At 68.3% G+C, this 112,972-nt stretch carries 110 protein-coding genes (1 of these 110 cut by a window edge); 38 read left to right on the top strand and 72 right to left on the bottom strand.

Going from position 1 to position 112,972, the window contains the following annotated elements:
- Both ACFXHA_RS27230 and ACFXHA_RS27225 read right to left on the bottom strand, forming a co-directional pair.
- Positions 1–492, bottom strand: partial view of a class I SAM-dependent methyltransferase gene (locus ACFXHA_RS27230; RefSeq protein WP_379361523.1) — the 5' portion only. Its footprint begins 159 nt before the window's first position; the window shows 492 of its 651 coding nt (coding positions 1–492); its start codon is at positions 490–492; its stop codon lies beyond the left edge, outside the window.
- Position 493: 1 nt separating this feature from the next.
- Positions 494–910 (bottom strand): hypothetical protein, encoded by a 417-nt coding sequence (locus ACFXHA_RS27225; protein ID WP_379361521.1) that lies wholly within the window; start codon positions 908–910, stop codon positions 494–496.
- 73 nt (positions 911–983) lie between these two features.
- Here ACFXHA_RS27225 and ACFXHA_RS27220 point away from each other — a divergent pair, with 73 nt between their 5' ends.
- Positions 984–1,586, top strand: a complete 603-nt coding sequence (locus tag ACFXHA_RS27220) for an ArsR/SmtB family transcription factor (RefSeq protein WP_379361519.1) — start codon at positions 984–986, stop codon at positions 1,584–1,586.
- On the opposite strand, the gene ACFXHA_RS27215 is transcribed toward ACFXHA_RS27220, so the two are convergent.
- Entirely contained in the window at positions 1,573–2,817 is a 1,245-nt protein-coding gene (locus ACFXHA_RS27215; RefSeq protein WP_379361517.1) for an FAD-dependent monooxygenase, read from the bottom strand. The genes ACFXHA_RS27220 and ACFXHA_RS27215 overlap by 14 nt on opposite strands.
- A 132-nt stretch (positions 2,818–2,949) precedes the next feature.
- Positions 2,950–3,657, bottom strand: coding sequence for a TIGR00266 family protein (locus ACFXHA_RS27210; protein ID WP_379361515.1), 708 nt, complete (start codon positions 3,655–3,657; stop codon positions 2,950–2,952).
- 137 nt (positions 3,658–3,794) lie between these two features.
- On the opposite strand from ACFXHA_RS27210, the gene ACFXHA_RS27205 reads away from it, so the two are divergent.
- The 3 genes from ACFXHA_RS27205 (at position 3,795) to ACFXHA_RS27195 (ending at position 5,923) form a co-directional block, all read left to right on the top strand.
- Positions 3,795–4,361, top strand: a complete 567-nt coding sequence (locus ACFXHA_RS27205) for a hypothetical protein (RefSeq protein WP_379361513.1) — start codon at positions 3,795–3,797, stop codon at positions 4,359–4,361.
- 36 nt (positions 4,362–4,397) lie between these two features.
- Positions 4,398–5,045, top strand: a complete 648-nt coding sequence (locus tag ACFXHA_RS27200; protein WP_379361511.1) for an HAD family hydrolase — start codon at positions 4,398–4,400, stop codon at positions 5,043–5,045.
- Positions 5,046–5,161: 116 nt separating this feature from the next.
- Positions 5,162–5,923 carry an SDR family NAD(P)-dependent oxidoreductase gene (locus ACFXHA_RS27195; protein ID WP_379361509.1) on the top strand — a complete coding sequence of 254 codons (762 nt, stop codon included), beginning with the start codon at positions 5,162–5,164 and terminating at the stop codon, positions 5,921–5,923.
- Positions 5,924–6,791: 868 nt separating this feature from the next.
- Here the strand turns inward: ACFXHA_RS27195 and ACFXHA_RS27190 are convergent.
- The 7 genes from ACFXHA_RS27190 to ACFXHA_RS27160 form a co-directional block, all read right to left on the bottom strand.
- Complete coding sequence (locus tag ACFXHA_RS27190; RefSeq protein WP_379361507.1) at positions 6,792–9,080, bottom strand: hypothetical protein; 2,289 nt, start codon at positions 9,078–9,080, stop codon at positions 6,792–6,794.
- Positions 9,081–9,807: 727 nt separating this feature from the next.
- The gene (locus ACFXHA_RS27185; RefSeq protein ID WP_379361505.1) at positions 9,808–11,388 is read right to left on the bottom strand and encodes an FAD-dependent oxidoreductase; all 1,581 of its coding nucleotides are present in this window, start codon (positions 11,386–11,388) and stop codon (positions 9,808–9,810) included.
- Positions 11,389–11,404: 16 nt separating this feature from the next.
- The gene (locus ACFXHA_RS27180; protein ID WP_379361504.1) at positions 11,405–12,409 is read right to left on the bottom strand and encodes a diiron oxygenase; all 1,005 of its coding nucleotides are present in this window, start codon (positions 12,407–12,409) and stop codon (positions 11,405–11,407) included.
- Positions 12,410–12,569: 160 nt separating this feature from the next.
- Positions 12,570–13,586: an Hsp70 family protein gene (locus ACFXHA_RS27175; protein WP_379361502.1), complete on the bottom strand. Its 1,017-nt coding sequence runs from the start codon at positions 13,584–13,586 to the stop codon at positions 12,570–12,572.
- 336 nt (positions 13,587–13,922) lie between these two features.
- Positions 13,923–15,554, bottom strand: coding sequence for an N-acetylmuramoyl-L-alanine amidase (locus ACFXHA_RS27170; protein ID WP_379361500.1), 1,632 nt, complete (start codon positions 15,552–15,554; stop codon positions 13,923–13,925).
- Between the two features lie 290 nt (positions 15,555–15,844).
- On the bottom strand, positions 15,845–16,297 hold the full coding sequence (locus ACFXHA_RS27165; RefSeq protein ID WP_379361498.1) for a ubiquinol-cytochrome c reductase iron-sulfur subunit: 453 nt from the start codon (positions 16,295–16,297) through the stop codon (positions 15,845–15,847).
- Positions 16,298–16,372: 75 nt separating this feature from the next.
- Positions 16,373–16,930, bottom strand: coding sequence for a sigma-70 family RNA polymerase sigma factor (locus ACFXHA_RS27160; protein WP_379361496.1), 558 nt, complete (start codon positions 16,928–16,930; stop codon positions 16,373–16,375).
- A 186-nt stretch (positions 16,931–17,116) separates the two neighbouring features.
- Here ACFXHA_RS27160 and ACFXHA_RS27155 point away from each other — a divergent pair, with 186 nt between their 5' ends.
- The 3 genes from ACFXHA_RS27155 (at position 17,117) to ACFXHA_RS27145 (ending at position 19,109) form a co-directional block, all read left to right on the top strand.
- Positions 17,117–17,497 carry a hypothetical protein gene (locus ACFXHA_RS27155; protein WP_379361494.1) on the top strand — a complete coding sequence of 127 codons (381 nt, stop codon included), beginning with the start codon at positions 17,117–17,119 and terminating at the stop codon, positions 17,495–17,497.
- A gap of 88 nt (positions 17,498–17,585) precedes the next feature.
- Positions 17,586–18,335: an SDR family oxidoreductase gene (locus ACFXHA_RS27150; protein WP_379361492.1), complete on the top strand. Its 750-nt coding sequence runs from the start codon at positions 17,586–17,588 to the stop codon at positions 18,333–18,335.
- Between the two features lie 21 nt (positions 18,336–18,356).
- Positions 18,357–19,109, top strand: coding sequence for an alpha/beta fold hydrolase (locus tag ACFXHA_RS27145; protein WP_379361490.1), 753 nt, complete (start codon positions 18,357–18,359; stop codon positions 19,107–19,109).
- 40 nt (positions 19,110–19,149) lie between these two features.
- Here the strand turns inward: ACFXHA_RS27145 and ACFXHA_RS27140 are convergent, their stop codons facing one another.
- The 4 genes from ACFXHA_RS27140 to ACFXHA_RS27125 form a co-directional block, all read right to left on the bottom strand.
- Positions 19,150–20,493, bottom strand: coding sequence for a bifunctional lysylphosphatidylglycerol flippase/synthetase MprF (locus ACFXHA_RS27140; protein ID WP_379361488.1), 1,344 nt, complete (start codon positions 20,491–20,493; stop codon positions 19,150–19,152).
- 141 nt (positions 20,494–20,634) lie between these two features.
- On the bottom strand, positions 20,635–21,597 hold the full coding sequence (locus tag ACFXHA_RS27135; RefSeq protein ID WP_379361487.1) for a DUF5996 family protein: 963 nt from the start codon (positions 21,595–21,597) through the stop codon (positions 20,635–20,637).
- Between the two features lie 52 nt (positions 21,598–21,649).
- Positions 21,650–22,303 carry an FMN reductase gene (locus tag ACFXHA_RS27130; protein ID WP_379361485.1) on the bottom strand — a complete coding sequence of 218 codons (654 nt, stop codon included), beginning with the start codon at positions 22,301–22,303 and terminating at the stop codon, positions 21,650–21,652.
- Between the two features lie 8 nt (positions 22,304–22,311).
- Complete coding sequence (locus ACFXHA_RS27125) at positions 22,312–23,445, bottom strand: LLM class flavin-dependent oxidoreductase (RefSeq protein ID WP_379361483.1); 1,134 nt, start codon at positions 23,443–23,445, stop codon at positions 22,312–22,314.
- Between the two features lie 293 nt (positions 23,446–23,738).
- On the opposite strand from ACFXHA_RS27125, the gene ACFXHA_RS27120 reads away from it, so the two are divergent.
- A complete protein-coding gene (locus ACFXHA_RS27120; RefSeq protein WP_379361481.1) occupies positions 23,739–24,101 on the top strand; it encodes a hypothetical protein in 363 nt (120 codons plus the stop codon).
- Positions 24,102–24,367: 266 nt separating this feature from the next.
- Here ACFXHA_RS27120 and ACFXHA_RS27115 read toward each other — a convergent pair whose 3' ends face one another.
- The 6 genes from ACFXHA_RS27115 to ACFXHA_RS27090 all read right to left on the bottom strand — a co-directional run bounded on the left by ACFXHA_RS27115 (position 24,368) and on the right by ACFXHA_RS27090 (position 30,278).
- Positions 24,368–25,315 (bottom strand): ARPP-1 family domain-containing protein, encoded by a 948-nt coding sequence (locus ACFXHA_RS27115; RefSeq protein ID WP_379361479.1) that lies wholly within the window; start codon positions 25,313–25,315, stop codon positions 24,368–24,370.
- A gap of 10 nt (positions 25,316–25,325) precedes the next feature.
- Positions 25,326–25,448, bottom strand: coding sequence for a hypothetical protein (locus ACFXHA_RS27110; protein ID WP_379361477.1), 123 nt, complete (start codon positions 25,446–25,448; stop codon positions 25,326–25,328).
- A complete protein-coding gene (locus ACFXHA_RS27105; RefSeq protein ID WP_379361475.1) occupies positions 25,445–26,773 on the bottom strand; it encodes a hypothetical protein in 1,329 nt (442 codons plus the stop codon). The genes ACFXHA_RS27110 and ACFXHA_RS27105 overlap by 4 nt, the downstream gene beginning before the upstream one ends.
- 92 nt (positions 26,774–26,865) lie before the next feature.
- Positions 26,866–27,978: an alcohol dehydrogenase catalytic domain-containing protein gene (locus ACFXHA_RS27100; protein ID WP_379361473.1), complete on the bottom strand. Its 1,113-nt coding sequence runs from the start codon at positions 27,976–27,978 to the stop codon at positions 26,866–26,868.
- A complete protein-coding gene (locus tag ACFXHA_RS27095; RefSeq protein ID WP_379361471.1) occupies positions 27,978–29,102 on the bottom strand; it encodes an acyl-CoA dehydrogenase family protein in 1,125 nt (374 codons plus the stop codon). The genes ACFXHA_RS27100 and ACFXHA_RS27095 overlap by 1 nt, the downstream gene beginning before the upstream one ends.
- Before the next feature lie 9 nt (positions 29,103–29,111).
- A complete protein-coding gene (locus ACFXHA_RS27090) occupies positions 29,112–30,278 on the bottom strand; it encodes an acyl-CoA dehydrogenase family protein (protein WP_379361469.1) in 1,167 nt (388 codons plus the stop codon).
- Between the two features lie 117 nt (positions 30,279–30,395).
- On the opposite strand from ACFXHA_RS27090, the gene ACFXHA_RS27085 reads away from it, so the two are divergent.
- Both ACFXHA_RS27085 and ACFXHA_RS27080 read left to right on the top strand, forming a co-directional pair.
- Complete coding sequence (locus ACFXHA_RS27085) at positions 30,396–31,370, top strand: patatin family protein (RefSeq protein ID WP_379361467.1); 975 nt, start codon at positions 30,396–30,398, stop codon at positions 31,368–31,370.
- Positions 31,367–31,951 carry a QsdR family transcriptional regulator gene (locus ACFXHA_RS27080; RefSeq protein ID WP_379361466.1) on the top strand — a complete coding sequence of 195 codons (585 nt, stop codon included), beginning with the start codon at positions 31,367–31,369 and terminating at the stop codon, positions 31,949–31,951. The genes ACFXHA_RS27085 and ACFXHA_RS27080 overlap by 4 nt, the downstream gene beginning before the upstream one ends.
- Here the strand turns inward: ACFXHA_RS27080 and ACFXHA_RS27075 are convergent.
- Positions 31,937–32,608: a DUF3159 domain-containing protein gene (locus ACFXHA_RS27075; RefSeq protein WP_379361464.1), complete on the bottom strand. Its 672-nt coding sequence runs from the start codon at positions 32,606–32,608 to the stop codon at positions 31,937–31,939. The two genes, ACFXHA_RS27080 and ACFXHA_RS27075, sit on opposite strands and share 15 nt — an antisense overlap.
- A gap of 210 nt (positions 32,609–32,818) precedes the next feature.
- Complete coding sequence (locus tag ACFXHA_RS27070) at positions 32,819–33,973, bottom strand: alkaline phosphatase family protein (RefSeq protein WP_379361463.1); 1,155 nt, start codon at positions 33,971–33,973, stop codon at positions 32,819–32,821.
- Between the two features lie 50 nt (positions 33,974–34,023).
- Here ACFXHA_RS27070 and ACFXHA_RS27065 point away from each other — a divergent pair, with 50 nt between their 5' ends.
- Positions 34,024–34,641, top strand: a complete 618-nt coding sequence (locus ACFXHA_RS27065; protein WP_379361461.1) for a GNAT family N-acetyltransferase — start codon at positions 34,024–34,026, stop codon at positions 34,639–34,641.
- Positions 34,642–34,884: 243 nt separating this feature from the next.
- Here the strand turns inward: ACFXHA_RS27065 and ACFXHA_RS27060 are convergent, their stop codons facing one another.
- Together ACFXHA_RS27060 and ACFXHA_RS27055 are read right to left on the bottom strand one after the other, a co-directional pair.
- Positions 34,885–36,978: a copper-translocating P-type ATPase gene (locus tag ACFXHA_RS27060; RefSeq protein ID WP_379361459.1), complete on the bottom strand. Its 2,094-nt coding sequence runs from the start codon at positions 36,976–36,978 to the stop codon at positions 34,885–34,887.
- Positions 36,979–37,076: 98 nt separating this feature from the next.
- On the bottom strand, positions 37,077–37,367 hold the full coding sequence (locus ACFXHA_RS27055; protein WP_379361458.1) for a hypothetical protein: 291 nt from the start codon (positions 37,365–37,367) through the stop codon (positions 37,077–37,079).
- A 166-nt stretch (positions 37,368–37,533) separates the two neighbouring features.
- On the opposite strand from ACFXHA_RS27055, the gene ACFXHA_RS27050 reads away from it, so the two are divergent.
- From ACFXHA_RS27050 to ACFXHA_RS27040, 3 genes are read left to right on the top strand one after another with little or no spacing between them, the layout of a single operon-like run.
- Entirely contained in the window at positions 37,534–37,887 is a 354-nt protein-coding gene (locus tag ACFXHA_RS27050; protein WP_379361456.1) for a YciI family protein, read from the top strand.
- On the top strand, positions 37,884–39,110 hold the full coding sequence (locus ACFXHA_RS27045) for an RNA polymerase sigma factor (RefSeq protein WP_379361454.1): 1,227 nt from the start codon (positions 37,884–37,886) through the stop codon (positions 39,108–39,110). Before ACFXHA_RS27050 ends, ACFXHA_RS27045 begins: the two co-directional genes overlap by 4 nt.
- Positions 39,111–39,128: 18 nt before the next feature.
- On the top strand, positions 39,129–40,247 hold the full coding sequence (locus tag ACFXHA_RS27040; protein WP_379361452.1) for an alpha/beta hydrolase family protein: 1,119 nt from the start codon (positions 39,129–39,131) through the stop codon (positions 40,245–40,247).
- 5 nt (positions 40,248–40,252) lie between these two features.
- On the opposite strand, the gene ACFXHA_RS27035 is transcribed toward ACFXHA_RS27040, so the two are convergent.
- Positions 40,253–41,686, bottom strand: a complete 1,434-nt coding sequence (locus ACFXHA_RS27035) for a DHA2 family efflux MFS transporter permease subunit (RefSeq protein WP_379361450.1) — start codon at positions 41,684–41,686, stop codon at positions 40,253–40,255.
- Between the two features lie 112 nt (positions 41,687–41,798).
- Between ACFXHA_RS27035 and ACFXHA_RS27030 the strand changes: the two genes are divergently transcribed.
- Entirely contained in the window at positions 41,799–42,452 is a 654-nt protein-coding gene (locus tag ACFXHA_RS27030) for a TetR family transcriptional regulator (protein ID WP_379361448.1), read from the top strand.
- On the opposite strand, the gene ACFXHA_RS27025 is transcribed toward ACFXHA_RS27030, so the two are convergent.
- From ACFXHA_RS27025 to ACFXHA_RS27005, 5 genes are all read right to left on the bottom strand, one after another.
- Positions 42,438–43,367, bottom strand: a complete 930-nt coding sequence (locus ACFXHA_RS27025; protein ID WP_379361447.1) for a DMT family transporter — start codon at positions 43,365–43,367, stop codon at positions 42,438–42,440. The genes ACFXHA_RS27030 and ACFXHA_RS27025 overlap by 15 nt on opposite strands.
- A gap of 87 nt (positions 43,368–43,454) precedes the next feature.
- Complete coding sequence (locus ACFXHA_RS27020) at positions 43,455–43,808, bottom strand: hypothetical protein (protein WP_379361445.1); 354 nt, start codon at positions 43,806–43,808, stop codon at positions 43,455–43,457.
- 92 nt (positions 43,809–43,900) lie between these two features.
- Complete coding sequence (locus tag ACFXHA_RS27015; protein WP_379361444.1) at positions 43,901–44,371, bottom strand: hypothetical protein; 471 nt, start codon at positions 44,369–44,371, stop codon at positions 43,901–43,903.
- 122 nt (positions 44,372–44,493) lie between these two features.
- Complete coding sequence (locus ACFXHA_RS27010; protein WP_379361442.1) at positions 44,494–44,805, bottom strand: hypothetical protein; 312 nt, start codon at positions 44,803–44,805, stop codon at positions 44,494–44,496.
- Between the two features lie 34 nt (positions 44,806–44,839).
- Positions 44,840–45,511: a TetR/AcrR family transcriptional regulator gene (locus ACFXHA_RS27005; RefSeq protein WP_379361440.1), complete on the bottom strand. Its 672-nt coding sequence runs from the start codon at positions 45,509–45,511 to the stop codon at positions 44,840–44,842.
- 109 nt (positions 45,512–45,620) lie between these two features.
- Here ACFXHA_RS27005 and ACFXHA_RS27000 point away from each other — a divergent pair, with 109 nt between their 5' ends.
- Positions 45,621–46,343 carry an SDR family NAD(P)-dependent oxidoreductase gene (locus ACFXHA_RS27000; protein WP_379361438.1) on the top strand — a complete coding sequence of 241 codons (723 nt, stop codon included), beginning with the start codon at positions 45,621–45,623 and terminating at the stop codon, positions 46,341–46,343.
- 144 nt (positions 46,344–46,487) lie between these two features.
- On the top strand, positions 46,488–47,138 hold the full coding sequence (locus ACFXHA_RS26995; RefSeq protein WP_379361436.1) for a zinc ribbon domain-containing protein: 651 nt from the start codon (positions 46,488–46,490) through the stop codon (positions 47,136–47,138).
- A gap of 10 nt (positions 47,139–47,148) precedes the next feature.
- On the opposite strand, the gene ACFXHA_RS26990 is transcribed toward ACFXHA_RS26995, so the two are convergent.
- The 5 genes from ACFXHA_RS26990 to ACFXHA_RS26970 all read right to left on the bottom strand — a co-directional run bounded on the left by ACFXHA_RS26990 (position 47,149) and on the right by ACFXHA_RS26970 (position 54,191).
- Complete coding sequence (locus ACFXHA_RS26990) at positions 47,149–48,486, bottom strand: serine hydrolase domain-containing protein (protein ID WP_379361434.1); 1,338 nt, start codon at positions 48,484–48,486, stop codon at positions 47,149–47,151.
- A 132-nt stretch (positions 48,487–48,618) separates the two neighbouring features.
- Complete coding sequence (locus ACFXHA_RS26985; protein WP_379361626.1) at positions 48,619–49,875, bottom strand: hypothetical protein; 1,257 nt, start codon at positions 49,873–49,875, stop codon at positions 48,619–48,621.
- Between the two features lie 20 nt (positions 49,876–49,895).
- Positions 49,896–51,557 carry a tetratricopeptide repeat protein gene (locus ACFXHA_RS26980; protein WP_379361433.1) on the bottom strand — a complete coding sequence of 554 codons (1,662 nt, stop codon included), beginning with the start codon at positions 51,555–51,557 and terminating at the stop codon, positions 49,896–49,898.
- Position 51,558: 1 nt separating this feature from the next.
- Positions 51,559–52,602, bottom strand: coding sequence for a hypothetical protein (locus ACFXHA_RS26975; protein ID WP_379361431.1), 1,044 nt, complete (start codon positions 52,600–52,602; stop codon positions 51,559–51,561).
- Positions 52,599–54,191, bottom strand: coding sequence for a hypothetical protein (locus tag ACFXHA_RS26970; protein ID WP_379361624.1), 1,593 nt, complete (start codon positions 54,189–54,191; stop codon positions 52,599–52,601). The genes ACFXHA_RS26975 and ACFXHA_RS26970 overlap by 4 nt, the downstream gene beginning before the upstream one ends.
- A gap of 148 nt (positions 54,192–54,339) precedes the next feature.
- Between ACFXHA_RS26970 and ACFXHA_RS26965 the strand changes: the two genes are divergently transcribed.
- Both ACFXHA_RS26965 and ACFXHA_RS26960 read left to right on the top strand, forming a co-directional pair.
- Positions 54,340–54,912 carry a lipoprotein LpqH gene (locus ACFXHA_RS26965; RefSeq protein ID WP_379361429.1) on the top strand — a complete coding sequence of 191 codons (573 nt, stop codon included), beginning with the start codon at positions 54,340–54,342 and terminating at the stop codon, positions 54,910–54,912.
- A gap of 101 nt (positions 54,913–55,013) precedes the next feature.
- Positions 55,014–55,802 (top strand): hypothetical protein, encoded by a 789-nt coding sequence (locus ACFXHA_RS26960; RefSeq protein ID WP_379361427.1) that lies wholly within the window; start codon positions 55,014–55,016, stop codon positions 55,800–55,802.
- A gap of 79 nt (positions 55,803–55,881) precedes the next feature.
- On the opposite strand, the gene ACFXHA_RS26955 is transcribed toward ACFXHA_RS26960, so the two are convergent.
- On the bottom strand, positions 55,882–56,760 hold the full coding sequence (locus ACFXHA_RS26955) for an alpha/beta hydrolase family esterase (RefSeq protein ID WP_379361425.1): 879 nt from the start codon (positions 56,758–56,760) through the stop codon (positions 55,882–55,884).
- Positions 56,761–56,813: 53 nt separating this feature from the next.
- On the bottom strand, positions 56,814–57,662 hold the full coding sequence (locus tag ACFXHA_RS26950) for a GNAT family N-acetyltransferase (protein ID WP_379361423.1): 849 nt from the start codon (positions 57,660–57,662) through the stop codon (positions 56,814–56,816).
- Between the two features lie 178 nt (positions 57,663–57,840).
- On the opposite strand from ACFXHA_RS26950, the gene ACFXHA_RS26945 reads away from it, so the two are divergent.
- Positions 57,841–58,164, top strand: coding sequence for a hypothetical protein (locus ACFXHA_RS26945; RefSeq protein ID WP_379361421.1), 324 nt, complete (start codon positions 57,841–57,843; stop codon positions 58,162–58,164).
- A gap of 37 nt (positions 58,165–58,201) precedes the next feature.
- Here the strand turns inward: ACFXHA_RS26945 and ACFXHA_RS26940 are convergent, their stop codons facing one another.
- Positions 58,202–59,110, bottom strand: a complete 909-nt coding sequence (locus tag ACFXHA_RS26940) for a helix-turn-helix domain-containing protein (protein WP_379361420.1) — start codon at positions 59,108–59,110, stop codon at positions 58,202–58,204.
- Positions 59,111–59,165: 55 nt separating this feature from the next.
- Here ACFXHA_RS26940 and ACFXHA_RS26935 point away from each other — a divergent pair, with 55 nt between their 5' ends.
- Both ACFXHA_RS26935 and ACFXHA_RS26930 read left to right on the top strand, forming a co-directional pair.
- On the top strand, positions 59,166–59,963 hold the full coding sequence (locus ACFXHA_RS26935; protein ID WP_379361418.1) for an alpha/beta fold hydrolase: 798 nt from the start codon (positions 59,166–59,168) through the stop codon (positions 59,961–59,963).
- 111 nt (positions 59,964–60,074) lie between these two features.
- On the top strand, positions 60,075–60,509 hold the full coding sequence (locus ACFXHA_RS26930; protein WP_379361417.1) for a DoxX family protein: 435 nt from the start codon (positions 60,075–60,077) through the stop codon (positions 60,507–60,509).
- Positions 60,510–60,530: 21 nt separating this feature from the next.
- On the opposite strand, the gene ACFXHA_RS26925 is transcribed toward ACFXHA_RS26930, so the two are convergent.
- Entirely contained in the window at positions 60,531–61,520 is a 990-nt protein-coding gene (locus ACFXHA_RS26925; protein WP_379361415.1) for a cyclase family protein, read from the bottom strand.
- 88 nt (positions 61,521–61,608) lie between these two features.
- On the opposite strand from ACFXHA_RS26925, the gene ACFXHA_RS26920 reads away from it, so the two are divergent.
- From ACFXHA_RS26920 to ACFXHA_RS26905, 4 genes are all read left to right on the top strand, one after another.
- Positions 61,609–62,043 carry a T6SS immunity protein Tdi1 domain-containing protein gene (locus ACFXHA_RS26920; protein ID WP_379361413.1) on the top strand — a complete coding sequence of 145 codons (435 nt, stop codon included), beginning with the start codon at positions 61,609–61,611 and terminating at the stop codon, positions 62,041–62,043.
- The gene (locus ACFXHA_RS26915) at positions 62,040–63,446 is read left to right on the top strand and encodes a HEAT repeat domain-containing protein (RefSeq protein ID WP_379361411.1); all 1,407 of its coding nucleotides are present in this window, start codon (positions 62,040–62,042) and stop codon (positions 63,444–63,446) included. The genes ACFXHA_RS26920 and ACFXHA_RS26915 overlap by 4 nt, the downstream gene beginning before the upstream one ends.
- A 71-nt stretch (positions 63,447–63,517) precedes the next feature.
- Positions 63,518–64,675: a lipase family protein gene (locus tag ACFXHA_RS26910; RefSeq protein ID WP_379361410.1), complete on the top strand. Its 1,158-nt coding sequence runs from the start codon at positions 63,518–63,520 to the stop codon at positions 64,673–64,675.
- A gap of 114 nt (positions 64,676–64,789) precedes the next feature.
- Entirely contained in the window at positions 64,790–65,182 is a 393-nt protein-coding gene (locus ACFXHA_RS26905; RefSeq protein WP_379361408.1) for a nitroreductase/quinone reductase family protein, read from the top strand.
- Positions 65,183–65,186: 4 nt separating this feature from the next.
- On the opposite strand, the gene ACFXHA_RS26900 is transcribed toward ACFXHA_RS26905, so the two are convergent.
- The gene (locus ACFXHA_RS26900) at positions 65,187–66,053 is read right to left on the bottom strand and encodes an alpha/beta fold hydrolase (protein ID WP_379361406.1); all 867 of its coding nucleotides are present in this window, start codon (positions 66,051–66,053) and stop codon (positions 65,187–65,189) included.
- A gap of 97 nt (positions 66,054–66,150) precedes the next feature.
- Here ACFXHA_RS26900 and ACFXHA_RS26895 point away from each other — a divergent pair, with 97 nt between their 5' ends.
- Positions 66,151–66,564, top strand: a complete 414-nt coding sequence (locus ACFXHA_RS26895; protein WP_379361404.1) for a winged helix-turn-helix transcriptional regulator — start codon at positions 66,151–66,153, stop codon at positions 66,562–66,564.
- Here the strand turns inward: ACFXHA_RS26895 and ACFXHA_RS26890 are convergent, their stop codons facing one another.
- From ACFXHA_RS26890 to hutH, 7 genes are all read right to left on the bottom strand, one after another.
- The gene (locus ACFXHA_RS26890; protein ID WP_379361403.1) at positions 66,565–66,888 is read right to left on the bottom strand and encodes a hypothetical protein; all 324 of its coding nucleotides are present in this window, start codon (positions 66,886–66,888) and stop codon (positions 66,565–66,567) included.
- Positions 66,889–66,934: 46 nt separating this feature from the next.
- Positions 66,935–67,357 carry a DUF732 domain-containing protein gene (locus ACFXHA_RS26885; RefSeq protein WP_379361622.1) on the bottom strand — a complete coding sequence of 141 codons (423 nt, stop codon included), beginning with the start codon at positions 67,355–67,357 and terminating at the stop codon, positions 66,935–66,937.
- A gap of 94 nt (positions 67,358–67,451) precedes the next feature.
- Positions 67,452–67,823, bottom strand: coding sequence for a hypothetical protein (locus ACFXHA_RS26880; protein ID WP_379361401.1), 372 nt, complete (start codon positions 67,821–67,823; stop codon positions 67,452–67,454).
- Positions 67,820–68,983 carry an imidazolonepropionase gene (gene hutI / locus ACFXHA_RS26875; RefSeq protein ID WP_379361620.1) on the bottom strand — a complete coding sequence of 388 codons (1,164 nt, stop codon included), beginning with the start codon at positions 68,981–68,983 and terminating at the stop codon, positions 67,820–67,822. Before hutI ends, ACFXHA_RS26880 begins: the two co-directional genes overlap by 4 nt.
- Positions 68,980–70,275, bottom strand: coding sequence for a formimidoylglutamate deiminase (locus ACFXHA_RS26870; protein WP_379361399.1), 1,296 nt, complete (start codon positions 70,273–70,275; stop codon positions 68,980–68,982). Before ACFXHA_RS26870 ends, hutI begins: the two co-directional genes overlap by 4 nt.
- Positions 70,276–70,287: 12 nt before the next feature.
- A complete protein-coding gene (gene hutU / locus ACFXHA_RS26865; protein ID WP_379361398.1) occupies positions 70,288–71,937 on the bottom strand; it encodes a urocanate hydratase in 1,650 nt (549 codons plus the stop codon).
- On the bottom strand, positions 71,934–73,496 hold the full coding sequence (gene hutH / locus ACFXHA_RS26860) for a histidine ammonia-lyase (RefSeq protein ID WP_379361397.1): 1,563 nt from the start codon (positions 73,494–73,496) through the stop codon (positions 71,934–71,936). Before hutH ends, hutU begins: the two co-directional genes overlap by 4 nt.
- A 74-nt stretch (positions 73,497–73,570) precedes the next feature.
- On the opposite strand from hutH, the gene ACFXHA_RS26855 reads away from it, so the two are divergent.
- Together ACFXHA_RS26855 and ACFXHA_RS26850 are read left to right on the top strand one after the other, a co-directional pair.
- The gene (locus tag ACFXHA_RS26855; protein WP_379361395.1) at positions 73,571–74,398 is read left to right on the top strand and encodes an IclR family transcriptional regulator; all 828 of its coding nucleotides are present in this window, start codon (positions 73,571–73,573) and stop codon (positions 74,396–74,398) included.
- A gap of 302 nt (positions 74,399–74,700) precedes the next feature.
- Positions 74,701–75,711: an alpha/beta hydrolase gene (locus ACFXHA_RS26850; RefSeq protein ID WP_379361393.1), complete on the top strand. Its 1,011-nt coding sequence runs from the start codon at positions 74,701–74,703 to the stop codon at positions 75,709–75,711.
- On the opposite strand, the gene ACFXHA_RS26845 is transcribed toward ACFXHA_RS26850, so the two are convergent.
- Positions 75,680–77,173, bottom strand: coding sequence for an MFS transporter (locus tag ACFXHA_RS26845; RefSeq protein WP_379361391.1), 1,494 nt, complete (start codon positions 77,171–77,173; stop codon positions 75,680–75,682). The two genes, ACFXHA_RS26850 and ACFXHA_RS26845, sit on opposite strands and share 32 nt — an antisense overlap.
- Positions 77,174–77,258: 85 nt before the next feature.
- Entirely contained in the window at positions 77,259–78,164 is a 906-nt protein-coding gene (locus ACFXHA_RS26840) for a helix-turn-helix domain-containing protein (RefSeq protein ID WP_379361389.1), read from the bottom strand.
- A gap of 99 nt (positions 78,165–78,263) precedes the next feature.
- On the opposite strand from ACFXHA_RS26840, the gene ACFXHA_RS26835 reads away from it, so the two are divergent.
- From ACFXHA_RS26835 to ACFXHA_RS26820, 4 genes are all read left to right on the top strand, one after another.
- Positions 78,264–79,070, top strand: a complete 807-nt coding sequence (locus ACFXHA_RS26835; protein WP_379361388.1) for an MBL fold metallo-hydrolase — start codon at positions 78,264–78,266, stop codon at positions 79,068–79,070.
- Positions 79,061–79,471 carry a nuclear transport factor 2 family protein gene (locus tag ACFXHA_RS26830; protein WP_379361386.1) on the top strand — a complete coding sequence of 137 codons (411 nt, stop codon included), beginning with the start codon at positions 79,061–79,063 and terminating at the stop codon, positions 79,469–79,471. The genes ACFXHA_RS26835 and ACFXHA_RS26830 overlap by 10 nt, the downstream gene beginning before the upstream one ends.
- 74 nt (positions 79,472–79,545) lie before the next feature.
- Positions 79,546–83,202, top strand: a complete 3,657-nt coding sequence (locus ACFXHA_RS26825; RefSeq protein WP_379361384.1) for an arabinosyltransferase domain-containing protein — start codon at positions 79,546–79,548, stop codon at positions 83,200–83,202.
- A 101-nt stretch (positions 83,203–83,303) separates the two neighbouring features.
- Positions 83,304–85,442 carry an ArnT family glycosyltransferase gene (locus tag ACFXHA_RS26820; protein WP_379361382.1) on the top strand — a complete coding sequence of 713 codons (2,139 nt, stop codon included), beginning with the start codon at positions 83,304–83,306 and terminating at the stop codon, positions 85,440–85,442.
- A gap of 4 nt (positions 85,443–85,446) precedes the next feature.
- Here the strand turns inward: ACFXHA_RS26820 and ACFXHA_RS26815 are convergent, their stop codons facing one another.
- Positions 85,447–86,877 (bottom strand): glycoside hydrolase family 27 protein, encoded by a 1,431-nt coding sequence (locus ACFXHA_RS26815; protein WP_379361380.1) that lies wholly within the window; start codon positions 86,875–86,877, stop codon positions 85,447–85,449.
- 36 nt (positions 86,878–86,913) lie between these two features.
- Here ACFXHA_RS26815 and ACFXHA_RS26810 point away from each other — a divergent pair, with 36 nt between their 5' ends.
- Positions 86,914–87,678 carry a hypothetical protein gene (locus ACFXHA_RS26810; RefSeq protein WP_379361378.1) on the top strand — a complete coding sequence of 255 codons (765 nt, stop codon included), beginning with the start codon at positions 86,914–86,916 and terminating at the stop codon, positions 87,676–87,678.
- Here the strand turns inward: ACFXHA_RS26810 and ACFXHA_RS26805 are convergent, their stop codons facing one another.
- From ACFXHA_RS26805 to ACFXHA_RS26785, 5 genes are all read right to left on the bottom strand, one after another.
- Entirely contained in the window at positions 87,679–88,323 is a 645-nt protein-coding gene (locus ACFXHA_RS26805) for a dihydrofolate reductase family protein (RefSeq protein ID WP_379361376.1), read from the bottom strand.
- A gap of 137 nt (positions 88,324–88,460) precedes the next feature.
- Positions 88,461–89,213, bottom strand: coding sequence for a phosphotransferase (locus tag ACFXHA_RS26800; RefSeq protein ID WP_379361374.1), 753 nt, complete (start codon positions 89,211–89,213; stop codon positions 88,461–88,463).
- 84 nt (positions 89,214–89,297) lie between these two features.
- On the bottom strand, positions 89,298–90,407 hold the full coding sequence (locus tag ACFXHA_RS26795) for an alpha/beta hydrolase (RefSeq protein ID WP_379361372.1): 1,110 nt from the start codon (positions 90,405–90,407) through the stop codon (positions 89,298–89,300).
- A gap of 163 nt (positions 90,408–90,570) precedes the next feature.
- Positions 90,571–90,951 (bottom strand): cyclophilin-like fold protein, encoded by a 381-nt coding sequence (locus ACFXHA_RS26790; RefSeq protein ID WP_379361370.1) that lies wholly within the window; start codon positions 90,949–90,951, stop codon positions 90,571–90,573.
- Positions 90,952–90,989: 38 nt separating this feature from the next.
- Positions 90,990–91,775: an MBL fold metallo-hydrolase gene (locus tag ACFXHA_RS26785; RefSeq protein ID WP_379361368.1), complete on the bottom strand. Its 786-nt coding sequence runs from the start codon at positions 91,773–91,775 to the stop codon at positions 90,990–90,992.
- A gap of 128 nt (positions 91,776–91,903) precedes the next feature.
- On the opposite strand from ACFXHA_RS26785, the gene ACFXHA_RS26780 reads away from it, so the two are divergent.
- Entirely contained in the window at positions 91,904–92,593 is a 690-nt protein-coding gene (locus ACFXHA_RS26780) for a hypothetical protein (protein ID WP_379361366.1), read from the top strand.
- On the opposite strand, the gene ACFXHA_RS26775 is transcribed toward ACFXHA_RS26780, so the two are convergent.
- The 8 genes from ACFXHA_RS26775 to ACFXHA_RS26740 form a co-directional block, all read right to left on the bottom strand.
- The gene (locus ACFXHA_RS26775) at positions 92,569–92,931 is read right to left on the bottom strand and encodes a hypothetical protein (protein WP_379361364.1); all 363 of its coding nucleotides are present in this window, start codon (positions 92,929–92,931) and stop codon (positions 92,569–92,571) included. The two genes, ACFXHA_RS26780 and ACFXHA_RS26775, sit on opposite strands and share 25 nt — an antisense overlap.
- Positions 92,932–93,031: 100 nt before the next feature.
- A complete protein-coding gene (locus tag ACFXHA_RS26770) occupies positions 93,032–93,571 on the bottom strand; it encodes a TIGR00730 family Rossman fold protein (RefSeq protein WP_379361363.1) in 540 nt (179 codons plus the stop codon).
- 4 nt (positions 93,572–93,575) lie between these two features.
- Positions 93,576–95,219 carry an FUSC family protein gene (locus ACFXHA_RS26765; protein ID WP_379361361.1) on the bottom strand — a complete coding sequence of 548 codons (1,644 nt, stop codon included), beginning with the start codon at positions 95,217–95,219 and terminating at the stop codon, positions 93,576–93,578.
- A gap of 64 nt (positions 95,220–95,283) precedes the next feature.
- On the bottom strand, positions 95,284–95,634 hold the full coding sequence (locus ACFXHA_RS26760) for a nitroreductase/quinone reductase family protein (protein WP_379361359.1): 351 nt from the start codon (positions 95,632–95,634) through the stop codon (positions 95,284–95,286).
- Between the two features lie 488 nt (positions 95,635–96,122).
- Positions 96,123–96,911 carry a helix-turn-helix domain-containing protein gene (locus ACFXHA_RS26755; RefSeq protein ID WP_379361357.1) on the bottom strand — a complete coding sequence of 263 codons (789 nt, stop codon included), beginning with the start codon at positions 96,909–96,911 and terminating at the stop codon, positions 96,123–96,125.
- Entirely contained in the window at positions 96,908–97,687 is a 780-nt protein-coding gene (locus ACFXHA_RS26750; RefSeq protein WP_379361355.1) for a helix-turn-helix domain-containing protein, read from the bottom strand. The genes ACFXHA_RS26755 and ACFXHA_RS26750 overlap by 4 nt, the downstream gene beginning before the upstream one ends.
- 18 nt (positions 97,688–97,705) lie before the next feature.
- Entirely contained in the window at positions 97,706–98,962 is a 1,257-nt protein-coding gene (locus ACFXHA_RS26745) for a glycosyltransferase 87 family protein (protein ID WP_379361353.1), read from the bottom strand.
- A 33-nt stretch (positions 98,963–98,995) separates the two neighbouring features.
- A complete protein-coding gene (locus ACFXHA_RS26740) occupies positions 98,996–99,631 on the bottom strand; it encodes a TetR/AcrR family transcriptional regulator (protein WP_379361351.1) in 636 nt (211 codons plus the stop codon).
- A 141-nt stretch (positions 99,632–99,772) separates the two neighbouring features.
- On the opposite strand from ACFXHA_RS26740, the gene ACFXHA_RS26735 reads away from it, so the two are divergent.
- Together ACFXHA_RS26735 and ACFXHA_RS26730 are read left to right on the top strand one after the other, a co-directional pair.
- Positions 99,773–100,702 (top strand): metal-dependent hydrolase, encoded by a 930-nt coding sequence (locus ACFXHA_RS26735; RefSeq protein ID WP_379361349.1) that lies wholly within the window; start codon positions 99,773–99,775, stop codon positions 100,700–100,702.
- Entirely contained in the window at positions 100,702–101,907 is a 1,206-nt protein-coding gene (locus ACFXHA_RS26730; RefSeq protein WP_379361347.1) for a hypothetical protein, read from the top strand. The genes ACFXHA_RS26735 and ACFXHA_RS26730 overlap by 1 nt, the downstream gene beginning before the upstream one ends.
- Here ACFXHA_RS26730 and ACFXHA_RS26725 read toward each other — a convergent pair.
- The 8 genes from ACFXHA_RS26725 to ACFXHA_RS26690 all read right to left on the bottom strand — a co-directional run bounded on the left by ACFXHA_RS26725 (position 101,859) and on the right by ACFXHA_RS26690 (position 111,174).
- Positions 101,859–103,649 carry a BTAD domain-containing putative transcriptional regulator gene (locus ACFXHA_RS26725; protein ID WP_379361346.1) on the bottom strand — a complete coding sequence of 597 codons (1,791 nt, stop codon included), beginning with the start codon at positions 103,647–103,649 and terminating at the stop codon, positions 101,859–101,861. The two genes, ACFXHA_RS26730 and ACFXHA_RS26725, sit on opposite strands and share 49 nt — an antisense overlap.
- 171 nt (positions 103,650–103,820) lie before the next feature.
- Entirely contained in the window at positions 103,821–104,807 is a 987-nt protein-coding gene (locus tag ACFXHA_RS26720; RefSeq protein ID WP_379361344.1) for an AraC family transcriptional regulator ligand-binding domain-containing protein, read from the bottom strand.
- A gap of 38 nt (positions 104,808–104,845) precedes the next feature.
- Entirely contained in the window at positions 104,846–105,358 is a 513-nt protein-coding gene (locus ACFXHA_RS26715) for a VOC family protein (RefSeq protein WP_379361342.1), read from the bottom strand.
- Positions 105,359–105,439: 81 nt separating this feature from the next.
- On the bottom strand, positions 105,440–105,877 hold the full coding sequence (locus tag ACFXHA_RS26710; RefSeq protein ID WP_379361340.1) for a DUF4189 domain-containing protein: 438 nt from the start codon (positions 105,875–105,877) through the stop codon (positions 105,440–105,442).
- A gap of 142 nt (positions 105,878–106,019) precedes the next feature.
- A complete protein-coding gene (locus ACFXHA_RS26705) occupies positions 106,020–107,936 on the bottom strand; it encodes a CocE/NonD family hydrolase (protein ID WP_379361338.1) in 1,917 nt (638 codons plus the stop codon).
- Between the two features lie 45 nt (positions 107,937–107,981).
- Positions 107,982–108,857, bottom strand: coding sequence for an SDR family oxidoreductase (locus ACFXHA_RS26700; RefSeq protein ID WP_379361336.1), 876 nt, complete (start codon positions 108,855–108,857; stop codon positions 107,982–107,984).
- A 49-nt stretch (positions 108,858–108,906) separates the two neighbouring features.
- Positions 108,907–109,830, bottom strand: a complete 924-nt coding sequence (locus ACFXHA_RS26695) for a hypothetical protein (protein ID WP_379361334.1) — start codon at positions 109,828–109,830, stop codon at positions 108,907–108,909.
- A 75-nt stretch (positions 109,831–109,905) separates the two neighbouring features.
- Positions 109,906–111,174 (bottom strand): glycosyltransferase 87 family protein, encoded by a 1,269-nt coding sequence (locus tag ACFXHA_RS26690; protein ID WP_379361332.1) that lies wholly within the window; start codon positions 111,172–111,174, stop codon positions 109,906–109,908.
- A 213-nt stretch (positions 111,175–111,387) separates the two neighbouring features.
- Between ACFXHA_RS26690 and ACFXHA_RS26685 the strand changes: the two genes are divergently transcribed.
- The gene (locus ACFXHA_RS26685; RefSeq protein ID WP_379361330.1) at positions 111,388–112,881 is read left to right on the top strand and encodes a hypothetical protein; all 1,494 of its coding nucleotides are present in this window, start codon (positions 111,388–111,390) and stop codon (positions 112,879–112,881) included.
- The last annotated feature ends 91 nt before the right edge of the window (positions 112,882–112,972 follow it).

Raw genomic sequence — 112,972 nt, 5'->3', positions numbered from 1 at the left:
GTCGAAGAATTCGCCGATCACGAGGCGGCCGTGTGGGGACAGGACGCGGGATGCCTCGCGGAGGGCGGCGGTGGGGTCGTCGATTTCTCCCAGTGCGGTGACCATGTAGACGGCATCGAAAGTCGCGTCGGCGAAGGGCAATTCGCGGGCGTCGGCCAAAGTTGGTACGAGCCGGCCGAGATGTGCGGCGCGCCTGTGCACGTGGTCGAGCATTTCCTGTTGGATATCCACGACATCGAGGCGGCCGTGCGGACCGAGCTTGGGCACGATGCGCACGGTCTGGATGCCGGTGCCCGGACCGATCTCCAGCATTCGTTCATCGGCGCGAGGGCGTAGGAGGCGCTCGAGCCGATCGCCGCTCAAGCCCGGTAGCGGGAGGTCGAGGATGCGGTGTTGGGCGTAGGGGTAGGGGGCGCGATCGGTGTACCACCAGGCCGCTGCGGCCGCTGCGGCTCCGGCGGTGATCGCCAAACGGGTTGTGGTCGTGTTCATCTCAGTTGGTTCCTTCCGATGATTCGCGTCGGCGCAGCGCCAGGAACGTGCACACGCCCGCCAGTGCCAACTCCCCGACGGCACTCGCGACGGCTTGGGTGAAGTCCGCGCCGGGCCGGGCGGTGGTGATGTCGAACCAGGCGTCGAGCAGGGCGACGGTCGCGGTCGCGGTGGCCGCGATGCGGGCCAGTTCGTGGCCGCGGCTGACGTAGACGGCGGTGAGCAGGCAGCCGATGGTCAGCAGGAAGTCGAGACCGATCCAGGCGAGCGCCCAGTTCTGGACGCGGGTTTCGCTGGGCAGGGTGGCGGCCAGCAGCACGGTCCAGGGGACGAGGAAGACGGCGGAACCGCCGAGGGTCCACGTAACCCATTGCCGCACGCCGATATTCGAGCGCCGCACGAGGGGATTCGTTTGCATACCGCCACGGTACGATCGCAAAGAGATTTCTGCAAACATTTCTCTGCAAAGAAATCTCTGCTAATGTCGGCCCATGGTGAAACCTGCCGCCGACATGACGAGCGCCGAGCGCACCGCGCTCTACCGGACGCTGGCCCACCCCCTGCGGTCCCGCATCCTCCAGCAACTCGGCACGCACAGTGAGGTGAACTCCACGACGCTCGCCGAACTACTGGGCGAGAGCACCGGAACCACCAGCTATCACCTGCGCAAACTCGCCGAGTTGCGGCTCATCGAGGAGATTCCCGAGAAGTCCCGGGGTCGCGAACGATGGTGGCGCGCACTACCGTTCAGCCACACCACGCCCGACCCGGCCACCATGGAGCCCGCCGAGTACGCCGCGGCAGAGCATCTGGCGCAGCTGAAGATCGGCCGGGACGTCGACCGGCTGATCCGCGCGAACAAGGAATGGACCGGTCCGACGGGATGGGCGCAGGTCCAGCGGCACGGCTGCTACATGACCGCCGATCAACTCCAGACGTTCATGGACGAATACCGGGAACTGGTCGCGAGACACAGCTACGCCATGGTCGCCGACGCACCCCCGGAGGCCCGGCCGATGGCGGTGCGGCTCTTCGCCGTCCCCGAGGACACCGACCAGGACGCACCGAGGGATGCGCCGCTCAATCGACAGTGAGATTCGGATAGTCGGGCAGTGGATACTCGCTCTGCTTGCCGATCAGACGGGTCAGCAGAGCACGCAGCGGAGACAAGGGCCGCGAGGCCAGCACCTGAAACGCGGTGTTCAGAACGGCTACGCCACGACGGGTTTCGGGGTGACGCAGCCGGACCGAGGTCTCGGTACCCTTCTGGATCTCGGTGACCAGGGGGCGCAACAGCTCCTCGTAGCGATCGAAGGCCCGGGTGAGATCGGTTGGGATGGCGGTGATCTCACCGGCGAGCAGGTAGGCGCCGATGATCGCAAGCGCGGTGCCCATACCGGTCATGGGTGAGCCGCAATAAGCGGCATCGCCGAGCAGGACGACGCGCCCTTTGGACCAGTGCGGCATGCGGACGCGGGCCACTTCGTCGAAGTAGAAGTCGGGTGCGTCGGGCATCGCGTGCACGATGTCCGGGAGCACCCAACTGTCCCCGCTCAAGCGCTCGCGGATCAGCGCCTGCTGTGCGGCGAGGTCTCCGCGCAACGCATCGTCGACGGGAATGCGGGTGGAGATGATCGCCATCGAGGTCGCGGGGCTCGGATCGGGGCGCAACGCGACCATGCTGCCGGGGATGGAATGCACTCCGACCCAACCGGTTTCGAGCGTGGTATCCGGCGGCGTGGGGATGGTGAAGAAGCCGATGTAGGCCCCGAGGTATTCGGCGAACTGCGCGCGGGGGCCGAAGACCTTCTCGCGCAACGCGGAATTGAGGCCGTCCGCGCCGATCACCAGATCGAAGTCGGCGACGACCCCGGAGGCGAAGCGGACCTGCACCGCCCCGTCAATCTCGTCGAGATCGTCGACCCACTCACCGTAGCGGTAGTCGAGGGTCCCGGATTCTGCTGGGAGCGCCGCGATTTCGTCGAGCAGTACCTGATTGAGGTCGCCGCGGGTGATCTCGATGTCGGCGACGAGCCCCTCACCGCCGAACATCTCGGCGGGCAGCCGGGCGCGGGTGCGGCCCCGATCGTCGATGAACACCATGCCGCGCTCGTCGAGCTGCCGCTTGTGGATTCCGGGCATCAAACCTATCCGCTCGGCCACCTTGCGACTGGGCCCACGCAGATCGACGGCCTGCCCACCGGGACGTGGGACGGGCGCGCGTTCAACAACGGTGGTGTCGATGCCCGCGCGCAACAGCAGCAGCGCGACCGCATTACCCGCGATGCCGCCCCCGCAGACCAGAACACGAATCGGTCGAGACATGGTGAACCTCCCCGTCTGACGCCATGGATGAATCCAGTTTTCAGCAGCGATCCCGGTGCAACAAACCAATTTCCGCACCGCCCGGGGTGGCGGGCGCGGCACGCGGTGGCAGTCCTGATCCGTACCGGTCGGTCAGCGGGGTTGGGGGCCCGGTTCCGGGATCGGGAGGTAGGGGATGAGGGAGTGGGCGAGGTTGGTGATGGTCAGCGATTGCAGCCAGACGCGGCCGGGCCCGGTGAGAGCGGCCAGGAACAGGCCGTCGCCGCCGAAGAGGAGGTTGCGGACGCCGCGGATCATGGTGATGTCGAAATCGACCGAGGCGTCGAACAATCCGACATGGCCGGGGTGGACGCGCAGGGTTTCGCCGCGGGCGAGGTCGTAGGTGATGACCTCGCCGGAGAGCTCGACCCAGGCGTAGCCGTCACCGGAGAGGCGTTGCAGGGTGAAGCCGGAACCGCCGAAGATGCCCGCACCGAGGCGGCGCTGGAAGCTCAGGGCGACCCGGACATCACCTGCGGCGCACAGGAATCCGTGTCGATGGACCAGATATTGACGGTCCTTGTCGATTTGCAGGGGCAGGATCTGGCCCGGCAGTTTGGCGGCGAAGCTGACCCGGCCCGGCACCCGATGGGCGCTGTACTCGGTCATGAACAGCCCCGCCCCGGCCATGGCGCGGCGGACCGCGCCGAACACGCCGCCGGCCGCGCCGCGCGTGGAGGTGCTGAGCCGGATCGAGTCGGTCATCCAGGACAGTTGCCCGGCTTCGGCGATGAGTTGATCCCCTGGTTCGAGCGCGACCTCAAGGACCGGCATGACGGTTCCGCGGATTCGGGCATCCATCGGGTTCTCCCCTCCCACACAGCGACGGCTCCCGTCCAGTGTGCCTCGGAGCGGGGCGTGGCGTGATCGTTGCCGACTTGCCATCGGAACCATTCGGTGCGTAATTTAGGCTTTCCTTACCTAACAGAAGGCTCGACATGCTCCAGACCAGCGGCTCCCGGTACCACGCCGGGACGGCGGGAATCCCGCACGATTCGTGGCGCATCGTGTCCGCCTACGGTCTGCTGGCCACCGGCGCGCTCGCCGCCGCCGTCTGGATCGCCGCGCATGTCACCGCGAGTCCGGCGGTGCACACCGGCGGCGTGGTTGTGCACCTCGCTTCGCTGGCGCTGGGATTCGGCGGCGTGCTGGTCGCCGATTCCTTCGTCTTGCGCTGGGCGGCAGGACGTCTCGGGCTGGAGGAGGCGCTGGGGGCGGTGAGCCGGTTGCACGTTCCGATCTGGCTCGGGCTGGCCGGACTCGTCGCCAGCGGTTGCGTCTTGGAACCGAATCTGGCCTCGACCATGACCCGCACCAAGCCGACGCTGGTACTCATCCTGACGCTCAACGGGATTCAGGCCTACGGCTTGCAGCGGCGACTGCGGGCGCGCGGTGAACTCCCACTCACGCCGCGACTGCTCGCCTGGGGCGTGACCACCGGTGTGTTGTCACAGGTCTGCTGGTGGGGTGCGACCGCGATCGGCTTCCTCAACGCGCGGCGCTGAGCCTCGACTGCCGGGGCCGCCCGATACGCTGGGCGAATGATCAAGGCTGCGGTATTCGATGTGGGCGAGACGCTGATCGACGAGACACGCATCTGGTGTCGGTGGGCCGACCGGCTCGGCGTGCCGCGCTTCGCGTTTCTCGGCGTGATCGGCGGCATGGCGGCCACCGGGCGACCGCTCACCGACGCCTTCGAACTGGTGCGGCCGGGCATCGATGTCGAGGCCGAACAGCGCGCATGGGCGGCCGAGGAACCCGACAGCCTGCGCGTCAACTTCGACGGCGATGATCTGTATCCGGATGTGCGCCGGGCGCTGCGCGAGCTGCGGCGGCGCGGGATCACTGTCATCATCGCGGGAAATCAACCACCGCAGGCCAAATCGGCATTGGAGCGGATGGACCTGCCGGTCGACGCGGTCTACACCTCCGCCGAATGGGGGCTGGAGAAGCCAGATCCGAAGTTCTTCACCCGGGTCGCCGAGGCGGCGGGTGTCGCGCCCGCGGAGATCTGCTACATCGGCGATCGGGTCGACAATGATGTGCTGCCGGTGCTGGCGGCGGGCATGATGCCGGTGCTGATCCGGCGCGGGCCGTGGGGGTACCTGACTTCCGAGCTGCCGGACGCGGCCCGGGCAACGGTGATCGGCGGACTCGACGAGCTGCCGGACCTGCTGGCACCCGCCTGATCCGAATTAGATGACGCATCAAGTGTGACGGCCGTTTTCCGCCAGCGGCCGACTTCCCCGCGGCGTTGACTATGACATGTCAACGAAATCAGCTCTACCGCAAGGGGAATGCAGTCATGGATGCTCGGTTCGAGAACAAAGTCGTCCTGATCACCGGCGCCACCTCGGGAGTCGGTGCGGCCGTGGCCCGGCGGATCGCGGCCGAAGGCGGAGCCGTGGTGCTCGGGGCGCGCGGCAAGGAGGCCGGTGACCGGATGGCCGAGGAGATCCGCACCGCGGGCGGGCGCGCACTGTTCGTTCCCACCGACGTCACCGTCGAGGCCGATGTGGAACGCCTGACCAGCGCCGCGGTCAGCGAATTCGGGCGGCTGGACGCGGCTTTCAACAATGCCGGCGCCGTCAATGCCTTCGGACCCGTCCAGGACATCGACGCGGCCGGGTGGCGGGCCGACCTGGAACTCAACCTCACGGCCGTCTATTACGGTCTGCGCCACCAGGTCCCGGCGCTCGCGGCCACGGGCGGCGGGGCAATCCTCAACAATGCCTCCAACCTGGGCGTGGTCGGGATGGCGCAGGTCGCACCGTATGTGGCCGCCAAGCACGGAGTGGTGGGCCTGACCCGGGCCGTGGCGTTGGAAGGGGCCGACCGGTCGATCCGGGTGAACGCCTTGGTCTCCGGAGCGGTGGACACGCCCGCCTTCCGGAACTCGATGGGCGCGACCCCGGAAGGCGAGGCCGCCATCGCCGCCCTGCACCCGTTGGGCCGTATCTCCCGGCCCGACGAGATCGCCGCCTTCTGCGCCTACCTGCTCAGCGACGAGGCGAGCTTCATCACCGGCGCGGCCCTGGCCATCGACGGCGGCTTCACCGCCCGCTGACCGCCGCTCACCGCATCGCGACTGGCCCACCCCGCGCCCGGGCACTGGGAAAACACGGGGTGGGCCGGTCACTTTCGACGACGAGCGGAGCGGGGTTTGCAGGTCCCCTGCCCGCCCGTCGCCGGTCCGTGCGAGCGAGCCGCCGGCGGTCTCGCTCAAGGTCGGGGACGAGGTGGGGCGGGGTGGTCAGGCCCGCCGACCACCTACGTCGCCGTGGGGAGAGGGCAGGTGGTGGGACGCCACCGCCCCGTCTCCCCCGCAACCCGCACCGGCGTGTGGGACATCACGCCCGGTCCGGGGATAGTCGAAAAGTCTTCGCGCACAAGGCATCGACCCGACGCCGTCGCGAAACAACCGATCCCCGAGGATCAGTGCCGACAGCACCGGCACCTCCGCACTCCCTGCGCCGAATGACCGCGAAACAGCCTGCGACCACCAAGGTTCGGTCGACGCCATCGGGCAAGCACCGAACTCGACGACATGGCCCGCGGCTTCCGCGCGACGCACCGCACCAGCGGGCTGGTGGGAGAGCGGTGGGGTGAAGTTCGGCCCGCAGGCGGCTCGGCATTGGGCGATGGCGGATTCCCGAGACCGGTCGACGGTATCGTCCTCCGCGCCCGATCCGCCTTCACCCGCACACCGCCGCTCGGACTCTCGGGCGGGGCGCTCGAACTGGCCGGGCCGGGACTGCGTCGGCTGGTGGGATTCGCAGTAGCCCAGGGGATTACGGGTGGCCGCCGCCGAGGCACCCACCGCCGGACTCTGCGGGCCGGTCGCTGTCGGCCCTTGAGCGATGGCCGTCTGCGGGCCGCTTGAACCGGTGCGGCCGATCAGCGTGGGCCGGTGGGATTGGCAGTATTTCTCGGGATTACTTGTGGCCACCACCGCCACCTCCCCCGCCGCCGCCCGCGTGGCCGCCGCCACCCATGCCACCGCCACCACCCATTCCGCCGCCGCCCATGCCGCCACCGCCCATACCGCCGCCGCCCATTCCGCCGCCGGAGCCTCCCATGCCGCCGCCACCGCCGATACCGCCGCCCGTGCCGCCACCGGCGTGGCTGCCGCCGGGCGTGGAGCCTCCGGAACCGCCTGCGCCGCCGCCTGCGGGAGCACCGCCTCCCGCTTGGCCGCCACCGGGGTTGGAACCGCCGGGAGCTCCGCCGCCGGGATTGCCTGCGCCGCCGCCAGTTCCGCCGCCGCCGGTGCCGTTGCCTGCACCTGTTCCGCTGCCCGCGCCCGCACCGCTACCGGCGCCGGTACCGCTGCCCGCGCCTGCACCGCCCGGAGTCGAACCGCCGGGGTTGGAACCGCCCGGCGCTCCGGTGTGGGCACCGGCCGGGTCACCGGTCGTGCCGCCGCCTGCCGGGGCACCGCCGCCCGGGGTCGAACTGCCGGGAGTTCCACCGGAAGGCGTTCCGCCGGTGTTGGTTCCGCCGGGCGATCCACCCGGGGCCGCGCCGCCGTCGCCGGCCGTGCTGCCCGGTTGGGTACCGCCCGAGGTGCTGCCCGGCGTGGTTCCGCCGGGTTGGCCCGAGGCGGGCTGGCCGCTGCCCGGGTCTCCCGCGGCGGGTTGGCCGGTGCCGGGCTGCCCCGAGGCCGGTTGCCCCGCGCCCGGCTGACCTGCTGCGGGTTGACCGGAGGCGGGTTGACCCGCAGCAGGCTGACCGGCGGCAGGCTGGCCCGCGGCCGGTTGGCCGGTTGCGGGCTGACCGGTGCCGGGTGGGGTCACGCCCGGTGGGGTGCCGGGTTGGGTTGCGCCCGGGGCGGTTCCGACCGGGAGGGTGCCGGAGATCGGCTGGACGGTGCCGGGGACGCTGACGGTGGGGAGCTTGGAGAACGCGCCGACGGTCCAGGCGTAGTCCTGGAACGGGAGCGGGTTGGTGAACTGGGCCGGGTTGGCGTAGGTCACCGGATCCGGTGCGAGGGCGCGGGTTTCGCAGTGGGTGCCGCCGTTGGTGGTGTCGACCGGGCGGCCGTTGACCCACGTCGAGGTGACGGTCGGGGCGACGGGGACGTAGGCGCGGACGGCGGCCACGGTGGAGACGGCGTGGGGGTGGGATCCGGGCGGTGCGGCGGCATCTTCGAGCACGATGACGTCACCCGTGCCGAGGACGGCCGCACCCGACGGCGGGTCGGTGGGTTCGGGCGCGGCCTGTAGGCCGGGTGGCCCGGCGACCGGACCGCCGAGCACGGTGGCGGCGGACATGGCCAGCGCGGAAGCGACTGCGGCACCGGAGATCACGGCGGCGCGTGGCGCGTAGCGACCGATGGCCGAGCCGGTGTCGATGCTGCGGAACGCGGCAATGGCCGCACCCACCGCGGCGGTGTGCGCCGGATCGGGCGAGATGACAACCGGCCGGCCGAGGTCGGCCAATACGCGCGCCACCTCGGCGGGGCGGGCCGCACCACCGGTCAGCAGCACTCGATCGATTTCGTCCATGTGCAGCCCGGCCCGGTGCACGACCGAGCGGACCAGCCGCAGCGAATTGCGAATGTGCCAGCTGCGCAAGCGATTCGTGTCCGAGGCCGGTACCACGGCCGAGACCGGCTGGGTCGTGTTCGGCGCGATGCTGCGGGCGTAGCGGGCGAGCAGCGTGCCGAGCGGACGGCCGCCGTACTCGTGTGAGCGTTCGGCGCGGCCGAGGATGCCGCGTTCGTCGACGTCCGCCTCGGTGCGCACCACGGCCAGGTCGAGACTGTTGCCGCCGAGGTCGTAGACCAGGGTGAGCCCGGATTCGGAGATGCCGTATTCATTGTCGAGCCATTCGACCGCCGCCACCGGTTCGGGCATGAGCGTGACGTCCGCCGAGCCGGACCAGTCCAGCGCCCGCCGCAATCGCGTGACGTGTTTGTCCGAATAGCAAGCGGGATAGGTGGTTACGGCGGGGGCCTCGGGCGCGTTCGTCTCGATGAGCCCGTTCACCACCGCGGCCACCAGATCGGCCGGGGACCAGATGCGGCCGCCGATCACTACCGGGTCCGGCTCGGACGTGAGATCGGCGAAGTCGGTGACCACCGGGGCGAACCGGGGAATTCCCCCGATATGTGGGCCGCCGGCGCTGTCGAAGGTGACAGCCGTCCGGCGAACACGCACCGCGGGCCGGTTCCGATCACCGTCCGTTGTCGCCCAGACAGAGTTCACTGTGCCGATGCTCATGCCAAAGCCAACTGTCATCGCTATCCCGTCAACGCACCGAGACCACGGCCTCCACGGGCGTACCAACCATGTGGTCGCGGTCGTTTACCAAACAGCTGGTTCAGGTTAACTGGCGTTAGCGGGGGATGAATATCGAATCGGGGGAAAAGATTTCGCGTCCAGTAGCGAAGGTGGCGAATCTACTGGTCAGGCAATATCTCCAGCAAGATCGAATCCAACTGCGAGACAAAAGCAACCGAACAGTCTTTCTCGGTGGCTACAGTGCAGCGAACAATTAATTCATACCAACCGGTAGGCAAGTGGTGTCCGAAAAACAAAACCGCAACGTCAGTTTCGGAGTGTGAATTACCGATCACTGGTCGGTAGCTACCCGGGAATCCCCCACGCGGGCCGCTTCACCGTCCGTGATTCGCGACGAAATCTTCTCTACTACCGTTGATGTCGTTCCGAGCAAACGCGGCATTACAACTCGCACAACGACATCGGTATGTTGCGTACGCGGACAACAAGAGCATTCGCAGCCGAGGCCGCACCGGATGCGTTGCGTGGCGCAAAATGTCAGCGGATCCGGCACGGGGACGGCACGGCGATGCGCCCGGGTCGTCCCGAAATGAGTGGATTCCGGCCAAAAACACGCCGGAATGACGAAAGACCGCCGTACGCGTAGGGATTCGCGTACGGCGGCCTGTATCACGTATGCCGGCCGATATACCGACCGGAAGTCCGGTTACCGCCGCACGAGCAGCGGCAGCTTACGGCGCGAACGGTTCACCGCGCCGCCACGGATGGCGTGCGGCTGGCGTCCACCGACCAGTCGGTCGAAATCGCCTGCGCTCCGGCCGGGTTGGGTCAACCGACCGGCATTGAAATCGTCCACGAGCTGCCGCACGGTCTGCTGCGCACAGGACTTGTTGGTACCGATGAAGCCGGTCGGCCCACGCTTGATCCAGCCGGTGACATAGGTACCGGGAACCACCGCGCCGCCGGACTCCTCGGTCACCCGGCCGTCGGTGTTGGGGATGATCCCGGACCGCTCGTCGAACGGCAGACCTTCCAACGCGACACCGCGATATCCGACCGAGGCGAGCACCAGCCCGGCGTCGAGAGTCTCGACATCCTCGGTGGCGACCGCGTGCACCCGGCCGTCATCGCCGGTGACGAGCTCGTTGCGCACCACCTCGACCCCGGTCACCCGGTCCACCCCGGCGATCGCCGTGGGCGCGGACAGGTACCGCAACACGATCCGCTTACGGCCGGTCACGGGCCGATCGGCCAAGCCGCGCAACAGCTTCAGCTTGTGCTCGACCTTCTGCGACATGCCCTCGACGGGTTCGGGAATCTCGCCCTCGACCACGATGTCGACATCGGCACCCAGCAGGCCCACGAATTCCGGCACGGTGAAGGCGGATTCGGCCGGACCACGCCGGCCGAGGATCACGACTTCCTCGATATTGCTGCGCCGCAATGCGGTCAGCGCCCGCTGCGACACCTCGGTCCCGGCCAGCAGCTCGGGATCGCTGGTCAGGATGCGCGCCACGTCCAGCGCCACATTGCCGTTGCCGACGATGACCGCGCGCCGCTGCGACAGGTCGAAGTGCCGCGACGCCTGCGCCGGATGGCCGTTGTACCAGGCCACGAAGTCGGTCGCGGAGACGCTGCCGGGCAGCCCCTCCCCGGCGATGCCGAGCTTGCGATCCGAGGACGCGCCGACGGCGTAGATCACCGCGTGATGGTGCGCCAGCAGCTCCTCGTGCGAAACATGCTCGCCCACATTCACATTCAGGTAGGAGCCGAATCCCGGCTGCGCCGAGATGACGTCGAAGAGCTCGCTCACCTTGCGGGTCTTGGTGTGATCGGGTGCGACACCGAAGCGTGCCAGGCCGTAGGGCGTGGTCACCCGGTCGAACACGGTCACCGAAACGCCGGGCTGCGTGAGCAATTCGTCGGCCGCGTACATGGCCGACGGGCCCGACCCGATGACGGCCACCCGCAACGGCTCCCGCCGCTTGATCTCGGCCGCCGGAATCGGCTGCGCCAGCAGCGGCCGCGGCCGCTCCTGACGGTAGAAGTCGGCATTGATCTCGATGAACGGAAGCTGTTCGTCCGTCAGCTTTTTCGTCGAGGTGATGGCATCGACCGGGCAGGCGGTGGCGCATGCGCCACAGTCCACGCACGCCTGCGGGTCGACGTAGAGCATCTCCGCGGTCAGGAAGTCGGGCTCATCCGGCGTCGGATGGATGCAGTTGACCGGGCAGGCGTAGACGCACGAGGCGTCGCTGCAACAGGATTGGGTGACAACGTACGGCATTGGACGCTCCCCTTTCCTAGGCGGCCTTGCCGGAGCGGATCGGCTCCGAGCGGTAACGCGAGGCCTGGCCGTCGATGCCGAACAGCTTCCAGACCTGCTTGGAGATCGGGTTCATCAGGCCGATGTCCTTGGCCAGCGCGCGCACATCGATGAAGTAGTCGCTGAAGACCTTCTTGGCGTCCTTGGAGCCGTAGAACAGCTCCTTGCGCACCGAGTCCGGAATGTCGAACTCCTGGAAGAACTTCTTCGGCGGCGTCGCGATGGAGCGGCCCAGGATGAACATGACGATCGGCATGGCGATCGAGAGCACGAAGCGGTTGCCCACGTTGCCCTCGGGCACATGCTGCTTGAGGAACTCGTGCGCGAAGGAGATGTGGCGCGCCTCCTCGGCGACGTGAATCGACATGACGCCGCGCATGATCGGGTGCACCTCCTCACCCGAGCGCAGGATCTGCTTCTGGATGTGGTCGATCGGCTCCTCGCCGGCGAGCACGGCCATGAAGAACAGATTGGGGAACATGATCGCGATCGGAACCCCGAGCAGACGGAACTGCTTGACCAGCGGGCCCATGCCGGGCACGTCCGCGCCGATCCGGTTCACCATCTCCTGGAACATCAGGGTGTGGTTGAGCTCTTCGGACATCTCGTGGGTGCAGTACCGGAATTCCGGGTCACCGTTGGCGAGACCGAAGGTGTGGTTGACCATGCCGCTGATCAGGATGGACTCGAACTGCAGGCCGACCTTGGCGATATTGGCCTGGCGGTACTTGCCGAGCGCGATCTGCTGTTCCACCGGGAGCGACTGGTACCACTCGTGGCGGCCGAGCGGGTCCGCGGACTCCGGCAGGATCCAGCGCTCGGGACGAGCATCGGCGTCGAAGTCCGGATTGTCCCAGTCGATGTCCTCGTAGGGGTCGAAGTGCTTGTTGACCGACCCTTCCGAAAGCAGGAGCAGCTTGTTGGCGTACTCCTGGGCTTCGGCAACCACGGGGTCATCGATGGGCGTCGTGGTCGGAGACATCGTCGTCACCTCTCCAGGTATGGGGAGCATTTATCTGTTCCCCATAGTTACACCAAACAAGAGAGGCGTCAACAACGTGTTCGCACCATGCTTGCAGAAGTTAGCGGGACTCGGCATGTATATACACATGAACCCGCGAGTAGCAGGGCAAATGATCAGTTCAGAGGGCCGCCACTCGCACGACACGCCGGAACAACCCGGTGATCGAATGATGGCGATGGCCTGACGAATCCTGCTCGAGCAAGGCCTGCCGGGCCACCAGCGCCGCACCGTCGGCGATCGTGCGCTCCGGATCCGATGCCACCACCACCGGCCGCGCCAACTCCTTGGCCAACACCTGCGCCACCTCCGGCGGACGTGCCGCGCCACCCACCACCAGGATCCGATCCACATCGGCCATGGTCACATCCGCGATGCGCAGGCATTTGTAGACCAGTGCCAGCGAGCGGCGAATGTGCTCGCTGCGCAACTCACCCGAATCCGCGTCCGAGAGCCCGCGCGGCACCACCTGTGAACCCGAGGTGCGCCGCAACTTGCGAGCCACCAGGTCGCCGAAGGCCCGGCCGCCGTACTCGACCGAATGCAGCGGCAACCCGACCACCGGATTACTGGGCGCGCCCATGCCCACCCGCAGCAGCGTGATGTCCAGCCCGGACCCACCGAGGTCGTAGACCAACGCCAAACCCGGTGTGAGCGGCCCACGTTCGGCGGCCAGCCAGGTGGCGGCGGCGATCGGCTCGGCCACCAGCGTGGCACGCGCCAGCCCGACCCCGTCGAGCGCGGAACGCAGATCGGCGACCAGATTGGCGGAGTAGCCGGCCGGATGCGTCACCGCGATACCGGTGTCCCCGCTGTCCAGCGGTTCGGCCGGGGGTTTCCCCAGCACCTCGGTCACCACGCTGAACGCCACCGTCGCCACCAGATCCGCCGCCGAGAGCGCACGATGCCCGACCCGCGCGACGGGAGCCCCGCGCTGCGTGAGATCGGCGAATTCGGTGATCACGCGCCCGTGCCGGGGAATGCGCCCGACCCGTGCGGTACCGGAACTGTCGAAGGTGAGGGTGGTGCGCCACGTCGTGGGCGGGGGCTGGGCTCCGCGGCGGCCGGGCGGATGTTTTCCGGATCGATCGGCCGCTGTCGAGCAGACCGTATTCACCGTGCCGATAGACAAACCCACGCCGAACGCCATCATCCACCTCGATCTGTCGAGCCGTAATTGCCAGCGCGTCTGACCCGACCCGAATTCATGCAACTCCTGCGCCGGATGCTTGCCAACCACCGGACACGAAGTTGTCCGCACGTGCGCCGCATTGCCGCGACAACCTTGCTGTCCAGGCAGGCGGCGGTGGTTCGGGGCCGCGCGTTTCGCGTTCGCGAAAAGTTTGCCCGTCTTCGTCGGTTCGCCGGATATGGGACAGAAGGTGCCGAACGGTTCGCATGTGGTGGGTGCAACGAAAAACGCCCCCGCCCTGGATGATCCAGAGCGGGGGCGAGCTGTCGCGAACCGGCGGAACTACTTCGTGGCGGGCGTGGCCAGCATGTTCGTGCTCAACACCGACACCACGCTGTAGGCGAGGTTGAGCAGATCCGCACTGACACCGGTATTGCCCAGCAGCATCTTGGCCAGCGGACCGAAGAACTTGATGGCCGACTGCACCAGCGTGCTCATGGTGTCCACATCCAGGCCGCCACCGTCGGACTTCGACTTCGGCGACGGTGCCTGCGCACCCGGCGTCTGCGCACCCGGATTCGCCTGCGCGCCAGGGCTGGCCGGGGCCGGAGTCTGCGCGCCGCCCTGAGTGCCGGGTGCTTGCCGTTTCGGTCCACGCGGATCCGCCACCGGCTTCACCGCCGGGGCGGCGGGCACCGTCGGCTGGATCTGCACCTGCGGTGCGGGCGGAGTCTGGGCTTGCGGCGCGGGCGACTGAGCCTGCGGTGCGGCCCCGGCCCCCTGCTGTGCCAGACCCAGGAACGTATCGGCCAACTGCTGGAAGGCATCGAGTCCACCCGGCAGGGCCGGTTCACCCGGCTGCTGTGCCGGATTCGCCTGCGCCGGAGCGGGAGCCGCCGGAGTCTGCCCCGGCTGCGCGGGAGCCTGACCCGGCACCGCCGGAGTCTGCGCGGACTGCCCGGGCGTCTGCGCCTGCGGTTGTACCTGCGGCACCTGCGCCGGAGCCACCGGGCGCGGGGTCTCCGCCGGGGCCGGAACCTGCGCCTGCGGAGCCACCGGCTGCGGCGTCTCCACCGGTGCCGGAGCCTGCGCCTGCGGTACCTGCGCCTGGGCGGGCTGCGCCGGAATCGGCTGTCCCGGTTGCGTTCCCGGGGCGGTCGCCTGCTCGGCGTCGGCGGGAACCGGCACCCCGAGCAGATACGACGCGATACCGGTGACGATGGTGACCGCGTGCTTGAGCTGTCCCTCCGGGGTTTCCAGCTGCGCCGCGTCCTCCGCGTTCGCGCCATTGCCCATTTCGAGGAACACGTCCGGCACGGTGGTGAGCGCGGGACCGGCGATATCGGCGCGGGTCTGCAGTCCGTCGACCGCGCCGTTGTAACCGGCGACCTGATATCCGGCCTGCACGTAGGCATCCCGCATGGCCTTCGAGGCGTCCAGTCCCTTACCGGACTGCACCTCGCTGACCTTGGCGTCGGGCACCGGCAGCTGCGGCACGATGAGGTGGAATCCGCGCCCGGAGGCGGGCCCGCTGTCAGCGTGAATGCTCAGCGCGACATCCGCGCCGGAGGCATTGGCGGCCTGCGCGCGTTCGTCGACGCAGCCACCCCAGCCGGTGTCGTCCGGCCGGCTCATGACCACGTGCGCGCCGAGTCCCTCCAGCGAGGTGCGGACCAGCTGCGCGACATTCCAGTTGATGGTGTGCTCGGCGACGCCGTGCAGGCTGGTCATGCCGGTGGTCTGGCACGCCTTGGTGCCACCGCGGCCATCACTGACCTGCTTGTTCTCGTCCTGAGTGTGATTGGGGCCCTGATGGCCCGGGTCCAGGAAGATGGTCTTCCCGGCGAGCTTCTGTGGCAGCTCGGGCAGAGCGGGTGCGGCCAGAGCAGCGACCGGAACGAGCCCGGCGACGGCGGTGATGGCCGCCGCGGTGACGGCGGTGCAGATTCCGGCCTTAGTGATGCTTGGCTTCATGTGCGGACGGCGCTCGGGGCGGAGCGCCCCTCCCTTCCCACTAGTAACACCAGACCCAGCAGTTCACTCTGGTCACTCTGGCAACATCAGTTACCTTCTGGCAAGCTTCGTGATGAAACCGTTACACGTGGTCAGGCGTCCAGAAACAGCTGCTCAGAGCGCTGACGGACACAGCAGGCAAACGACCACCCCGCCCACTATCCCGTAACCGGCAAGGCAGCCAGGGACGACGCGCCCGGAAAATTCCGAGCGCGGTCGCGACGTACCGTCTGGAGCGAATCGAGCCGAAATTAAGCCGGGACGACCTTGTCGCCGTCTACGCGGACCGGCTTGGAGTCGAGGGCGCGGGGGGCCGGACCGCCCGCCACCGTGCCGTCGAGGTGGTAGCTGCTGCCGTGGCAGGGGCATTTGATCAGGCCGTCGGTGACCTCGTTGACCTTGCAGCCCAGATGGGTGCAGGTGGACGAGAAGCCCTGGAATTGTCCTGCGGTGGGCTGGGTGACGACGGTGTCGCCCGCGATGACGCCGCCACCGACGGGGACGTCCTTGGTGTAGGCCAGTTCGTCGCCGTCCTTCTTGGCGTCGGCCTTGGCGGCAGTGGCATTGGGGGCGGCCGAGGCCGGCTGGTTCGAAGTGCTGCTGCAACCCGCCACGGTCAGCGCGGTGGCGGCGACCGCGGTGGCGGCCAGGGCGGTACGGCGGTCCACGGCGAAACCGCCGGGGCCCAGGATCTTCTCGGTCATCGGTAACTCCTCGCTCGGGGCCGCGCCCGGTTCGGGGCGGCCACTCTAGTTCGACGTGCGGGGAGCGCTACGGGTTCACGCGCTGACCGGCAGCCGGCGCAGGGAACGCAACGCGTAGTGCACGCGTGTTTTGACGGTTCCGACCGGGATGCCCAGGTCCGCGGCCACGTCCTGATAGGCACGATCACGCAGGATGACCTGCACGACCGCATCGCGCTGGGGCGGCGGGAGCTGCTCCAGCAGATCGGCGACCAGCATGCCGTCGGTCAGATCTTCCACGAAATCGGGGCGGGCGCAGTGGTTTTCGGTCTGCTCCCCGATCTCGTCCCAGCTGGTGTCGCCGGGACGGGAGGCCCGGAAACGGGCGGTATCGATGAGGACATTGCGTTCGATGGTGAGCAGCCAGGTGCGCACGCTGCCACGCCTCGGGTCATAGCTGGCGCAGGCACGCCACGCCCGCAGCAGGGTTTCCTGTACGGCGTGCTCGGCCAGACCCGGGTCGCCGAGGCGACTCATGGCCCGCCAGTGCAACAGGCCGCGATCGGCGGCGAGCACGGCCGCCAGGCCCGCCTCGGTACACAACCGGGCACAATCGCCGGTACATCCGGTCGCGACCGGGCGAAGTCTCTCCATGCCTTGAATATCGTTTCGGAGGCCGAAAGAGCATCGCCCGCGATTGTTCAATCGCCGAAATCCGGCGATTTCCCGAAAACAGACCGGATTTTCTGATAAACCCCTCCCCGGGAGAACGCGGGGATCACCCACACGCCGCACGACGGGAACCGTGTGGCGCAGTGAGCTGCTCAGGGAGGAAAAATCGTGCGTGCAGGCGCATTCTTGGCCGCGGGAACATTCGCCTCGGTAATGACCATTGCCGCATCCGGAATCGCGGCGGCCGAACCCGCCACGGATATCACGGTAGACGGGACCTATCTGGTCAATGTGGATATCAAACCGGGCACATACATAGGTGACGGGACACCTGATCCAGCCGCAGGTGGCTGCTTCTGGCGGCGACTGTGGAAAATTCAGACACCACAGGACTATCCGGATCCGAACTACTACATCATCGCCAGCGACTTCGTCCGGTCGAAGCCGGTCGTGGTGGAGATCAAGGCGACCGACGTCGGGTTCTCGACCGTGAACTGTGGGGCGTGGCATCTGCAACCGGCACAGCCGAACACGGGCTCCGCCGGGTAATCGTCCCGACTCTGGGGGTCTCAGGGGCTTCCCCTGAAACCCCTTTCACAAGCGAGGGCCAAGGCAACAACGCGGTTAGGGTGGCGAGATGAGCAGGCAGAAGATTCTCATCACCGGTGCCAGTTCCGGATTGGGTGCGGGCATGGCCCGCGAATTCGCGCGGCGCGGACGAGATCTCGCGCTGTGTGCCCGCCGGGTCTCGAATCTCGAGGAACTGCGCGACGAGCTGCTGGCCGCGCACCCCGGCATCACCGTCGCGGTGCGCGGGCTCGACGTCGACGACCATGCGGCCATCCCGAAGGTCTTCGAGGAACTGGCCGCCGAACTCGGCGGGCTGGACCGGGTCATCGTCAATGCCGGGATCGGCAAGGGCGCACGCATCGGCACCGGCCGCGCCGACGCGAATCTCGCCACCGCCACCACCAATTTCGTGAGCGCGCTGGCACAGACCGAGGCCGCGATGAGCATCTTCCGGCAGCAGCACGCCGGACACCTGGTGCTCATCTCATCCATGAGCGCGGTCCGCGGACTACCCGGCAAGAAGGCCGCCTACGCCGCCAGCAAGGCGGGCGTCACCGCACTGGGCGAGGGCCTGGCCATCGAACTGCGCGGCACCCCGATCAAGGTGACAACCGTCCAACCGGGCTTCATCGCCACCGATATGGCCGCCAAGGCCGGGGACGCCAAGCTCGTCGCCCCGCTCGACAAGGGCGTCGACTCGATGGTCGCCGCCATCGAACGCGAAGCCGTCCGCGCCTCGGTCCCCGAATGGCCGTGGCGCGCGCTCGCATTGGTGATGCCGCTGCTGCCGCGCGCGATCGTGGCACGCATCGGCTGACCGACCGCTAGCATCGCGATCATGGCGAAGTTCACCACGTGGGACGGGTTGGAGCTCAACTACACCGTGTGGGAGGGCGAGGGCGTTCCGGTGGTGTTGCAGCACGGGATCGTGGCCGACACCAATGCGAATTGGATGAGCGTGGGTGTGGTGGCGGCGCTGCGGCGGGCTGGGCGGCACATCATCTCGCTGGATGCGCGGGGGCACGGGCGGTCGGAGAAGCCGCATGATGCGGCTCGCTATTCGTGGCAGTTCATGGCCGATGATGTGCGGGCGTTGTTCGACGAGCTGGGGCTGGATCGGGTTGCGCTGGTTGGCTATTCGATGGGCGGGATCATTTCGCTGCTGGTCGCGAGCGCCGACAAGCGGGTGGAGCGGCTCGTCATCGGCGGCATCGGCTGCGGGGTGGTGGACTGCGGCGGCATCGACTGGCGGGTCATCCAGGCCGCGGACATCGTGACCGCGATGACGGGCGATGGCAGTGACGCCGCACCGCAGGCCCGGATGTTCCGCACCCTCGCCGACGCGCTGGGCGCCGACCGCGAGGCCATTGCGGAGGTCGCCGCCGGAATCAACGAGGCTCCGATCGAAAACCTTTCCGCCATCACGATTCCGACCCTGGTGCTGGCGGGCGACGCCGACCCGTTCGCGGCCGAACCCGAACGTCTCGCCGCCGCCCTGCCGGACGGCCGGTGCGTCGTCGTCAAGGGCGATCACCTCGCCGCCGTCGCCGACCCGGCCTTCTCTACCGCGCTTGTCGACTTCCTGGCGTGAGAAACTCACGGCGCTTCATGGCTTTTCCCGTGAGAGTTGGTCAGTGTTGCTTGCGGTGCGGGACGAACTCGAGGGTGAGCAGCGCGGCCGCCACGATCAGCACCTCGCGCCAGCGCAGCAGGACGTAGCGCTGATCGCTGAAAGAGTTGAACTTGCGCAGGAATCGGTATAGCGATTCCAGCCGGATCAACGGATCCCCAGCTCGCACTGCCAGATACACCGTCTGCATGGTCCGCGACCGCTGCTTGTCGGCGAAGATCTCCGGAAAAGCCGCGAACGCCAGCGAGATTCGCTTGATGCCGCGCTCGCGCGCGTACTCGGTCAGGTCGACGATCATGCGTTCGTCGAGGCCGTTGGGTGCATCGTGCCGCCGCCACGGCACGTCCAGGCTCAGTTCCTGCCCGTTGCCGGACACGCCGTAGCGCTGGAATCCCACCACCCGGCCGTCGGCGTCGCGCGCCAGCACCACCAGCATGCCGGGGTGCCGCCCGTCGAGCAGGTGGTCGAGGATCATGGAGAAGCCGCGGGTCTGTCGCCCGTGTCCCCATTCGTCGACGATGGCCAGCAGGGTTTCGCGCAGGGGTTCGGTGAGCGCGACCTCGGGCAGGATCTCGGTGGTCACACCGAAGTTGCGGGTCCGGCTCACCGCCTGGCGCAGATTGCGGAATTTGCGTCCGGCCATGTCGAATCCGCCGACCTCGACCACGACGTCGCGGCCGATGGCGATGGCACGCAGCCCGCGATGATCGACCGCCCGCCGCTGCCAGATCTGGGTGACCGCCGGGCTCGCCCCGAGCACCGCGATCTTCCAGCCGTGGCTGCCCGCGAAAAGCGAGAATTCGGTGAGCAATTCGGGGAACCGGTCGGCCTCGCCGATGGGATCGCCCGCGACGACGGCGATTCCGAAGCGGGCCCGGTAGGCGATGGCCGCGGAACCGTCGGCATTGAAGAAGTAGCTCTTGGAGGAGTGCAGTGCGAAGGGCGCCAAGGGATCTCCCTGACTGCGCCGCACCAGCTCGGCCACCCGCGGCAGTTGTTCGGGCTGCGGTTTGCTGCCCTGCGGCAGCACCAGGATCGCGCCGCTGACCGCGAGGAAGACGAAGCCGACGGCGGGATGTTCGGTCCGGTAGGCGAAGTTCGAGATCACCAGGGTGGCCGCGGCCCCCGTGAGATGCGGCAGGGTGATGGGTCGTCGCAGGTAGAGGCCGCGCGCCACGAACAGTCCGGCGAAGGACACCGCCACGAACCAGCCGTGGTCGTCGCCCTCGCTCGAGGCTCGTTCGGCGGCCCAGACCAGGATCAGGCTGCCCAGCACCAGCGCGCCCATCAAGCCGACGCGGGTGGTGGGGCCGGCCGTGAAGGTGGTTTCCCGGTACGCGGTCATTGTCGGATTCGGTATGCGTTCCTCACGCATCTGGACCCCTCTCCTCCACGCGCGAAAGCCTTGTGGGCCCTCTCCCCATGGTGATCATCCCATGACTCCTCTTCGACACACTATGCCGCAGAGACAATTCGGAGCACCTGGTTATTCCGGGCCGCCCAGCCGGGGTGAGGTCAACACGGGATCGGTAATGCCATTGTGGCAGGCCAGACCGACAGCATCCCAGCCCGCGAGACGCGAACCCGATTCGTAGGCGGACTGGAAGAAACCCAGCGCGGTGCCGACCGGATCGGCGGCGGCGCGGACATCGTCGTAGGGCAGATAAGCGCTGTGCCCGGAGCCCGACGGCACCCAGAGGGCGGTGGTCGGGCGCAGCGGCTGCTCGGCGAGTCCGGTGGGTTCGGGTGCGGTGTAGGAGTAGAAGGTCGGCGCGGGCACCTTGTCGTCGCCGAACCAGAATCCGGCGCTGATCACCTCGCGGGAATAGGCTTCCCGGGTCACGGGATCCACGCTGTCAGGCATGTCGATCTTGCGGTCGGAGAAGCGTTGCACCGCGAGATCGAAGGTGTGCCAGAACACTTGGACCGGCGAGATCTTGCCGGAGTAGGTGGCGCTGAACTGTTCGAGGATGCGGCCCACCTGGCTCTGCACCTTGAAGGCGCGTTGGGCGGCGACGGGGTCGTAGTGGTGGTGTTCCTCGTCCTCGTCGAAGGGCCGCCCGTGGTCGGGCAGGTCGAAGGGGGTGGGGTGGGCGAGCTCGACGTCGACGCCGAGATTGCGCAGGCCGTTCATGGCCTCGATGTAGAAGCTGGCCACCGACTGCCCGCCGAGCGGGATCTCCTCGCGGGTGCCGCGGTCGTTCGAGATCCGCAGCACGTGGTCGAAGAAGTCGAACTCGCAGGTGAACACGGGTCCTTCGGTGGCGGTGCCGAGGGCGACGGTGGTCCAGCCGCGCGCGGTGAGCCGGTAGGTCATGTGCCACCAGTGGTTGCGGCGAATGCCCTTGGCCAGCGCCACCTTGCCGATGATCTGGGCGTAGCGATGCAGGGTTTCCTTCGTGGGCCGCCAGGAGTCGAGCGGGATGGCGGGCAGAATTTCCTCGACCATGTGAGTCATGCTACCTAGCTATCGATTGGTTACCGGTCGGTGGCGGTGTCGGTCAGCGGTCGTCGCCGGTATGTCCGGCCAGCAATTCACTGAAGGGCCGGACCGCGCCGACGCCATTGCCGGAGCTGCGTCGACGGATCGGCTCGTCCTGCAGAAAGCCCTGCACGGCGGCCGGTTCGGCGACCACGAGCTGTGCGAGTTCGGCGGCCGCCCGGTGCACGCGCTCGGACAGTCCGGTGGATCCGAAGTCCTCGGTGGCGGCGAAGACGCCGGTCGGCACCACCACCGCCCGCAGGTAGGTGAACAGCGGCCGGAGCGCGTGATCGAGTACCAGCGAATGCCTGGCAGTCCCGGCGGTGGCGGCGATCAAGACCGGCATGCCGTTGAGCGCGTCGGTGTCGAGGACGTCGATGAACATCTTGAACAGCCCGCTGTAGCTGGCGGTGAAGACCGGCGTGACGGCGATCAGGCCGTCCGCGGCCGACACCCGCTCGCGCGCGGCCGACACTGCGGGGGTGGGCAGTCCGGTGGTCATGGTGGTGGCGAGATCGGCGGCCAGTTCCCGCAGTTCGATGACGTCGACCTCGAGGCTCTCGCCGCGCCCGCCCACCGCCGCGGTGACCGCGGCGGCGAGCTGGTCGGCGAGCAGCCGGGTGGAGGAGGGCTGTGACAGTCCGGCGGTCAGCACGACCAGCTTGCGACTCATGCTCTTCCTCAATTCTTTTCGGCGAGCACACGCTCGCGGGCGGGTTCGACCAGGTGGTGCGGGGCGTCCGGGCCGGCGGCGACCAGCGACGCGTGGGTGGGCGGATCGCTCGGCACACCGGCCGGGCGGCGCGCCTCGAACTCCTTGCGCAGCACCGGGACCACCTCGTTGCCGAGGATCTCGAGCTGCTCGAGCACCATCTCCAGCGGCAGTCCGGCGTGATCCATCAGGAATAGTTGCCGCTGGTAGTCGCCCACATTGTCGGCGAAACCGAGGGTGCGTTCGATGACCTGCTGCGGCGTGCCGACCGTCAGCGGGGTCATCTCGGTGAAGTCCTCCAGCGACGGGCCGTGTCCGTAGACGGGCGCGTTGTCGAAGTAGGGCCGGAAGATTCGCTTGGCCTGGGCCTCGGTCTCGGCCATGAAGACCTGTCCACCCAGGCCGACGATGGCCTGTTCGGCCGAACCGTGGCCGTAGTGCTCGAAGCGGCGACGGTAGAGCGTCACCATCTGCTTGGTGTGCTCCGGGTTCCAGAAGATGTTGTTGTGGAAGAAGCCGTCACCGTAGTAGGCGGCCTGCTCGGCGATCTCGGGCGTGCGGATGGAGCCGTGCCAGACGAACGGCGGGGTGCCGTCCAGGGGCGCGGGGGTGGAGGTGTAGCCCTGCAGCGGGGTGCGGAACTTGCCTTCCCAGTTGATGTTCCGTTCGCGCCACAGCCGCCGCAGCAGGTGGTAGTTCTCGATGGCGAGCGGGACGCCGTCGCGAATGTCCTTGCCGAACCAGGGGTAGACGGGTCCGGTGTTGCCGCGGCCCATCATGAGGTCGGTGCGGCCGCCGGAGAGGTGCTGCAGCATGGCGAAGTCTTCGGCGATCTTCACCGGGTCGCTGGTGGTGATCAGCGTGGTCGCGGTGGACAGGATCAGTTTGTCGGTCTGCGCGGCGATGTAGCCGAGCATGGTGGTCGGCGAGGACGGCACGAAGGGCGGGTTGTGGTGCTCGCCGGTGGCGAAGACGTCGAGTCCGACCTCTTCGGCCTTGCGGGCGATGGCGACCATGGCCTGGATGCGCTCGGCCTCGGTGGGGGTGCGGCCGGTGGTGGGGTCCATCGTCACGTCACCGACGCTGAAAATTCCGAACTGCACGGGTCCTCCTCGAGTCACTGCCATGTTTGGTGGATATGGCAACCAGTTGAACCTAGGTGCCCACTCGGGTATTCCGGGCGTGATTCGCGCCACTCGACGCCATACCGAGCGACCCACCGCGACGCGACCGAATTCCGGCGGCACCTGCCCGTTCATACTCGCGAGTACGGCGAAGTACCCGCAAACTCTCTGCGGGTAGAGCGAAACGCTCAGTAGTGCAAGATCTTTCGAAGTATCCTGAATATTCCCCGCGCAACGCCGGAGATGTCGAGCATGGACAGGGGGTAGATCCGATGACGGACAACACCGTCGGCACGGCCTATGCCGTCGTCGTGACCGCAGTCGCCGATCCGATGCAGGTGGAGGGCCTGGAGTGGGATCATGCGGTGGAATACCTGCCCAGCATCGACTCCCACGCCATGCGGAAGTGGGTGCGCGCCCAGGAATCCGAGCCGGGGGCCCGGCACGGGGTGGTGATTCCCGGTCCGCATCGGCGGGTCGTTCCCCGTCAGCCCTATCGCGAAGTCTGTGTTCCCTCAGCCGAATACCAGCTGTTCAGTGCGGCGGTCCGGACCAATCGGCGGCGGGCGCTCGCGACCACGTGCGCGGAAGAGGAAGCACGCCAGCGAGATCGCGTGTTGTCCACCACCCGCTGAACGAACGACCCACTGAACGAACGAATGCCCGGCGCGAGGGGTCTCGCCGGGCATTCGTGAGGCCGAGGCCTCCTGGAGTAAGTCGGGACAGGTGACCGGCGCGATGGCGGATCGGATATCGCCCTTAGGTGGACGATTCATCATCATCTGGAATGAAGGTGAATCCCGCCGTGCCCGGTTCAGTTCCCGTACCTCATTCAATCCCCTCTCCCGTTGCGACGCAACCGATTTAACCGCCTCAGCCCAGTGTCGGCGCGGCGCTGGTTCTAATGAACCGCGAACAGGGAGGCGTAGATCGGGCGGTCGTGCTCGGTGACCACCTGACCGGCGAGCTGCGCACCGGTGAGGGTGTGCAGGCGCAGATCCAGGTACCGCTCCTGCTCGACGGTGTTCATCGCGGTGTCCGCGGGCATCCACGAACCCAGTCGCTCGATGTGGTGCTCGCGGGAGCGTGTCAGTTCGGCGCGCAGTTCCGCGAGGTCCCGCACCGCGAACGACTCGGGTTCCGGACGTGGGGGCTCGGCTCGCCAGGCGGCGACGCCGTAGGCGAAACACACCAGGGGCATCCACATTTCGGCGAAGAAGCGGGGGTCCGGTGCAATCTCCAGACCCGCGAACTTCTCGCCGACGAAGAACAGCGCGCCCAGCTGGCCGGGCAGCAGTTCGAGTCGGCTGCGGAACTGGGTCAGCACCGCACGCTTACGCGTCAGGATCTGCTCGAGGTGCCCACGTGCCGGCAGCCCGTACCGGCCGTTGACGGTCGAAATGTCCTGCCACAGCTTGGAATACCCCGGCTTCCCGCGCAGCGCGAGCGCCTTCGCCCGCAACTCCACCGGCAGCACGAAGAACCACTGATCGCGCCCCTGCAGGTACCCGCCCTGTGCCGCCTGCACACAGCAGGCGTCCTCGAACAGCCGAGTCTCCCCCGCGCCCATCAGCGCCGCCGAGCAGAGCGCATGATTCTGCGCCCCCTCCTGGATGTACCCGATGTGCAGCGGCACGATGGCCACCCCGGACGGCGCACCATTGTGCAGCTCGACATTGCCGTATCCGACAACGCGATTCAGCTTCAGCCCCGAGCGCGGCGGCACGATCCCGGGCCGCTCTGGCCCGTGAACCGGCACCATGGTCAGCGCCCCCGCCACCTGCGGCAGGCCCAGCCGGTACCCGGTCAGGTCGACCGCCGCGCGGACGAGAGTATCGAGACGAGTCATGACAAAGCTCCTAACCGATCGCGCCGACCGGGGTACGCGCGAGGGTGTCGAGATGAGTAATCAGGCGGCGCTCGAACCAGATCGGGCCCCCGAGCCGGACGATGGCGTCGAGTGCGGAAACGAGTCGGGTCATCGGGTTGCTCCTTCCGGTCGGGCGTCGAGGTAGCGGTGGGTGGCGGTGCGGATCCAGTCCGCGCCGCCCGGGGTGCGGGCGAACAGCCAGGGCAGCAGGGGGGCGAAATCGTCCTGGTGCCAGAAGGCCGTATGGGGCAGGGCCGGTGCCGGGTCGCGCAGGGTGCGATCATCGCTGCCGGTGAACAGGGCCTGGCACAGCACGATCGGGGTGCTGATGCCGATCGACGGCAGCGTTGCCGCGACCCGGGCCAGGTCCCCCGGCAGCTGGTTCTCGTAGCCGTCGGTCACGACGACCACCAGGTCCGGCGAGCCGAGCGCCGTGGAATTCAGTGGTACTACACCGACTTCCAGCGCGTCGAGTACGCCGCCGGCCAGATCGGTGGCGGACGTCTGAGCAGCGCCGACCTCGATCACGGTGAGCTGGGTGCACACCTCGGCCAGGGTCAGGCGCAGGGCCTCCGCCTGGGAGAGCAGCGCCCATTCGCGGTCGCCGTAGCCGCGCATGGACTCCGAAGTGTCGAGAACCAGCGCGATATGGCCGTTCAGGCGCGGCAGGCCACGAACCGTGTCCGCCACGTACCCGGCGAGGGCGGGACCCAATTCGCCTGCGGGACCGCCTCGGTAGAGGTGGACCAGGGTGGCGGCGATATCCCCGCGGTTGGTGACGGTGACGATCGGCTCGCGTTCACGGATCGGCTCCAGCGGGGCGATGGGCTCGGTGAGCACCGGGACGCCGTGGGTGCCGGGCGCGTACAGCTGGCGGACCCGTTCCAGGGCGCGCGCTGGATTCGCGGTGAACCGCAGCAGCTTTCGGTGCAGTTCGGGCGAATCGATAGTGCCGTCGAGGATCTGTCGCAGGCAGGCGCGGGCGGTGTTCTTGCCGAGCGCGTGCTCGAGGCAGTCGCGCAGGGCGGGGCGGCGGGCGGCGATGAGGAGTTCGGCGTCCGGGTGGTCGAGTACGAAGGTCGCGATGGCGCGGGTGACGTGCTTGTGGTTGGCGCGGCGACGTCGCACGGTCAGTAGGACGGTGATCACGTCGGCTGGCGGCAGGCCGAAAAGCAGTGCGCGCGTGGCCTTGTCGAGAATCGCCCGGGTGGGTTCGGGCAGGTCGGCGCGTGAGCTGAGCAGGGTCTGCAGCAGGACGCGGGCGCGCTGGCCCGGGTGCACGCCGGGGACCAGGGCGGTCAGCACGTACCCCTCGGGGTCGGCGGCGTGGGCGGCCCGGTGGAATTCCGCGTCGTCCCACGTCACGACACCCGATCGGGACAGCGTCAGGGGTGCGCCGTGGGTGCGGAGATGGTCGAGAATTATTGCGGTGTTCACCATCGCAGTATGCGAGCGCCGCACCGGGGAAATCCATTGATTATCGGTGCGGCGCTCGCTGCCATTAATGCTGTGGCACAGTCATTCTGGAGTCAGTCCCGATCGAACAAAATGATTTGACGAACGGCCTTACCATCGGCGAGTTGATCCATTGCCGCATTGATGTCCGCGAGTCCGATGCGCGCGGAAATCAATTTCTCGACCGGCAGTCGACCTTCCCGCCACATGTTCTCGTAGCGGGGAATGTCGCGGGCGGGAACGGCGGAGCCGAGATAGCTGCCGACAATGGTGCGGGCCTCGGCCGTGATGCTCAACGGCAGCAGCGTCACGGTCGAATTCGGGCCGGGCAGACCGACGGTCACCGTCATGCCACCGGGTTCCGTTGCCGCATAGGCCGTTTCGAACGCGGCCGGGTGACCGGCGCATTCCACCACGTACCGCGCCCGCACCGACTCGGCGGCGACCTGTTCGGGCGTGTACGTCTCGCCGGCGCCCAGCTCCTCGGCCATCAACAGCTTGTCGGCCATCCGGTCGACGGCGATGATCCGCTGCACCCCAATGGCTTTCGCGACCAGCAGCGCCGCCATGCCGACCCCGCCGAGCCCGACCACCATGAGACTGTCCTCCGGTCGCGGCTGCGCCACGTTCAGCACCGCCCCGCCGCCGGTCAGCACCGCGCAGCCGAACAGCGCCGCGACCTCGGGCGGCACCGAATTGCCGACCGGCACCAGCGAGGCCCGGTCCACCACGGCGTGCGTGGCGAAACCGGAGACCCCGAGGTGATGCATCACCCGGGATCCGCCGCGCGACAGATGCCCAGCGTGATGCAGCAGTTCGCCCGCGGAATTGCTGCGGGTGCCCGCAGTGCAGGGCAGTTGCCCGTCGCGCGCGCAGGCGTCGCACTCCTCGCAGCGCGGCAGGAAACTCATGACCACCCGTTGCCCGACGAGCAGATCGGCGACCCGTTCGCCGACCGCCACCACGGTGCCCGCGGCCTCGTGGCCGAGCAGCATGGGTAGCGGGCGCGGCCGATTGCCGTCCACCACACTGAGATCCGAGTGGCACAGGCCCGCCGCCTCGATGGCGACCAGCACCTCGGTGGGTCCGGGATCGCCGAGTTCGAGTTGACACACGGTGATCGGCCGCGAGTCGGCGTAGGGCCGTTCGCGTCCGATCTCCTCCAGTACCGCGCCGCGAATGTGCATCAGATTTCGACCATCTGGTAGTCGGCGACGTACCCACCGAGGTAGCGCAGGTGGTCGGTGGAGTCACCGAGGGTGTGCTCGATGGCGGTGAGCCGGGCGGTGTAGTGCCCGACCGGGTATTCGTCGGTCATGCCGATGCCGCCGTGCAGCTGGATGGCCTCCTGCCCGATGTGCTTGGCGGAGCGACCGATTCGCAGCTTGGCACGGGAGGCGACGACCGGGTCGACGATGCCGTCGGCCAGCGACATGGACGCGTACATGCTCATGCCGCGCGCCAGTTCCAGGGAGACGTACATGTCGGCCGCACGCTGGGTGAGCGTCTGGAAGCTGCGCAGCGCCACCCCGAACTGCTTGCGGGTCTTCAGGTATTCGGCGGTGAGCCGCAGCGACTCCTCCATCGCACCGACGGCTTCGGCGCACAGCGCGGCCTGTGCCCCGGCCAGCGCGGCTTGGATGGCGGCGGAGGCATCCCCCGGCTCACCGAGCGGGACCGCCCGTGCACCGTCGAATTCGATGTCCGCGCCGCGCAGCCCGTCATGGGTGGCGTACGCGCTGCGCCGCACACCCGGGTCGGCCGCATCGACCAGGAACAGGTCGATGCCGCCTTCGACGGCGGCGCTCACGATGAGCAGATCGGCGCAATCACCGTGCGAGACCGGATGCTTGCGGCCGGTGATCCGGTAGCCGTCCTCGCCGCGCACCGCCTGGGTGGCGGTGTCGGCCGACGGCCAGCGCAGCCCCGGTTCCCCGTGGGCGAAGGCGAGTTTCAACTCGCCTTCGGCGATGCGCGGGAGCAGGTCCTTGCGCTGGGTGTCGTCGCCCACGGTCGAGATGAGCCAGCCCGGCAGCAGCGCGCAGTCGAGCACCGGTTCGGGGGCGAGCCGGCGGCCCAGTTCGGTCATGACGAGCATGGCCTCGATGGGGCCCGCGCCCATGCCGCCGTCCTCCTCGGCGAAAGTCAGTCCGAGCAAACCGATTTCGGCGAAGGTCGCCCAGATCTTGGGGTCCCAGCCGAGCTCGGTGCCGACGACTTCATTGCGCCGCTCCGGCGTGTAGCCGCGCGAGAGCACGTCACGCACGGTGTCGCGGAGCATTTCCTGTTCGGGGGTGAGATCGAAATCCATGATGCTGCCTCACAGTCCGAGGATCGTCGAGGCGATGATGCCGCGCTGCACCTCGTTGGATCCTCCGTAGATCGAAGTCTTGCGATAGTTCAGGTAAGTCGAGGTGCTGCGCCGGGCCCAGTCGGGTTTCGACTCGTCCTCGCGCGCAACGGAATCCGGCCCGGCGATGTCCACGAGCAGATCGGTGACCTCCTGCTGCAGTTCGGTGCCGCGCAGTTTGAGAATGGAGGAGACCGGGTTGGGCTTGCCGTCGGCCGAGCCCGCGGCGACCCGCAGCTGCACCAATTCCAGTGCCAGCAGCTCGTTTTCGAGTTCGGCCAGCCGGGTGGCGAAGAGCTGATCGTCGAGCAGGGTCTTCTCACCCAGGCGGGTCTGCTTGGCGTATTCCTTGGCCAGCCACAGCTTCACCTTGGTCTGGCCGACGGCGGCGATGCCGGTGCGTTCGTTGCCGAGCAGGAACTTGGCATAGGTCCAGCCCTGATTCTCCTCGCCGACAAGCTGATTCGCGGGGACCCGGACGTTCTCCAGGAACACCTCGTTGACCTCGTAGCCGCCGTCGATGAGCTTGATCGGCCGCACGGTGACGCCGGGGGTGTCGAGCGGGAACAGCAGCATGGAGATGCCGGCCTGCTTCTTGGGCGCGTCCGGGTTGGTGCGCGCCAGGCAGAACATCCAGTCGGCGGACTGGGCGGCGGTGGTCCAGGTCTTCTGGCCGTTGATCACGTAGTCGTCGCCGTCACGGACCGCGACGGTGCGCAGCCCGGCCAGGTCGGAACCGGCCTCCGGCTCGGAAAAGCCCTGACACCACCAGATGTCGAGGTTGGCGGTGGCGGGCAGGAAGCGCGCCTTGAGCTCTTCGGACCCGAAGTGTGCGATGACCGGGCCGATCATATTGGTGTTGAAGGTGAGCGGTTCGGGCACCGAGGCGAGCTGCATCTCGTCGTGCCAGAGGTGGCGCTGGATCGGGGTCCAATCCTTGCCGCCCCATGCCACCGGCCAGTTCGGGGTCGCCAGTCCGTGCGCGTTGAGGATGCGCTGGGTGGTGACGATGTCGTCCTTGCTGAGTTCCTGGCCGTGCCGGTGCCGGTTGCGGATCTCGGCCGGGATTTCGCTCCGATAGAACGCGCGTAGCTCGTCGCGGAAGGCGAGCTCGTCGTCGGTGAGCGCTAGTTGCATGCGTTGACCTCCAGTTTCATCGCTACCCCCGCCATCGCCGAATATGATACACAGAGAGTTGAGTGTCTCAAATAGCCTCGTATACTCGAACCGTCCACCACCCCGAAGGGAGCCTCCGTGCCCGAGCAGGACCACCGACTGCCCGACCAGGACCGCACGCTCGGCGTCGGCGAACTCCTCGCCCGACGGCATCGCGAGGGCAGCACCCCCGGGCAGCGCACCGATTCGCATCGGCTGGCCATGGTCATCGAGGGTGGCTCCTCGCGCGGCGCGTACTCGCACGGAATGGCCATGGCCATCGAGGAATTGGGCGTGCTGCCCTGCTTCGACGCGGTATACGGGGCCTCGGCGGGCGCGCTCAACGCGGCGTGGCTGCTGTGCGGGCGCGCCATCCAGGCGCGGCGGGCCTGGAATCCCGAGGTGATCAATCGCGTGATCAACCCGACCCGGGCGCTGCGCGGCGGCAAGGTGGTCGACACCGAATACCTGGTGCACACCGTGTACGAGCGCATTGTGCCCATGGACTTTCCGGCGATCCTGGCCAATGCCGTCACCTTCCACCCCATCGCGACCGATGCGGAGACGGGTGCCGCCGTGGACCTGAATCCCGAACTCAGCGACGTGAATTCGGTGCAGACCGCACTGCGGGCCTCGACCTGCCTGCCGATCCTGGCCGGGCGGCCGGTGCCCATCGGGGCACGCCGATTCGTGGACGCCGGGCTCTCGGAATCCGTGCCGGTGCGTACGGCACTCACCCAGGGCGCGACCCGCGTCCTGGTGTTGCGCACCCGTCGCGCGGACGAAACCATGCGTCCGCCTTCGGCTCTGGAGACCCGGGTGGTGGCCCGGTTCCTGTCCCGGCACGCGCCGGGGACGGTGCAGCCGTGGCTGGCGCGGGTCGAGCGCCACCACAGTGACGAGCAGGATTTCGAGTCCGATCCGGCGGTCCTGCAGATTCGGCCGCCGCGCGAGGCCCCCGAGATCGGGCGCATCGCCCGCGATCCCGAGGTCCTGCAGACGGCGCTGGCGCTGGGACGCGCGGCCACCGCACGCACTTTGTCGGCGTATCTGGCCCCTAAGCTGTCCGCGTGACACGTGCGGAGGGAACCAGGGCCCCGGGCCGGCCTGCCTCGGCCAGCCCGGAGGATGTGCTCGGGGCCGCCATCGCGATGTTCCTTGCCGGAAATCGCCTGGACGTCAACGCTATTGCCGCCCAGCTCGGAGTCGGGCGGGCGAGCATCTACCGCTGGTTCGGCTCGCGGGACGGGCTGCTGGGCGCGGCCGTCTCGCGGCAGCTGGAGAAGACGGTCGCCCATGCCGACCGCCGCAGTCGCGGCACGGGTGGCGAGCGGCTCACCGAGGTGCTCAATCGCACCATCGATCTGCTGGTCGAGAACGACGCCCTGCGCACCTATTTCGACAATGAGTCCACCGCGGCGCTGCGCCTGATCACCCGTGGTGACGGGATCGTGCACCAGTCGGCGGTGGCGCTGGTGGAGCGGTTCATCGAGCGTGCAGAGGCCGAGGGTTACCGGCCGCCCATCGCGCGAGACACCCTGTCCTACGCCCTGGTCCGGCTGTGGGAGGCGTTCCTCTACAACGATGCCGTGGCCGGTTTCCGCGGTGATGTGGAACGCCTGCGTCAGGTGCAAACCGCGCTACTTCGCGCTTGAGGTGTCCAGCGAGCGCCGCACCCACAGGAACGTCGCCGCGATGGCGACCACCAGCAGCGGCTTGCCGAGAATCAGCGCGACCGTGCCGAGAATGACCACCTTGTTCGCCACGTACAGCGGCACCATGATCACCAGGTGCAGCATCCAGAACGCGAACCACGCCACACTCACCCTGTGGTGCAGTCGAATTCGCTGTTCCGGGTCGGCATGCTCGGCCGGTTCCAGGCCGATTCGGCGGCAGATCCAGTGCGAGAGCGGGCGACCGGTGAGCAGCGGCACCCCGAAGGCGACCGCGCCGATGGCACAGATGATCAGGTCGGGCAGGTAGAAGCCGCGACCCTCGCCGGTGATGCCGACGAACAGGGAGAACACCGCCACCGCCGCGACGCTGATGGCGACGGTCTTGACCGACTCGCCCTTCAGCATCCGGTACAGGCCGAGCCCGACGGCAATGGTGAGCGCGACCAGTACACCGGTCTTCGCGTCCGCGATGCCGTATCCGAGGAGGAAGCCGATGGCCGGGGCGGCACCGTCGAGCAGGTGTTTCGGCCCGCCCAGCGCCATGAACTTGCCCCACATCTCGGCCGCGCCCGAGCGCTGGTGATCGACCGTCGCCTTCCGGTGCTTACCCGTCTCCACGAGAACTCCTGTAGCCATGTTCCGGCCGCCTTTCCTGACGTCGACCTCGATTGATCGAGCCTTATTGCAGTCTGACTGTAATAAGTCGCCAAGATTCAGGCAATGCCTCTATGGCCCACCTCGCCCACCTCCCGAGGTGTGGCCCACGCCACGGCCCACAAGATCAGGGAGCTCAGAGCGTGGAAATCTGCCTGATTTCCCGCGTTGAGAGCTCCCTGATCTTGGAAATCAGGGGGTGGTGATGAGGGGGATGAGTTGTTCGGCGGAGGTGCGCGCGCCATGGTGGCCGATGAGGGCGGATTCCAGCGGCTCGAGAGCTGGGCGGACCAGGACGGTGTTGCCTTCGGCGACGGCGATGAGGTCGCCGATCCGGGCGGTGATCACCGGGGTCGGCGGGGTGAGGCCGAACCAGTGCTCATCGAGAGCCTGGGCGCGGGTGACGACGGTGGCATGGCCGGACAGCTCGGCCGACCAGGCGGCGTGTACCTCGGAGAGGGCGTCGGGGTGGTCGAGATAGACGTGACGGACGCGCGCCTCACCGGCGATCAACGCGACATTGCGCTGCAGTGCGGGGGCGGCGTCGAGGTCGATGCTGGTGTCCGCGTGGATCATTCCGTGATCGCCGGTGATCAGCAGGGTGCAGGTGGGGGGCAGCGAGGTGAACAGGTCGGCGACGGCCGCGTCGATCTCGCGCAGCGATTCGAGCCACTGCGGTGACTCCGGTCCGTACAGGTGGCCGTTGGCGTCGAGATTCGGGTAGTACGCGTAGGCGAAGCGCGACTGCGCACCGGAATGCTGTGCGACAGCGAGGATTCCGGCCCGCAGCTCGTCGAGCGTGGTGGCCGCGTGCAGCGTGCCCGGGGCACGGAAGGCGGCACGGGTCAGGCCCGAGGTGTACTGGTAGCCCGGGATCACATAGTGCACGTCGATCCCCTGGGCCGCGAGATCTTCCAGCCGACTCGATTGTGTCTGCACGGATTCCGGCGGATAGACGTCACGAGCGTCGGGCCCGCTTGCCGAATCCAACGTCCAGCGTAGGGAATTCAGCAGGCGCGGATGGTTTCCATCGGGCAGGGCGAAGGTGTATCCGACGATGCCGTGGGTGGCGCAGGGTGCGCCGAGGGCGAGGCTGGTGAGGCTGGTCGCGGTGGTGGCGGGGAAGCCCGCGAGGAGTGTCGCGTTCACGTGCGCGGCCAGAGTCGGTGCGCTGTCGCGGTGGCGGGCAAGCAGTTCCGCGCCGAGGCCGTCGATGAGCAGCACCACCACGTCCCGATTCGGCGTGAGGCCCAGCGGATTGCGCTGGTCGAGTCCGAAGGAGGCGGCGACGGACGGCAGGATGTCGGCGAGCGTGTGCGGCGTCGCGCCGGATGATGCACTGACCATTCGTCCGACTCTATTGACCGCGGTGCAGGCGATCACCCGATAATCCATCGGTGCCCGAATCCACCGATTTCTCGATCAAGCCCACCTTGACCGGCACCACGGTGCTACTGCGGCCGTTCGTGCCGGAGGACTTCGAACCGATGCTCGCCGCGCTGCGCGATCCCGAGGTCCGCAGGCTCACCGGCAGCGTCCACGACGACACCATCGCGCCGGAGGATCCGGACGAGGTGGCCCGGTTGCGCGAGTGGTACAGCAGCCGCAACGCTCAGCCGGATCGATTGGACCTGGCCATCACCGAACTCGCGAGCGGCCGCTGTGTCGGTGAGGCGGTGCTCAATCAATGGGATCCCGGCAACCGCAGCTGCAACTTCCGCATTCTGATCGGTCCCGATGGCCAGGGCCGCGGCTTGGGTACCGAGGCGACGGAGCTACTGGTCGGCTACGGGTTCGAGAAGCTCGGGCTGCATCGGATCTCGCTGGAGGTCTACGCCTTCAATCCGCGCGCCCGCCGCGCCTACGAGAAGGCGGGCTTCCGGGCCGAGGGGGTGTTGCGGGAATCGCTGCGCTACGGCGAGGAGTGGATCGATGCCACGGTGATGTCAATCCTCGAGGGCGATTGGGCCCGGATACACGAAAACCGCCTCCGGGGAGACGGTTTCTCGGCGTGACGGGGGCGGATCAGGCCAGGCCCCACGCCTTGAGCAGGTAGGTGATGTTGGCGGCGATACCGGTGACGGTGCTGGCCAGGTCGATGGCGGCGGAACCCAGGTTGATGATCGGCATGATTCACGGCTTTCGGAACGGGGACATATTGCAGCTCCACCGTATTAGCGATAGCTAACCCTTGGCATCATGTTTCCACTCACGGCTCCGCCGCCTGTGTAATTGGGGTCACAGTGAACCGGGTCGATTCAGCCCCGGTCCGGCAGCCGCAATCGCTTCAGCGACAACGCGTTCAAGGCGACGATAATGCTCGATCCGGACATGGACATGGCGGCGATCTCCGGGCGGAGAGCGAAACCGAAGGCGGGCACGAAGACACCGGCCGCAATCGGCAGCGCCAGGCTGTTGTAGCCGACCGCCCAGGCCAGATTCTGGTGCATCTTGCGCAGCGTGCCCCGGCCGATGCGCAGGGCGGTCGGGACGTCCAGCGGATCGGAGCGCATGAGGACCACGTCGGCGGTCTCGATCGCCACATCGGTGCCGGCGCCGATGGCGATGCCCAGATCGGCCTGCGCCAGCGCGGGCGCGTCATTGACGCCGTCGCCGACCATGGCGACTTTCCTTCCGGCGGACTGCAATTCGACGATCTTGGCGGCCTTGTCGCCGGGCAGCACCTCGGCGATGACGGTGTCGATACCCAGTTCGGCGGCGATGCGTTCGGCGGTGGCCTGGTTGTCGCCGGTCAGCATGACGACGCGCACACCCATATCGTGCAGGTCCGCAACGGCTTTCGCGGAGGTCTCGCGCGGGGCGTCGGCAATGCCGATGACGGCGGCGGGCTTGCCGTCGACGGCCGCCAGCACCGCGGTCTGTCCGGCGCCGGCCACCCGATCGCGCGCCCCCGCCAGTTCACCGAGGTCGATGTGCTCGCGTTCGAGCAGGCGGCGGTTGCCGATCACCACCCGGTGGCCGTCCACGGTCGCGACGGCACCGTGGCCGGGGACGTTCTCGAAGTCCACGGCGCGGGCATCGGTCGGGCCGTGTTCCTTGGCGTAGCGCACCACCGCCTCGGCCAGCGGATGCTCGGACTCGCGTTCCACGGCCGCCAGCAGGGGTAGCAGGTCGGCTTCGGAAAAGGCGGTGCCGGTGACGATTTCGGTGACCTCGGGCTCGCCCTTGGTGAGAGTGCCGGTCTTGTCCATCACGACGGTGTCGATGCGGGCCGAACTCTCCAGCGCCATCGCGTTCTTGAACAGCACACCGCGCTGCGCGCCCAGGCCGGTGCCGACCATGATGGCGGTCGGGGTGGCCAGGCCCAGGGCGTCCGGGCAGGTGACGACCACGACGGTGATGGCGAACAGCATCGCCTTCGCGAAGGAGGCACCGGCCAGCAGCCATACCGCCAAAGTCAGTGCGCCGCCCAGCAATGCGACCAGCACCAGCCAGAAGGCCGCGCGATCGGCGAGTTTCTGGCCCGGGGCCTTCGAATTCTGGGCCTGCTGCACCAGATTCACGATTTGCGCCAGCGCGGTGTCCGCGCCGACCTTGGTGGCGCGTACCCGCAGCGTGCCGTTCTTGTTGAGCGTCGCGCCGATGACCGCGGTGCCGGGCTCCTTGTGCACCGGCAGGCTCTCACCGGTCACCATGGATTCGTCGACCTCGCCCGCACCCTCCTCGACCAGACCGTCCACCGCGATCTTGGACCCCGGTCGCACCAGCAGCAGATCGCCGACTTGTACCTCGGCCGTGGGGATTTCGACTTCCTGACCGTCGCGGATCACCACCGCGCGCGGCGGCGCGAGATCCAGCAGTGTGCGGATCGCGTCATTGGCCCCACCCCGTGCGCGCATCTCGAACCAGTGCCCGAGCAGCACGAACGTCGCCAGCATGGTCGACGCCTCGTAGAAGACCTCGCCACCGCCGGTCAGCGTAATGGCAAGGGAGTACAGCCATCCCGCCCCGATACCGACCGCGACCAGCACCATCATGTCCAGCGTGCGCGCCTTCAACGCCGCCCACGCCCCGGTGAAGAAGATGGTTGACGAGTAGCAGATCACCGGCAGGCTGAGCACCAATTCCCAGATGTCCGACCGCATTCCGAACGGCACCGCCAGATGCCACCCGAGCATGTCGGTAGCCATCGGCGACCACAACATCACCAGCACCGAGAACACCGCGGCCACCACGAACCGATTCCGCATATCCCGCGCCATGTCCTCCATGGACATCCCGCCATGCCCCGCATGCCCACCATGCCCCATCGCGGCATGATCCATACCCGCATGCGCAGAGTGATCCATACCCTCGTGCGCCGTGTGCCCGGAATTCCCGTTCCGCTCCATCTCGCACTCCTCCGCCGACCAACCCTCGTTGTATCGACCATATACCCTATACGGGTAATGGGTACAGACGGGCGAGCCGGAGCGGAACGGGACTCGCGTCACATGGCGATCGGTTCGCCGATTTCCACTCGCCCGCCGTAGGTGAGCCCCGGGCAGCCGCCGGCGAGTTTGACGGCGGAATCGAAGTCGTCGGCGTTCACGGCGATGTAGCCGGAGAGCTGGTCCGGTGACGAGGGGTCGTCGCCGAGCATGACGGCCTGGCCGACGCGGCTGCCGAAGTCGGTGACGTGCTCGCCGATCTCGGCGAACCAGTCGGCCCACAGCTTTTCCTGCGCGGTGGTGGGTGCGACGGTGGGGTCGTTGCGGAAGGTGAGGATGAAGGTGGACATCGCCGTGCTCCTTGTCGGTTGGTCGGCCCGGTCGGCCGGCTCGTGAATCCGTCGCGCGGGTGCCACCGGGAATCGACAATCGGAGCGAGAATCATTTTTCGGGTCCGTGTCGATTCCGCGCCGCCCCCGAGCGACGTATTCAGCGACAACGAAGGAGAGCGGTCACATGCCCGAATATCTGCTGCTGATCCACCATGACGAACAGACCTACCTGGCCGGGGGCCCGGCCGTGTACGAGCGCATGCGGCGCGAACATCAGGAGTTCATGGCCGCCCATGCCGACCGGCTGCGCGGCGGCAATGAGCTGCGGCCCGTTTCGACCGCGACCATGGTCCGGCACGATGCCCACGGGAACACGGTCATCACCGACGGCGTGTTCGCCGAATCCAAAGAGGTGCTGGGCGGCTACTACCTGATCGAGGCCACCGACCTGGACGAGGCCATCCGCATCGCCGCGGCGGTGCCCTCACCGTTCGGCGGCGTCGAGGTCCGGCCGATCCATTCGCACGACGAACCGTGACGCCGCCGGAGGTGGCCGCTGCGGTCGCCGACGCCCATCGGCGCGAATGGGGTTTCGTGCTGGCCGCCACCGTGCGCGTGACCCGCGATCTGGATCTCGCCGAAGAGGCTGTGCAGGAGGCGTTCACGCAGGCGCTGCGGGGGTGGGCGGATGGCATTCCGGAGCGGCCGGGGGCCTGGCTGACCACGGTCGCCAAGCGCCGCGCCCTCGATGCGTTGCGGCGCGACATCGCGTTCGAGCGGTCGATCCCGCTGCTGGTGGAGGATCAGCCCGATCCGGTCACCGCGGATACGGTGGCCGACGATCGGCTGCGCCTGATCTTCATCTGCTGCCACCCCGCCCTGTCGATGGAGGCGCGGGTGGCGCTGACGTTGCGCCTGCTGTGCGGCCTGTCCACCCCGGAGATCGCCCGCGCCTTCCTGGTCCCGGAGCCGACCATGGCGGCGCGAATCACGCGGGCCAAGAAGAAGATCGCCGAGGCGCATATCCCGTATCGCCTCCCCTCCGACGAGGAGCTCCCCGACCGCGTCGACGCCGTTCTCACCGTGCTGCATCTGCTGTACACCACCGGCCACACCGCGCCCACCGGCGACCGGCTGGTGCGCCCCGAGCTCGTCGAACGTGCCTTGGACCTGGCGCGCATGCTGCGCCTGCTGCTACCCAACGACCCGGACGTGGCCGGACTGTACGCCCTCCTGCTGCTCACCGACGCCCGCCGGGGCACCCGCACCGAGGACGACGGACGGTTCCTGCGGCTGGCCGACCAGGACCGGACGCAATGGGACCGCCGTGCGATCCGCGAGGGAATAGCGTTGGTGCGCAGGTCTTTACGTGGCCGTTCACCCGGCCGCTTCCCGCTCATGGCGGCCATCGCCGCCGTCCACGCCGAGGCCCCCGCCTTCGATGCCACCGACTGGCACGAGATCGCCGGTCTCTACGACCATCTCATCGCGATCTGGCCCTCCCCCGTCGTCGCCCTCAATCGCGCCATCGCCCTCGGCCATGCGTACGGTCCACAACGCGGGCTCGACGAACTCGATGCACTGGGCACCGAGCCGCAACTCACCTCGTACCATTACCTGCCCGCCGCGCGCGCCGAATTCCTCACCCGCCTGGGCAGATTCGACGAAGCCCGCCTCGCCTACCAAGAAGCGCTACTGCTCGTCGAGAACACGGTCGAGGCGGATTACCTGACCAGCAGGATGGACGAGCTCGGTGCGTGATCGGTTAGATTGCGTCCCATGGGGATTCGTGGAGCAGTGACGGTGGTCGCCATCGCGTTGGTGATCGGCACCGCAGGTGCGGCCCGGGCCCAGCCCGCATTCGAGCACGAAACCCTCACCTTCCAGTTCGGCGAATTCACCGGTTCCGGAGAACTCGACTATCCGGCGGGCGCCCGCGATGCGCCTGTCGTGGTGCTGATTCCGGGGTCGGGACCCGAAGATCTCAATGCCGATCAGCCGTCCGGATCGCACATCTTCCTCGATATAGCCGCGGATCTGACCAGCCGCGGATACGCGGTCATGCGCTACAACAAGCGCTACGTGCACGGCCCGGGCGACATCGAGCATGCCGACTATTGGTCGAAACTGGATCTGAACGGCATGCGGGACGACGCCGAACAGGTGCTGCGCGTGGCCGAGCACGATGTGCACGTCGATCCGCGCCGAGTGTTCGTCTACGGCTGGAGCGAAGGCAGTACCGTCGCGGCCGCGCTGGCGACCACCCATCCCGAGCTGGCGGGCACCGTCCTGCAGGGCCCGGTCGCACTGCCCTGGCAAGCGACCTTCGCCTATCAGGGCGAGCAGGTGTATGCGCCGTATCTGGCGAGCTATGCGGTGAACGGCAAGGTCGGGCCGACCGAGCTCGAACGAGCATTCCACGGCGACGGCGGGCGCATGGCCAAGCTGGCCCTCACCTTCGCGAGCGAGAACGCGGCCGCGGGTGACTTCACCGTGCGACCGAGCTGGGACATCGACCACGACGGCGCCCTGGACGTGAACCTCGAATTCCGGCCCATGTACCAGCTCTATCTGAATTCCGTCATGATGCAGCCGGGCGGCGCGTTCGAGATCTACAACCCCACCCGGGCCCTCCCCAGCGTCATCGAGCAGGCCCCGAAACTGACTGCGCCGGTACTGATTCTGCAGGGCGAACAGGACGCCAACGTCCCCCCGGCGGCCGCCTCCCTGCTCGACACCGCGTTGGCGGCGACGGGCAATCGCGACCACACCCTCCGCTTGTTCCCCGGCCTCGGCCATTCCCTCGGCCGTACTCCGGACGTCCTGCACGACGACTTCCAGCCCATCGATTCCGCCGCGCTCGATGCCCTCGCCACCTGGCTCGACGCCCACCGCTGAGCCGGCTACTCGGCGCTGCGGCGGGCACGGCGCTCCAGTATGCCCAGCGCGGCCGTCGGCACCACGGCCAGCGCGGAGGCCGCGAGGACCCAGGTGAAGGTCACCGCGAAGGCCGAACCCTGCGCCACGGACGCATTCTCGTCGGCGGGCAGGTGTTGCTGCAGGACGACGAGGAAGGCAGCGGTGCCGATCGACCCGCCGATTCGTTGCATCACGGTGAGTTGCGGTGTGGCGTCGATGATCTGGGACGGCGTCAGGTTACGCAGAGCCGCGGTCATGGCGGGCATGGCCGCCAGGCCGATGCCGAGTCCGCGCAGGACCATGGCAGCGCCGAGCAGCCAGTACGGAGTGTCGGCGGTGATCAGCATGAACGGGATGGTGGCCAGGCAGCCGACCAGCGTGCCGAGCAGCGAGGTCAGGGCCCCGACACGCTCGTAGAGGCGGGCGGACAATGCCATGGCGATGGCCGCGCCGATGCCCTGCGGGGCCATCAGCAGGCCCGTGTGCGCGGCATCTTGATGGCGCACCAGCTGGAAATACAAGGGCAGCAACACCATTGCGCCGAAGGTCACCGCGCCGATGACGAACGTCGAGACCGTACCGGCCGCGAAGAATCGGTCCCGCCATAGCCCCAGATCCAGCACCGGATTCGGGGACCGCCGCGCATGGACGACGAACAAGGCTACCAAAACCGTTCCGCCGCCCAATGTTACGAGCACGCGCGCATCCGTCAGCCCGCGCGTCGCCGCCTCGGAGAGCCCGTAGGTGACCCCCACCATGCCCAGCGATACCAGGATCAGCCCGAAAACATCCAGCGCCCCCGCCGGTTCGGCCCGATCATCCGCAGGCAACAGTCGCGCGGCGAGGACCAGCCCGAGCGCACCGATGGGCGCGTTGATGAGGAAGATCCACTGCCAGCCCGCGTATTCGAGCAGCAGCCCGCCGATGGTCGGCCCGATCACCGGTGTCAGCACCATCGGAATGCCCGCCGCCACCATGGCTCTGGCCATCCCCTGCCGCCCGGCGGCGGTCACCAGGATCATCTGCCCGACCGGAATCATGACCCCGGCCCCGAGCCCCTGTGCCACCCGCGCCGCTATCAGCGCGCCGACGGTTCCGGCGGCCGCGCACACCACCGAGGCGAGCGTGAACAGCAGCAGCGCAGCAATGTACAGCCGTTTGGCTCCCACCCGCCGGGCCGCCCAGCCGGTGACCGGCAGCACGGCGGCCTGCACGAGGAGATACACGGTGACGACCCACCCGATCGAGTCCAGCGTCCCGCCGAGATCGGCGGCGAGGGACTTCAGGGCGACATTGACGACGGTCGCGTCGAGGAAGGCGAGGATCGCCCCGACCAGCACGACCACGATGGCCCGGCGTGCTTGCGGGGTCAGGACGGGCCGGTCATCGACCGCGTCCGGCAGGTTCGAGAGAGTCACCTTCGCAGTGTCATCCAAATGGATAATCGTGTCAACCGAATGGATGACAACCACTTGTGTGACACAGTTGCCGACTCGGATAACCCAGTCATCCGAGCAGTACGATCACCGAATGACACTCGAACCCGAGGCCGGTGCGGACCCGACGCCAGCGGCCCGCAGTCCGCGGCGCGCGCCCGGCGCTGCCGACCGCCGCCGCGATGCCGAACGCTCTCGGCAGGCTCTCCTCGAGGCGGCACTGGACGAGTTCGCGGCCAAGGGTTTCGACGGCGCACGGGTCCAGGAGATCGCCGATCGCGCCGGGGTGAACAAGCAGCTGATCGCCTACTACTTCGGCGGCAAGGAGGGCCTCTACCAAGAGATTCAGCGCGGTTGGCCCGCCGCCGAGGCCGAGTGGGCCGACCCGGAACTACCGCTCGACGAGGTCGCAGCCCGCTACCTGTCGGCGGTCCTGGCCGATCCCCGCCCGGCCCGGCTGCTGGCCTGGCGCGGCCTCACCGGAAGCGGTTCGGCCACCGACCAGCCGGATGGATCGGTCACCGTCGACACCGATCTGGCCAATCTGACCCGGGCCCGGGACCGCGGCGAGATCCCGCCCGGTCTCGACCCCGCATTCATGCGCGTGGCCCTGATGGGCATGATCCTGGCCCCGGTCATGCTCCCCGAAACGGCCCTGCAGGCCATCGGAATGCAGCCCGGCACACCGGCATTCGAGGAATACTACGGCGCGCAGCTGCGGGCGTTGATCCGACTACTCGGTCGGTGAGACCGCCGGATCCGCGGTGGGCGCGACGGTTCGGCGGGCGGAGCCCGAGCGGGTGAGAGCGACGCCGGCGAGGCAGAGCAGGCCACCCAGCAGGGCGAGTGGGGCGGGGACTTCGCCGAGGGCGAGCCAGGACATGAGGATGACCAGGGCCGGGACGGCGTAGGTGGTGGCGCCCATTTTTCCGGCGGTGGTGCGGGCCAGGGCGTAGGCCCAGGTGGTGAAGGCGAGGGCGGTCGGGAAGACGCCGAGGTAGATCAGGCTCAGGGTGGAGGTGATGGGGGCGGCGGTGGCTTGCGTGATCAGCTGGCCCGAAAAGGGCAGGCAGGCAATGGTTCCCACGACGCAGCCGCCGGTGGTGAGCTGTAGGGCGGAGGCCTGGGTGAGGGCCGGTTTCTGGATCACGACCGAGACCGCCCAGCAGGCGGCGGCCAGCAGGCACAGGGCCACGCCGAGCGCGGCGGCCGATCCGCTGCCGGAGTTCGACAGGCCGACGACCACCGCACCGGTGAAGGACACCGCGATACCGGCCATCAGTCTCGGCGGAAAGCCTTCTGCCAGAAGGAATCCGCCGAGCAGTGCGATGAGCACCGGGCCGATGTTGATCACCATGGCGGCGGTGCCCGCGTCCAGGTGGCGTTCACCCCAATTGAGTGCGACCATATAGACGCCGAACCACAGCACCCCGGTGATCAGGATGGCACGCCGAGCCGACCGGGCCGGGAAGCGCTCACCGGTGATGAGCATGATGGCGATCAACGCGACGGATCCGGACAGCAGACGGCCCAAAGCCAGGGCTCCTGGCGAAAAGGCATGTCCGGCACTGCGAATGAAAACGAAGGCCGAGGCCCAGAGGACGACCGTGATGGCTGCCGCCGCCATCGCACGCTTGTCCGCCGATTCGATCTGCTGTGCCATTCACCGACGGTAGATCACCGTGGGGTGGAATTCACGCGGATTTCGGACGTCGCATTTCCGCCGACCGCAGTCGGCCGCGACGCGAAATCACTTGCATTGCAGCGCGTACGGCTGGCAGACGGTCCAGCTGCCGTCGGGGTGGGCGACCGGCACCCAGGTACGGTCCTGACCGCCGGTGGCGAGCCGGTTACCGGTGGCCGGGTCGGCGGCCGGCGCCGGATCGGTCTGGGTGTAGACGTAGTTGTACTCGGGGTAGCCGTTGTAGTCGTAGGTCACCACCACGTGCGCGTGTTCACCGGAGGTGGAGGGCCCGGACGGCGTGGGAATGTTTCCCCGACCCGCGGGCTCCGCGTTGGCGACACCCGCGCCGACGGCGAGAATCGTCCCGGCGATGGCCATACAGGCCGCAAGTTTCCGGGCTGTGACAGGGTTGTTAATCATTGAACCTCCTCGTTCGCCCTAGATACGTCAAGGGGTTACGCGGCGGTTCGGAAGTTGATCGAACTATGCTGGAAGACAGTGCATTTCGAAGATCAGAAACGCGGTCCGGGCGGCGGGGGCGGCAGTCGGCGCTCGCGCGGGACGAGCAGGAGCAGCAGCGAGAGCAGCAGTCCGCCGCCGACCAGGTACAGCCCCCAGGTGCCGCTGAGCAGGTGCCGGTAGTCGGTGCGTAGCTGATGGTCGAAGCGCTGATCGAGCCGCCAGGTCAGCACGCCGAGCCCGGCCAGCCCGACGAGGACGCCGACCCAGCCCACGATCCGGGAGCCGAACAGCGCGGCCAGCAGCACGACCGCGGCCACACCCAGCAGCCCGATGGCCAGTGAGCCGGTGAACGCCCCCGAATGCGCGCCGATCTGATCGAGTGACCGCCCCTGCGCGAAACCGCTTCGCAAGTCACCGAATTGGACATTCCGCGCGTCGACCGAGCCGACCAGCGGACCGAAAACCCCGACCGCCACCGCGATGGCGGCGACGAACAGCAGCAGATGAACGAAAGTGCGCATACCCCACGGTATTGCGCTTCCCGTCCCCCGGCACGGAATCAGACCTACCGGTCGGCAACACGCCCTGTCCGGCGCGCCGACGATTCAGTCGCGGCCCTGCTGATCAGGCGCGACCTTTCCGATCAGGCGCGGCGATCCACGGCGGCCCAGGCGGCGACCGCGACCACACCCGACACCACGGCGACCGACGGCCACGCGCCGATCTTCTTGGCCAGCGGGTGCGAGGCACCCATCGCGCCGATGGCGAGCCCGGTCAGCGCGGCCGCACCGCCGGTCCCGACGGTCTTGCGCCAGCGCGGAAAGGCCGCCGCCGTACCGGCCGCGAACACCGCGCCACCGAGCTGACGCTTCTTGGTGGCCTGGGCGAGGGCGAAACCGCCGGTGAGGCCACCGGCCGCGAGCAGCGAGGTCGGTACTGCGGAAATCGAAGCCATCTTGCTTACCTCCAACAGACGATCGAACGAACTATCACCCTCGACGGTAACCGGAGTCCGTTCCGCCGCTTGCGTCCGGGTCGGCGACCAGCGAGCGATTCAACTGTTCTTCGGTGATCGGCGGAACCGGCAGCGGGTGAGCGGCTTCCGCCCGTAACCCGTCCAGGATCAGGGCGAGATTGCGCCGCCAGGCCTCCGGTGCGACACCCGCGGTCTGCTCCACTACCCGGGTGTGCGACCAGGTGATGAAGGCGATGTCCTCGAGCGCCCAGTCCGCGCGCAGCACCCCGGCATCCTGTGCGCGCGTGATGATTTCGCGCATGACGGCATGCCCGCGATCGCGTTGTGCGGCAATCTCCGGACTCGGCGCGGCCCGCATGGCGAGCTCGTTGAGCAGCCGGTCGTAAGCCTGTAGGGCACAGATCTTTTCGATCAGATAGACGAACGATTCCCACGGATCAGTAAGGGCCAGTGCCTCTTCCGCGATTCGTCCGCCCGCCTGGACCCGATCCTCGACCGCGGCCGCGATCAGTTCGTCGCGCGTGGGGAAGCGGTTGTAGAGCGTCCCGATGGCCACTCCCGCGCGGGCGGCGATCTCCTTGAGCGGCGCGTCGAGTCCGCGTTCGGCGAACACCTCGCGCGCCGCGGTGACGAGCGCGTCGCGGTTGCGGCGGGCGTCGAGGCGGAGGGATTTCTGCGCGGGCATGCGCCGATCCTACAAATCGGGCAGCCGGATTAAGTTGAGCATAGGTTCAACTTCATGTTAGCGTCGTCGGCGTAACTTGAACCATGGCTCAACTTAATGAGGTGCGAGCATGAGCAAGACCATCGCCATCTTCGGATTCGGGCCCGGACTGGGCATGGGCGTCGCCCGGCGCTTCGGCCGCGAGGGCTTCCGGATCGCGGTCATCGGCCGCAAACCCGACAAGGCCGAGCGGCACGTCGCAGACCTGAAGGCCGAGGGCATCGAGGCCACCGCCTTCCCCGCCGACATCACCGATCCCGCGCAGCTCGCGGAGACCGTCGCCGCCGTCCGCGCGACGCTCGGCGAGATCGATGTGGCGCTGCACGGCGCGGCCGCCGACATGTCCGATCGGGTCGCCTCGACGCGTGCGGTGGACATCCCGGACCTGCGTATTCCCATGGCGCTCAAGCTGCACTCGGCCATCGGCATGACCCGAGCCCTACTCCCCCGCATGCTCGAGCGCGGCGAGGGTGCGCTGCTGTTCTCCTCCGGTGCGACACCCCGGTTGACCTACCCCCACCTGTCCAATATCGGTATCGCACTGGCGGCGCAGCGCGGCTACCTGCTGCAGCTGGCGGAGGAGTTGCGCGGCAGCGGTGTGTATCTCGGCCTGCTGAACATCGGCGTGCTGATCGGCGGCAGCGAGGCCGAACGGATCGTGGACGCGCATCCGGATGTGGTCCCGGCGGGAGTCGGCATTCCCCGGATGACCAATAACGAACTGGGCGACCGGTATTGGAACCTGTACGTCCAGCGCGACACCGTGGAGTCGGAGGTCGGGTTCACCGACTAGTCGCGGACGCGGCCGTGTGAGATTCGTGGGATGTGTTGCGGGCGATGCGAGTCATACGATAAGAACCTGACGAAACACGGTCCGGGGGGCTCCGGGCACGTCGGTTCACAGACTTCCGCACAGCCGTAAAGGAATAACTCCACCATGACCGGTCCGGTCGTCTTCACCAGCTACTACTCCGACGAATCCAATGACGACGGGTTCCAGTGGGAGTTCCGCTGCGATCGCTGCACCACCTCCTACAAATCCCCGTTCGAGCAGAACTACTTCTCGCGCGGCCGTGGTGCCCTGCGGGTGCTGCGCGACCTGTTCGGTGATCAGGTCCGCGCCATCGACAAGATCTCCAATGCCGCGGAGAGCTACTCCAACCACTGGGGCGGCTCCTCGTCGAGCACCAAGGACAAGGCCTTCGCCCGCGCGGTCGAGCAGGTGCGCAACGACTTCCGCGCCTGCGGCGGTTGCGGCCGCTGGGTTTGCCACAGCGTGTGCTGGAACGAGCAGGTCGGTCAATGCACCAACTGCTCACCGCAGGTGCAGCACCAGATCGCCCAGGCTCAGGCCGAGGCCCGGGGCTCGCAGATCCGGGAGGCCGCCTACCAACAGGATTGGGCCTCCCAGCACGACGTGGCCACCCCGGCCCGCGTCACCTGCCCCACCTGTAATGCCCCCACCACGGGTGGCCGCTTCTGCGGCAGCTGCGGCACCGCCTTGGCGCTGCAGGCCCACTGCACCGGCTGCGGTCACCAGGTCCCGGTCGGCGCGGGCTTCTGCGCCAACTGCGGCCAGCACCAATAGCACTCGTCGATCAGCGGATGCCCGGGGTCGCCGGGTCGGGCCCCAGGCATCCGAGGATGAAGCAACCCGGCGGCCAGTTGTCGAAGGGCGCGTAGAGCGGCTTGCCCAGGCATTGCAGGACACCGCAACCCGGGTAGGCCATCGGGCCCAGGCCGAGGGCAGCGAGGGTGGCGTCCGGGTTGAGGAACATCGGGTCGTCGAGACTGACGTCGGGGTGCTCGACGTACGGTCCTGGATCCGGGAGGGCCGGGGTGCGGAAGGCTCCCACGACGCCGCGCAGCACGTCGTGCGGAAAGCTCACCGCGCCACCGGGAACCGTGACGCCGGTCCAGCTCACCAGCAATCCGAGGCTGGGCACGATGAAGTTGTCCTGACGCATCATGCCCGCCATCTGGATGGCGTCCTTGGGCAGGCCGGGGAAGACGTCCTCACAGCCCGGGCCGTTGACGGTGATCAAGAACCCGTAGCAGGGGTTGGCATCGGTGGGGGTGGTGGCCTCGGTCAGGTAGTCGGTCGAGATCAGTTGGCGGCCCTGCCAATTGCCGCGGTCGACGAGCAGCAGGCCGAGTTTGACGTAGTCGTCGGGTGGGAGCACCAGGTGTGCGTGGCCGTAGGTGTTGCCGCTGCGGTCCCGCGCCCACAGGTAGTCGGTGGCATGGATACCCAACGGGTCGAACAGTTTTCGCTGTGCGTAGGACTGGAAGTCCTCGCCGACCGACCGACCGATCACGTAGACGAGCAGGTCCACGGCGCGCTGGCTGTACTGCCACGCTTCGCCCTGCGGCTGCGTGATCGGCATGGCGAGGGCCTGCGCCACCACATTCGGGTCGAGCCGGAACAGTCCGGTCACGCCTTCCGAGGCGATGGCGACCTCCATGCCGGAGGTCTCGGTCAGCAGGCTACGCACGGTGATGGCGCGATGCGCGTCATCGCCGAGCCCGGCGGGCAGGTAGTTGCCGATCGGATCGTCCACGCGCAGTTTGTGTTCGTCGACCGCGATGCCCGCCACCATCGACACCACGGATTTGGTGCCGCTCCACAGATTCCAGGCGACCCCGCCCGCACGCTGATTGTTCGGCCCGCCGCCGATCAGGCAGTTGTTGCGGAAGATCTGCACGGTGAAGCGGGTCGGGTCGGAGGCAAAGTTCACCGCCTGCCCGAGTGCGGCCGAATCCAGGCCCACCTCTTCGGGTGTCGCGGTCTGGGGCTGGCGGCCCGTGCTGACCTCGCAGTGCCGCAAGCCATCCGGTGCCGGGCCGACCGGTGTGGCACGACCTGTCGGCCCGGCGATCAAGGCTGCGGCTATCGCCATTGTCATCGCGATGATGCCTGTCACGAACCGCGCCATCGAACCCTCTCCTCTGCTGAACTTCCCATCAGCTCATCGGAGGGCCCTTGCGGCCGTTATCTTTTCGTGACCCCAGACTTCCCTGGGCGGTAGTTCTGGGGGCGAACGATCTGGGGGCTCGAGGCCGGCCCGTCAGCGCGTGTCGACGGTGGCGAAGGCGGCCCAGATCAACGGGGAATGCTCGATCCGGCCGGTGTCGCGCCAGGCGGCCAGATGGGTGCGCTGCCAGGCATTGAGCGCGGTCACCGGATCCTCGGATTCGTGCGCGGCATCGATGGCGCACACGGCTTCCTGGAACGGATGCGCGGTCGGGGCGGTGCCGGCGAGGCGGTGGAAGGCGAGGTCGGTGGGCAACGGCCAGCGGCCCGCGGTGACCAATTCCGCACCGCCGGTGAGCATGGCGGCGACCAGGCCGAGCGGTTCGGCGAAACGCAGATCACCGCCGCTCTCGCAGGCGATGAGGGCGACCCGGCTGGGGATGGGCCAGATCTCGGGTCCGGTGCGCGGTATCGGGTTGTCGCGGTGGCCGTTACCGGCGGGCAGGGCGTGCGTACCCAGCAATAGATCGCGGGCCGAAAGCGGGCGGTGATCGCGGTAGGCGGGGGCGCAGCCCGGGCTGGCGGCCGTGCAGGACAGGTGCAGGGTGGCCGATTCGCTGCGGCCGGATTCGGGGGCCGCGGCGGTGACGTGACCGACGTAGAGCAGCCGCGCCGCGCCCGCGTGCAGTGCGCCGCTGAGCCAGGAACGATCGAGGTCGGTGCGCCGGAAGGCTTCCAGTGGGTCGCCGACGGCCGGGGTGAGCCGGTCCGCCGCCGCGTGCGCGGCGACCAGTTCGGTCAGCGGAGCCGCCGCGTCCATCCGGCCCAGCACCGAGCCGAGCGCCGAATCCGCCCGGAAGCCGGGGACGCGCGGATCCAGGACCGCGACCACCGGCTGGGTGCGGCTGCTCGTCCAGGTGCGGGCCACCCGGGCGGGGGCTTGCACGATTCCGGCGGGAGCCAGCGCGCTGACGTCGGCGATCTCCACCAGCCGGATATCCGGATCGGGGGCGAGCAGCTCCCAGGGCAATTGCGCTGTGCGCGGCGAAGGTTGGACGCGCAGGTGCGGGCGCACACCGGTGGTGTAGAGCTCATGGAGCTGGACGGCCAGTTTGTAGGGCAGGAATGTCGACGAAAGATGCTGGGCAAGTTTGTTTTCCGCCGCATAGCAGGCCAGTTCGCCCGTGGTGAGCGCGGATTCGAGTCCGCCCGGGATGCCCGGTGCGGGCAGCGCTGCCGCGAAGCGGGTCATCGCGGCCTCGACCTGCTCCTCGGGGATCACCGCGACGCCGCCGGGCGCGGTCTCGTCCGTCCAGCGCCAGGTGAGATAGAGGTCGCCCGCATCGGCCATCCGGACATGCACGGTCGGTGTCACGCGGTGATTACCCGGTCGGTGCGCAGTCGTCGGCCGTATCGCTGTTCGGCCGCGGCCAGCCAATCGGCCAGGGCCACATGGCCGTCCGGGGGTACGGCGAGCTTGGCGGGCGGGCTCACGGGTAGCCCGGCACTGGCCGCGACCGCGGCGAGAGCGGTACCGAGCTCGAGGGCGTCCCGCAGCGGCGCGGCAGAATCCGCAGGGGGGTCGAAGGGTTCGAAGAGATCCAGCGGGGAGGGTGGATCCGTAGCCAACCGATCGATGTCCAAGATGGTTCCCGCGCACTGGCTTTCGATCAGATCGGCGACCAGCCGGGCATCGCCTGCCAGATACGAGTAGCGGAAGGCCAGGCGCAGTGCCGGGTTCACGATGCGGCGATTCCAGGTGTCGCGCTGTGCGCCGTCGGGCAGTTCGTAGCGCACGGCATCCAGGGCCAGAGCGGCCGGGACCGCCAGATCCACGGCCCGCGCGAGTAATCCGGGCACCTGGGTGACCAGGGGTTCGAGGAGCCCGGCATGCCAGTAGTCGAGCTGGGCGCAATGCAGGCCGAGGCCGCGGACGGCGTAGGTGGCGCGGGCGGCGGCGAGTTCGGCCTCGCCTTGTTCGTAGCGTCCGGTCGCGAAGGCATTGGCGGCCAGGCGCAGTCGCACGTCGGCGGCGTCGATGACGGCCCGCGATTCCTCGAACCGGTGCAGCGCCTCGCGATAGCGGGCCTCGGCGACCTCGTGCTGTCCACGCTGCTCGGCGATGAAACCCATGACCTTCAAACCGATTCCGGCCCGGTGCGCCACCCCCGCGGCGTCGAAATGCTCCTGTGCGGCGGCCAGCAGTGGTTCCGCGTCCTCGAAACATCCGGTGCGTGTGTACATCAGCGCAAGGTTCTGCCGGGTCTCCGCGACTCCGGTGCAGTCCGCTACGGCTTGGAACGCGGCCAGCGCCTGCCCGGCGAAGTCCTGGGCCAGTTCCCAGCGCCCGGTCTCGAAGTGCGCCGCCGCCAGATTCATCAGCGGATGACCCGCCTGCTCCGGCCCGAATCGCCTTGCCGCGTCCAGTGATTCACCGGCGAGATCCAATGCCCGCCACCACTGCTGCCGATGCATGGCGACGGCCGTCGACGACACCAGACAGGCCAGCCGCAGATCCCCCGGCGCATCCTCGCCGCCCAGCGCCGCCCGCGCCTGCTCCAACGCGGCCTGCGCCCCATCCAGATCACCGAGATTCTGCAGCGCCTGCGACAACCCGATCAACGCCCCCGGATACATCCGCGGCGCATCGGTCCGCATCTCCGCCAACGCTTCCCCGAACCGCTCCACCGCCCCCGCATGATCCCCCAGCCGATCGGTCACCACCGCCACATCCACCAGCGCACACAACCGCAGATCCCCCACCTCCACCTGCGCCGCCCGCTCGAATATCCGCAACCCCTCCCACAACTCCCCCCGCCCCACCGCTTCCGCCCCCGCCCGCAACAACGGACTCTCGGCCCCCGCCTCGCCCTCCCCCGCACCGCGCCCGGCAGCATCTTCCGATGCCTCGTCGGCAGCTCCACCCGCCACCGGATCGGCAGCACCGCCCGCAATGTCGGATGCGGCGATGTCCGCCGACCCCACATCGGCGATAGCGGGCGGGGTGGGGTCACCGAAGGCGGGGTCCCGCATCCTAGAAGTCCGAATCTCCTGCGGCGGCTGCTATTTCGGCTAGCAGCGGGGCGAGGGGGTCGCCGTCGATCTCCGGGATCGCGGCGGAGTGCAGTCGGGCAGCGGCGAAGTCGCGGATGCGTGCGCGGAGGTCGGCGGCGGACTCGAGGGGCGAGGCGGTGTCGGGGAGCGGGCCGAAGCCGGGTACGTGGATGGCGATGCGGATGGCGGAAGCCGGTGCGGACAGGGGGGATTCGCCGATCCAGGTGTCGTGGACGGGGCGCAGTTCGGTGTCGACCTCGCCGCGGCCGGTGTCGACGCGAGCCCAGGGGCGCAGGTGGGCAGGGGCGTCGGCGGACCGCTCGGGGTGTGCGGCGACGCTGATGGCCACGGTGGTCGCGCCCGCGTCCCGGACGAGTTCCCAGGACACGGCGGATTCGGAGGCGTCCACCAGGCCGGGCGGGCAGCGCCGCCAGTCCCAGCCGTCGGTACCGCGGGCCAGCACCAGCGCACCGGACCGGTGTTCGTCACCGGCAGCCAGGGCGTAATCCGAAGCGCGCAGCGAGCTTTCGGCGGTCGCGGAGACCGGCGGGGCGAGCGCGTCCGCACCGTCCAGCAGGGCTTCGCATTCCTCGGTGAGCTGCGCGATATCGAGGTCGAGCAGGTCCTGGTCCAGGGCGGCGATGCCGTCCAGAGTGGAGGCGGGCCACCAGCGAGAAGCCCAGTGCGCGTAGGCGAGCCGGTATGCGCTCGCCGCCAGGGCGGGCCGGGCCGCGAAGGCCGTGGCCTCGGCCGATTCGCCGCCGGTGGCGACGGCGTCGAGCGCCAGCGCGGCGGGTTCTCCGTAGATTGCCCACACCCATTCCTGGGCGGAGTCGGTGTCGTCGAGCAGGGCGGCCGGAATCTCTTGTCCGGCAAGCACATTCCAGACCAGGTGGCCGCCGAGGACTTGCAGCACCATGGTGTCGGGGCCGGGTGCCGCCGTCAGCACGTCCGGCGTTCCGGCAGCGGTGATCGCGCACAGCCCGTCGGGGTAGCGCTGGATCAAGACCGTCGAGTTCGTCATCCCGCCCTCGATTCCCGATCGTCGGCCGTCGCCTCGGCATTCGCGGCGAGGGCCCGCTTGACTCGCATCCGATGGTCCAGGATCACCGACCGCGCCACGCCGTCGAGCAGATCCCAGAGTTCGTCCGCGGCGTACACGGGAAACTCGCGCACATCGCGCCCGTGCAGCCGCGCCCACAATCTCCGCAGGTATGGACGCCACGGTACGCGCAGATCCGCCGCGATGGCCCCCAGCGGTCCCTCGACCGCATCCACCCGCACCGCCATCCGCCGCGCCTGCAGCACATACGCTTCGCGCTGCCAGCGCGCGTTCACCAGCCGCGCGGCAATGCCCGATCCCACCCCGCCATTCGATCCGGCCGTGCCACTCGCCCCGACCCTACCGTTCGACCGCGGCCCGCCGTTCGTCCCCGCAGCGCCTCGCGATCCCGCAGTGCCGCTCGAGCTCGGCCCGCCATTCGCTCCCACCGGACCGGTAGTCCCGGCATAGGTGCCCAGTAATCCGGCGGCGGTGCCGGTCAATCCGACTGCCGCGCCGACCAGGCCGACCGCCGCGCCCGCGAACGCGCGGGCCGGTTCGGGGGCGGCCTCGCGGTCGCCGGTGGGTATCTGCGGATCACCGAGCGGGCACAGGCTCACGGCCAGCACGGCTCCCGCGGCGGCGGCCATGCGCAGGGACTCGTCCAGCAGGGCCCAGGGGGCGCAGGCGCGGGCGATCTCGGCGGCGACGAGTTCGGGCAGCGGGGGCAGGTCGCCGCGTTCGCTGGAGGCTTGCAGGACGGTGAAGATGCGCTCGTGGATGGTGCGGTCGAAGGGTAGGCCGAGGGTGGCGGTGGAGGCGGAGCCGCCGACCCGGGGTGCCTCCGGCAGCGGATGCAGGGTCAGCCCGAGTTCGCGGGCGCTGCGGCCGGATTCGCCGCCGGTCCATTCCGAGCCGCCCTCGGGCTGAGCGAGCCACAGCTGAATTCCGGTGTGCGTACCGAGCGAGGCGGCGACGGCGGACTCCAGGTCGGCACCGCCGGAATCATCGAATCGTGTTGCGGCACAGGCATCCAGGAGTTCGATCAGCGCCCGGGTGTGGTCGGGGACGTCGGTGAGCGGGCGACGCCGCCAAGCGGTGTGGATGAGGGCGGTCAGGTCGGCGGCACGGGCCTGGTCGGCGAGATAGTCCTTCAATGCCTGCGTGGTGCGTCCGGCGTTGAGGCCGTGGATCTCGCGCAGGGCGGCTTCGGCGGCGGCCCGGTCGCGGGCCGGGTCCGGCATGCCCGACACGGTTGCCAGTTCGAAGCAGCGCTGGAAGTACAGGTCCTGGGCATTGCCCTCGGTGATGCGCAGCGCGCGCCGGGTCTGTTTGAGCAGGGTGAACCAGGCGGCGGTGGCGCGCAGCACGTCGCCGGCGGCGTGCACGCGAGCGGCGAGCAGGACCGCGCCGTCGGCCGACAGCATCGCGCCCGCGCATTGCGGATGCTGCACGGGCCGGATCACCAGCGGGTCGAGGATGGCCTTGACGGTGCGCCGCAGCGGCCCGCCGTGCGGCCCACTCAAGGGTTCGACACCGTCGAGGCGCCGCCACACCTCGTCCAGCACCATGGCCCTCGGTCGTCGCATTCGCCCAGGTTATCCCAGTTCCGTGGCCCGGAGCGCGCCGGAAGTTGGGATCGGTAGGCAGGGTGTCGATTCCTACGGTTCTGGCATCGGTTCCACCACGGAGCCAGCAGAACCAGAACGAGGGAAGACCATGAACAGCAAGCCGATCCGCCTGACCACCGCCGTCCTCGCCGCCACCGCCGCGACCGCCCTGCTGGTCACCGGATGCAGCAGCAGCAACGACAACAACTCGAAGTCGACCACCACCGCTGCGCCCGCCGCCACCTCCGCCGCCGCCACCTCGGCCGCACCCGGTTCCGCCGCCCCCGCCGGCGGCAGCTCCTCGGCCTCGGTCGACGGCAAGGCCATCACCGCCAAGTTCGACACCACCTGCGCCAAGCAGGGCGGCACCCTGGCCCTGGCACTGACCGATCAGGGCAACTCCACCTACGGCACGCTGACCGCGAGCGCCACCATCACCGGCACCGACACCGTCCAAGCGGTCGGGATCGCGGGCACCAAGGGCGGGGCCAACGGCCAGCCGTACGCCCTCGGTTTCGGCAACGGCATGCCCGGCGGCTCGGCCAAGGTGACCAAGAGCGGCAACACCTACACCGTCTCCGGTGAGGGCGTCGGCGGCGTGGACATGTCCAACCCGATGGCCGGCCCCAAGACCGAGAAGTTCGAGATCGTCTTCGCCTGCACCACCGTCGTCGGCGGCTGATTCCCCCGCTCGCATCGGCCCCGACGCCGGGGCCCCGGTCCACCCCGCTCGTGCCACCGGCATGAGCGGGCCCAGCACCCACGTCTGAATCCGGAAAGCACATGAAGAATCAGATCCGTCTCGCCGCACTCGTTTTCGGCGTCCTGGCCGTCGGCTACTACCTCTGGCACGGCCTCACCTCCAACGATGTCTTCGGCTGGGTCGGCCCGCAGATGGCGCTGCCGATCATCGCCCTGACCATCGTCCCGATCGTCTTCGCCTTCACCGGCGACGGCATCATGTCGGCCTTCACCGGCCACAACAGTTCGCAGTACCGCAACGGTCTGGTGGGCCTGGGCACCGTCGAGGGTGTCCGGCAGACCGGCGTCTACCTCAACGAGCAGCCGCAGGTGCGCATCGACTTCCGGGTCGAGGGCTCCGACGGCAAGGTGTTTCCCTCGCACGCCAAGATGATCGTGCCGCTGACCCAGCTGGCGCTGCTGCGTCCCGGCGTGGTGTTGCCGGTCCGCTACCTGCCCGGCAAGACCGAGAAGGTCGAGGTCGACCAGTCCGGCGACACCACTGCCGCGCAGGATGCCATGAACGCGGCCAATATTCGCAAGGGTTTCACCACCCCCGCCAAGCTCGATATCGCCCGGCGCGGCATCGCGGCCCAGGCGGTGGTGCGCTCGCTGAGCGTCCCCGGCGAGATCCGCGACGGTCACACCCGCCTGGATCTGGTCCTGGTGGTCACCCGTCCCGACGGCAGCACCTTCGAGACGCGTACCGAAAAGTTCCTGGCCCCCGCGATGGTCTCGCTGGTCCAGGTCGGCCGCATCGTCGGCGTGCACTATCTGCCCGACAACGAACAGGAGGTGGTGCTGTCGCTTCCGGTCAACTCCAGCAACTGACAGTGATGTATCCACCGGTGTTCTCGGAAATACCCAGAGCCGCAGACGGTTTCGTCGGCGGCTCTTTTGCCGTACCCGCTCAGAGCTTGCGGGCTTCCGCCCCGATCAGCAGCGGCTGCGCGAACCGCCAGATCTCCTCGGCGGCATCGAATTCCAGCGAGACGGCCGATGCGGGCGTTCCCGCGAACTGTTCCGGCACGGGCGTGCCCGGCCAGGTGTGGCCGCCGCCGAACACCGTCCATTCCAGGACCGCCGTACCGCCCACACCACCGGCCGCGAGGATGCGGTGCGAGCCCTCCGTGGTGACGGGGTCACCGACCTCGCCGCACCCGTCGATCGCTCGCCAGTGCCGCGCGGACTCCGCCAAACCTGCAGTGCCGCCCCGCATTTCGCCGTCCGGACCGCGATGCCGGGAGAACCCTCCGGTGATCGGCACCACCGGATCGACGTCGCCGTTCATGAGCAGTCCGGACACCGCGTACCCCGGCCGCAGGTCCGCCAGCGCCTCCGGAAGCCCGCCCGCGACGGCCGCGAACACCGCCACCCGATCACCGGCCTCGATGGCCATCCGATGGGCCATGAAGGCACCGTTGGAGATTCCGGTCACGATCGCGCGATCACCGTCGGTGTCGAATTCCTCGGCGCACCAGTCGATCACGGCGTTCAGGAACGCGACGTCGTCGATACCCTCCGCATCGGCGGCGGTGACCCCACGGCCGTCGGCCCAGCACCCATCCCACCCGAGTGGATAGGCCACCGCGATCCCCCACTCGTCCGCGTGCCGCGCGAAACTGGTCCACTCGTACATCAGCGGCTCCGTGGGAAGCTCCCCCATCCCGCTCTGATTGCCGTGCAGCACAAGCACAATGGGTGCTCGTTCCCGACCGGGTGCCCGCACGTGAAAGGTGCGGCGCACCCCTGCGACGGTCAGTTCCACTTCGGCCAGTTCAGCAGCCACGTTCACTCCTCCAGCTTCCCTGTTCGATTCAGCCCTGTTCGATTCAGCCCTGTTCAATTCAGTCCTGACCCATTCGGCCCGATGACGTATTGCGCCTGATCCAGCACGGCCTCGAAGCCGATGGCGCGGTAGATCTTGTTCGAGGTCGGGTTGGCCAGATCGGTGAACAGGCAGACGTCCTGGCCGGCCGCGCGCAGGGTGCCCGCGACGTGGGCGACCAGCGCGGAAGCGTAACCGTGGCCCCGGGTTTCGGGCGGCGTGTACACCGGTCCGATGCGCGCCCAGCCGCGGATGGGCACCTGATGCGCGGTCAGGCTCACCGGACGACCGTCGTCCTCCCACAGCCACCAGCGTCCCGTCGCGAGGCGGGCGCGCAGCGCCGATTCAGCGAGCGCCAATTGGAAGCCTCCCAGCTCGCGGTCCATATCGGCGGTCCACTGCCCGCATACCTCGATATCGGCGGCGGTGGCCGGGCGCGGTTTGCCGGGCGCGTGCGGCACCTGCAGGCGGCCGAGCCGATAGAGCCGCTCCCGCCGCCCGGCACCGTAGCTCGTGCCACGTAGTTCGCTCCAGATCCGAGCGAACTCGGAGGCGGCGGACTCGGCACCGATGACCTCGGGGACCCGGGGCAGAAACTCCGCGAATCGCGTGACCAGTTCGGGCAGGGCCGCATCGGGCATCTCGCCCACCAGTACGCCGTGCCCGGCGGTGCGTATGGCGACGCCCACCACGTCGCCCGAACGCACGGAAGCGAAATACGAAGGCTCCACGGGCACCGTGAGACCCGTCATCTCGTTGTCGACGATCGTGCATATCAACGTGTGCCGCAATGGATCCCGATCCAGGAACCCGGACACCCGCCGCTGAAAATCGCCCGCATCACTGGTGATCTCGACCCGCATGCCTTCCACCGTATAGGTCGTCGAACACACCGGCGAAGCGCCGATCACGGCCGAATAGCCCAGCGGTTACAAATTTCCCGAAACGGTCTAAACCTCTACTCGACTCTGGTACGCATGAGATAGCTATCCGGTTGCCTTATCTCGCTACAGCACTTCTACCAGCAGGGAAGAAGGAGCGATGAAAGTCAAAGGATTGACAGCGACCATCGCAATGGCGATCACGGCCACGGCGATCACGGCTGGCGTAGCGTTCGCGGAACCACTCGATGTGCAGCCCGCACCCGTCCCCAGCGCCACCCAGCCGGTGGACGATCCGGACGTGGTCATGCATCAGTGCAACGCCATCATCGGCGCACTCGTCGGCGGTTTGATCGGCGGCACCCTCAGCGCCTTCCCCGGGGCCGCGATCGGCGCGGGCATCGGCGCGCTGGTCGGCTGGTCCCAGCTCACCCCGCCCGGCCCGCCACTGGCCTGCTGGACACCCGCGCCGCCACCGGCCTGACGATTCGATCGACGCGGTCGCCGTAGACCGGGTGCCGTCATCCCCCGTTGCTCGATGGCACACCGGTTTGCCTCCGGGGCAGGATCTCCGGCGGCTGGTCGGTGGCAATCTCTTCGGGCACAACATGATCAGCGAGTCCCAGCCGGAAACCCGTCGGCGTGGTGCCGGTCTGGGCACGGAAGAACTTGGTGAAGTTGGCCGGATCCTCGAAACCCAGGCGGCGCGCGCATTCCGCGGTGGTAACCGGCTCGTGGGCCAGCATGCGCTTGGCCTCGAGCGCGACTCGCGCATTGAGGTACTGCTTGGCGGTGAATCCGGTGGCGGCGTGCACCGCTCGCGACAGCGTGCGCGGTGAATAGCCGAGTTGTGCCGCGTACCAGGACACTTCGCGGGTTTCGGAGTGATAGCGCTCGACCAGACGACCGAAGCGATCGAACAGGTCGGTGGGGTCGGGCAGCGCGGGCAGGCCCGCGGCCAGGCGCAGGGTGAGGGCGCTGAGCAGGTGCCGCAGGATCGCGGGCTCGGGTGGGTCGGCAGCGTATTCGCCCAGCAGATGCCCGAATGCCGCGTCCGTCAACGGGTTCGCGGTGAGCACCGGTGGTGTGGCGGGCGACGGCAGATGGCCGAGCGCCCCCGCGGGGACGAGTTCCGACCGGCACAGAATGACCTCGCCGCGCAGATCGCCGAGGTCGTCCCAGCGGTGGGTCCAGCCGGGCCGGATCCAGGCGAGGGTGCCCGCGGTGAGCGGGTGTGCGACGAAATCGACTGTCATGCTGCCGGTTCCGGCGGTGCAGCGCGCGAGCACGTGGAAATCGCCGCGGATCACCTCGCGACCCGCGACCGGCATGGGTCGCAGCTTCACGAAGTCCAGCACTTCGAGACCGGTGGCGGAACCGGCCTGCGGCGCATACTGCAAGGTGCGTATGGGTTGTCCATTTTTGACCATGAGCGGTCCCGAATCTACCTGGCCGGGGCGAGTTTGGTGACCATACCGTGAAGGCATGACGAAAATCGCCGTGGCGGGCGGAAAACTCCCGATCCACCTGTACGACGGTGGCTCTGATGCGCCACTGCTGGTCTTTCTGCACTATTGGGGCGGATCCCACCGCACCTTTGCGCCACTGATCCACCATCTTGAATATCCGGGAAGGGTGGTCACTTATGACCATCGCGGGTGGGGCGAGTCGCGGATGCTTCCCGGCCCCTACGACATCGCGCAGCTGGCCGCCGACGCGCAGTGCCTGCTCAACGAGCTCGCACCGGAACGCTTCGTGCTGGTCGGGCATTCGATGGGCGGCAAGGTCGCCCAGTTGCTGGCGTCCCGCCGACCGGTCGGTCTCGAGCAGGTGGTGTTGATCGCTCCCGCGCCCGCGCATCCCGTCGTGACTCCGCAGGATCAGCGGCTGCTCGCCGGGGCCTACGCCGATGCGGAGGCCGCGACCGGGGCACTCGACCACGTGCTCACCCATCGACCGCTCCCGAATGCCCTGCGCGAACAGGTGATCGCGGACAGTCTGGCCGGGTCGAGGGCCGCGCACGAGGCGTGGGCGCTGGATTCCATCGCCCGCGACATCTCCGCGACGGTCGGGCGCATCGAGGTTCCGGTACTGGTTTTGGCGGGCGAGCACGACCGGGTCGATCCGCCGCCGGTGCTCCGCGAGCATCTGCTGCCGCACATTCCCACCGCCACGTTACGGATCATCCCGGATACGGGACACCTTTCACCCCTGGAGAATCCGCGGGCGCTGGCCGATCGGATGCGGGCTGCCCTCGCCGATCCGGCCCCGGTCGCACCGTAGCGTCGGTGAATTCGATGATGGGACGAGGATTCGATGATCTGACATGGAATAGCCAGGGCCTACCCCTATGTTGAGACGGTTCAGTTTGTTTCTCTCCCACAGGAGTCCGTGTTGGCACCCCTCATCGCTCTCGTCGTCGTCACCGGACTGGCCCGGCTGGCGGGGTGGCTGCACGCCGCCGACTGGCTGGATTCGTGGCCGCACGCGGTGCGTATCGGTCTCGCCGTGATGTTCGTGCTCACCGCCTCCGCGCACTTCCTGCAGCCCCGCCGCGACAGCATGATCGCCATGGTCCCGCCGCGGCTGCCCAACCCGCCCGCCCTGATCACGCTGACCGGAATCCTCGAATTGGCCGGAGCCGTCGGCCTTCTCATCCCCTGGGCCGCCCCACTGGCCGCGAGCTGCCTGGCGCTGATGCTGGTGCTCATGTTCCCCGCGAACGTCCGTGCCGCCCGCGAGGGCATCGGCATCAAGACGATGCCGCTGCCGCTGCGCAGTCTGCTGCAGGTGGTCTTCGTCGCCGCGTGTGTGCTCGCCGCCTTCTGATCAGGCGCCCTGTGGCCCTGGCTATTTGATCGCGACCGGGCTGATCGGCGTGCCGACCGCGCCCGGGATCCGCAGGGCGGGCGCGCACAGCAGGAAGTCGTAGACGCGGTCCTCGGCGCAGTCGCGGCCCAGCGCCTCCAGATCCCAGATCTCGCCGAGCGGCAGGCCCATATCGCGCAACGTGATCATGTGCAGGGGCAGCATGACGCCGTCCTCGGGCCGCATCACCTCGACGGCCGGATTGTCCACGGCGACCGCGGCGATGTCGTGTTCGTGCAGCCATTCCGCGCAGCGCCAGCTCAATCCGGGACTGCCGCCGAACCATTCGGAGTGCCTGCGGGTTTCGAGGAAGCGGGTCCACCAGCCGGTGCGGATGATCAGGATGTCGCCGGGGTGCAGGCTCACATCCTGCGCGGCGAGGACCGCGTCCAGTTCGGACGGTGTGACGACGGTCCCGGGTTCGAGCCGTTCGAGATCGCGGTGCCGGGCGACGTCCAGCAGGACTCCGCGCCCCACCACGCCGCCGTGCTCGGCGACCCGTTCGATGCCGAGCCGGCTCGCGCCCATACTGGTGACCGTCCCGGCCGGGTAGCCGTTGTAGAGCAGTCCGTCGTAGTAGACGTGGGAGAGTGCGTCCCACTGGGTCGCGGCCTGCAGCGGCATCATGATGTAGTCGTCGTTGAAGCGCATCGGGCCGCGCGCGTACATGCCCGCGACCTGCGCCTCGGTGGGTCCGCCCCAGCCGGCGAGCTGGGCGGCGAGGTCGGCGTCGCCGCCGTCGATCGCCATCAGATGGATGGGATTGCGCCGCTGGCCGCTCGCCCCCTGCGGGCCGTAGGCGTCGAAGGGCACGCCGAGCGGGATGCTGCGGCCCTGCACCGCGCGCGTGGCGGCGTAGGCGATGCGTTCGGGGGTCAGCAGATTCAACGTCCCGAGCTGGTCGTCATCGCCCCAGCGGCCCCAGTTGCGCACGCGCTCAGCGGCTTTACGCCATTCTTCGGTCACGGGCACCTCCACAGCGACGGATCGGTTCGATCATTACCGGGTCCGGTGGAGCCTGTCGAGGGTCAGTCCCGGTCGGTCTGGTTGGATGGGTGCAGTGACCAGCGTTTCCTTCCGATTGATCGGCGACCAGCGGTTGGACCGCGTGATGCCGGCCTGGGCCGAGCACTATCCGCGCTACGACATGGTGATCGGCTACTCGGATCTCGGTTACGCGTTTCTGATGAGCAGCCGCACCGGTGAGTACGGCATCCTCGATCCGTACAGTCCGGGCGTCAAGGACTACGGGGTGTTCGCGGACGCCACCGCGTTCGTCTCCGAGGTGCTGTTCGATCCGAACGTCATCACCTATGTACTGCAGCCGGGACACGTGGCCGAGATCCGGCGGCGGCTGGGGCCGCTCGGCACGGACGAGGTGTACATCGCCACGCCGTACCCGTTCCTCGGCGGGTCCGAGAGCCCGGAGTCGTATCAGAAGGGCGGGGTCTGGGTGTTCTTCGATCTGGTGGCGCAGGCGCAGGAATTCGAATGAATCCCGAAGACTTCGACGCGCTGGCGGGTTCGGAGGACTACCGGTCCATCGCGCCGCTGACGGCCATGGTGCTCGATGCCACGCTGCCGGAGTCGGTGCGCATCCGCGCCTCGGAGGTGGTGACCGGGTTCGACGACACCACTACCGCCGAGCAACGCCGGACCTGGTGGGCCAGTGCGGATCTCGTGGTCATGCGGCATGCACTGGGCCTGATGGACCGCACCGAGGCCGACATCGTGATCGCGGTGGCGAGTGATGACGAGCATCCCTTGCAGGCGACGGCGGTGGAGTCCATGAGTTTCGGCTTCGGCGAGGCCGAGTTCATGCCGGTCCTGCAGCGCGCGCTCGGTCACCGCGACCCGGCGGTGCGGGAAGCGGCCGCGGGGACACTGCTGTGGGAGGAGCCCGTGGCGGCGGAGTCCGCGCTGCTGGCGGCCACCCGCGACGAGACGTTCGAGGTGGCCGCGGCGGCGATCAATACCCTGCGGTACTACCCCACCCGGCGGGTGCTGCGTGAAATCTCGCTCTTGCGAGCACATCCGGATCAGCGGATCGCTGCCGCCGCCTCGGATGCCTTCGACGAGGTGCAGTGGAGCTTCGAGCAGGCCGCCACCGAGGGGAAGGCGGGAAGCGTTGCGCTACTGCGGGAATGGATGTCCCCGATTCGCGACCTGGTGACCTGGCCGGAGGAGATCACGGGTCGGGAACTGCTGCCGCTGCATACCCACCGACCACGCGGCACCGTCCCGGAGACCGAGCTGACGCGGCTGCTCGACGATCCGGATGCCGACCGGGCCGAGCTCGAGGGGACGTTGCGCGGCGCGGATTGGCAGGGCTACGAGGCCGACGCGCGAGCGCGCGCGAGCACACGGTTCGCGACTCATCCGAATCCCTTGGTGCGCGAGATCGGTTGTGCCGCACTCGCGGACTGGGTCTGCACGGCAGAGCTGGTGCGACTGGTGGGCGACCGGAGTTTCGGGGTGCGCAAGACCGCGATGTACTTCCTGTCCACGATCCCCGCCGATCCAGAGGTCGCCGAGGTCGCCTGGCAATACCTGGTGACAGCGACCGGGACCACGGCCCAGGAGGCGGTGCGCACGTATGTCGTGCATGCGGGCCCTGCCGCCGTCGACCGGCTCGTCGAGCTGGCCCGCTCGGATCGACGGGAGGCCGTCCGGTACGAGGCGATCTGCGCACTGTCGAAACTGGAGGCCGCCGAACAGATCTCCGCTCTCGCCGACCTGCTGAGCGCGGCTCCCGGCGTGAATTGGTCCGTCCACCTCGCACTCCTGTGGGCATTGCGGGAGCTCGGCCTCGCCGTGGTCGTCCCGCCGCAGCTGGCCGCCGTCGACAATGTCGACCTGCAGAGCGCCCTCGCCGCCCTCACGGCCCGCCAATCCTGATCAAGCCCGCGCCCCGGTACCGGGTCGGCGGTAAGGTCGGACCGTTGTGCCGTCGAGAGGGAGTGGTGGCCATGGCAGTTCGTCACAGGTTCGCGGGGGCCGTCCGGCAGGCCGCGCTGGCCGCGGGCGCGGTGAGCGCGTGTGCCGCCCTGACCGCGACCGCTGCCCCGGCAGTGGCGGACGCACACGATCTCGGCCGCCTCGACGGGGTCGAATTACTCAATGGCGCATGGTCTTTCGACAAGGCCGCGGTGTCGCTGGGGATCAGCTATTCGACCACCGACCAGCACGACAATCAGGCTCGCGCCACCGCCGGGCTGTACCTGCCGCCCGGTCTGCCGCCGCAGGGTGGCTGGCCGCTGGTGGTGTGGGCGCACGGCACGATCGGCATCGGCAACGACTGTGCACCGTCGCGTCGCCCCCAATCCGACCGTAATCGCAGCTATTTCGACGAGATCCTGTCGAACGGGTACGCGGTACTCGCCCCCGACTACCAGGGCTTGGGTACCAGCGGCAATTTCAGTTACTACAACACCGCGGTCGAGAGCCGCTCACTGCTCGACGCGGTGACCGCCGTGCGCTCGCTGCCCGTCCCGCTCACCCACCACTTCGTGCTCATCGGCCAGTCCGAGGGCGCGCACGCCGTCATGAGTGCCGCCGCCCTCTACGCCCGAAACCCCAGGTACGCACAGGGACTCACCGGCGTGATCGCCACCGGCCTGCGCACCAACCCGGCCAAGAGTCTGCGTGAGATGTTCCGCGCGGACTCCACCGGCTCGGACAACCAGGTCGGCTACGCGGGCTACTACCTCGCGGCCCTCGAGGACCGCAACCCCGGCAGCGTCACCCCCTACCTGTCGGACTTCGGCCGCGAGTACGTGGAAAAGGCCACCACGGAATGTCTTTCGGACCTGGTGGCCGACGCCGCGGGCCGACGCCCCGCCGCCTTGGTCGCCGACCCGAACAATCCGACTCCCACCTTCGAGGCCGATATCCGCTCGCTGGTCTCCTACCAGGAGGACGTGGTCCCCGCCGACCTCATGATCGGCTACGGGACCGCCGATATCGACGTCCCCCCGGCCGACACCCCCGCCTACGGCCCCGCGCTGCAATCCCACAACCCCTGGTCCACCATCACGGTCACCGCCTACCCCGGCAAGGATCACAGCGGCGCGTTCCTCGCTTCCCTCCCCGACGCCCTCGGCTTCCTGCAGCACCATCTGCCCTGACCAGGAGTCGATGTCACACCCACGGCCGGCCGTTGTCATTCCCGCGATCGGTGTCGCGGCCGCCATCCTTCAACTGGCCCGGTGACACCGCATCGAGGGTGTTAGCGTCGACCCATGGCGAACCGACACGACGTACAGCACGCCGTAGTGACGACATTCCAACGCAGAGTAGCCAACCCGATCCTGGGCCGACTCCCCGTCCAGACCCTGCTGGAAACCACCGGCAGGGTCAGCGGCCATCCCCGCACCACCCCGATCGGCGGCCGCCGCGAGGGCAACGTGTTCTGGCTGGTGGCCGAATTCGGCACCCGCTCCCAATACATCCGAAACATCCAGTCCGACAACAAGGTCCGCCTCCGCCTCCGCGGCAATTGGCACACCGGCACCGCCCACATACTCCCCGACGACGACCCCATTGCCCGCCTGCGCTCCCTCCCGAGAGCCAACAGCGCCGCGGTCCGCACGGTAGGCACCGACCTCCTCACCGTCCGCATCGACCTGGACTGACGCTCTACCGCGTATCGGCGGCGAGGAAGGGCAGCACGAGGTCGAGTAGTTCGTGTGGCCGGTCCAGCGGGATGATGTGGCCGCAGTCCGGAATCACCTGTCCCACAAGGTTGTCGGAGATGGGGCGGAGCTGCCGCTCCAGTGCGTCGCCGACGGGGTGAGCGCCGATCGCCAGGGTGGGTGCGGTGAGGCGATCGACCGCTACGGCGTGAGCGATCTGCTGGGCGCTGGTCGGCAGTGCACGGTAGTAGGAGAAGGCGCAGCGTAGGGCGTCCGCTCCGGTGTAGGCATCGATGAAGGCGGCGTGGATATCCGCCCGCACGCCCCGGCCACGGGTGCCGGTGGTGAGAAACCATTCGATATATCGCGCCTCGTGGCCGAGCAGGACAGTCTCGGCCAGGCCGGGGACGGAGTGGAAGCCGAACCACCACGGCGGACCCGCGGCGAGGAAGTCCTCGGCGCCGGGGAGCGTGCCCAGCAGCGCTTCCATGACCACCATCCGTCGGACCCGCCCGGGGTGCAGCAGGGCGAGCAGGATCGCGACCGGGGTACCGGCATCGATGGCGACCACGGCGGCGGTGGGTTCGCCGAGGGCATCGAGGATCCCGGCGATATCGGCGGCCAGCGTGGCGGCGTCGTAGCCGTCGGGCGCACGGGTGCTGGCTCCGAACCCGCGCAGGTCCGGGGCGATGACCCGGTAATGCGCGGACAGCGGGCCGATGATCTCGCTCCACAGTCGCCAGGTGTGTGGAAAGCCGTGCAGCAGAACGACTGCGGGGCCGGAGCCGGCGATGGCGACGTTGGCGCGAATCCCGTTGGTCTCGATCCGGCGCAGGTCGATCGACGCGGCCTGCGGAGGCGTGCGGGTCATGGGACCTCCAGGTGGTTACCATTAGTTACCAGGAAACGGTAGGTAACCCCGGTTGCCCTGCCAAGAGGGCACATTGAGCACAGGTGGTGAGGTCCAGGTGACTACCCGATCAACGCACGCGCAGGCACCCGTTCGCGGTGATCTGTTCGATCGCGAATGCCCGACCCGGCAACTGCTGGACCGCATCGGCACCAAGTGGACGTCGATGGCGGTCAAGGTTCTCGCCCAGGCTGCCCCGCAGGAGGTGCGCTTCGCCGAGCTGCGCCGGCGCATGCCCGGCGTATCCCAGAAGATGCTGTCGGTAACCCTCCACAACCTGGCCCGCGACGGCCTGATCACCCGCCGCGTAGAGCCCACGGTGCCCCCACGCGTGCACTACAGCCTCACCGAACTGGGCCTGTCCCTGGAGATTCCGTTGGCCGCCCTACGCACCTGGGCCGAGGACCACATGGCCGAAATCGACCGCGCCAACGCCGTCAACGCCAGCAGCCCTTCCAGCCACGACGAGTGATCAGGCCGGTGTCGGTTTGACGGCGATACTGTGCGTAGCCTCCGACGATTTCCCGTTCTCCGCACCGTAAACCGTCAGCCCCACCCTGCGCACGGTCCGCAAGGGAACCTCGGAAAGCACCAGCGTGACAGTCGAGTTCCCAGCCTGCTCGTCGAAGCCCGGATTGCACGCCAAGAGCACCGCATCGGGTGTCCAGTGATAGCGAATCGGCGCATCACCGGATTGCGACTGACTGCCGTCAAGCGTGATCGTCCGCCCGCTGTACCCAGTCGTCGGGCCTTTGATGACCGCTCGGATACCGCTGTTCCTGTCGGGCGAAGCCATAACGGCGATCGTATCGGCCGCACCCCGGGCCACCGGTTACGGGCTGCTAGAAGGAGGGCAGTTTGGTGGCGTTGTCCTGACAGAGATTGCCTACGGCCAGGAAGACGTACTTCGAGGCCCACTCGGTGGTCAAGGGCGGCTCCCATTGGGCAACAACCTGATCGGCAGAGTTCCCCGCATCGAGGTCTGTGCAGATCTGCCCACCGATCTGGATGGCGGTGGCTTCGTCTTGGAGAACATGCGGATCGCCAGCGTGTTTCAACGCGGCGACGAAGTTGTTCGCAGCAGTCGGGTTGTCCTCGGCGCGGAAGATCCGGTGGCCGGGCTCGCTCGCGGGGGTGGCCGGGTGAGTTGGCACCGTGGCGCTGACCGGGACGGTCCATGCGGACAACACTGCGGGTTGGTCGCCCACTGCTGAGCATCCGGACACTACGACGAGCATGGCAAGCAGCGGCAGTAGCGGAGCCATCTTCACGATGCAGGACCCTAGCCATTGCTGAACGCTATTGGGGCTGACACCGAGGAATTGACACGGGTGTCAGGGCCATTCCGACAAGTGGGGATCAGCTGCCGCTGCTTCCGGTGGGTAGGGCGATCGGGGTGGGGTACAGGCCGCTGCCGGGGATCGGTTGGGGGATCAAATAGGTGGCTGTGAATTGACGGGCGTCCTGGGTTATGACGACGTGGTGGATGCCCTGGCTCGCGTCGGACATGCCGTCGGCGCATAGTTCGCCGGCTGCGGAGCAGTAGCTTGCACTCGGTGTCATGGGCGAGTTGCCCATCGCAATTCCGTTGTCGGTGAACGAAACCGGGTCGGCGTTGTCGACGCGGACGGTCACCATGAACGCGCCGTCACGGTAGCCGATGTCGTAACCCTTGCTGACATTGGCTCCGACAACTTGAACCACGGCCGCCGAGGCGGGAGTGGCGGTCACGCTCGCTGTTCGCCTCGCTGCCATACCGACCAGGTGAGGGGGATGCCGGGGCGGTAGGCCAGGTGGGTGGCGGAGGGGGCGTCGAGGATGTGGAGGTCGGCACGGGCGGTGGGGCGGAGGATGCCGACTGCGCCGGGGGCGGTGAGGTCGTGGGAGAGGGAGAGGGCCGCGCCTGCGGTGGCGGACCAGATTGCTTCGGGGATGGACAGGCCCATTTGGAGGACTGCGGTGGTTACGCAGAAGGCCATGGAGGTGGTGTAGGAGCTGCCGGGGTTGGCGTTGGTGGCCAAGGCTATTCGGGCTCCGGCGTCGAGGAGGCGACGGGCCGGAGGGAGGGGCTGGCGGGTGGAGAGGTCGCAGGCGGGGAGGAGGGTGGCGAGGGTGGCCGAGGCGGCGAGGGCCTCGATGTCGGTGTCGGTGAGGTGGGTGCAGTGGTCGACGCTGGCTGCGCCATGGGTGACGGCCAGTTGGACGCCGGGGCCTGGGGACAGCTGGTTGCCGTGGACGCGCAGACCGAGGCCGCGAGCACGCCCGGCTTCGAGCACGCGGGCGGAGTGGGCGGCGTCGAAAGCTCCTGTCTCGCAGAAGACGTCGATCCAGCGGACGTAGGGGGCGACGGCGTCGAGCATGGGGCCGCAGACCAGGTCGGTGTAGGTGTCGGCGGTGAAGTCGGGCGGGACTATGTGGGCGCCTAGGAAGGTCACCTCGTCCGCGACCTCGGCTGCCAGTGCGGCGCAGCGTTTTTCGTCGGGGACGGTGAGGCCGTAGCCGGTTTTGGTCTCCAGATAGGTGGTGCCCTGACGGAGGGCTTCCGCCCGCAGGCGGCGCAAGGTGGCCGCGAGAGTGTCGTCGCTTGCGGCACGGGTGGCGTCGACGGTGGTGCGAATACCGCCTGCCGAGTATGGGATTCCGTTCATCCGGGCACCGAACTCCGCTGTGCGGTCGCCGGCGAAGACCAGGTGGGTGTGGCTGTCGACCCAGCCGGGGAGGACCGCGCGGCCGCCGACATCGACGCGACGGTCGGCGGCGGGGGCGGACCCGGCCGGGCCGATCCAGGAGATCCGTTCGCCCTCCATCACGAGGGCGGCGTCGGCCAGGACACCGAATTCCTCGGTGTTGGTGGTGAGTTCGCCGATGCCGGTGATCACCGTGGAGGTCACTGCCATAGTGCTCCGATCTCGCTGTCGAGGGCCGCCGCCACATTGCCGAGGGTCCGGTGGATGCGGTCGCGCACGATCCAGCGGCCCGCGATCATCACATCGGTGACGTCGGATGCGGTGGCCGCGAAGAGGATTCCGGGCCCGTCGACTCCTGCCGTGCGCACTGATCCGGTGTCCACGCAGACCAGGTCCGCGTCGCGGCCGGGCGCGATTGCCCCCAGGTTGGACCAGCCGGAGGCGGCGTGCGCGGCGGCGGCATCGAGTAGTTCGCCCGCCTCGAAGCGGCCGCGCGCGCCGCTGGCGAGCCGGTCGTGGAATTCGAGGGCCCGGGTCTCGAACCAGGGGTCGATGATCGATTGCCCGTCACTGCCGAGCGCCAGGCGAACACCGGCATCGGCCAGCGCGCGGGCGGGGCCGATGCCGTCGCCGAGATCGGCTTCGGTGCTGGGACACAGGCACACCCACGAATCCGACAGCGCGGCGATATCCCCGGGCGTGAGGTACGTGGCGTGGACGGCCACGGTGCGAGGTGTGAGAGCGCCTGCCGCCGTGAGTAATTCGGTGGGCGTGCACCCGTACACCGCCAGGCACTCCTCGTTCTCCCGTGGCTGCTCCGACAGGTGCACGTGCAGGGGCCGCCCGGCCGCGCCGTGCACCACGGCCGGCAGCTGCTCGGCCGGTACCGCCCGCACCGAGTGGATGGCCGCCCCGGTGAGCACCAGATCGCCTGCGGGCCGGAAGGATTCGACCCGCCGCGCCCAGGCGTCGGCGTCACCGTCGTCGAACCGCTGCTGCACTCCCGAGGTGGGCTGTCCGAAACCCCCGGCCAGATAGCACGCATCGAGCAGGGTCAGCCGGATCCCGGCCTCACCCGCCGCGGCCACCAGCGCATGGGAGAACTCGTTGGGATCGGCGTAGCGCTGCCCGTGCCCGGGATGATGCAGGTAGTGGAACTCCGCGACACTGGTGTATCCCGCCAGCACCATTTCCGCGTACACCGCCCGCGCCAGCCGATAGTAGGAGTCGGGCTCCAATCTGCGTGCCAGCGTGTACATCCGGTCGCGCCACGTCCAGAAGCTGCCCCGATCCGCGTGCGTCCGCCCGCGCAATGCCCGATGGAAGGCATGCGAGTGGACATTGGCGAACCCGGGCACGGCCAGGCCGGAAAACACTGTCCCGGAGGGCTTCTCCCCCGGCGAGACCGCGGTGATCACCCCTTCGGCGATATCGATCCGCACCGCGTCCGCCGGCCCGCCGGGCAGCCACGCCCGCGGGAACCAGTAGCTGCTCATCCGGCCATCGATTCAGCTCTCCCACATCGGAATTCGTACGTCCCGATCCCGGGCGACGGTCTCGGCCTCCGGATATCCGGCGTCCACGTGCCGCAGCACGCCCATGCCCGGATCGTTGGTCAGCACCCGATCGATCTTCTGCGCGGCCAGCGGCGTGCCGTCGGCGACGGTCACCTGGCCCGCGTGGATGGACCGGCCGATACCGACCCCGCCCCCGTGATGAATGGACACCCAGCTGGCCCCCGAGGCGGTATTGACCAGCGCATTGAGCAGCGGCCAGTCGGCGATGGCGTCGGACCCGTCGGCCATGGCCTCGGTCTCCCGGTACGGGGAGGCCACCGAACCGCAGTCGAGGTGGTCGCGGCCGATCACGATCGGGGCGGAAACCTCACCCCGGGACACCATCTCGTTGAACCGCACCCCGGCGTCCCGGCGTTCGCCGTAGCCGAGCCAACAGATGCGGGCGGGCAGGCCCTGAAAGGCGACCCGCTCCCCCGCCAGCCGGATCCAGCGCGCGAGGGATTCGTTTTCCGGGAACAGCTCGAGCATGGCGCGATCGGTGGCGGTGATATCGGCGGGATCGCCCGACAGCGCCACCCAGCGGAACGGCCCCTTGCCCTCGCAGAACAGCGGCCGGATGTAAGCGGGCACGAAGCCGGGGAAGTCGAAGGCGCGCTCGTAGCCCGCGAGTTTCGCCTCACCCCGGATCGAGTTGCCGTAGTCGAAGACCTCCGCGCCCCGATCGAGGAACCCGACCATCGCCCCGACGTGCAACGCCATGGAATCCCGTGCGCGGCGGGTGAATTCGTCCGGCTTGCGGCTCGCGTAGTCGTCCCAGTCCTCCAGCGCGATGCCGATCGGGAGATACGTGAGCGGGTCGTGCGCGGAGGTCTGATCGGTGACAACGTCCACCTCGACCTCGCGGCGCAGCAACTCCGGCAGCACCTCGGCGGCATTGCCGATCACACCCACCGACAGCGGCCGCCGGGCCGCCTTGGCCGCCAGCACGCGGTGCAGCGCGTCGTCGAGGTCGTCGGCGATCTCGTCGAGATACCGGGTCTCGACCCGCCGGCGCGCATGTCCCGCATCGCATTCCACGCACAGGGCCACCCCGCCGTTCATGGTGACGGCGAGCGGTTGCGCGCCGCCCATGCCGCCGAGACCCGCGGTGAGGGTGAGGGTTCCGGCGAGGCTGCCGCCGAACCGCTTGGCCGCCACCGCCGCGAAGGTCTCGTAGGTGCCTTGCAGAATGCCCTGGGTGCCGATGTAGATCCACGACCCGGCGGTCATCTGCCCGTACATGGTGAGCCCGGCCGCCTCCAGCCGCCGGAACTCCGGCCAATTCGCCCAGTCCGGAACCAGATTCGAGTTGGCCAGCAGCACTCGCGGAGCCCACTCGTGGGTGCGTAGCACTCCCACCGGCCGACCGGATTGCACCAGCAGCGTCTCGTCCTCGCGCAGGTCCAGCAGGGTGCGGGAGATGGCCTCGAAACTCGGCCAGTCCCGCGCCGCCCGCCCGGTCCCGCCGTAGACGACGAGATCCTGCGGCCGCTCGGCGACGTCGGGATCGAGGTTGTTGTGCAGCATGCGCCACGCGGCCTCGGTCTGCCAGCTGCGCGCGGTGAGCGTGGATCCGCGAGCCGCCCGGACTGTCCTGGTCATGAGGAAACCCCTTGCTGTGCACTGGCAGAACCATCGATCAGGTGATCCGCGGCCCCCGAGCGCACCAGCTCGACGACGGCGGCGATATCGGGCGCGAGATGCCGATCCGGCCCGGGCCCGGGCACCCGCTCGCGCACCAGATCCCGCAGCGCGCCGGTGACCGGTGCGGGCGAGAGTGGAGCCCGGAAGTCCAATGCCCTTGCGGCGGTGAGCAGTTCGATCGACAGCACGGTGGTGAGCCCCTCGACCGCACGCCGCAGCTTGCGCGCCGCGGCCCACCCCATGGACACGTGATCCTCCTGCATGGCGCTGGAGGGAATCGAATCCACCGACGCCGGAACGGCATACCGCTTCAGCTCCGACACCACCCCGGCCTGCGTGTACTGCGCGATCATGTACCCGGAGTCCACGCCCGGATCGGCGGCCAGGAAGGCGGGCAGCCCGTGCGAGCGGTGCACGTCGAGCATGCGGTCGGTGCGCCGCTCGGCAATGCTCGCCACATCCGCGACGGCGATGGCCAGGAAGTCGAGCACATAGCCCACCGGCGCACCGTGGAAGTTGCCGTTGGACTCCACCCGCCCGTCCGCCAGCACCACGGGATTGTCGATGGCGGAAGCCAATTCGCGCTCCGCGACCAGCGAGGCGTGGCTGAGCGTGTCCCGCGCCGCCCCGTGCACCTGCGGCGCGCAGCGCAGCGAATACGCGTCCTGCACGCGCGGGCAGTCCTCGCCCCGGTGGCTGGCCACGATCTCCGATCCGGCCAGCGCCGCTCGCATGCGCGCCGCCGCCACCGCCTGCCCGGGATGTGGTCGCAGCTGCTGCAGATCCGCCGCGAACACCCGATCGGTGCCCAGCTGCGCCTCCACGCTCATGGCGGCGGTCAGATCGGCCAGATCGAACAGCCGGTGCAGATCCTCGATCGCCAGCACGAGCATGCCCAGCATGCCGTCGGTGCCGTTGGTGAGCGCCAGACCTTCCTTCTCCGCCAGGACGATCGGCGTCAGCCCGGCTTCCGCGAGCGCTGCCGCGATGGGCCGTGGCCCGTCCGGGCCCAGTACCGAGCCCTCACCCATCAACGCCAGCGCCACCGCGGCCAGCGGCGCGAGATCGCCCGAACAGCCCAGCGAACCGTATTCCGGCACCACCGGAGTCAGGCCGCTGTCGAGCAGCCCGGCCAGTGCCCGCGCGGTCTCCGGCCGCACCCCGGTGTGACCGGACAGCAGGGTGCGCAGCCGCAGCAGCATCATGGCCCGGACCACCTCGGGCTCCACGGGTGTGCCCGCCCCGGCGGCATGCGAGCGAATCAGGGAGCGCTGCAGGTCGGTTCGCCGATCCGGGGGGATGTGCCGCAGCGCGAGCGCACCGAATCCGGTGGACACTCCGTAGACGGGCCGGTCGCTGTGCGCGAGTTCGTCGATGTGCCGCCGCACCCGTGCCAGCCCGGCCAGCGCATCCGGGTCCAACTCCACGGCGGCCCCGTGCCGCGCCACCGCCAGCACCGCCGCCCGGCTCAGGGATCCCGCTCCCACCGGCACCCGCTCGATCCCGATTCGCGTCATGCGCACCATTCCAGCGCGTTCGGCCGTCGAGATCGAGCACCCACGGCCGGGTTTCGTCTGGTATTTCAGACAGTATGGGCGGTGAGATTCCCGCGCTCCGGCGCGGCCTGCGGGTACTGGACCTGCTCGCGCAACGCCCACACCCGGTGCCCGCCGCCCTCATCGCCCGCACCCTGAGCCTCCCCCGATCCACCACGTATCAGCTGCTCAACGAGTTGCGCGTGGCCGGATACGTGACCTATCTGGCGGCCGAACGCAAGTACGGACTCGGGCTCGCCGCTTTCGAACTCGGTGCCGCCTACCTGCGCCAGGACCCCCTGGAACGGGTAGCCGCGCCACTGCTACGCGGCCTGGTCGACACCGCGGGCGGGACCGGGCATCTGGGCGTCCTGCACGGCAACGAATCCCTGTACCTGATCGAACAGCGCCCGGCCCGCCCGCAGACCCTGGTCACCGATGTCGGGGTGCGACTGCCCGCGCACCTGACCGCGACCGGCCGCGCCATGCTCGCCCAGCTGACACCCGCCCATGTGCGTGCCCTGTTCCCCGGTCCGGCCGCTTTCCCAATGCGCACAGCGCGCGGTCCGCGCGATCTGCGGCGGTTGCGCGGCGTGCTGAAGGTCGAGCGCGAGCGCGGCTGGGCGGTCGAAGACGGTTATGTCACAAGCGGTTTCGCCACCGTCGCGGCCGCGGTGTTCGATCACGGCGGCCATCCGATCGCCGCCATCGGACTCACCGTGCGGCATCACTGCGACGACCAAGACCATGGCGGACCACGCGAAACCCCGCAGGGCCCGGCCGAATCCACTGAATGCGGACATTTCTGGCCCGAAATCGCAGCTCCCGTGCGGGCTGTCGCGGCCGCGCTCACCGCCGCCATCGGCGGCCGCCCGCCGCGGTGAAGTTCCCCCATCCCGATCGATCGCCCGCATCGAATCCCCGGCTGAGCCGCACGCTTTCCACAGGCCCACCGATCTTCAGCCAGGTTCGGCGAATGCGCAGGTCGCGGAACATCGTGCGGGGTATCGTCATTCGCCAGAACATAGCCCGACTCGGAACCGCTCCTGGGAAGGGATCCGGTGACGCCGACAGCGAGCATCGCCACTACACCCGCACGCGACTCGGTCACGGGCCCTCGAGGTGGTGGCGGGCGCGGTCGCCGACAATGCCGCGGAAGTCTAACTCAGCCAAGGGAATTCAAATCATGCGCACCTCGTTACGGGCGCTGGCCGTGTGTGCGGCCGCGACCCTAATGTCCCTGACCCCGAGTCCGGCCCACGCCGATCGGCCGGCGCACGGCTGCCGGGATGTTGGTTTCCCGGTGCCACAGGGCACCATCGCGGGGACGCTGTGCCTGCCCGACCAACCCACCGACGCGGTCATGATTCTGATGCCGGGCTCCAACTACAACCATGTCTATTGGGACTTTCCATATCAACCGGACACGTACAACTTCCGGCAGGCCATGAACAGGGCCGGATACGCGACGCTGGTGGCGGATCGACTTGGCAACGGCGCGAGTAGCCGACCGTTCAGTCTCTCCCTCACGGCCACCGCCACCGCCGACGCCCTGCACATCATGGTGCAGGCCCTGCGCGCCGGGTTGGCGGGCAACCAGCCCTTCACCAAGGTCGTCACCGCAGGGCACTCACTGACCTCCGGCACCTCCGTCATGGAGGCCACCGACCACCACGACGTCGACGGTGTCCTGCTCACCGGCTACTCGCACGCCCTCAGCGTGCCGGACGTGCTCGGCGTCATCGCGACCTACTATCCCGCCGTCGACGATCCCGAATTCGCCGGGCGCGGTTACGATTCCAGCTATCTGGTGTCGCGCCCCGGCAGCCGCGCGGCCGACTTCTACGGGATCGATCCCGATCCGCAGGTGGTCGCTCTCGACGAGGCCACCAAGGAGACGTTCTCCCTCACCGAGTATCCCGACGGCCTGCGGTCCACCCTGCCCGGCATGTCCAGCCTGATCGACGTTCCGGTCCTCGTCGCGGACGGCAGCCGCGACCGTCTGTCCTGCGGACCGGATTTCGATATCTGCACCGACACCCCGACCCTGTACGCGGCCGAACAACCCTACTTCTCGCCCGCCGCGCGGCTGCGCACCTTCGTGCTCCCCGGCAGCGGCCACGCCGTCAATCTGGCGCCCAACACCCGCGATTACCAGGCCGCGGTCATCGATTGGATGAAGTCGGTCGTGGGTTGAGATCCGCCCGGCGGGTGGCCGCGAGGGGCAGGGCGATGTCCTCGAGCGAGCGACCCTCCGCGTCCACCGCCAGGAAGTGCGCGACCAGTCCACCGCCGATCATGACGGCCGCGCCGAGCAGGTAGCCGAGGAACAGCCGCACCGGATGCGCGCCGTCACCGATGAGCGCACCGTAGACGACGGGGCCGAGCGCGCCGAAACACTGTGCGATGGCGAAGAATACGGCGATCGCCTTGGCCCGGACTTCCAGGGGGAAGATCTCGCTCACGGTGAGATACGCGGAGCTCGCGCCCGCCGAAGCGAAGAAGAAGATGACGCACCAGCACACCGTCTGGGTGATGGCGTTCAAAGCACCCGCGTAGAACAGTACCGCCGAAATCGCCAGCAGCGCACCGGAAAGAATGTAGGTGCCCGAGATCATGCGGCGGCGGCCGATGGTGTCGAAGAGATGCCCGATGGTGAGCGGGCCGAGCAGGTTGCCGACCGCGAAGGCGATCAGATACAGCGGCGTCGATTCCGACGGCACCCCGTAGAACTTGCCGAGCACCAGCGTGTAGGTGAAGAAGATCGCGTTGTACAGGAACGACTGACTGATCATCAGGCTCGCACCGAGAATCGCGCGATCGGGGTACTCGCGGAACAGCACTCGCGTCAGGGCCAGATAGCCGATGCGATCGGCGGGCTTGACCTCCAGGACCCGGGACTCGTCCACCGGAGGCAGTGCCACCCCGGTCGCCGCGACCTCCCGTTCGATCTCCTCGATCGACTCCTCGGCGTCCCGCGCCCGCCCGTGCATGATCTGCCAGCGCGGACTCTCCGGAAGATGGCGGCGCACCAGCAGAATCACCAGGCCCAGCACCGGGCCGATGAGGAAGCCCAGCCGCCAGCCCAGCGACGGATTCAGGTGATTGAGCAGGATATAGGTGCCGAGCGTGCCGATAATCGCTCCGGCCCAATAGGTTCCGTTCACCGCGATATCCACCCGACCGCGATAGCGCGCCGGAATCAGCTCGTCGATGGCCGAATTGATGGCCGCGTACTCGCCGCCGATGCCCATGCCCGCGATGAACCGCGTGGCGTACAGGAAGGCCACCCAGCCCGCCCCACTGCCCAGCGTGGCCGCGGTGAGCCCGCTGCCGAGCAGATACACACCCAGTGTGACGAGGAACAGTTTGCGCCGCCCCAGCCGATCCGAGAGATTGCCGAACACCAGCGCGCCGACCACCTCACCGGCCAGGTACACCGTCGCGATCAGGCCGACCGCGGCCGAGGACAGGTGCAGGGTCTCGGTTTTGGTGAGCGTGTCGGCGACCGCGCTGGCCACCGTGATCTCGAGACCGTCCAGAATCCACGCCACCCCCAGCGCGGCCACCAGCCGGGTGTGGAATCTCGACCACGGCAATCGATCGATCCGGGCGGGCACCAGGGTCCGCACCACTCCTGCGTCGAGCACCTCCGACATCGCAACTCCTGAGTCCGATTCCGCGTCCTCTGCCTACCCATCGACTGCCCGGGCAAACGATAGAGCACCGTGCGAAGCTCACCGCTCAACTGCGAGGATGCGGGTCGGTCGGTTCTGATGCCCGGGTCCGGAACGCGAGCGGGGTGATCCCGGCGCGCAGCTGAAAGTACTTGGAGAAGTTGGACGCATCGTCGAATCCGAGATCCTCGGCAATGCGCGCCACCGGATCCCGGCCGTGCACCAGTGCCCGCTTGGCCTCGAGCACGATGCGTTCGTCGATGAGCTGCTTGGCGCTCAGGCCGGTGTTCTCGCGAGCCAGCCGATTCAGGGTGCGGGTGGAGTAGCCCAGGCGCGCGGCGTAATCGGCCACCTGATGCCAGGTGGCGAAACGGGACTCCAATTCCTCACGGAACCAGACGAACGCCTCGCGTGTCGGTGCCCGATGGCGGTCGGCGTCGGCGGGGGTGGCCAGCATGAGCAGCAGCAGTGCGGCGGTCAGCAGCCGCACGCGGGCCGCGGATCGAATCTTGCTGTCGGAGAGGGCATCAGCAGGGTCGGTGACCGCGAACAATGCGTCGAGCGCCGTCGAGGCGGGATGCCCGTCGAGCGCGACCGCCGGCCAATGCGCGGGTGTGCGCACGTCCGCGGCCCGGATCCGGTCGCGGGCATCGGAATCCACCACCGCCGGGGTGAACAGCGCCAGCGGGCCCTCGATATCGGCGATCGTGCCCCACTGATGCACCTGGCCCGCACGGATCCACAACACGTCACCGGGTGCGAGCGCGTAGTCGGTGAAGTCGACCCGGTGCCGGGCCGTCCCCGCCTCGATGCGGATGAGCAGATCGAAATCCAGTCGCTGCGCGGTCAGGAATTCGTCCGGACCGCCACGTTCACGAATCCCGGCCAGCGAATTGAGCTCGATCTCACCGATCACGTCCGCCGGCGGCGAGTAGCGGACGGGCCGGATGCCCGGTTCGGCGGTGTGTCCCATTTTCACCATTCTATGTCCCGGGCGGACCGTGCAAAGCCCAGTACGCGACCATAGATTTCATGTCATAGCAATAACCCATGACCAGACAGGGAGAAGGCAATGACCGCACTCGACTACCGGATCTTCGACTCCGCCGACGCCTCGCTGAACAAGACCAGCGTGCTGGTGACCGGCCCGACCGAGGCGATCGTGGTGGACGCCGGATTCACCCGGGCCGACGGGCACCGCATCGCGGCCGAGGTCCTCGACTCCGGCAAACGCCTCACCACCGTCCTGGTCACCGCGGGCGATCCCGACTTCTACTTCGGCGCGGAGGTCATCGCCGATGCCTTCCCCGAGACCCGGTTCCTGGCCCCCGCCGACGTGATCGACCACATCCGGCACAGCTACGCGGGCAAGCTGCAGGCCTGGGCGCACCTCGGCGCGAACCTGCCCACCCGGCTGGTCGACATCGCCGCCCTGACCACCGACACGGTCACCGTGGACGGCACGCCCCTCGAAATCCGCCGCGGCAGCGACGCGCTCGGCGACCGCGCCTGGTACGTCTACGAACCGATCGGCCGCGCCCTGCTCGGCGGCGTGCTGCTGTTCGAGGGCCTGCACGTCTGGACCGCCGACAGCGCCACGACCGAACTGCGGGCCGCCTGGATCCATGCCCTCGACGAGCTCGAGGCCCTCGATCCGGCCTTCGTGGCCGCCGGGCACCGCGCCGCCGGGACCCCGACCGACCACACCGCCATTCGCCACACCCGCGAGTACCTGCGGTTCTTCGAGAAGGCCGTGGCCGACGCCCCGGACGCCGCCACCGCCGAGGCCACCCTGCTCGCCGCCTACCCCGACGCCGGGCTGCGCATTGCCGCGAATCTCGGCACCAAGGTCGCCAAGGGAGAAATGACATGGGGCTGAACCAGATCGACGAATCCCCGGCCGCGGTGGTGCGCCGCCAGTACCTCGCCTCCGCGGCGGGTGACCTGGACGCGCTGCGCGCCACCCTGGCCCCCGATGTGGAATGGACCGAGATGGCCGGATTCCCGCTCGCCGGGACCTACCGCACGCCCGAAGGCGTGACGGCCGCGGTCATGGAGCGACTCGGGCAGGAGTGGAAGGGCTGGACCGCACACGACGACACCTACGTGGTGGACGGCGAGAACGTGGTCGTGCTGGCCCGCTACACCGCCACCCACAAGGCCACCGGGAAGCCGCTGAATGTGCGTGTGGCACACCACTTCACGGTGCGCGGCGGGCTGATCGTCCGCTTCGAGCAGTTCGTCGATACCGCCCTGGTCCGCGACGCCGCCACCGCCTGACGGCCGAGCGAATACCTACTGGCCCGAATATTCCATCATGAGTTTCTCGGAGGTTGTGGCTAGCATCGGCGTTCGTGCGTTCAGTTTCCGGGGGAAATTTCCAAATCAAACTGATCGCCCTCATCTCGGGGGTGCTCGGTGTCGTGCTGGCGGTACTTACGCCGTTGCTGCCGGTTCGGCAGGATCGGGCGAGTATCGATTGGCCGCAGGCGCAAGCGGTACAGGTGACCGCGCCGCTGGTGGACTATGTGCCGCTGTCGGTGGATGTGCGGGTGCCGTGCGTGGTTCTGCAGGATGTGCCGAGCGGGACCGTGCTGGCCACCGTTCCGGCGCAGGCGCAGGGCGGGGACACCAAGGGACTGATCGCGCGCATCGAGGACAAGCCGGGGAGCGGGCGGACGCTGTCGGTGATGCTGCGCGGGATTCCGCTGCTCACCGCGTCGGTGTTCGAAATGACCGGGGTGGGAACGGCTTCCGATCCGGCGGTCGCCACGCCGGCCAACGGGACACCGTCCGCCACACCGACACCTAGCGCGACCCCGGCACCGAGCGCGACGCCGACACCAGGTGCGAATCCGTCTGTGGGAGCGACACCTCCGCCCGGCTCGACACCTCCTCCGGGTGCAACGCCTCCACCCGGCTCCACACCTCCTCCGGGTGCTACGCCGCCGCCAGGTTCCACACCGCCCCCGGGGGCAACGCCTCCACCCGGCTCCACACCGCCCCCAGGCGCAACACCGCCGCCAGGTAGCACGCCACCTGCCGACGCGCCCGCGCCTCCGGCGAGTAGCACCGATCTAGGCACCGCCGCACCGGGTAGCCCGGGCGCGGGGGCCGTGCCGCCCGCGAGCCCGGCGCAGCACACGGGTTGCAGTGCGCTCGTGGTGCATTCGACGGCCGCCGCCACCACCGCCGAACTGACCGGACTGAAACGTCCCGACGGCTCCCCGATGCGGACCACCCTCGACAAGGATGTGCGCCCCCAGATCGTCGGCGTGTACACCGATCTCGACCGCACCCGGCTCAGCGATTCCCAGCTGCACGCGGACATCGATTCGCGGTTCTCGTCGAGTCCGACCGCGCTGAAACTGGCGGCCATGGCGGGCGCGGCGCTGTGCACCCTGATCGCATTGGTCTGCCTGTACTTCATCGACGCCGCCGACGGCCGTCGCCGCCGACGGTTCCTGCCCGCGCGCTGGTGGCGGCTCACCCTCACCGACGCGGTGGTGCTGATCGTGCTCGGCGCGTGGCATGTGATCGGGGCCAACACTTCCGACGACGGCTACATCCTCACCATGGCGCGGGTGTCCAAGTTCGCCGGCTACACCGCCAACTACTACCGCTGGTACGGGGTCGCGGAAGCACCCTTCGGCTGGCCGTACGAACTGCTCGCGCAGATGACGCGGCTGTCGGACGCCAGCGTGTGGATGCGCACGCCCGCCCTGCTGGCCGCCGTGCTCTGCTGGTGGGTGATCAGCCGGGAAGTGCTGCCGCGCCTGGGTTCCCGCGTCCGCAGCGGGGCCGGTGCCCGCTGGACGGCCGCGCTGGTGTTCCTGGCCATGTGGCTGCCCTACAACAACGGTCTGCGCCCCGAACCCCTGATCGCCTTGGGCGCACTGCTGACCTGGTGCTCCATCGAGCGCGCGATCGCCACCCGGCGGCTGCTGCCCGCCGCCGTGGCGGTGCTGATCGCGGCGTTCTCGCTGGCCGCCGGTCCGTCCGGATTGATCTGTCTGGCCGCGCTTTTCGCCGGTTCCCGGCGTGTGCTGGCGATTCTGATCGCGCAGGTCCGCACCGAGTCCGACCGTGTGCTCGGGACTCTCGCGCGGGTCGCGCCGGTGCTGACGGCGGGCACGCTGGTGCTGACCGTCGTATTCGCGGATCAGACCTTCGCCTCGGTGCTGGAAGCCACCCGGGTGCGAAAACTGGTCGGCCCCAACCTGTCCTGGCCGGACGAACCCACCCGGTGGATCTCCCTGCTGTCGCTGACCCCGGACGGTTCGCTCTCGCGACGCTTCGGTGTGCTCGCCATGCTGTTGTGCCTGCTCGTGTGTTTCGCGGTGGTGTTGCGCAAGGGCGGCCGGATTCCGGATACCGCACGCGGACCGGTGGCCCGGGTGCTCGGCATCGCGGTCATGTCGCTGCTGCTCATGGCGTTCACCCCGACCAAGTGGACCCACCACTTCGGCGTCTACGCGGGCCTGGCCGCCGCGCTGGCGGCGGTGACCGCGGTCGCGGTGGGCGGCAACGGTATTCGGGTGCGGTATCTGCGTTCGCTGTTCGCGGCGGCGGTGCTGCTGCTGGTGGCGTTCTGCTTCACCGGCTCCAACGGCTGGTGGTACGTGTCCGGCTACGGGGTCCGCTGGCCCGATCGCGCGCCGCTGCTCGGCGGGACCAGTATCGCCTCGCTGATCTTCGGGCTGGGCGTGCTGTGCCTGCTCGTCGCGGCCTGGCAGTACTATCGCGAGCCCTACCGGGAAAAGACCTCCACCGCTGGGCCTTTCGACCGGATCGCCATCCGGCCGCTGACACTGGCCGCCGCGGTGCTGGTGCTGTTCGAGGTCGGCACGATGGCGTCGGCCGCCTGGTCGCAGTACCCGGCATACTCGGTCGCGCTGTCGAATCTGCGTGCCCTGCAAGGACATCCGTGTGCGCTGGCCGATGACGTGCTGGTGGAGGACAAGCCCGAGGACACACTGCTGTCGCCGGTCACCGGCACCGCTGCCGACGGACTCGCCGCCGACAACAGCGGCTTCACCGCCAACGGCGTCGGCGATCTCGCCCCCGAGGGCCCCGGCGGCAGCGGCGGTGGAAGCGGCGGTGGTCCGAAGCCGTCCACACCCCCGCCCGGCGGCGGCCCCGCCGACAAACCCAAGGCCGAGGCCGGAATCAACGGCAGCACCATCGCACTGCCCTACGGCCTGGATCCCAAACGCACTCCGATACTGGGCAGCTACAGCACCGGGCAGCCACAGCCCGCGCACCTCACCACGCAGTGGTATCGCCTGGACCTCGCTGCGGCACAGCAGGATTCCAGCTACCACGTGCTGATCCTGACCGCAGCCGGGCGCATCGCGGGCCAGGACCAGGGCCACCCGATCGACGGCGCACAGCTGCGGGTGGAATTCGCCCACCGCGCCGACGACGGCACCGTGCAAGCCCTCGGCGAGCTGGCCCCGCCGAACGTCGGCGGCGCACCCGGCTGGCGCAACCTGCCGATCGCCCTGGATCGAATTCCGGCCGGTACCAACGTGATTCGCCTCGTCGCCAAGACCGAAGACCCGACCGGCAAACAGTGGCTGGCCCTCACCCCGCCCCGACTGCCGCATCTGGTCACCCTCGACGCGAAGGTCGGCCACGACGATCCGGTGCTGACGGATTTCCATGTCGGCCTGGCCTTCCCTTGCCAGCACCCCCTCGATCACCGGGACGGCGTCGCCCAGCTCCCGGTCTGGCGCATCCTGCCCGACAAGCTCAACTCCCAGGTCTCCGAAAGCTGGGAGGGTGACGCGGGCGGTGGCCCGGTCGGCTGGAGCAATCTGCTGCTGAAATCCCAGCCCGTCCCCGCCTACCTGAACCACGATTGGACCCGCGACTGGGGCGAACTGCAACGCCTCACCCCTTACGTCGACGCGCCCGCCGCTACCGTCGACGTCCGGGTGGAGAACCGCTGGGGCTGGGTGAACGACACCCCGATCATGGCCGCCCCCGACCCGACCCAGACCCATTGACACCGCCTTGACCTGCTCACCATCACCCTGACCTGCGGAGGCTAGGAGGCTCAGGAATCTCCCGGCGGGCTCACAGGGTTGTCTGGACTCCGGGGCGCTGAATGGTCAGCGTGACCGCATCACTCCAGGACAATCCGCCAGTGGTTCCGCCGCCTCCCGCGGCCGCACAGACGACCGGACGCTTCGACGGCAAGACCGTCGAACGGGCCGGTCTGGCCGCGCTCCTAGTCGCGACGGCGGTGATGTATCTGTGGAACATCACCATCAATGGCATGGGCAATCAGTTCTACGCCGGGGCCGCCTGGGCCGGGTCGAAGAACTGGGAGGCCCTGCTGTTCGGGTCGCTGGATCCCGCGAACTTCATCACCGTCGACAAGCCGCCGGTGTCGCAGTGGGTGATGGGGTTGTCCGGGCAGATCTTCGGCTTCTCGAGCGCGAGCATGCTCGTGCCGCAAGCACTGATGGCGGTGGCCGCGGTCGGGCTGCTCTACGGCTCGGTGCGCCGGGTGACAGGCAGCCATTACACCGGGCTGTTCGCCGGTGCGGCGCTGGCATTGACGCCGGTGGCGGCGTTGATGTTCCGGTTCAACAATCCGGACGCGGTCATGGTGCTGCTCATGACGGCCGGGGCGTACGCCACCGTCCGCGCCCTCGAGCGCGCCTCGACCAAGTGGATTCTGCTGGCCGGAGTGGCACTCGGGTTCGCGTTCCTGGCCAAGATGCTCGAGGGTCTGATGGTGCTGCCCGCGCTCGGGGTGGTCTACCTCGTCGCCGCACCCAATCCGATCCGCACCCGGCTGCTGCAACTGGTCGGGGCGCTGGTCGCGCTGCTGGCATCCAGCGGCTGGTATGTGCTGGTCACGCTGCTGTGGCCGGCCTCGAGCCACCCGTACCTGGCCGGGTCGACCGACAACAACTTCATGAATCTGGTGCTGGGCTACAACGGCTTCGCCCGGGTGCTCGGCCGCAACCACCGCGGTGGCGGCACACCCCCCGACCCGAGCGCGGTCCCCACCCCGACGGCTGTTCCCGACCCGACCGCTGCCGCGGACGCGGCCGCACAGAACGGCCCGGGCGGACGCGGTGGCTTCGGCGGTTTCGGCGGCGGCCAGGTGCGCGGCGTGGAACGACTGTTCACCGGCGAATTCGGCTTCGAGATCGCCTGGCTGCTGCCGGCCGCACTGCTGGCACTGGTGCTGGTGCTGGTCTCGCGGGGCCGGGCGCCGCGCACCGACCTGGTGCGGGCGGGCGCGATCCTGTTCGGGCTGTGGATCATCATCGACGGGGCGGTGCTCAGCTACATGAGCGGCACCGTGCACCCGTACTACTGCCTCTCGATCGCACCGGCCGTGGCGGGCATGTTCGCCATCGGGATCCACGAGATGTGGGCCAAGCGCGACAGCCTCTTCGGTCGCGGCGGCCTGGCCGGGCTGGTGGCCACCACCGGGGTGTGGAGTTTCGTACTGCTGCACCGCAACAGCGGCTGGTTCCCCGAATTGCGCTGGGCGATCCTGGCTTTGACCGTTGTGGCGTGCGCGCTGATCCTGTTGCCGCAGGTTCGATCCAACCGGCGACTGGCGACGGCCGCGCTGGCGATCGGCCTGATCGCGAGCCTGGGTGGCACGGCCGCCTACTCCTTCGCCACCATCGCCACACCGCACAGCGGTGGCGGTCCGACCGTCGGACCGGCGGCCTCGGATCGTCGCGGCGGCGGCGGTTTCGGTGAGTCGCAGCCCAATCCGCAACTGGCGGCCCTGTTGCAGGGGTCCGATGCGACGTGGGCGGCGGCGGTCAACGGCTCCTCGGCCGCGGCCGGGCTGGAGTTGCAGACCGACAAGGCGGTCATGGCGATCGGTGGGTTCTCCGGGAGCGATCCCACGCCGACGCTGGCCGAGTTCCAGGCCGATGTGAAGGCCGGGAAGATCGGGTACTACATCGTGCAGAGCAACGGGCGTGGCGGAAACGGCGGAAATGCCAACGGCGGCAACGCGAACGGGCAGGGCAACGGCGGGAGCCAGCCGGGCGCGAACAACCAGGCCGGCGGTCGTGGACGCCAGGGCGATCCCGGCAACGAAGGCGGTCAGGGTGGCCAAGGCGGCAACCAGGGCGGCCAGGGCAACCAGGGTGGTGGGTTCGGCCGAAACCAGCACTCCGACATCACCAACTGGGTGACGGCGACCTTCAAGCCCCAGCAGGTCGGCAACACCACCGTGTACAAGCTGACCGGATACACCGGCTAGCGATTCAGCAGACGGGCGCTACCTTCATCATTGCCACACCATGGGCAGGAAGGTCAGCGCCCGTCACGCTGCCCGTGGTCGTTGTCGTGGTGTGGGTCCACAGGTCTCGGACCGTGTAGCAGGACGCCTGCCGCAATCCCACTGCGGCGGCGTCTGTTCCGATGGTCGCGGTGGTATCGCCGAAATTGAACATGGCGACCGCCACCGATCCATCGGCCAGAGTTCTGCGCAGGATGCGGGGATCGCCCGGGAGCCGGGTGGCCTGCACTACGGCCGGATCCTGGTCCACCGCAATGACATCCGTATTGGTCAGGACCGACCGGGTGTCCTCGCTCATGCTCCGCACATCGTTTCCGGCCAGCAGCGGCGCGGCGAGCATGGCCCACAGCGAGAAGTGCGCGCGCTGCTCATCGAGGGTGAGATTGCGGCTCGGCTCACGCAGTTGCGCGATCACCGTGGGCGAGATCTCCATCGACGACTCCAGCTGGATGATCTGTCGCGTGGTGAGGGTGCCGGTCAGTACCTCGACCGGGAATCCGTCCAGGTGTGTACCGATGAAATCGGTCAATTGCACACCGACGACCAGCATGTCGGGGTCGTTCCAGTAGCCGGGCCGGACCCGGCCGGACAACGGCTCGGCCGCCGCCAGCTGATCGGTCACGCCGAGAAACATTCCGCCATTGGAATTCTCGCCCCGATGATCGAGCAGATCGTTGTGCCACAACGGAATCAGGTCGCCGGCGGTGCGGCTCATATCGGCCACCGTAGACCAGTCGTACCCCGACCCCGCACCCGGATTCGCGGAACTGTTCGGATTGATGCTGTACACGATCCGACGCCCGGTGTGCCGCAAGGCGTCCCGCATGGCGGTGAATACCCGCACCTGCTCCCCCAGGTCGGCGTCATTGCGGCACCAATCGTATTTCAGCAGGTCGACGCCCCACGCCGCGAAGGTCTGCGCATCCGTGCTCTCGTGCCCGCCCGAGGCGTTCCCCGGCGCCTGCCCGCAGGTCTGGTTGTACGGACTGGAATACAGCCCGAGCAGCATCCCGCGCTGATGCGCGTACTCGGCGAGCGCAGCCATGCCGTGTGGGAATCGCACCGGATCCGCCCGCAACTTCCCGTCGCCGTCCCGCTGCGGCGCGGCCCAGCCCGCATCGAGGTCGACGTACCGGTACCCGGCATCCCGCATGCCGGAACTGACCATCGCATCGACGACCTCGTGAATATTGTTCTCCGTCAACGCGATTCCGGAGTTCCACGAGTTCCAGCCCAGCGGCGCGGCCACCATCCCGCTCACCCCGCCCGGCGCCGCGTCGTCCTGCGACCCGCATCCCGCCCCGCCGATCAGCACCATGCAGGCGAGGACCACCCCATACGCCAGCGCCCGCGATCGCACGTCGAGGGCCTCCTTCGGGTTCCGGTGCGCCTTCACAGCGCTTTCTCAGCGCCCGACAGGCAGTGTGGTCGCGTGACAAACCCTACGGCACTCACCAATTCGCCACTGCGCTCGCTGCCCGCCAAGGTTCCCCAGATCACGGCCCTGTTCTGGGTGATCAAGGTGCTTTCCACCGGGATGGGCGAAACCTTCTCCGACTTCCTCGTCAAGCATCTGAATCCCGCACTCGCCGTGGGCGGCGCACTGGCCGCCTTCGTCATCGCCCTGGTGATCCAATTCCGCAGTCCCCGATACCAGGTCTGGACCTACTGGACCGCGGTGGTCATGGTGGCGATCTTCGGCACCATGGTCGCCGACATCGTCGATTTCGTCATCGGCATCCCCCTCGCCGTCTCCAGCCTGGTGTTCGCGGCCCTGCTCGCCGGCGTCTTCGGCCTCTGGTACCGCACCGAGGGCACCCTGGACGTGCACACCATCAACACCCGCCGCCGCGAAGGCTTCTACTGGACCACCGTCATGGTCACCTTCGCCCTGGGCACCGTCCTCGGCGACTTCACCGCCGCCGCACTGCACCTCGGCTACCTGCTCTCCACCGTCCTGTTCGCGGTAGCGATCGCGGTCCCCGCCCTGGCCTGGCGCTACACCGGCCTCAACCCGGTCATCGCCTTCTGGGCCGCCTACGTGGTCACCCGCCCCCTGGGCGCGTCGATGACCGACTGGTTCGCCTCCGACCGCAGCGACGGCCTGAACCTCGGCACCGGCTGGGTAACCCTCGCCGCCACCCTCCCCATGCTGGCCCTCATCGCCCTACTGAACCGCCGCTCGCGGTCGGCCTGATCACTTGCGCCAGAAGAAGTGGTGCGTCACTCCGCTCGGGCTCGGGATCTGTTCGAGGTGGAAGCGGTCGGTCAGCTCGTCGGGGCTGCTCCACAGTCGTTCGCCGTGGCCGAGTTCGACCGGGGCGACCGCGATGTGCAGTGGATCGATGAGGTCGGCGTCGATGAATTCCCGGATCGTGGCGACCCCGCCGCCGATCCGTACATCCTTGCCGTCGGCCGCCGCGAGCGCCTGCGCCAGCGCTTCCTTCGGTGATGCGTCGAGGAAGTGGAAGGTGGTCTCCCCCAGCGTGATCGAGGGGCGGGTGTGGTGGGTAAGCACGAATACCGGCGTATGGAAGGGCGGTTCGTCTCCCCACCAGCCCTGCCAGTCGAGGTTCTCCCACGGCCCGCGCTGCGGCCCGAACTTGCCGCGCCCCATGATCTCCGCACCGACATTGCGATGCCATTCCCTCGTGCAGTAGTCGTCGAGTCCGTAGGTGCCGCCCGGTTCGGTGCGAGTGGGCGCGTGCGCGGTAGCCCCCGACCACGCGAACAGCGCCGTGTGATCCGCATCGCCGAAGGGCCGTTCGAAGCTCGGCTCCGACCCCGATCCGTACCCGTCGCTGGAGATATTGAAGTTGTGAACCCGCACCACCTGCGCCATCGACACTCCTTCTGATCGCCACCTGCAAACAGTCCCGGAATGTACCCGGCCCCACCGACAGGCAATTCGGAACACGACCGACGCCGCGATCACCTCGGCGGTAGCCCACGCCGAGTGGCACAACCTCGAGGGGCTTTTCAGCACTGATTTCGCCGCGCTTGGGTTGTGAGGACGTCGATTTCGCATCCTGGTGCGGTGGGGTCGAAGCCGTGATCGATCAGCCAGCGCACGCCGCGCAGACTTCGTAGCGACCACCACGCCCGGATCAATTCGAGGTCCACGGCTGTGTCGTAGCCCGACAACACATCTCGCAGGTGCTCGGGGTGGCCGAGGGTCAATGTGGCGAGGTCGTATATGGCGTCGCCGCGCGCCGCTTCGGACCAATCGAGTACGCCGGTGATCGTGTCTCCGTTGACGAATACGTGGGCGAGTTGGAGGTCGCCGTGGGTGAATACCGGTGTCCACGGGCGGAGTGCGGTTTCGGCGATCCGGCGGTTGCGGGTGATGATGTCGGCGGGGAGGACGTTGTTCGTGGCCAGCCATGCGCATTCGGCGTCGAGTTCGGCGGCGAGTTGATCCGGGGTGGGGCCGGGCCGGGGTGGCAACGGTGCGTCGTGCAGCAGTCGGAGGGCCGCACCCGCCGCGGCCCACGCCGCCGGGGATGCCGACGACGGTTCGCCGAGCCGGCCGAGCGGGGTTCCGGGTAGAGCGGCGAGGGCGAGCACGGACGGCTTGCGCCACAAGATCTTTGCCGTCGGGACCGGTGCCGACAGCATCGCCTCGACCTCGGCATCGATGCGCGCCTGATCACCGTCGATCTTCAGGTACACCTCGCCGACCCGCACAGTCGCGCGTTCGTGATGGGTGACGACGATCTCGACATCTTCCACACCGGTCAGTATCTACAAGCGACGAAAAAGATCCGCCACTGCCCGGAAAATGGGGCGGCGGCGGATCTTTCGTGATGGAGAGTGTCAGTTCTGTGGAGGGGCGCCGCCGCCGGGGGGCTGGGCGCCGTCGGGGCCGTCGGCCGGGGGCGCGGGTTGGGCTCCCGGGGGGAGCGGTTTGCCGATGTGTTGGGCGATGTCGGGGAGCATGCGGTTGGCTACCTGTTCCCAGTTGCCCCAGTTGTGGACGCCGAGGCTGGGGAAGTCGTAGGTGACGTTGTCGTAGCCGGTGGTCTGCAGCTTCGACTGGAAGGCCTTGGTGTTGGCCAGGGCGATGCCTTCCAGGGGCATGCCCTGGATGACCGCGTCCGTCGAGGACAGGTCCTGTTGGGCGGGGATGGCGCTGCCTGCCGCGATGTAGAGGCGGGTGTTGTTGGCGATCAGCTTGTCGGTGAAACCGTAGGGGTCCATGCGATTCCACTTGGCGCCGCCCGCGGCCGCCATCGAATCGATGTTGTAGCCGCCGGCGGCCAGCAGTGCCAGGCGCAGCGCGTCACGCATGCCGGGCGCGGACATGTAGAGGTAGCCCGAGAGCGAACCGGCGTAATTGAACTGGTCGGGGTGGTAGGCCGCGAACAGCAGTGCCGCGCTACCGCCACTGGACAATCCGAAGATGCCGTTGCGAGAGTCGCTGAAGCCCAGGCGATCCCGCAGCGCGTTGCGCAGGTTCTGAGTCAGGAAGGTTTCCCACTGGTAGGTGTAGGACTTCCCGGAGGTCTCGTCCCAGCCCGCGATCGCCGAACCGGAATCCCGGCTCGGGAACAGCGAGGCGTCCGGATTGCTGCCGCCGAAGCTGCTCGGGGCATCCCAGTCCTGGTAGAAGCTGGACTCGCCGCCGACCGGCATCACCACATTGATATTGAACTTGGCCAGGGCCGCCGGAATGGCGGTGTGGATCTCCCAGCCGTTGTAATCGTTCTGTGCGCGTTCACCATCGAGCAGATACACCACTCGATCGGTATTGCCGTCCGCGGCGCGCACGATGCGCGTCTTCACCGAACCCATGCTGGAATCGACGTAGAAATCGAACGCATTCGGATTCGTATCCGCCGCAGCCGGACCGGCTACCACCCCGAACGGCAGCATTGCGGCCACCGCGGCGCCTACCAGGCCCCGCTTGACCCATCCTCCCCGCATATCCTGTTTTACCTTCCGTTGTGCGGCCACAGCGGCCGCTTCCCCTCGAATCTCCCCGCTCCCCTGTTCCCGGCGCGGCGGTACGCCGTGCAGCATAACGGGTGAGGATCACCGGGTCTCATCGAATGGGGTTGCGGCCCAGACAGCTAACGGGCGAGAGGCCTCAGGCCAGTTCGACGCGGATGGGGTCGCCGGGGCGGACGGTGGCCAGCAGCCGGGGGTCGCCGTCGAAGCTGCCGAGGATATTGCAGGGGCTGGCCAGGCGGCATTCGTCGGCGCGCGAGATCGGGGTGGGCCCGTAGGGCAGGGCCAGCGAGTCGCCGTCGGTCCAGAAGGCGACGGTGCCCGGATCCACCACCTGACGGGCGTCCGATTCCCGCGGAACACTCACGCCTGTCTCGAAGTAGACCTCCTCGCCCCAGGTGCTCGCGCTGGAGGAAATCGGCAGGGCGGCGAGCAGCGCCTTGGTGGTGGGGGTGTCGGCGAGGGTGGCGGTGAGCTGGTTGGCGGGCCAGGTGATGCGAATCCGGGTCGAGCTGGTCATGACTACATTCAACAATATGTTGAATTCCGAGGGAAGGGCTACTGCGCGGTAGCCGCCGCGTGCTCGAACATCCCAGGATCGTGCGCGCAGACGATCAGCAGATCCGGCCCGCTCGACTGGTAGAGATGCGCCAACCGGGCATGGTTGTCGCGCAGCAGGTCGCGGTCATGGGCAAGCACGTTCTCGATCAGCGTGTGCATCATCGGGACCTGCGACTTGCCGTCCACCCGGCCCGGATGCATGAACGCGTCACCGCAGTGCAGCACCCAGCGGTGCCCGGCATCGACGGCGACGGCGGTGTGACCGCGCGTGTGACCGGGCGTCGGGACCAGCACGATGCCGGGGCTGATATCGGCCAACTCCTGGGCGACGAAGCCGCGCCAGCGCTCCCCCTCCGGCCGGTACTCCACGATCTTGGGATCGTGCGCCCACTGCACCGGGCGAAAACGCGCACGCTCCCGCCGAGTCGGCGCGTGGATCGCGGCCTGCGCCTCGTCGGCGGTGAGATGCAGTGTGGCGTGCGGGAAGTCGGCGAGCCCGCCCAGGTGATCGGAGTCCATGTGGGTGACGATCACATGGCGCACCTCGCCGGGATCCAGCCCGAGCGCGCGGATCTGATGCACCGCGGTCTGGGCGGGATCGAGCGCGGGCCGGCTCAACCGCCGCTGCGGGCCCACCCGCCCGGCGGGATCGGCAATATCCTGCAGGCCGAAACCGGTGTCGACGAGCACCAGGCCGTTGTCGGTTTCGATCAGGAGCACGTGACAGACGAACGTCGCGTGGGGCATCCGCATGGTGCCACAGTTCAGATGGTGAACCTTCATGGAAGAGAGCCACTTTCGAGTCCGTGGGGAAGTTCCATCACCCCTCTCTACAGCTAAGCACGCGGGTTACATCCGGCTCATAAAGTTCCGTTAAGCAAACCGGAAGGTTGCTCGCGAAAGCTGGCCGCATGCTGATCATGCTCGGTTTGCTGCTCGGGACCCCGATCGTCTTGCTGATCGTGTTGATACCCATCACGATCCGCGCCGAGCGGGCTCGCAAAGACCGAATCCGACAGTGGGCCGCGACCTACGGGTGGAGTTTCCAGGAACGTGCGGGCGCGGCCTGGACCGGCCGGGTACCGGGACACAACCGGCACGGGATCGGGGTGACCGTGACCGGACGGATGGGCGGACGCTGGGTGACGGTGTCGGAGTATTCGTACGAAACCACCTCGCACAGCGGTGATTCCACGCACACCACGACGCATCACTACATCGTGGCGCTGGCCATGCTGGATCGGCCGCACCCCCCGCTGGCCGTGCGGCACCGGGGACTGATGTCGCAGTTCGGCCGCGCACTGTTCGGCGACAAGCCGACCGCCACCGGCAATGTCATGTTCGACGCCCGCTTCCGAATCGACGCGGCGGACCCGGCCCACGCCAAAGCCATGGTGAGTCCGGCCCTGATGGCGGCGCACATCGCCGGGGCCGTACCGCAGTGGAGTCTGTACGGCAACGAATTGCTCATGTACACACCGGTTTCGGGAAGGATCCAGGATCCTCGGCAGATCCCCTGGTACGCGGGGCAGATCTCGCAGGTGGCCGACCTGCTCGGACCGGTCGACTTCGCGCCTCAGCTCCCGGCCGCACCGCGCTGATCGCCCCCGGGCTCAACGGTGAACGCCACACTGCGGCCCCTGGCATCGAGCCGTCCGTCCCCCCAGCTGGCGCTGCCGTAGGCATCGACATCGATGGCATAGGAACCGGCGGGCAGGGCTTCGGGCAGCTCGATCGAGGTCCGGTCGAGCCAGTCGACCAGGCCCAGATAGGTGCGGTGCGGCCCGGCATCCAGCGCCACCAGGAAAATTCGGGCGGACTCGAAGATCCGACTCTGCGCCGTATCGACCCGCCAACTGACACCCAGGTTCCGATGCACCGAATCGGCGAAATCGACGATGACCCGCAGTGCCGACCGCTCCTCGACCCGCTCTTTCACGACTGCCTCCTCGCGCACCCACCGGACGCACTGGCGGCGCGTCCCGGCGGTTCCCGCTGCCCTCCAGGCTGGCACGGGCACGGCAGCCTGGCAACGCGGATCAACTCGCGCGAACCGCGGCTTCGAGGTAGGCCATGGCAGCGGCGGGCTGGTCGGCGAAGTGGACCAGGTCGGCCAGCGGGATCGGCAGGAACCCTTCGGCTTCCATCCGCTCGAACTGGGTGAGCAGGCCGTCGTAGAACCCGGCGGTGTTGAGCAGTACCACCGGTTTGCGGTGCAGGCCGTGCTTTTTCATCTCGAGGATCTCGGTGGCCTCGTCGAGGGTGCCGGTGCCGCCGACCATGACGACGACCGCGTCGGCGCGAGCGAGCAGGGTCGCCTTCCGTTCGGCGAGGTCGGCGGCGATGATCATCTCGTCGGCGTTCGCGCGCGCCTTGCCGCGCAGGAATTCCACCGAGACACCGACCAGTCGCCCGCCGCTGTCCTGCACGCCGTCGGCGACCACCTTCATCAGCCCGACGTCGGAGCCACCCCACACCAGCGTGTGGCCGCCCTTGCCGATCAGTTCCGCGAATTCCCGTGCGGGACCGGTGTAGCGCTCGTCGAGGTCGGCGGCCGAGAGAAACACGCAGATGTCCATGCGGTCACCCTAGAGGTCGCGCGAAGGCGGTTTCCCACCGATCGATCCCGGGCAGCGGTGCGCCCGGCGACACCGTCCGGCAGTGCGCGAGCAGGTCGTAGCCCGAGTGCAGCAGATCCATGTGCGCGGGCCAGACCCGCCCCGCCCATTCGGGATCGTTGTGGGCGGAGTCCATTCCGCTACGCATGGCCCCGATCAGATCGAACTGCAGGTCCCGGCGCAGCACCATGGCGGGCGTCGCATCGATCGGCTGGGTGCGCAGGCAGGTCAGCAGTTCGAGCGCGCCGCCGCGAATCCGCCGGTCGGTCCAGCCCAGGGTGCGCCGATGCGCGTGCGGCAGTACGTATCTCAGCGTGAGCATGGCCACCACCACACCGATCGCGGTCTCCACCAGGCGATCCCGCATGACCGCGCCGATCGCCTGCCCGCCCAGCCCGGCCCCACCGGCGATCAGGGCGACCGGGGTGAAGAAGATCGCCGCCAGCGCGTAGTTGCGGGTGATCAGCAACTCCACCCCGAACTGCAACACCGCGAGCACGGCGACCAGCGCGAATCCGCTGGGCTGCAACTGAATCAGGGCCGCGAACATGCCGAGACCGAGCGCGGTGCCGAGCAGCCGCTGCAGCGCCCGCACACCGCCGTGCACGCGATCCGGCCCGGCCTGCAGGATGATCAGCGCGGTCAGGATCGCCCAGTGCGGATGCTGGGAGCCGGTCGCTCCGGCAATGACGCCCGCCACCACCCCGGCGCCGGCGACCCGCAGCGCGGTCGCCGTCGCATGCGAGTCCAGGGTCAGCGAGCGCCGCAGCCGATAGCGGATGGTGGGCCGCGCCAGGGGAATTCCCTGCGGATCGGCATCCGAGCTCGGGGCCGCCTCGGCTAGCCGTCGATGCGCGGCGAGCAACTCCGACACCAGCGGTGAGGTCTCGGCCCGATCGGAGAGCCCGGCGTCGTACACCGTCGCCCACCCGTTCCACAGCGCCTCCGCCGCGCGATGCCGTTGCGGTGCGGTCGCCGTGCCCTGCTCACGTGCCGCGACATAGTCGTCCACGCCGCGCACGGCCTGCGTGACCGCCAGGCGGGTGGGCCGGTCCGGCGCGATCAGCCGGCCCGCCATCGACACCACGAGCGCGCCCGCGACACCCAGCGCCGTCGCGATCAGGATGCCGTCGGCCGCGATCCCGGCGCGCGCCGCCGCCAGCGCACCGGAACAGGCCACCAGGAAGAACATCACGCCCGGCGGACCCAGTCGCGTCGCATCGAACACGTACGCGCCGATCATGGCGATGAGCGGCAACAGCACGACCTCGATCAGCCAGGCCGGGGCCAGGTCGCGCAGGCCCGCACCCGCCGCGATCCCGAGCGCCGCGCAGGCCAGCAGTCCCGCCCCGGCGATCGAGATGACCTGCCACCGAACGCGGTACGCGCGTCCCTCGCCGTACATGACCGCGAAGGCTCCGAAACAGGCGAACAGCGCCCAACTCGACCGACCGCAGGCGACCAGCAACCCCGCGGGTATTGCGAAGGCGAGGGCGGTGCGCAGCCCGGCGTCCCAGCGCCACCCGCCGGGCGCGAGTCGCAGCAGCAGGTTCCGGCGGCGGACAACCGGCGGCGGGCTTTCTCCCAGCGAATCGGTATCGGCACTCACCATCCCATACAACACGAAGGCCCGGCCGAGGTCGGCGCGGGCTCCGGAGTGCGGTGTCTAAGCCTCAGGCGGCGTCGAGCTTGACCCGCACGGTGACGGTGGATCCGTCACGGTGCGTCACTGCGCGCCCGACGCGTTCGACGCCGTTCAGGCGCAGGGAGATCGGCGCGCCTTCGCCTTGGAAGTTGCGCCACCAGCTCTTCTTGTCCGGCATGGCGACACCGATCACGATCTCGTCGCCGCGGCGTACGTAATTGACGGGTGTGCTGAAGGTCTTGCCCGAGCGTCGCCCGGTGTAGGTGATGACGACGAATCCGCGACCCATGAGCGGGCCGATCACCGGAGCCTCGGTCAGTGCGACGATACCGGCGTTGAGCGTGCCCACCACCTGTGCCACAACATCTTTCAGTGCCATGTGCCCTCCTTGTCAGGGGGACGGTAGCACTCGATAGCCGAGGTATCGATCTGAGCCCCCGGAGCGGCATGACCGCTCCGGGGCCCGGCTGCTACGGGACGAGCAGCCTCGCGAGCAGGTCGTTCACGGCGCAAATGAGGTGACCGATGAAGTGCGGGATCATGCGTCTTCCTCCTTCGTGACAATGAATATTGGTGACCCACTAGTCGGTTCGTTTAACCGAGCCGACAACCGTGTTGATCCTCTATTCGTTGCCGAAGACTGGACGGATGTCCCGGCGATGCTGTCCCCTCCACGGCACCGCCGGGCCAAGCTGTGTGGTTGCCGCGAAACGCACGCCGAAGAGGCCCTTGTGGGGCTTGGGTTGCGTCGAATTACGAAGGAATACCTACACATCCGCGGGCCGGAGCGGACTGTCCCGTATCACGCACCGGCCGGAAATGAGTAAAGCGGACAGGTTGCCACCGAGACAAGCTGACCCGGTGACCCTAAATAGGGTCTGTTCCCAGGGGCGGGCCCGAGTAGGGGCGGACGACACCGATACACAGGTGCAGAAAATCGCGTCCCGGCGGGAAGGACTGCAACTGCATGGTGACGCTGACCGGCCCCGCGGCGGTGTGCACGTGTTGCGGCTCCTCGACGCCGCGATCGAAGGCCACGCTGCGGGTGAGCCACAGCCGCGTGAAGTCGGGATCGTCCTGGAGGGCGCCCAGCACCTCGGAGGCAGCCGGCGGATTGCCGAGGTGCGCGCAGATGCCACGCATGCGCGCGACATCGTTCGGGACCTCGTCGCGCCAGGTCGCCATGACCCGCCGTCCGATCGGGCCGAAGAGCCAGAACATGACGTTGCCCGCCGCGACCCGGCCCGGAAACAGCTGTTCGTAGGCGTCATTGGCGGCGATGACATCCCAGCGCCAATTGCAGTAGGCGGCCGGGCTCGGCATCAGATCGTCGAGCATGGCCCGCTCCGCCGCGGTCACCTCGGTCCGCACCACCTCGGGCATCGGGGGCCGCGGTAGATGGACCCGGGTCAGATCGTCGAGATGCCGGAACTCTGCGGGAGTGGTGAGTCCCAGCGCCCGTCCGAGTGCTTCCTGGGTGGGGCCGCTGAGCCCGTGCTGCTCGCCGCGCTCCAGCTTCTGGATGGTTCGTGCCGAGAGAAAGGCGCGCTGCCCCAACGCCTCCCGGGTGAGGCCGAGCCTTTTGCGATGGAACTCGACGTAATCCGCCAGCGAAGGCAGCGGAAGTCGCAGCCCTTGCGGAGATTCGGCAGTCATCCCGCGGACTCGGTCGGGACGGAGTAGGGGCGGACCGCGGCGATGCACAGGTGCAGAAAATCGCGTCCGACCGGAAAGGACTGCAACTGCATGGACACGCTCACCGGTCCCGAATCGGTGTAGAGGTACTGCGGCTCCTCGACGCCGCGATCGAAGCCCACCCGGCGGGTGAGCCACAGCCGGGCGAAGTCGGGATCGTCCTGCAGCGCGCGCAGCACCCGGATACCGACCTCCGGATTGCCGAAATGCGCGGAGATGCCGCGCATCCGCGCCACCAGGTTGGTGACCTCTTCCTCCCAGTGCACCAAGATCCTGCGGCCGACCGGACCGAAAACCCAGAGCATGACACTGCCCGCGGCGACCCGTTCCGGAAACAACTTTTGATAAGCGTCATTGGCCGCGATGACTTCCCAGGCCCAATTGCAGTACGCGGCCGGGGTCGGCATGAGGTTGTCGAGCATGGCCCGCTCCGACGCCGTGACCTCGGTGCGCAGCACATCGGGCGGCCACGGCTGCGGATCGTGGAGCCGGGTCAGGTCGTTGAGGTGCCGGAACTCCGCGGGGGTGGTGAGTCCGAGGGCGCGGCCGAGCGATTCCTGGGTCGGCTTGCTCAGCCCGGTCTGCTCACCGCGCTCGAGCTTCTGAATGGTCCGCGCCGCGAGGAAGGCGCGCTGCCCCAACGCCTCCCGGGTGAGGCCGAGCCTTGTGCGATGGAAATGCACGTAATCGGCGAGCGAGGGCAGGGGAAGTTTCAGCTCGTCCGAAGACACGCGCACCTCTCCCACCTCGAACGACTACGTATAGCTACCGTCCAGCATCCTAATACTCGGGGTGGCGCGCACTTGTAGTCGGTCCACCGTCCAGATCACCCGCAGGGCGTAGAGCACAGCGAAGGCGTACACCAGGACGTGGGCGTTCTCGAGAATCGGCTCGCTGTGCCAGGGCTTGGGCAGGACGAAGACCCCCACGGACGCGAAGTCCGGGGTCCATTGATAGGTCCAGGCCCCGGTCGCGACGAACAGGGCCGCGGCCGCGATCCACCAACCCGGCCGGGCCTGCGCCCGATGCACCAGATGAACCAGCAGCGGCACGAACCACACCCAGTGATGTCCCCACGAGAACGGCGATACCGCGCACGCCGTCATCCCGGCCAGCGTCACCGACAGCAACCGCTCACCACGGCGGTACAGCGCGACAGCGATCCCGAGTCCCGCACCCGTGACCACCCCCGCGAGCAACAGCCACAGCCAGACCGGGGCCGAGCCGCCGCTCAGATGCGCGAGGACACCGCGAATCGACTGATTGGCCGGATCGGTTTCGGGCGCGATGCGGTCGGCGTGAAAGAAGGTCGAGAACCAGTACTGCCGGGATTCACCGGGCGCGACGATCCAGGCCAGCGCGACCGTGGCCGCCAGCGCGACGGTCGCGGTGGCGGCGGCTCGCCACCGGCGCAGCGCCAGAAACTGCACGATGAAGAACGCGGGCACCAGCTTCACCCCGGCCGCCAGGCCGATGCCGATCCCCCTGGTCCGGGAGGCGTCAGGGCGCGAGAAATCCCAGAGCACCAACAGCATCAGCACCAGGTTGATCTGCCCGTAGAACAGCGTGGTGCGCACCGGTTCCAGGAACAGGCAGGTAATGGCCAGCAGCGCGGCGATACTCGCGATCCGCGGTGTCATCCGATAGCCGAGCATGCGCCAGCACAGCAGCACACACGCGTACAGCACACCGACATTCACCAGCAGGAAGGCATCGGTGATCCAGGCGGCGGGCACGGCCAGGCCGGGCATGAAGACGATGGCCGAGAACGGCGTGTAGGTGTAGAGCAACCCGCCGACGGTCTCGTCGGCGTAGAGGGAATGCCCGTGCAGCAGCCGCCACGCGCCCTCGCGGTAGATGTGCACATCCAGCCCGCCGGCGAGGATTCCCGCCTTGTCGAGCCAGGGGTCGACGGTGGTGAACAGCAGTGTCAGGGCCGCGGCGGCGCTGAGCGCCAGCACGAAAAGCATTGCACCGAACCGTGAACCCGTCGTCGGGGATGAATCGGACACGACTGGTCAGCCTAGTGAAACGCGGCTACACCTTCATGCCCCCGGTTTGGAGGTGCCCGTCACAGCGTCCGCCTGGGCCAGGATCGCCGAACCCATCCAGCGCCGCAGATACCGCCGCAGCTCATCGTCGGAGCGCGGCGGATTGCCCGGCGAGATGAAGAACGACTGCATCGTCCGCAGCAGGAATTCGACCAGCTCACGCAGGGATTCGTCGTCGTAGCCGTAGTCGCGCCAGTCCACGTCGAAGCGTTTGATCATGGTGATGCCGAAGTCCTGCGCCTGCTCGGAGGTGATCCCGGACGGATCGGCATTGGTGTAGGTGGCAGTCAGCAGAATGCCCAGATGCGGGGTGCGTCGCACCTCGGCCAGGGTGTAGACGATGCCCTCGGTCATGGCGTCGACCGGTTCGGTGCGCCCGCGCACCTGGGCGGCCAGCCGGTCGAGGAACCCGTCCACCGAGGCGATGGCCGAGGCCCGCATGAGCGCGTCGGCGCTGGGAAAGTAGCGGTAGACGGTCTGCCGGATCACGCCGAGCGACTCCGCGACGTCGGCGATGCTGATCTCCGCGCCGGTGCGCCCGATCAATTCGACTGCGGCGGAAACGATTCGACGGGTCGCTTCCGCATCGTCCTCCGGCGGACTGCCGCCCCACCCGCGCCTTCGTGCCACGCCCGACCGTAACACGCACCCGCGTGTCGGCTGGTCCGGCAGGCCGCTGAGCAGGATCTTCAAATCATACACTTGAACGTGCCTGTGTATGTTTGTATGTTCACAGCGGCATCGGAGCCGGAAGACGAGGTATCGCCCGATATGACCGAATTGATTGTGCGGAAGCTGACTTTCGCGTTCGAACAACACGACGTGCCGTTCCTGTGGAATCCAGCGAACCCGGCCTTCTCGAGCATGGCCAACGCGGTCTCGTTCCTGGCCATCGGATTCGAGAAGATGATCGTGCAGATGATCACGCAGGCCAAGCCGCAATTCACCGATCCGGAGGTGGCCGAGGAGGCCGACGCCTTCATGCGGCAGGAAGGGCAGCATTCGACCGCCCACCGCCAGCATGTGCGCGGCCTCATCCGCGCCTACCCGGGCCTGCAGGAGACCCTCGACGAAGTGGTCGCCGAATTCGACAAGCTCACCGCCGAGACCCCGCTGAAGTACCGGCTCGCCTACACCGCCGATCTGGAGGCCACCTTCACCTCGGTGTTCAAGCTGATGCTCGACAACGAGGCGGCGCTGTTCCGGCCCGGCGACGATCGGGTGGCGTCGCTGTTCATCTGGCATTTCGTCGAGGAGGTCGAGCACCGCAGTTCGGCGCTCATCATCTTCGACTCGCTGGTGGGCAGCGACCTGTATCGGATGCGGGTGGCGCCGTCCATCTTCCGGCATGTGCTGCGCATCATGCGGATCGCATGTGCGGGCTTCAACAAGCATGTGCCGCTGGAGGATCGGAAGATCGACGCCATGTCGATGTTCGCTACTTACCGCTACCAGCAGTTGCTCGGCAAGGTGCTGCCGCGCTTCGCCATCCCCGACGCGGGCCCCGGCCCCCGCGCCTTCGACGACCTGCCGCTGGGCGAACAGCTCGTCGCACTGCGCGGCATCATTCGCAGCCAGCTGCCCAAACACAATCCCGCGCACGAGCAGACGCCCGCACTGGCGGACGTGTGGTTCCAGCGCTACCGCGACGGCTACGACGTCACCCGCTGGTACAGCGCGGCCGGGGCGGAGGCGAACTGATGACCTCGACCCTCATGGCCCCGACACTCAAGGACGCAGCCGACCATTGCGCGGCCACCTTCGATCAGCTCGCGAAGTCGCTCGGATTCTCCTGCGACACGGCGGGCGGGGTGGTCGAGGTGAGAAATCCCTTCGCACTGGAGAACTGGACGCTTCCGGTGCTAGAGACGACGGTGATCCTGGGCTCGGTGCTCGCCCTGATCCTGGCCGTGGTGCGGGCGCGCCGGGGTGACCCCACCAATCTGGTGCTGTGGTTCGGTGCGACCGCGTACCTGTTCGTCATCGAGCCGCCGCTGTATTTCCCTGCCGCGTTCGGCATTTCGGGCCACGTCGACACGATGTTCGCGCACAACGTGTTCACGGTCGACTTCCTGTGGGGACGGCTACCGCTCTACATCGTGGCGATCTATCCGTTCATGGCGACGCTCGCCTACGAGATCGTGCGCATGCTGGGTGTTTTCGGCCGCTACGGTGCGCTCGTGGGCGCGGCCTGCGTCGGGTTCGTGCATCACGCGTTCTACGAGATCTTCGACCAGATCGGACCGCAGCTGCGCTGGTGGGAGTGGTCGACCTCGAACCCGTTGAACCAGCCCATGTTCGACTCGGTGCCGCTGCCGAGCGTGGTGGTGTTCGCGGCGCTGTGGCCGATGTCGCTGGCGTACTGCGTGTATCGGTTCGTCGGCAAGCGCGTGGACGCCGGCGAGCAGCTGCCGGGCCTCGAATTGGTCTGGCGCACAGTGGTGATCGGCCTGCTGGCCTCGCTGGGTACCTTCATCCTGCCGCTCCCGGCCACCGTGCTCGGTATGGCCGGGACCACGGTGCGCGGCATCGTCTACGCGCTCGAACTGGTCGTGGTGGCCGTGGTCGCGATACCGGCCCTGTACCGGCAGTGGTCGCGGCTGCGCCACAGTCTGTCGACCGAGGGCGACGACGAACCGCGCTACACCAACCGGTTCGTGATCGCCTACAGCGCGCTCTACCTCGTCGTCATGGCGGTGCTGTGGGCCACCGCGCTGCCCGATTTCTTCGGCGCGACCCACGGCGTGACCCGCAACGGCGACCCGATCGGCAATCTCTGGTACACCCTCGCCTGCTTCGTCGTCGCGATCGCGTGCGTCGGGGCCGTGTTCACGCTGGCGCGTCGAGGAGGTGAGCCTCACGCCACCCGCGGCTCGGACATCAGGGTCGAGCCGACGAAGGCGTGAATGGTCTCGAGCATGCGATAGCGGCGGCCGTCGAACTCGACCAGCGACTTGCTGACCAGTCCGCCCAGCGGACCGGCCGCATCGCCGCGGCCGAACTCCTGCACGGCCTCCAGCGTCGCGCCCTCCGGGAACAGCCAGAGTCGTTGCGCCATCCGGCGTTCCGGTGCCGCCAGCGACTCCCAGCTCCACTCGATCGCCGTGTAGAGCGAACGGTGCCGGGCCGCCGCGGCACGATTGCCCGACAACAGGCGGAACCGGTCGTCCAGGCGGGTCAGGATCTGCGCGGGGGTCAGGGTGTGCACGCGCGCGGCAGCCAACTCCAACGCCAGCGGGATGCCGTCGAGGCGACGGCAGATCGCGGCAATGGTTTCACAGTTGTCGCCGGTGATCGTGAAGTCGGCGCGAATGGCCCGCGCCCGATCCAGAAACAGATGCACCGCAGGAGATCCCAGCGCCGCGGCGGGCGCGGAACCCGCCGCCGGCGCGGCCAGCGGCGCGACCGGAAACAAGGTCTCGCCGGGAATCCCGAGCGGTTCGCGACTGGTCGCCAACACCGTCAGATTCGGATGCCCCCGCAGCAATTCCCCGACGGCCCCGGCGATTTCGAGCACATGCTCACAGTTGTCGAGAATCAGCAACAACTCCCCGCCACCGACCCCCGTGGGCCGATGCACCGGACACACATGCCCCGAATCTCCCGCCAGCCCGAGTTCGGCCCGAACCACCGCGATCGCGGCCCCCGCATCGGCAACCGCCGCCAACTCGATCAACCGACACCCCTCCGACCACCGCGCCGCCACCCGGCCCGCCACCTCCAGCGCCAGACTGGTCTTGCCGACCCCGGCCGACCCGGTGAGGGTCAGCAGCCTGGTGCCGCGCAGCATCGAATCCAGCCGCCGCAGTTCGGGCTCCCGGCCGATCAGCCGCGTGAGCCGCGCGGGCATTCGATCCGCCACAGTGCGGCCCATCGGCCCCGCAGCGTCGCCGACGGCCCGTTCCACCGCGGCGCCGGCCACAACTCGATTCGGGGTGCTGCCAACGGTTATCGCGCTACCTCCGCCGATTTGTTTCGCCACGGCGAGGAGTTCGGGTGCCGGCTCGACGCCTAGCTCGTGGTGCAGGTGTTTTCTGGTGGTGGCGAATACTTCTCGGGCGCGCGCACAGCGACCGGTCGCGATGAGTGCACGGATCAGCTTGATTGCCAGGGACTCTCGTAGCGGGTCGTGGCGCAGTTCCCATTCCAGTGAGTCCAGGACCTCGCGGCCACGGCCGAGCAGGACATAGGCGTCGGCGCGCGCCTCGATCGCCTCGATCCGGGACTGGTTCACGCGGTCGGCGTGCCAGTACAGGTCGGCGTTGTCGGTCAGGTCGGCGAAGGGGTTACCGTGCCAGAGCGCGAGCGCGCCGTCGAGGGTCTCGGCGGCCCGGGCGTGCGCTCCGGACGCCACCTGCTCGATGCCCGCCGCGACCAGGTGGGTGAAGTGGTGCAGATCGATGTCGTCGGACTCGATCCGGAGCCGGTAGCCGCCTGCCACCGACTCCAGCGCCGCATTCGCCGGGAGTACCGCGCGTACGCGTTTCACCAGTGTCTGCAGGGCATTGGCCGGATCTGCGGGCAGGGCGTCACCCCAGATGCCACCGATCAGCGTGTCGCATCCGATCACCCGGCCCGGTTGCAGGGCGAGCAACGCCAACAGCGTGCGCACCCGCGGGCCGCCCACCCGCCGCACTGTGCCCTCCACCGAAATACCCACTGCCCCAAGCAGTCTTACCTGTCCCACACGTGCCTCGCTCGACGTCACACCATTCGATTCGATTCCCCGCCCGGCAAGTCTCACGGCTGCGCCGCCGCACGGGGAGGGCGGAATGTGCCATCCGCAAGGCAAAAACGTGCCAACTTCGGCGGGCAGGCGTCAGTCGGTCCAGCGGCGCACGGCCCGCCGGGCGGAGCGGCGATCCCGGTAGCCCAGGAGCGCCGCCGGATCCGCACCGGTCGCGGTACCGGCGGCCACCGCGACCTCGTACCGATGGCGCCGGGCCCGCTCGAGCTCGGCACGCCAGGTGGTGCCGTGCTCGGACAGGCGGCGCTGCAGCGAGCGGCGGCTCATGTACAGCCGCGCCGCGACCCGGTCGACCGTGGCCGAATTGTCTTCCAGCGCAATACCGATCGCGATGGCGAGATGATCGGTCCAGCTGGTCGCACGTCGCGGCGGCACCGGCTGCGTGGCCGCCGCGTGCGTGCGCAGGATCGCCCCGAGCCGCCCGTCGGCGGTGCGCAACGGGGTCTCGAGATCCGCCTTGCGGACGGTGATGCCGTCCACCGGAGCATCGAAATCGATGGCGGTGGTGCCGAATACGTCGACCAGCCGGGTCCGATCGCGCGGCGCGCGCTGCCGGAACTCGACCCGCGCGGGATGCACGGGTGTCGTCGTGACCAGGCGGGCCCGCATGAAGATGGCCGCCAGCGCCCACTGCATGGCGAGCTCCCGCCCCCGGCCGTCACCGTTGATCATGGTGACCTCGAAGCTGACCTCGTCCTCGGTCTCGGTGCCCGGCTCGAAGTAGAAGTTCGTGCTGATCGCCCCCACGAACGGACCGCACAGCGCCAGCCCCTCCCCCAGAGTGGCTGCGGTGGTGAACAAATAGTCGTACAGCCCGACCTGCCCGATCGCATAGCGTTCGGCGATCCGCAGCGCGGCGTCCGGGTCCCCGAGCCCGTGCTCCACCACCTCCCAGGTCCGCAGATACCCCGCACTGTGGACGCGGTACTCCTCCCCACCCCCCAACGACCAACCGGGCAGGCCGGAGGCGCGGGCGAGCCGCCGCGCATCCAGGCCCGCGTCCACCGCGTGACGCAGCACGGACCGCGGCAACAGCACGTTGTCGGTTGTCTCGAACACCGCTCCAGCTTGGGACGTCCCGCGAACCGGAGCAACCGTCAGCCCGCGGGCCACGGGTTGCGGAAACCGGCGGGCACCATCCCGTCGAACATCGCGCGCACCTGCGGCTGCAGGCGCAGCAGCTCCACATACGAGCCCAGCGGGCCACCCGAGTAGTAGACGGACTCCATCCCGACCTCGGGGAAGTCACCGTGCTGCAGGATCTCCGTGCCCGCGGCCCGCAATTCCGCCAGCGCCGCATCGAAATCCGCGGGCACCCAGGCACAGTGGTGCAAACCCGGTCCGGACTGCGCGAGCGTCTCGGAGTACAGGCTCTCCCCCGCCACCGGCACGATCAACTCCACCTGCTGGCCACCGGCGTAGCCGAGGGCCGAATCGATCGTGAAATCCGCCGGGGCGCCCCGGAATCGACAGGTCTGCGGCGCGAAGTGGATACCCGGGATCCGCACCCAGTTCGCCACCCCGTACCGCTCACCGAACTCCCGTTCGGCCGCATCCAAATCCTCGACGACCCATGCCATCTGAAAGATCGGCCCCGACACCATGCTCATAGCGTTGCTCCTCGAACTCGCCCGGCAATCGCCGGTGCGCGAAGCCTGCACCGACCCGCTGGCAGAGTCCTGGCACGCGCCTCACTGTCCGTTGCAGTCCGGGCCGAACACCTGGGCCGGATCGGTGGCGTCGGCGCTGATCGAGGACGGCCACGGTGGGCCGACCGCGTTCATCGCGTTGCGGGTGGCGTCGTCGCCGGTAGGGCCGGATCCGCCCGCGAATCGGTCGCCTCGGAATGCGATTGCGCCGCAGCCGTCTTGGAATTGCAGTGCGATCGTGCAGCTGCCGTCGCCGCATTCGGCCAGGGCACGGCTGTCGGCAGTGCCCTGGTCCGGGTAGTTCCATCCGACGCCGAGCGAGTACGACCCGTCCGGCAACCGGCCCGATACGGCGTACGAGCCGTACATGTGGCCGTCGGGTCCGGGCTCGGCCGCGGCGGGGCCGAATGCCAGGGTCAGGGCCGCGGCGGCCGATGTCGCCACCGTGAAACCTCGGAAGATCGTGTTCGAAACAGCCATCGTCCTAGCTCCCCTCGATCCGCGACCCACAGGTTCGACGATCAGTTGGCTGGAGATGTGTTCTTTCGGACCGTACACCGCGCGGGCCGGAGCAGTACCCGCAATTCGGACAATTGAGTACCGACCGGCCCGTTTACTGTGATCAGGCCCGCGACGACCCCGAAGCGGGCGTGGGCGACAGGAACCGCAGCTCGCAGGGATGCTCCGGATCCACGATGATGGTCTGGCCGTTGATCTTTCGCTTCACCGCCGGGGGCAGGAAGTGCCGCGGGAAGCTGGTGGGCGCGACCGCCACCCGCAGCCGGTGACCGGCACGCAATACCGCCTCGGTCGGGTTGATCTCGATATCGATCTCGAACGGCTCCCCCGGCACCACCGGCAGTACCGCGTCGGCACGCAGGGTGTGCAGCGGGAAGATCAGCTCACCGTCGACGTAGGTGCTGTTCTTCTCGTCGACGGCGCGCAGCGACGACAGCAGTGCGCCGCGCGTCAGCGCCGCCGAACGGCCGTCGGGCTCGACATCGGTGACCGTGACCGACCAGAACGCCTCGGTGCCACCGGTTTCCACCCACAGGTGCAGATTCATCGGGCCCGACAACACCAGATCCTGCGCCAGCGGCGGGGTCGTGAAGGTGACCGCGGTGGCCTCGGCGCGCCGGTCGTCGGAACCGAAGTGGCGGCCCAGCACGGTGGTGACGCCCATGGTCATGAGCGCGGTATTGCTGGAGGCGAAAGCGCCGCGGCCGGTCGGCAGCGGCAACCTGGTCAGGTCCTCGGGCGGCGTATCACTGAGTGCCGCATCGGTTCCCGCGTGCGTCGCCGAGCCGCTCGGCTCGGCGGTGAGGTACAGCCGGCGCACGCTCACCGCCGGATCGGGGAAGCGCGGGCGTGAAATCCAGCCACCGCCGCCCTGACGCCGCACGGTGACCGGGCCGTACCCGTCGACACCGTTGTCGATTCCCTTGCACCACTTGTCGAACCACGCGCACTGCAACTCGTCCAGCCCGGCGGGATTGCCGGGTTCACCGAAGCCCGCGCCGATGCTCAGGTGATACCCGTCGTCGACGAGTACCTGCTTCGCGCCGCCGTCGAGTCCCAGACGGTCGAACATGCGGAAGTTCGAGCGGTTGTAGACGTCGTGCCAGCCGCCCTGGATCCAGGTGGCCGCGGTGATCCGTTCGAAGTCCGGAAGCCGTTGCGCCCATTGGTCATTGAGAAACCCGTCCGGATGTCCTTCGGTGGTGACGATGGCGCGGGCGCGACCCAGCCCGCTGAGCGGATCGGCGCGGCGATCGCGCAGGTATTGCCCCACCAGCCGGTTGCGGATCAGGCCGCGCGGCGACGGCAGGAACTTGGCGCCGTCGACCGCGGCCATCCACAGCGCCATACCGGGGGTCGGCACGCCACCGGTCAAGCCCAGCTCCCGCACCGGATCCTCGCCCGCCACGATCGCGAAGACGGCATCCAGTCCCTCGGGCCGCTGCCCGGCCGCGATCAGCGCCGCGATGCCGCCGTAGGACACACCTGTCACCGCGAGATGACCATCGCACCACGGCTGCTGCCGCACCCACCGCAGCACCTCGACATAGTCGAGATGCTCCCGGGGGCTGAAGAAATCCCAAGTGCCGGTGGAGGATCCGGTGCCACGCACATCCACCACCAGATCCACGTAGCCGCGCGAAACCAGGGTCCGATTGGTGGAGATCACGTCGACCAGGCCGCCGCCCGGCGTATGCACCAGATCGCGCCCGGTGAACCGCCGCCGATCCGATCCGGCCATCGCCTGCCCCGCGCGCCGGGCGATGCCCGCGATCCGGCCGCCGTATCGATTACCGAGCCGGTTGTAGGGCGTGAAGTTCACGACCACCGGAAACGCCTGGTCGATCGGCTCGGCTCGGCGATACGCGGGCCGGGTCAGGTCCGCGCACAACATCACTCCATCCGACATGGGAATGGCGACGGTGGTGTCGAGATGGACCGCCGGATACTGCTCCGGCCCGATATCGAAGCGCGCGTCCGGCGGCAGCGATGCGGTGGCGGGCGTTATCGGAGCAGTCATGGGGCGTCCTCTCGACATCAGCGTCCAAGCCTGACCTTGATTGTCTCAGACAATCATGAAGTCGGTGCGGTGATCGGCGGCCCATTCCGCCAACGTGCGGCCGGGCTTACCCGTCACCGGGGTGACCGGACGGGCCCGGTCGGGCGTGACCAGGGTGTCGCTCCAGTAGTCGAGCAGCATCTTCATGATCGGCTGCGGGATGTATTGCCCCATCTCCGAACGGAATTCGTCGGCGGTGATCTCACTCAGCGAAATCTCCCGGCCGATCGCCGCACCCAGCGTCGCCACCTGCTCGGCCCGCGTCACCGCCTGCGGCCCGGTGATCGGAATGATCTGCCCGACATACTCATCCGACAACAACGTCTCCGCCGCCGCCTCGGCCACATCGAACTCGTGCACCGGCGCCTGCGCGGACTCGACATAGGGAGCCCGGATCGGCACCCCCGACCGAATCTGGAACCGCCACTCCAGCAGATTATTGGCGAAGGTCCCCGGCCGCAGAATCGTCCATCCCGCAGTCCGCTCGGTCACCGCGGCCTCAACGGCACTGTGGTGCAACTGACTTGCCGACCCGTGATCCCGCGGAAACTCCATCGCCGCCGCCAACGACGACAGCACGGTAAACCGCTGCACCCCGGCGGCAACGGCCGCATCCATGAACACATCGACGCCCCGCGCCGGGAAAACGAAAACCCGATCCACCCCGTCGAACACCTGCGCGCCAAGTGTCGAGGCATCACCCAAATCCCCGGCAACAACCTCGACGCCCTCAGGCAGCGCCGCATCCTCAGGCTTACGGGTCAAAGCGCGGACTGCCACCCCACGCTCGAGAAGAGTAGTAACAAGATGCCGACCCACGGCCCCGGTAGCCCCGGTGACAAGAACGGTCTGGCTGGACTGACGAATCTCTGTGCTGCTCATGCCATTAATGCTCCCGATAAACCCCCCACCCCCACATCACGAGAATTCGTTATTTAGGGGCCATGGTCGAGTTGGTCATACTCGGCACGCTCGTAGTGATCGTCACCGACCCCGTTCCAGTCCCGTGATCGGGCGTAAGCGCCGGCCCCACCACCGCCATAATCCCCAGCCACACCGCGGCAACCACCCCGGCCAGCAGCCATTGCTGCCGTCCCTGAGGCTTCGTCATAACTGCCGAAACCCAGCGCTTGGCCTTCTGCACCAAGGTCTCGGGAGGCGGCAAGACCGAAGGCGGCAAGACCGGAGGAGGCGGCGAGATTGGAGGAGGCGGGGAGACCGGAGGAGGTGGGGAAAAGCCGAGACGTATCAACTCCTGGAGAGTGACGCGGCGGTCCTTGGCTGGGTGGTCCGGTCCGAAGCCGAACCCGCCGAGCAATGCAAGCGCCTGCTCCGCTGTCCACGTCGGCCGATCCTGCGCGTGTTCATCGGCCCAGCGCCGCAGCTCGGACAGCCCGGGATCGGACAGCAGCACGTCCAATCCCTCAGCGGTTGGGAGACCGACCTTCTCCAGCGTCACGGGAAAGTTCCAGGGCACTACGACCACCCTGCCGGTCACGAGTGCCGCTGAGCCGCCGGCGCTTTCCGCGGCATCTCGCAGCGCACCCGTCAGTCCGAGTACCGCAGGCAGCCGGTTCCCGAACTCATGGTTGATCCGGGCACCGTCCTCCTGATACGACAACGACCAATCGCCGTGTGCCGGACAGCGAAACACGCCTCCGACTCGCTTGGGAACGCGATATACGTCCAGCACCACCACCGCGTACGGCAGCACGACCAGCAGATGCGGCGCGGAGGTCGTGTCCCCTTGCAGCGGATCTCGCAACACCGCGATCGCCGGAGCCCTCCAGGCTCGCAGCGCCTTGATCACCTGCTTTTCGGCGTCCTCGATCCCCGTACGGTTCGTATTGATCACCCGCACAACCGCCCCCGATCGTTCTCCCACCAATCAGCTTGCTCCACACGCTGATCCGATGGGTCGGGTTCGGGGTTACTGCTCTGCGGGGGCCAGGGGTGCCGGTTTGTCGGTGGGTTGGGGGCGGCGGGTGCGGTAGAGGAAGAGGGCTACCAGTAGGACGCTGAACCAGACGTAGGTGTCGCCGATGAGGTGTTGCCAGAGGGTCCAGTGGGTTTCGCGGTGTTCGCCGTCGGGGAGCCAGTTTTGGGGGCCCCAGACGAAGATCGCGATGGTGATCGCGGTGACCAGGTACCAGCCGGCGGCGCGACGGCGGGGCAGTTGAGTGGCGTAGCCGATCATGCCGAGCAGGGCCGGGGCGATCCAGATCCAGTGATGCGACCAGGAGATCGGCGAGACCAGCAGGGTGAAGACGGCGTTGATGCTCAGGGCCAGCGGGGGGAAGTCCACCGCGCGGCGCATCGCGGGCACCACCAGGGCCAGCAGGGCGGCGCTGAGGATCAACCACAGGATGGTGAGCAGCGGCTTGTGAATGTCGAAGCGGGCCAATACGGCCTGAATCGACTGGTTGGTGTGGAAGGCCGAGCCGCTGAGCCCGGACACATTGCCCATCCCGCCGAACCAGTACTTCATCGACGCGAACGGCATGACCGCGAAGGCGATCGCGGTCGCCACGGCACCGGTGACCGCGGCGGTGGCGGCAGCCTTGTAGTCGCGTCGAATCAGGAAGTAGAGGACGAAGGCGGCGGGTGTCAGCTTGATCGCGGCCGCGATGCCGAGCAGCATGCCGCGTCGCCACTTCGGTTTCTCGGTCAGGCAGTCGGCGACCACCAGCACCATCAGCAGCAGATTGACCTGCCCGAAGTCCAGCGTCGAGTGCGCCGGCTCCAGCAGCAGGCCGAGCGGGGTGGCACAGGCCGTCACCCACAGTCCCAGCGTCTTGCGGTCCTCGCCCGGCCACACCCGGCGCGCCACCAGATAGAACGACAGCGCGAGCGCGACCACCGAAGTCACGAAGAACCCGTAGCGGGCCGCGTCCCACGGCAGCAGCGCGAACGGTGACAACACCAGCGCGGCGAACGGCGGATAAATGAACGGCAGCCCGATCCCGATGGTGGTCTGCGGCAACTGGCCGTACATATCCCCGCCGTGCCACAGCGTCTGCACCCCCAGCCGATACACCTGTAGGTCGATGAACCCACCCGTGATCTGCTTGAACGGCCACACCGGCAGCATCAGGCACAGCGCGGTCAGGGCCACACAGAATGCGGGAACGAGCCACATCACCCGCCCGAAACGGCGGTCCAGCGACTTCGGCACTTCAACAGCGGTAGAAAAACTCATCCGCGAACACTTTATCGGCGTCCGCGCCGCCGCGCGCACCCGCACCTACCCCGGCCGCTCACGAGGGGCCACGGGTGGCGCTGCGGGATCGGCTCGCAGCCGATGTCCGGCTCCCGGGCAACCCCGTCCCGGCTTGTTAGCCTTACGCCGAAATCTTGCTCACCTGCAGTTTCATCCGGTTCGTTCCGCGTGCCCCATGGATTGCGAGGTTCTATGAAAGTCGTCCCCGTCGCGCTGAGTACGGTCTTGGCCGCCATGACCGTCGTGGTAACCGCGGTCTCCGCGCATGCGACTCCGATCACGGTGGATGCGCCGGATCCGCAGACGAGCTTGTTCCCGACCGACGACCCGGGCTCGGATCAGCTGTTGCTGAATTGCCCGCCGGTTCCCGACGCCGACGATCCGCTGGCCCCCATCCCGCCCCGGGACCCGTTGTGCGGCGAGAACGATATGGCACTGACCAGCGATGTGTATCTGCGCAGCAATGCGTATCGGCGGCTGTCGACCATCTACGGTCCCGATGTCGCGGTCAGTCTGATCGGCAACAACCACTACCAGTTGCGTGATCACGCCGGGAATCTGATCCTCGGCGAGGATCGCAGCACCCTGCATCATGTGCCGTTCGGGAACGAGATCCCGCCGCCGCCCCCGGGGAACGTGGCGGATCTGACACCGCACGAGCAGGCGATTCGCGAGGGCATGTCGCGAGTGACCGTCGGCGTGATGCAGGGCGTCGTCTACACCGGCGATCTGACCGACATGTCGGGTTACCTGACCACGCCGATCGGTTCGCTGCTGGTGCAGGCGCCCGGCACCGGACCCGACCCGTTGCAGCCGGGGCCGGACGGTGACCGACGGTTGCAACTGCTCAACAACTTCCAAGTATTGGATTCGCAGGGCCGCTACGTCATGGGCAACACCCTGACCCTCGGCTCGCCGATGGCATTGTGGCCCAATGCCGCCGTGCCCTGCCCGCTCGGCACGGTACCGATCTCGCCGCTGCCGTCCCGCTCCCAGCCCGAGCGCGACAAGACCGTCACCAGCGCCGCGGACCTGCCCGATCCGGTATGCAAGACCCCGGCCAGCGTCCCGATCACCGGCTTCATCGACGATCAGCCGGCACCGGGCCAAGCCGCGCCGGCTCCGGGCACGCCCCCGCAACCCGATGCGGTGCAGCGGCAGAAGGACATCAATGACGCCTACAGCGCGGTCGGCACGCAGTTCGGGTTGGCGGTGTCGGTCGGCGGTCTGCTCGGCGGCATGACCGGTCTGGTCATCGGCTGCCTGGCCGGTGGTATCGGCGCGGGTACCGCGGGCACGTTCTCGGCGGCGCTCGCCGGAACGGCCACCGGATTCGCGGGCGGATGCCTCACCGGCGCGGCCATTCTCGGCGCGATGGGCGGCACCATCGGCAGCCTCGCCATCGGCGTCCCGGTCGGCATCATCTCGGGTGTCAACGCCTACAACACGTTGCGACTGCAGGGCGATGTGGCACGCAAGCCGATCGCCGAGGAGTCCACCCCGGCCCTCGCCGAGCCGACCCCGGCGGCGGATATCAAGGGCTTGCTCGACACGGCAGGTCTGCCAACCGAACTGGCCGCCGCCCTGCCAACCGACGTGATCAACGCCGTCCCAGCAGAATTCACCGCTCCCCTGGCAGCAATCCTCAACCAGCTGTCCCCCGCACCCGACAACCCGGCCTGCTGATCCGGAACAGTCAGTCGTGGGGGGCCGGCCCCCCCCCGGGCCCCCCGTCTCAAAACCCCCGCGGGGTTGGGGGGGGGGTTGGGGGAGTGGG

Origin of the sequence: Nocardia sp. NPDC059240 (genome assembly GCF_042753865.1) — a bacterium.
Taxonomy (GTDB): domain Bacteria; phylum Actinomycetota; class Actinomycetes; order Mycobacteriales; family Mycobacteriaceae; genus Nocardia.
Note: the sequence above shows the minus strand (reverse complement) of the source record. Positions and strands in the feature narration are given on the sequence as shown.

Excerpts from the sequence above, each read along its gene's own strand:
- ACFXHA_RS27170 (WP_379361500.1), bottom strand. The coding sequence starts at position 15,554 with ATGAAGCCAAGCATCACTAAGGCCGGAATCTGCACCGCCGTCACCGCG.
- ACFXHA_RS26960 (WP_379361427.1), top strand. The coding sequence starts at position 55,014 with ATGAAGAATCAGATCCGTCTCGCCGCACTCGTTTTCGGCGTCCTGGCC.
- ACFXHA_RS26780 (WP_379361366.1), top strand. The coding sequence starts at position 91,904 with ATGCTGATCATGCTCGGTTTGCTGCTCGGGACCCCGATCGTCTTGCTG.
- ACFXHA_RS26805 (WP_379361376.1), bottom strand. The coding sequence starts at position 88,323 with ATGGCGCAGGTGGTGCGGGTTCACAACTTCAATATCTCCAGCGACGGG.
- ACFXHA_RS26710 (WP_379361340.1), bottom strand. The coding sequence starts at position 105,877 with ATGGCTGTTTCGAACACGATCTTCCGAGGTTTCACGGTGGCGACATCG.
- ACFXHA_RS26990 (WP_379361434.1), bottom strand. The coding sequence starts at position 48,486 with ATGGCGCGGTTCGTGACAGGCATCATCGCGATGACAATGGCGATAGCC.
- ACFXHA_RS26705 (WP_379361338.1), bottom strand. The coding sequence starts at position 107,936 with ATGACTGCTCCGATAACGCCCGCCACCGCATCGCTGCCGCCGGACGCG.
- ACFXHA_RS26915 (WP_379361411.1), top strand. The coding sequence starts at position 62,040 with ATGAATCCCGAAGACTTCGACGCGCTGGCGGGTTCGGAGGACTACCGG.
- ACFXHA_RS27225 (WP_379361521.1), bottom strand. The coding sequence starts at position 910 with ATGCAAACGAATCCCCTCGTGCGGCGCTCGAATATCGGCGTGCGGCAA.
- ACFXHA_RS26760 (WP_379361359.1), bottom strand. The coding sequence starts at position 95,634 with ATGGCACTGAAAGATGTTGTGGCACAGGTGGTGGGCACGCTCAACGCC.
- ACFXHA_RS27060 (WP_379361459.1), bottom strand. The coding sequence starts at position 36,978 with ATGGAGCGGAACGGGAATTCCGGGCACACGGCGCACGAGGGTATGGAT.
- ACFXHA_RS26840 (WP_379361389.1), bottom strand. The coding sequence starts at position 78,164 with ATGGGACACACCGCCGAACCGGGCATCCGGCCCGTCCGCTACTCGCCG.
- ACFXHA_RS27185 (WP_379361505.1), bottom strand. The coding sequence starts at position 11,388 with ATGCCGTACGTTGTCACCCAATCCTGTTGCAGCGACGCCTCGTGCGTC.
- ACFXHA_RS27090 (WP_379361469.1), bottom strand. The coding sequence starts at position 30,278 with ATGCAACTAGCGCTCACCGACGACGAGCTCGCCTTCCGCGACGAGCTA.
- ACFXHA_RS27135 (WP_379361487.1), bottom strand. The coding sequence starts at position 21,597 with ATGGTCGAGGAAATTCTGCCCGCCATCCCGCTCGACTCCTGGCGGCCC.
- ACFXHA_RS26820 (WP_379361382.1), top strand. The coding sequence starts at position 83,304 with ATGGTCAGCGTGACCGCATCACTCCAGGACAATCCGCCAGTGGTTCCG.
- hutU (WP_379361398.1), bottom strand. The coding sequence starts at position 71,937 with ATGACCAGGACAGTCCGGGCGGCTCGCGGATCCACGCTCACCGCGCGC.
- ACFXHA_RS27050 (WP_379361456.1), top strand. The coding sequence starts at position 37,534 with ATGCCCGAATATCTGCTGCTGATCCACCATGACGAACAGACCTACCTG.
- ACFXHA_RS27130 (WP_379361485.1), bottom strand. The coding sequence starts at position 22,303 with ATGAGTCGCAAGCTGGTCGTGCTGACCGCCGGACTGTCACAGCCCTCC.
- ACFXHA_RS27150 (WP_379361492.1), top strand. The coding sequence starts at position 17,586 with ATGAGCAGGCAGAAGATTCTCATCACCGGTGCCAGTTCCGGATTGGGT.
- ACFXHA_RS26795 (WP_379361372.1), bottom strand. The coding sequence starts at position 90,407 with ATGCGGGGAGGATGGGTCAAGCGGGGCCTGGTAGGCGCCGCGGTGGCC.
- ACFXHA_RS27165 (WP_379361498.1), bottom strand. The coding sequence starts at position 16,297 with ATGACCGAGAAGATCCTGGGCCCCGGCGGTTTCGCCGTGGACCGCCGT.
- ACFXHA_RS27100 (WP_379361473.1), bottom strand. The coding sequence starts at position 27,978 with ATGCACATTCGCGGCGCGGTACTGGAGGAGATCGGACGCGAACGGCCC.
- ACFXHA_RS26940 (WP_379361420.1), bottom strand. The coding sequence starts at position 59,110 with ATGGTCAAAAATGGACAACCCATACGCACCTTGCAGTATGCGCCGCAG.
- ACFXHA_RS26845 (WP_379361391.1), bottom strand. The coding sequence starts at position 77,173 with ATGTCGGAGGTGCTCGACGCAGGAGTGGTGCGGACCCTGGTGCCCGCC.
- ACFXHA_RS26985 (WP_379361626.1), bottom strand. The coding sequence starts at position 49,875 with ATGGCCGATGCGGGCGACCTCTATCTCACCTGGCGCTGGACGGACGAG.
- ACFXHA_RS27005 (WP_379361440.1), bottom strand. The coding sequence starts at position 45,511 with ATGCCCGCGCAGAAATCCCTCCGCCTCGACGCCCGCCGCAACCGCGAC.
- ACFXHA_RS26975 (WP_379361431.1), bottom strand. The coding sequence starts at position 52,602 with ATGACGAACTCGACGGTCTTGATCCAGCGCTACCCCGACGGGCTGTGC.
- ACFXHA_RS27010 (WP_379361442.1), bottom strand. The coding sequence starts at position 44,805 with ATGGCTTCGATTTCCGCAGTACCGACCTCGCTGCTCGCGGCCGGTGGC.
- ACFXHA_RS27025 (WP_379361447.1), bottom strand. The coding sequence starts at position 43,367 with ATGGCACAGCAGATCGAATCGGCGGACAAGCGTGCGATGGCGGCGGCA.
- ACFXHA_RS26890 (WP_379361403.1), bottom strand. The coding sequence starts at position 66,888 with ATGGCTTCGCCCGACAGGAACAGCGGTATCCGAGCGGTCATCAAAGGC.
- ACFXHA_RS27015 (WP_379361444.1), bottom strand. The coding sequence starts at position 44,371 with ATGCGCACTTTCGTTCATCTGCTGCTGTTCGTCGCCGCCATCGCGGTG.
- ACFXHA_RS27205 (WP_379361513.1), top strand. The coding sequence starts at position 3,795 with ATGCTCCAGACCAGCGGCTCCCGGTACCACGCCGGGACGGCGGGAATC.
- ACFXHA_RS26755 (WP_379361357.1), bottom strand. The coding sequence starts at position 96,911 with ATGACTGCCGAATCTCCGCAAGGGCTGCGACTTCCGCTGCCTTCGCTG.
- ACFXHA_RS27030 (WP_379361448.1), top strand. The coding sequence starts at position 41,799 with ATGACACTCGAACCCGAGGCCGGTGCGGACCCGACGCCAGCGGCCCGC.
- ACFXHA_RS26970 (WP_379361624.1), bottom strand. The coding sequence starts at position 54,191 with ATGGTGCTGGACGAGGTGTGGCGGCGCCTCGACGGTGTCGAACCCTTG.
- ACFXHA_RS27140 (WP_379361488.1), bottom strand. The coding sequence starts at position 20,493 with ATGACCGCGTACCGGGAAACCACCTTCACGGCCGGCCCCACCACCCGC.
- ACFXHA_RS26945 (WP_379361421.1), top strand. The coding sequence starts at position 57,841 with ATGAAAGTCAAAGGATTGACAGCGACCATCGCAATGGCGATCACGGCC.
- ACFXHA_RS27095 (WP_379361471.1), bottom strand. The coding sequence starts at position 29,102 with ATGGATTTCGATCTCACCCCCGAACAGGAAATGCTCCGCGACACCGTG.
- ACFXHA_RS27040 (WP_379361452.1), top strand. The coding sequence starts at position 39,129 with ATGGGGATTCGTGGAGCAGTGACGGTGGTCGCCATCGCGTTGGTGATC.
- ACFXHA_RS26855 (WP_379361395.1), top strand. The coding sequence starts at position 73,571 with ATGGGCGGTGAGATTCCCGCGCTCCGGCGCGGCCTGCGGGTACTGGAC.
- ACFXHA_RS26785 (WP_379361368.1), bottom strand. The coding sequence starts at position 91,775 with ATGAAGGTTCACCATCTGAACTGTGGCACCATGCGGATGCCCCACGCG.
- ACFXHA_RS27110 (WP_379361477.1), bottom strand. The coding sequence starts at position 25,448 with ATGACCCGACTCGTTTCCGCACTCGACGCCATCGTCCGGCTCGGGGGC.
- ACFXHA_RS27115 (WP_379361479.1), bottom strand. The coding sequence starts at position 25,315 with ATGACTCGTCTCGATACTCTCGTCCGCGCGGCGGTCGACCTGACCGGG.
- ACFXHA_RS26790 (WP_379361370.1), bottom strand. The coding sequence starts at position 90,951 with ATGACCAGCTCGACCCGGATTCGCATCACCTGGCCCGCCAACCAGCTC.
- ACFXHA_RS27210 (WP_379361515.1), bottom strand. The coding sequence starts at position 3,657 with ATGGATGCCCGAATCCGCGGAACCGTCATGCCGGTCCTTGAGGTCGCG.
- ACFXHA_RS27195 (WP_379361509.1), top strand. The coding sequence starts at position 5,162 with ATGGATGCTCGGTTCGAGAACAAAGTCGTCCTGATCACCGGCGCCACC.
- ACFXHA_RS26870 (WP_379361399.1), bottom strand. The coding sequence starts at position 70,275 with ATGAGCAGCTACTGGTTCCCGCGGGCGTGGCTGCCCGGCGGGCCGGCG.
- ACFXHA_RS26950 (WP_379361423.1), bottom strand. The coding sequence starts at position 57,662 with ATGCGGGTCGAGATCACCAGTGATGCGGGCGATTTTCAGCGGCGGGTG.
- ACFXHA_RS26700 (WP_379361336.1), bottom strand. The coding sequence starts at position 108,857 with ATGAGCAGCACAGAGATTCGTCAGTCCAGCCAGACCGTTCTTGTCACC.
- ACFXHA_RS26885 (WP_379361622.1), bottom strand. The coding sequence starts at position 67,357 with ATGGCTCCGCTACTGCCGCTGCTTGCCATGCTCGTCGTAGTGTCCGGA.
- ACFXHA_RS27190 (WP_379361507.1), bottom strand. The coding sequence starts at position 9,080 with ATGAGCATCGGCACAGTGAACTCTGTCTGGGCGACAACGGACGGTGAT.
- ACFXHA_RS26835 (WP_379361388.1), top strand. The coding sequence starts at position 78,264 with ATGACCGCACTCGACTACCGGATCTTCGACTCCGCCGACGCCTCGCTG.
- ACFXHA_RS26910 (WP_379361410.1), top strand. The coding sequence starts at position 63,518 with ATGGCAGTTCGTCACAGGTTCGCGGGGGCCGTCCGGCAGGCCGCGCTG.
- ACFXHA_RS27000 (WP_379361438.1), top strand. The coding sequence starts at position 45,621 with ATGAGCAAGACCATCGCCATCTTCGGATTCGGGCCCGGACTGGGCATG.
- ACFXHA_RS26770 (WP_379361363.1), bottom strand. The coding sequence starts at position 93,571 with ATGGACATCTGCGTGTTTCTCTCGGCCGCCGACCTCGACGAGCGCTAC.
- hutH (WP_379361397.1), bottom strand. The coding sequence starts at position 73,496 with ATGACGCGAATCGGGATCGAGCGGGTGCCGGTGGGAGCGGGATCCCTG.
- ACFXHA_RS27120 (WP_379361481.1), top strand. The coding sequence starts at position 23,739 with ATGACGGACAACACCGTCGGCACGGCCTATGCCGTCGTCGTGACCGCA.
- ACFXHA_RS26905 (WP_379361408.1), top strand. The coding sequence starts at position 64,790 with ATGGCGAACCGACACGACGTACAGCACGCCGTAGTGACGACATTCCAA.
- ACFXHA_RS27145 (WP_379361490.1), top strand. The coding sequence starts at position 18,357 with ATGGCGAAGTTCACCACGTGGGACGGGTTGGAGCTCAACTACACCGTG.
- ACFXHA_RS26995 (WP_379361436.1), top strand. The coding sequence starts at position 46,488 with ATGACCGGTCCGGTCGTCTTCACCAGCTACTACTCCGACGAATCCAAT.
- ACFXHA_RS26935 (WP_379361418.1), top strand. The coding sequence starts at position 59,166 with ATGACGAAAATCGCCGTGGCGGGCGGAAAACTCCCGATCCACCTGTAC.
- ACFXHA_RS26980 (WP_379361433.1), bottom strand. The coding sequence starts at position 51,557 with ATGCGGGACCCCGCCTTCGGTGACCCCACCCCGCCCGCTATCGCCGAT.
- ACFXHA_RS27020 (WP_379361445.1), bottom strand. The coding sequence starts at position 43,808 with ATGATTAACAACCCTGTCACAGCCCGGAAACTTGCGGCCTGTATGGCC.
- ACFXHA_RS26685 (WP_379361330.1), top strand. The coding sequence starts at position 111,388 with ATGAAAGTCGTCCCCGTCGCGCTGAGTACGGTCTTGGCCGCCATGACC.
- ACFXHA_RS27160 (WP_379361496.1), bottom strand. The coding sequence starts at position 16,930 with ATGGAGAGACTTCGCCCGGTCGCGACCGGATGTACCGGCGATTGTGCC.
- ACFXHA_RS27055 (WP_379361458.1), bottom strand. The coding sequence starts at position 37,367 with ATGTCCACCTTCATCCTCACCTTCCGCAACGACCCCACCGTCGCACCC.
- ACFXHA_RS26965 (WP_379361429.1), top strand. The coding sequence starts at position 54,340 with ATGAACAGCAAGCCGATCCGCCTGACCACCGCCGTCCTCGCCGCCACC.
- ACFXHA_RS26850 (WP_379361393.1), top strand. The coding sequence starts at position 74,701 with ATGCGCACCTCGTTACGGGCGCTGGCCGTGTGTGCGGCCGCGACCCTA.
- ACFXHA_RS26735 (WP_379361349.1), top strand. The coding sequence starts at position 99,773 with ATGACCGAATTGATTGTGCGGAAGCTGACTTTCGCGTTCGAACAACAC.
- ACFXHA_RS26900 (WP_379361406.1), bottom strand. The coding sequence starts at position 66,053 with ATGACCCGCACGCCTCCGCAGGCCGCGTCGATCGACCTGCGCCGGATC.
- ACFXHA_RS26690 (WP_379361332.1), bottom strand. The coding sequence starts at position 111,174 with ATGAGTTTTTCTACCGCTGTTGAAGTGCCGAAGTCGCTGGACCGCCGT.
- ACFXHA_RS27200 (WP_379361511.1), top strand. The coding sequence starts at position 4,398 with ATGATCAAGGCTGCGGTATTCGATGTGGGCGAGACGCTGATCGACGAG.
- ACFXHA_RS26830 (WP_379361386.1), top strand. The coding sequence starts at position 79,061 with ATGGGGCTGAACCAGATCGACGAATCCCCGGCCGCGGTGGTGCGCCGC.
- ACFXHA_RS27215 (WP_379361517.1), bottom strand. The coding sequence starts at position 2,817 with ATGTCTCGACCGATTCGTGTTCTGGTCTGCGGGGGCGGCATCGCGGGT.
- ACFXHA_RS26715 (WP_379361342.1), bottom strand. The coding sequence starts at position 105,358 with ATGAGCATGGTGTCGGGGCCGATCTTTCAGATGGCATGGGTCGTCGAG.
- ACFXHA_RS27075 (WP_379361464.1), bottom strand. The coding sequence starts at position 32,608 with ATGGCTACAGGAGTTCTCGTGGAGACGGGTAAGCACCGGAAGGCGACG.
- ACFXHA_RS27070 (WP_379361463.1), bottom strand. The coding sequence starts at position 33,973 with ATGGTCAGTGCATCATCCGGCGCGACGCCGCACACGCTCGCCGACATC.
- ACFXHA_RS27220 (WP_379361519.1), top strand. The coding sequence starts at position 984 with ATGGTGAAACCTGCCGCCGACATGACGAGCGCCGAGCGCACCGCGCTC.
- ACFXHA_RS26730 (WP_379361347.1), top strand. The coding sequence starts at position 100,702 with ATGACCTCGACCCTCATGGCCCCGACACTCAAGGACGCAGCCGACCAT.
- ACFXHA_RS27180 (WP_379361504.1), bottom strand. The coding sequence starts at position 12,409 with ATGTCTCCGACCACGACGCCCATCGATGACCCCGTGGTTGCCGAAGCC.